The 115,343-nt window shown below is 34.5% G+C and carries 110 protein-coding genes, 2 tRNA genes, 2 pseudogenes and 2 riboswitches (1 of these 116 running past the window's edge); of the genes and pseudogenes, 70 read left to right on the top strand and 44 right to left on the bottom strand.

The features are described 5' to 3' along the window. The 8 genes from BHU33_RS05425 to yycF form a co-directional block, all read right to left on the bottom strand. Window positions 1–462: the 5' portion of a YibE/F family protein gene (locus BHU33_RS05425; protein WP_054646488.1), read on the bottom strand. The gene continues 303 nt to the left of window position 1, outside the view; 462 of the gene's 765 nt are visible here — the first part of the coding sequence; it begins with the start codon at window positions 460–462; its stop codon lies off the left edge, out of view. After that, window positions 459–1,574 carry a YibE/F family protein gene (locus tag BHU33_RS05420; protein ID WP_225354788.1) on the bottom strand — a complete coding sequence of 372 codons (1,116 nt, stop codon included), beginning with the start codon at window positions 1,572–1,574 and terminating at the stop codon, window positions 459–461. The genes BHU33_RS05425 and BHU33_RS05420 overlap by 4 nt, the downstream gene beginning before the upstream one ends. A 208-nt stretch (window positions 1,575–1,782) precedes the next feature. Next, a complete protein-coding gene (gene rlmH, locus BHU33_RS05415; protein ID WP_054646490.1) occupies window positions 1,783–2,262 on the bottom strand; it encodes a 23S rRNA (pseudouridine(1915)-N(3))-methyltransferase RlmH in 480 nt (159 codons plus the stop codon). A gap of 616 nt (window positions 2,263–2,878) precedes the next feature. Further along, window positions 2,879–3,682, bottom strand: coding sequence for an MBL fold metallo-hydrolase (locus BHU33_RS05410; protein ID WP_054646491.1), 804 nt, complete (start codon window positions 3,680–3,682; stop codon window positions 2,879–2,881). Next, complete coding sequence (locus BHU33_RS05405; protein ID WP_054646492.1) at window positions 3,679–4,521, bottom strand: two-component system regulatory protein YycI; 843 nt, start codon at window positions 4,519–4,521, stop codon at window positions 3,679–3,681. The genes BHU33_RS05410 and BHU33_RS05405 overlap by 4 nt, the downstream gene beginning before the upstream one ends. Then, window positions 4,521–5,837, bottom strand: coding sequence for a YycH family regulatory protein (locus BHU33_RS05400; RefSeq protein ID WP_078775184.1), 1,317 nt, complete (start codon window positions 5,835–5,837; stop codon window positions 4,521–4,523). Before BHU33_RS05400 ends, BHU33_RS05405 begins: the two co-directional genes overlap by 1 nt. 13 nt (window positions 5,838–5,850) lie before the next feature. After that, complete coding sequence (gene walK / locus BHU33_RS05395; RefSeq protein WP_054646494.1) at window positions 5,851–7,671, bottom strand: cell wall metabolism sensor histidine kinase WalK; 1,821 nt, start codon at window positions 7,669–7,671, stop codon at window positions 5,851–5,853. 15 nt (window positions 7,672–7,686) lie between these two features. Then, window positions 7,687–8,403, bottom strand: a complete 717-nt coding sequence (gene yycF, locus BHU33_RS05390; RefSeq protein ID WP_054646495.1) for a response regulator YycF — start codon at window positions 8,401–8,403, stop codon at window positions 7,687–7,689. Window positions 8,404–8,623: 220 nt separating this feature from the next. Here yycF and BHU33_RS05385 point away from each other — a divergent pair. Then, window positions 8,624–8,696: transfer RNA gene (locus BHU33_RS05385), tRNA-Lys, on the top strand. 89 nt (window positions 8,697–8,785) lie between these two features. After that, on the top strand, window positions 8,786–9,700 hold the full coding sequence (locus tag BHU33_RS05380; protein ID WP_054646496.1) for a prenyltransferase: 915 nt from the start codon (window positions 8,786–8,788) through the stop codon (window positions 9,698–9,700). A 51-nt stretch (window positions 9,701–9,751) separates the two neighbouring features. Here BHU33_RS05380 and BHU33_RS07635 read toward each other — a convergent pair whose 3' ends face one another. From BHU33_RS07635 to dnaA, 16 genes are all read right to left on the bottom strand, one after another. Next, window positions 9,752–10,459, bottom strand: a complete 708-nt coding sequence (locus tag BHU33_RS07635) for a DMT family transporter (RefSeq protein ID WP_263850565.1) — start codon at window positions 10,457–10,459, stop codon at window positions 9,752–9,754. Continuing rightward, window positions 10,398–10,649, bottom strand: a complete 252-nt coding sequence (locus BHU33_RS07715; RefSeq protein WP_263850450.1) for an EamA family transporter — start codon at window positions 10,647–10,649, stop codon at window positions 10,398–10,400. The genes BHU33_RS07635 and BHU33_RS07715 overlap by 62 nt, the downstream gene beginning before the upstream one ends. Before the next feature lie 157 nt (window positions 10,650–10,806). Continuing rightward, window positions 10,807–11,067 (bottom strand): hypothetical protein, encoded by a 261-nt coding sequence (locus BHU33_RS05370; protein WP_065866131.1) that lies wholly within the window; start codon window positions 11,065–11,067, stop codon window positions 10,807–10,809. A gap of 100 nt (window positions 11,068–11,167) precedes the next feature. Further along, window positions 11,168–12,139 (bottom strand): GMP reductase, encoded by a 972-nt coding sequence (locus BHU33_RS05365; RefSeq protein WP_054646497.1) that lies wholly within the window; start codon window positions 12,137–12,139, stop codon window positions 11,168–11,170. Between the two features lie 144 nt (window positions 12,140–12,283). Then, entirely contained in the window at window positions 12,284–13,696 is a 1,413-nt protein-coding gene (gene dnaB / locus BHU33_RS05360; protein WP_054646498.1) for a replicative DNA helicase, read from the bottom strand. A 33-nt stretch (window positions 13,697–13,729) separates the two neighbouring features. After that, entirely contained in the window at window positions 13,730–14,182 is a 453-nt protein-coding gene (rplI, locus tag BHU33_RS05355; RefSeq protein ID WP_054646499.1) for a 50S ribosomal protein L9, read from the bottom strand. 48 nt (window positions 14,183–14,230) lie between these two features. Beyond that, window positions 14,231–16,258 (bottom strand): DHH family phosphoesterase, encoded by a 2,028-nt coding sequence (locus BHU33_RS05350; protein WP_078775185.1) that lies wholly within the window; start codon window positions 16,256–16,258, stop codon window positions 14,231–14,233. Window positions 16,259–16,369: 111 nt separating this feature from the next. After that, complete coding sequence (gene rpsR, locus BHU33_RS05345) at window positions 16,370–16,624, bottom strand: 30S ribosomal protein S18 (protein WP_054646500.1); 255 nt, start codon at window positions 16,622–16,624, stop codon at window positions 16,370–16,372. A 37-nt stretch (window positions 16,625–16,661) separates the two neighbouring features. Beyond that, window positions 16,662–17,183, bottom strand: coding sequence for a single-stranded DNA-binding protein (ssb, locus tag BHU33_RS05340; RefSeq protein ID WP_054646501.1), 522 nt, complete (start codon window positions 17,181–17,183; stop codon window positions 16,662–16,664). Window positions 17,184–17,209: 26 nt separating this feature from the next. Next, complete coding sequence (gene rpsF / locus BHU33_RS05335; RefSeq protein ID WP_054646502.1) at window positions 17,210–17,506, bottom strand: 30S ribosomal protein S6; 297 nt, start codon at window positions 17,504–17,506, stop codon at window positions 17,210–17,212. A 204-nt stretch (window positions 17,507–17,710) separates the two neighbouring features. Then, entirely contained in the window at window positions 17,711–20,230 is a 2,520-nt protein-coding gene (gene gyrA, locus BHU33_RS05330) for a DNA gyrase subunit A (RefSeq protein ID WP_056997770.1), read from the bottom strand. Between the two features lie 48 nt (window positions 20,231–20,278). Further along, on the bottom strand, window positions 20,279–22,228 hold the full coding sequence (gyrB, locus tag BHU33_RS05325) for a DNA topoisomerase (ATP-hydrolyzing) subunit B (protein WP_054646503.1): 1,950 nt from the start codon (window positions 22,226–22,228) through the stop codon (window positions 20,279–20,281). 34 nt (window positions 22,229–22,262) lie between these two features. Continuing rightward, entirely contained in the window at window positions 22,263–23,372 is a 1,110-nt protein-coding gene (gene recF / locus BHU33_RS05320; protein ID WP_054646504.1) for a DNA replication/repair protein RecF, read from the bottom strand. Between the two features lie 8 nt (window positions 23,373–23,380). Beyond that, window positions 23,381–23,599, bottom strand: a complete 219-nt coding sequence (gene yaaA / locus BHU33_RS05315; protein ID WP_054646505.1) for a S4 domain-containing protein YaaA — start codon at window positions 23,597–23,599, stop codon at window positions 23,381–23,383. A gap of 170 nt (window positions 23,600–23,769) precedes the next feature. After that, on the bottom strand, window positions 23,770–24,909 hold the full coding sequence (gene dnaN / locus BHU33_RS05310; protein ID WP_054646506.1) for a DNA polymerase III subunit beta: 1,140 nt from the start codon (window positions 24,907–24,909) through the stop codon (window positions 23,770–23,772). Window positions 24,910–25,112: 203 nt separating this feature from the next. Next, window positions 25,113–26,456 (bottom strand): chromosomal replication initiator protein DnaA, encoded by a 1,344-nt coding sequence (dnaA, locus tag BHU33_RS05305; RefSeq protein ID WP_056997767.1) that lies wholly within the window; start codon window positions 26,454–26,456, stop codon window positions 25,113–25,115. Between the two features lie 489 nt (window positions 26,457–26,945). Between dnaA and rpmH the strand changes: the two genes are divergently transcribed. The 17 genes from rpmH to BHU33_RS05220 all read left to right on the top strand — a co-directional run bounded on the left by rpmH (window position 26,946) and on the right by BHU33_RS05220 (window position 41,375). Beyond that, complete coding sequence (gene rpmH / locus BHU33_RS05300; RefSeq protein ID WP_014082553.1) at window positions 26,946–27,080, top strand: 50S ribosomal protein L34; 135 nt, start codon at window positions 26,946–26,948, stop codon at window positions 27,078–27,080. A gap of 64 nt (window positions 27,081–27,144) precedes the next feature. Next, window positions 27,145–27,501, top strand: coding sequence for a ribonuclease P protein component (rnpA, locus tag BHU33_RS05295; RefSeq protein WP_054646507.1), 357 nt, complete (start codon window positions 27,145–27,147; stop codon window positions 27,499–27,501). Between the two features lie 2 nt (window positions 27,502–27,503). Then, on the top strand, window positions 27,504–28,340 hold the full coding sequence (locus tag BHU33_RS05290; RefSeq protein ID WP_103422861.1) for a YidC/Oxa1 family membrane protein insertase: 837 nt from the start codon (window positions 27,504–27,506) through the stop codon (window positions 28,338–28,340). A 151-nt stretch (window positions 28,341–28,491) separates the two neighbouring features. Then, the gene (jag, locus tag BHU33_RS05285; protein WP_054646508.1) at window positions 28,492–29,283 is read left to right on the top strand and encodes an RNA-binding cell elongation regulator Jag/EloR; all 792 of its coding nucleotides are present in this window, start codon (window positions 28,492–28,494) and stop codon (window positions 29,281–29,283) included. A 157-nt stretch (window positions 29,284–29,440) separates the two neighbouring features. After that, window positions 29,441–30,838, top strand: a complete 1,398-nt coding sequence (gene mnmE, locus BHU33_RS05280; protein WP_054646509.1) for a tRNA uridine-5-carboxymethylaminomethyl(34) synthesis GTPase MnmE — start codon at window positions 29,441–29,443, stop codon at window positions 30,836–30,838. A gap of 32 nt (window positions 30,839–30,870) precedes the next feature. Continuing rightward, a complete protein-coding gene (mnmG, locus tag BHU33_RS05275; protein ID WP_054646510.1) occupies window positions 30,871–32,814 on the top strand; it encodes a tRNA uridine-5-carboxymethylaminomethyl(34) synthesis enzyme MnmG in 1,944 nt (647 codons plus the stop codon). Between the two features lie 68 nt (window positions 32,815–32,882). Then, window positions 32,883–33,122 carry a hypothetical protein gene (locus tag BHU33_RS05270; protein WP_054646511.1) on the top strand — a complete coding sequence of 80 codons (240 nt, stop codon included), beginning with the start codon at window positions 32,883–32,885 and terminating at the stop codon, window positions 33,120–33,122. Next, window positions 33,115–33,447 carry a type II toxin-antitoxin system PemK/MazF family toxin gene (locus tag BHU33_RS05265; protein ID WP_054646512.1) on the top strand — a complete coding sequence of 111 codons (333 nt, stop codon included), beginning with the start codon at window positions 33,115–33,117 and terminating at the stop codon, window positions 33,445–33,447. The genes BHU33_RS05270 and BHU33_RS05265 overlap by 8 nt, the downstream gene beginning before the upstream one ends. A gap of 15 nt (window positions 33,448–33,462) precedes the next feature. After that, complete coding sequence (locus BHU33_RS05260; protein WP_054646513.1) at window positions 33,463–34,251, top strand: alpha/beta fold hydrolase; 789 nt, start codon at window positions 33,463–33,465, stop codon at window positions 34,249–34,251. Window positions 34,252–34,337: 86 nt separating this feature from the next. Further along, window positions 34,338–35,477: an NAD(P)-dependent malic enzyme gene (locus BHU33_RS05255; protein WP_054646514.1), complete on the top strand. Its 1,140-nt coding sequence runs from the start codon at window positions 34,338–34,340 to the stop codon at window positions 35,475–35,477. Window positions 35,478–35,495: 18 nt separating this feature from the next. Beyond that, the gene (gene citC, locus BHU33_RS05250; protein ID WP_054646515.1) at window positions 35,496–36,545 is read left to right on the top strand and encodes a [citrate (pro-3S)-lyase] ligase; all 1,050 of its coding nucleotides are present in this window, start codon (window positions 35,496–35,498) and stop codon (window positions 36,543–36,545) included. Continuing rightward, on the top strand, window positions 36,535–36,828 hold the full coding sequence (citD, locus tag BHU33_RS05245; protein ID WP_054646516.1) for a citrate lyase acyl carrier protein: 294 nt from the start codon (window positions 36,535–36,537) through the stop codon (window positions 36,826–36,828). Before citC ends, citD begins: the two co-directional genes overlap by 11 nt. Further along, window positions 36,828–37,742, top strand: a complete 915-nt coding sequence (gene citE, locus BHU33_RS05240) for a citrate (pro-3S)-lyase subunit beta (protein ID WP_054646517.1) — start codon at window positions 36,828–36,830, stop codon at window positions 37,740–37,742. The genes citD and citE overlap by 1 nt, the downstream gene beginning before the upstream one ends. Continuing rightward, window positions 37,732–39,270 (top strand): citrate lyase subunit alpha, encoded by a 1,539-nt coding sequence (citF, locus tag BHU33_RS05235; RefSeq protein ID WP_054646518.1) that lies wholly within the window; start codon window positions 37,732–37,734, stop codon window positions 39,268–39,270. Before citE ends, citF begins: the two co-directional genes overlap by 11 nt. 61 nt (window positions 39,271–39,331) lie before the next feature. Next, the gene (gene citX / locus BHU33_RS05230) at window positions 39,332–39,877 is read left to right on the top strand and encodes a citrate lyase holo-[acyl-carrier protein] synthase (protein ID WP_054646519.1); all 546 of its coding nucleotides are present in this window, start codon (window positions 39,332–39,334) and stop codon (window positions 39,875–39,877) included. Further along, entirely contained in the window at window positions 39,867–40,748 is an 882-nt protein-coding gene (citG, locus tag BHU33_RS05225; protein WP_056997766.1) for a triphosphoribosyl-dephospho-CoA synthase CitG, read from the top strand. Before citX ends, citG begins: the two co-directional genes overlap by 11 nt. A 60-nt stretch (window positions 40,749–40,808) precedes the next feature. Next, window positions 40,809–41,375: a hypothetical protein gene (locus tag BHU33_RS05220; RefSeq protein WP_054646521.1), complete on the top strand. Its 567-nt coding sequence runs from the start codon at window positions 40,809–40,811 to the stop codon at window positions 41,373–41,375. 177 nt (window positions 41,376–41,552) lie between these two features. On the opposite strand, the gene BHU33_RS05215 is transcribed toward BHU33_RS05220, so the two are convergent. Beyond that, window positions 41,553–42,731 (bottom strand): MFS transporter, encoded by a 1,179-nt coding sequence (locus BHU33_RS05215; RefSeq protein WP_078775186.1) that lies wholly within the window; start codon window positions 42,729–42,731, stop codon window positions 41,553–41,555. 112 nt (window positions 42,732–42,843) lie between these two features. Between BHU33_RS05215 and BHU33_RS05210 the strand changes: the two genes are divergently transcribed. The 6 genes from BHU33_RS05210 to BHU33_RS05185 all read left to right on the top strand — a co-directional run bounded on the left by BHU33_RS05210 (window position 42,844) and on the right by BHU33_RS05185 (window position 48,258). Next, window positions 42,844–43,713, top strand: coding sequence for an Rgg/GadR/MutR family transcriptional regulator (locus BHU33_RS05210; RefSeq protein WP_054646522.1), 870 nt, complete (start codon window positions 42,844–42,846; stop codon window positions 43,711–43,713). An 85-nt stretch (window positions 43,714–43,798) separates the two neighbouring features. Then, on the top strand, window positions 43,799–44,128 hold the full coding sequence (locus tag BHU33_RS05205) for a hypothetical protein (protein WP_054646523.1): 330 nt from the start codon (window positions 43,799–43,801) through the stop codon (window positions 44,126–44,128). 60 nt (window positions 44,129–44,188) lie between these two features. Beyond that, window positions 44,189–45,082 carry an alpha/beta hydrolase gene (locus BHU33_RS05200; protein WP_054646524.1) on the top strand — a complete coding sequence of 298 codons (894 nt, stop codon included), beginning with the start codon at window positions 44,189–44,191 and terminating at the stop codon, window positions 45,080–45,082. 42 nt (window positions 45,083–45,124) lie between these two features. Beyond that, window positions 45,125–45,763, top strand: a complete 639-nt coding sequence (gene lepB / locus BHU33_RS05195) for a signal peptidase I (protein WP_054646525.1) — start codon at window positions 45,125–45,127, stop codon at window positions 45,761–45,763. A gap of 100 nt (window positions 45,764–45,863) precedes the next feature. Next, a complete protein-coding gene (locus BHU33_RS05190) occupies window positions 45,864–47,189 on the top strand; it encodes a C1 family peptidase (protein ID WP_056997765.1) in 1,326 nt (441 codons plus the stop codon). A 100-nt stretch (window positions 47,190–47,289) separates the two neighbouring features. Then, window positions 47,290–48,258, top strand: coding sequence for a type I phosphomannose isomerase catalytic subunit (locus tag BHU33_RS05185; protein ID WP_078775187.1), 969 nt, complete (start codon window positions 47,290–47,292; stop codon window positions 48,256–48,258). A gap of 42 nt (window positions 48,259–48,300) precedes the next feature. Here BHU33_RS05185 and BHU33_RS05180 read toward each other — a convergent pair whose 3' ends face one another. Then, complete coding sequence (locus BHU33_RS05180; RefSeq protein ID WP_054646555.1) at window positions 48,301–49,596, bottom strand: arsenic transporter; 1,296 nt, start codon at window positions 49,594–49,596, stop codon at window positions 48,301–48,303. 186 nt (window positions 49,597–49,782) lie between these two features. Here BHU33_RS05180 and cls point away from each other — a divergent pair, with 186 nt between their 5' ends. After that, the gene (gene cls, locus BHU33_RS05175; protein WP_054646526.1) at window positions 49,783–51,252 is read left to right on the top strand and encodes a cardiolipin synthase; all 1,470 of its coding nucleotides are present in this window, start codon (window positions 49,783–49,785) and stop codon (window positions 51,250–51,252) included. A gap of 180 nt (window positions 51,253–51,432) precedes the next feature. Here cls and BHU33_RS05170 read toward each other — a convergent pair whose 3' ends face one another. The 3 genes from BHU33_RS05170 to BHU33_RS05160 all read right to left on the bottom strand — a co-directional run bounded on the left by BHU33_RS05170 (window position 51,433) and on the right by BHU33_RS05160 (window position 53,951). Continuing rightward, window positions 51,433–52,929, bottom strand: a complete 1,497-nt coding sequence (locus BHU33_RS05170; protein ID WP_054646527.1) for an MFS transporter — start codon at window positions 52,927–52,929, stop codon at window positions 51,433–51,435. Window positions 52,930–53,029: 100 nt separating this feature from the next. Then, window positions 53,030–53,326, bottom strand: a complete 297-nt coding sequence (locus BHU33_RS05165; protein WP_225354789.1) for an ArsR/SmtB family transcription factor — start codon at window positions 53,324–53,326, stop codon at window positions 53,030–53,032. A 61-nt stretch (window positions 53,327–53,387) separates the two neighbouring features. Next, window positions 53,388–53,951: a DNA-3-methyladenine glycosylase I gene (locus BHU33_RS05160; RefSeq protein ID WP_054646528.1), complete on the bottom strand. Its 564-nt coding sequence runs from the start codon at window positions 53,949–53,951 to the stop codon at window positions 53,388–53,390. 162 nt (window positions 53,952–54,113) lie between these two features. Here BHU33_RS05160 and BHU33_RS05155 point away from each other — a divergent pair, with 162 nt between their 5' ends. Genes BHU33_RS05155 through BHU33_RS05140 form a run of 4 tightly spaced genes read left to right on the top strand, consistent with a single transcriptional unit; the run spans window position 54,114 to window position 57,027 of the window. Further along, window positions 54,114–54,854, top strand: coding sequence for an amino acid ABC transporter ATP-binding protein (locus tag BHU33_RS05155; RefSeq protein WP_054646529.1), 741 nt, complete (start codon window positions 54,114–54,116; stop codon window positions 54,852–54,854). A gap of 18 nt (window positions 54,855–54,872) precedes the next feature. Then, window positions 54,873–55,736, top strand: coding sequence for a transporter substrate-binding domain-containing protein (locus BHU33_RS05150; RefSeq protein ID WP_054646530.1), 864 nt, complete (start codon window positions 54,873–54,875; stop codon window positions 55,734–55,736). After that, the gene (locus BHU33_RS05145) at window positions 55,733–56,383 is read left to right on the top strand and encodes an amino acid ABC transporter permease (protein WP_056997764.1); all 651 of its coding nucleotides are present in this window, start codon (window positions 55,733–55,735) and stop codon (window positions 56,381–56,383) included. Before BHU33_RS05150 ends, BHU33_RS05145 begins: the two co-directional genes overlap by 4 nt. Then, window positions 56,380–57,027, top strand: coding sequence for an amino acid ABC transporter permease (locus BHU33_RS05140; protein WP_054646531.1), 648 nt, complete (start codon window positions 56,380–56,382; stop codon window positions 57,025–57,027). Before BHU33_RS05145 ends, BHU33_RS05140 begins: the two co-directional genes overlap by 4 nt. 206 nt (window positions 57,028–57,233) lie before the next feature. Here BHU33_RS05140 and BHU33_RS07450 read toward each other — a convergent pair whose 3' ends face one another. After that, a complete protein-coding gene (locus BHU33_RS07450) occupies window positions 57,234–57,344 on the bottom strand; it encodes a DUF2316 family protein (protein ID WP_141117414.1) in 111 nt (36 codons plus the stop codon). Between the two features lie 62 nt (window positions 57,345–57,406). On the opposite strand from BHU33_RS07450, the gene BHU33_RS05135 reads away from it, so the two are divergent. From BHU33_RS05135 to BHU33_RS07710, 3 genes are all read left to right on the top strand, one after another. Further along, on the top strand, window positions 57,407–58,240 hold the full coding sequence (locus BHU33_RS05135) for an alpha/beta hydrolase (RefSeq protein ID WP_141117415.1): 834 nt from the start codon (window positions 57,407–57,409) through the stop codon (window positions 58,238–58,240). Between the two features lie 108 nt (window positions 58,241–58,348). Beyond that, window positions 58,349–59,248, top strand: coding sequence for a MucBP domain-containing protein (locus BHU33_RS05130; protein ID WP_054646533.1), 900 nt, complete (start codon window positions 58,349–58,351; stop codon window positions 59,246–59,248). Window positions 59,249–59,496: 248 nt separating this feature from the next. Continuing rightward, the gene (locus BHU33_RS07710) at window positions 59,497–60,060 is read left to right on the top strand and encodes a DapH/DapD/GlmU-related protein (protein WP_054646534.1); all 564 of its coding nucleotides are present in this window, start codon (window positions 59,497–59,499) and stop codon (window positions 60,058–60,060) included. A gap of 98 nt (window positions 60,061–60,158) precedes the next feature. On the opposite strand, the gene BHU33_RS05120 is transcribed toward BHU33_RS07710, so the two are convergent. Further along, window positions 60,159–60,887, bottom strand: coding sequence for a hypothetical protein (locus BHU33_RS05120; protein ID WP_054646535.1), 729 nt, complete (start codon window positions 60,885–60,887; stop codon window positions 60,159–60,161). Between the two features lie 505 nt (window positions 60,888–61,392). Between BHU33_RS05120 and BHU33_RS05115 the strand changes: the two genes are divergently transcribed. The 7 genes from BHU33_RS05115 to BHU33_RS05085 all read left to right on the top strand — a co-directional run bounded on the left by BHU33_RS05115 (window position 61,393) and on the right by BHU33_RS05085 (window position 67,114). Then, complete coding sequence (locus BHU33_RS05115) at window positions 61,393–62,817, top strand: MFS transporter (RefSeq protein ID WP_056997763.1); 1,425 nt, start codon at window positions 61,393–61,395, stop codon at window positions 62,815–62,817. After that, the gene (locus tag BHU33_RS05110) at window positions 62,807–64,030 is read left to right on the top strand and encodes a DUF2075 domain-containing protein (protein WP_054646557.1); all 1,224 of its coding nucleotides are present in this window, start codon (window positions 62,807–62,809) and stop codon (window positions 64,028–64,030) included. Before BHU33_RS05115 ends, BHU33_RS05110 begins: the two co-directional genes overlap by 11 nt. 157 nt (window positions 64,031–64,187) lie before the next feature. Next, on the top strand, window positions 64,188–65,633 hold the full coding sequence (locus BHU33_RS05105; protein ID WP_056997762.1) for a catalase: 1,446 nt from the start codon (window positions 64,188–64,190) through the stop codon (window positions 65,631–65,633). 143 nt (window positions 65,634–65,776) lie between these two features. After that, complete coding sequence (locus BHU33_RS05100; protein WP_054646536.1) at window positions 65,777–66,097, top strand: DMT family transporter; 321 nt, start codon at window positions 65,777–65,779, stop codon at window positions 66,095–66,097. Window positions 66,098–66,119: 22 nt separating this feature from the next. Beyond that, window positions 66,120–66,572: an ASCH domain-containing protein gene (locus tag BHU33_RS05095; protein WP_054646537.1), complete on the top strand. Its 453-nt coding sequence runs from the start codon at window positions 66,120–66,122 to the stop codon at window positions 66,570–66,572. A 40-nt stretch (window positions 66,573–66,612) separates the two neighbouring features. Beyond that, a tRNA-Lys gene (locus tag BHU33_RS05090) sits at window positions 66,613–66,685 on the top strand. A gap of 72 nt (window positions 66,686–66,757) precedes the next feature. Then, on the top strand, window positions 66,758–67,114 hold the full coding sequence (locus BHU33_RS05085) for an MmcQ/YjbR family DNA-binding protein (protein ID WP_056997761.1): 357 nt from the start codon (window positions 66,758–66,760) through the stop codon (window positions 67,112–67,114). 2 nt (window positions 67,115–67,116) lie between these two features. On the opposite strand, the gene BHU33_RS05080 is transcribed toward BHU33_RS05085, so the two are convergent. Beyond that, entirely contained in the window at window positions 67,117–67,479 is a 363-nt protein-coding gene (locus tag BHU33_RS05080) for a MerR family transcriptional regulator (RefSeq protein ID WP_054646538.1), read from the bottom strand. Window positions 67,480–67,559: 80 nt separating this feature from the next. On the opposite strand from BHU33_RS05080, the gene BHU33_RS05075 reads away from it, so the two are divergent. From BHU33_RS05075 to BHU33_RS05060, 4 genes and pseudogenes are all read left to right on the top strand, one after another. Beyond that, the gene (locus BHU33_RS05075; protein ID WP_054646539.1) at window positions 67,560–68,306 is read left to right on the top strand and encodes an SDR family oxidoreductase; all 747 of its coding nucleotides are present in this window, start codon (window positions 67,560–67,562) and stop codon (window positions 68,304–68,306) included. A gap of 82 nt (window positions 68,307–68,388) precedes the next feature. Beyond that, window positions 68,389–68,835, top strand: coding sequence for a MerR family transcriptional regulator (locus BHU33_RS05070; protein WP_225354790.1), 447 nt, complete (start codon window positions 68,389–68,391; stop codon window positions 68,833–68,835). Between the two features lie 14 nt (window positions 68,836–68,849). Further along, on the top strand, window positions 68,850–69,260 hold the full coding sequence (locus tag BHU33_RS05065) for a cupin domain-containing protein (RefSeq protein WP_054646540.1): 411 nt from the start codon (window positions 68,850–68,852) through the stop codon (window positions 69,258–69,260). Window positions 69,261–69,265: 5 nt separating this feature from the next. Further along, window positions 69,266–69,588 (top strand): annotated as a pseudogene (locus BHU33_RS05060) (carboxymuconolactone decarboxylase family protein). Between the two features lie 73 nt (window positions 69,589–69,661). On the opposite strand, the gene BHU33_RS05055 reads toward BHU33_RS05060, so the two are convergent. Further along, window positions 69,662–70,828, bottom strand: a complete 1,167-nt coding sequence (locus tag BHU33_RS05055) for an MFS transporter (protein WP_056997760.1) — start codon at window positions 70,826–70,828, stop codon at window positions 69,662–69,664. Between the two features lie 73 nt (window positions 70,829–70,901). Then, window positions 70,902–71,195, bottom strand: a complete 294-nt coding sequence (locus tag BHU33_RS05050) for an ArsR/SmtB family transcription factor (RefSeq protein ID WP_054646541.1) — start codon at window positions 71,193–71,195, stop codon at window positions 70,902–70,904. A gap of 169 nt (window positions 71,196–71,364) precedes the next feature. Here BHU33_RS05050 and BHU33_RS05045 point away from each other — a divergent pair, with 169 nt between their 5' ends. From BHU33_RS05045 to BHU33_RS05010, 8 genes are all read left to right on the top strand, one after another. Continuing rightward, window positions 71,365–73,149, top strand: coding sequence for an oleate hydratase (locus BHU33_RS05045; RefSeq protein WP_054646542.1), 1,785 nt, complete (start codon window positions 71,365–71,367; stop codon window positions 73,147–73,149). 84 nt (window positions 73,150–73,233) lie between these two features. Continuing rightward, a complete protein-coding gene (locus tag BHU33_RS05040; protein ID WP_054646543.1) occupies window positions 73,234–73,809 on the top strand; it encodes a cadmium resistance transporter in 576 nt (191 codons plus the stop codon). 16 nt (window positions 73,810–73,825) lie between these two features. Beyond that, window positions 73,826–74,152 carry an ArsR/SmtB family transcription factor gene (locus BHU33_RS05035; protein WP_054646544.1) on the top strand — a complete coding sequence of 109 codons (327 nt, stop codon included), beginning with the start codon at window positions 73,826–73,828 and terminating at the stop codon, window positions 74,150–74,152. A 168-nt stretch (window positions 74,153–74,320) separates the two neighbouring features. Then, window positions 74,321–74,686, top strand: a complete 366-nt coding sequence (locus BHU33_RS05030; protein ID WP_054646545.1) for an amino acid permease — start codon at window positions 74,321–74,323, stop codon at window positions 74,684–74,686. A 48-nt stretch (window positions 74,687–74,734) separates the two neighbouring features. Further along, window positions 74,735–74,956 (top strand): hypothetical protein, encoded by a 222-nt coding sequence (locus tag BHU33_RS05025; RefSeq protein WP_054646546.1) that lies wholly within the window; start codon window positions 74,735–74,737, stop codon window positions 74,954–74,956. A gap of 3 nt (window positions 74,957–74,959) precedes the next feature. Further along, the gene (locus BHU33_RS05020) at window positions 74,960–75,679 is read left to right on the top strand and encodes an APC family permease (RefSeq protein ID WP_054646547.1); all 720 of its coding nucleotides are present in this window, start codon (window positions 74,960–74,962) and stop codon (window positions 75,677–75,679) included. 242 nt (window positions 75,680–75,921) lie between these two features. Next, window positions 75,922–76,539, top strand: a complete 618-nt coding sequence (gene ribB, locus BHU33_RS05015; protein WP_054646548.1) for a 3,4-dihydroxy-2-butanone-4-phosphate synthase — start codon at window positions 75,922–75,924, stop codon at window positions 76,537–76,539. A gap of 220 nt (window positions 76,540–76,759) precedes the next feature. Continuing rightward, window positions 76,760–77,026 carry a LysR family transcriptional regulator gene (locus tag BHU33_RS05010; protein ID WP_054646549.1) on the top strand — a complete coding sequence of 89 codons (267 nt, stop codon included), beginning with the start codon at window positions 76,760–76,762 and terminating at the stop codon, window positions 77,024–77,026. Between the two features lie 518 nt (window positions 77,027–77,544). On the opposite strand, the gene BHU33_RS05005 is transcribed toward BHU33_RS05010, so the two are convergent. Next, window positions 77,545–82,779: a mucin-binding protein gene (locus BHU33_RS05005; protein ID WP_103434764.1), complete on the bottom strand. Its 5,235-nt coding sequence runs from the start codon at window positions 82,777–82,779 to the stop codon at window positions 77,545–77,547. Between the two features lie 273 nt (window positions 82,780–83,052). Here BHU33_RS05005 and BHU33_RS05000 point away from each other — a divergent pair, with 273 nt between their 5' ends. Together BHU33_RS05000 and BHU33_RS04995 are read left to right on the top strand one after the other, a co-directional pair. Further along, window positions 83,053–83,664: a recombinase family protein gene (locus BHU33_RS05000; protein WP_054646837.1), complete on the top strand. Its 612-nt coding sequence runs from the start codon at window positions 83,053–83,055 to the stop codon at window positions 83,662–83,664. Window positions 83,665–83,809: 145 nt separating this feature from the next. Next, the gene (locus BHU33_RS04995) at window positions 83,810–84,760 is read left to right on the top strand and encodes a Dyp-type peroxidase (RefSeq protein WP_054646836.1); all 951 of its coding nucleotides are present in this window, start codon (window positions 83,810–83,812) and stop codon (window positions 84,758–84,760) included. 64 nt (window positions 84,761–84,824) lie between these two features. Here the strand turns inward: BHU33_RS04995 and BHU33_RS04990 are convergent, their stop codons facing one another. Next, complete coding sequence (locus BHU33_RS04990; RefSeq protein ID WP_056997582.1) at window positions 84,825–86,135, bottom strand: NCS2 family permease; 1,311 nt, start codon at window positions 86,133–86,135, stop codon at window positions 84,825–84,827. A 148-nt stretch (window positions 86,136–86,283) separates the two neighbouring features. Between BHU33_RS04990 and BHU33_RS04985 the strand changes: the two genes are divergently transcribed. From BHU33_RS04985 to BHU33_RS04945, 8 genes are all read left to right on the top strand, one after another. After that, window positions 86,284–86,847, top strand: coding sequence for an NAD(P)H-binding protein (locus tag BHU33_RS04985; RefSeq protein WP_054646835.1), 564 nt, complete (start codon window positions 86,284–86,286; stop codon window positions 86,845–86,847). 8 nt (window positions 86,848–86,855) lie between these two features. Beyond that, window positions 86,856–90,422, top strand: coding sequence for a PD-(D/E)XK nuclease family protein (locus BHU33_RS04980; RefSeq protein ID WP_056997581.1), 3,567 nt, complete (start codon window positions 86,856–86,858; stop codon window positions 90,420–90,422). After that, window positions 90,415–94,125, top strand: a complete 3,711-nt coding sequence (addA, locus tag BHU33_RS04975; protein WP_056997580.1) for a helicase-exonuclease AddAB subunit AddA — start codon at window positions 90,415–90,417, stop codon at window positions 94,123–94,125. Before BHU33_RS04980 ends, addA begins: the two co-directional genes overlap by 8 nt. A gap of 845 nt (window positions 94,126–94,970) precedes the next feature. After that, on the top strand, window positions 94,971–95,876 hold the full coding sequence (locus BHU33_RS04965; protein ID WP_054646831.1) for a LysR family transcriptional regulator: 906 nt from the start codon (window positions 94,971–94,973) through the stop codon (window positions 95,874–95,876). Between the two features lie 96 nt (window positions 95,877–95,972). After that, window positions 95,973–96,935: a KxYKxGKxW signal peptide domain-containing protein gene (locus tag BHU33_RS04960; protein WP_054646830.1), complete on the top strand. Its 963-nt coding sequence runs from the start codon at window positions 95,973–95,975 to the stop codon at window positions 96,933–96,935. 48 nt (window positions 96,936–96,983) lie between these two features. Continuing rightward, on the top strand, window positions 96,984–100,742 hold the full coding sequence (locus BHU33_RS04955) for a MucBP domain-containing protein (protein ID WP_054646829.1): 3,759 nt from the start codon (window positions 96,984–96,986) through the stop codon (window positions 100,740–100,742). A gap of 189 nt (window positions 100,743–100,931) precedes the next feature. Next, a complete protein-coding gene (locus BHU33_RS04950; protein ID WP_054646828.1) occupies window positions 100,932–101,453 on the top strand; it encodes a GNAT family N-acetyltransferase in 522 nt (173 codons plus the stop codon). 1 nt (window position 101,454) lies between these two features. Continuing rightward, window positions 101,455–101,913, top strand: a complete 459-nt coding sequence (locus BHU33_RS04945) for a MarR family winged helix-turn-helix transcriptional regulator (RefSeq protein WP_054646827.1) — start codon at window positions 101,455–101,457, stop codon at window positions 101,911–101,913. Between the two features lie 40 nt (window positions 101,914–101,953). On the opposite strand, the gene BHU33_RS04940 is transcribed toward BHU33_RS04945, so the two are convergent. Further along, window positions 101,954–102,217 carry a hypothetical protein gene (locus tag BHU33_RS04940; RefSeq protein ID WP_054646826.1) on the bottom strand — a complete coding sequence of 88 codons (264 nt, stop codon included), beginning with the start codon at window positions 102,215–102,217 and terminating at the stop codon, window positions 101,954–101,956. 211 nt (window positions 102,218–102,428) lie between these two features. Here BHU33_RS04940 and BHU33_RS04935 point away from each other — a divergent pair, with 211 nt between their 5' ends. Then, window positions 102,429–103,793 (top strand): purine-cytosine permease family protein, encoded by a 1,365-nt coding sequence (locus BHU33_RS04935; protein ID WP_167550926.1) that lies wholly within the window; start codon window positions 102,429–102,431, stop codon window positions 103,791–103,793. Between the two features lie 41 nt (window positions 103,794–103,834). Further along, a riboswitch (TPP riboswitch) is annotated at window positions 103,835–103,923 on the top strand. Between the two features lie 109 nt (window positions 103,924–104,032). After that, on the top strand, window positions 104,033–104,599 hold the full coding sequence (locus BHU33_RS04930) for an ECF transporter S component (RefSeq protein WP_054646825.1): 567 nt from the start codon (window positions 104,033–104,035) through the stop codon (window positions 104,597–104,599). A 53-nt stretch (window positions 104,600–104,652) separates the two neighbouring features. On the opposite strand, the gene BHU33_RS04925 is transcribed toward BHU33_RS04930, so the two are convergent. The 3 genes from BHU33_RS04925 to BHU33_RS04915 are packed head-to-tail and all read right to left on the bottom strand — an operon-like array spanning window position 104,653 to window position 107,220. Continuing rightward, on the bottom strand, window positions 104,653–105,144 hold the full coding sequence (locus BHU33_RS04925; RefSeq protein WP_054646824.1) for a phosphatidylglycerophosphatase A family protein: 492 nt from the start codon (window positions 105,142–105,144) through the stop codon (window positions 104,653–104,655). A 13-nt stretch (window positions 105,145–105,157) separates the two neighbouring features. Next, the gene (locus tag BHU33_RS04920; RefSeq protein ID WP_056997579.1) at window positions 105,158–105,805 is read right to left on the bottom strand and encodes an energy-coupling factor transporter transmembrane component T family protein; all 648 of its coding nucleotides are present in this window, start codon (window positions 105,803–105,805) and stop codon (window positions 105,158–105,160) included. Continuing rightward, window positions 105,802–107,220 carry an ATP-binding cassette domain-containing protein gene (locus BHU33_RS04915; RefSeq protein WP_225354791.1) on the bottom strand — a complete coding sequence of 473 codons (1,419 nt, stop codon included), beginning with the start codon at window positions 107,218–107,220 and terminating at the stop codon, window positions 105,802–105,804. Before BHU33_RS04915 ends, BHU33_RS04920 begins: the two co-directional genes overlap by 4 nt. Window positions 107,221–107,287: 67 nt before the next feature. Continuing rightward, window positions 107,288–107,379, bottom strand: a riboswitch (TPP riboswitch). 185 nt (window positions 107,380–107,564) lie between these two features. Here BHU33_RS04915 and BHU33_RS07705 point away from each other — a divergent pair. Together BHU33_RS07705 and BHU33_RS04910 are read left to right on the top strand one after the other, a co-directional pair. Continuing rightward, on the top strand, window positions 107,565–107,699 hold the full coding sequence (locus BHU33_RS07705) for a hypothetical protein (protein ID WP_263850680.1): 135 nt from the start codon (window positions 107,565–107,567) through the stop codon (window positions 107,697–107,699). Between the two features lie 12 nt (window positions 107,700–107,711). Beyond that, window positions 107,712–108,104: pseudogene (locus BHU33_RS04910) on the top strand (biotin transporter BioY); the annotation flags it as partial. A 47-nt stretch (window positions 108,105–108,151) separates the two neighbouring features. Here the strand turns inward: BHU33_RS04910 and recA are convergent. Together recA and BHU33_RS04900 are read right to left on the bottom strand one after the other, a co-directional pair. After that, window positions 108,152–109,273, bottom strand: coding sequence for a recombinase RecA (gene recA / locus BHU33_RS04905; protein ID WP_056997578.1), 1,122 nt, complete (start codon window positions 109,271–109,273; stop codon window positions 108,152–108,154). Between the two features lie 95 nt (window positions 109,274–109,368). Further along, window positions 109,369–109,599: a hypothetical protein gene (locus tag BHU33_RS04900; protein WP_054646822.1), complete on the bottom strand. Its 231-nt coding sequence runs from the start codon at window positions 109,597–109,599 to the stop codon at window positions 109,369–109,371. 126 nt (window positions 109,600–109,725) lie between these two features. Between BHU33_RS04900 and BHU33_RS04895 the strand changes: the two genes are divergently transcribed. From BHU33_RS04895 to BHU33_RS04885, 3 genes are read left to right on the top strand one after another with little or no spacing between them, the layout of a single operon-like run. After that, complete coding sequence (locus tag BHU33_RS04895; protein ID WP_056997577.1) at window positions 109,726–111,159, top strand: APC family permease; 1,434 nt, start codon at window positions 109,726–109,728, stop codon at window positions 111,157–111,159. Between the two features lie 14 nt (window positions 111,160–111,173). Next, a complete protein-coding gene (locus BHU33_RS04890; protein WP_054646821.1) occupies window positions 111,174–111,881 on the top strand; it encodes an AzlC family ABC transporter permease in 708 nt (235 codons plus the stop codon). Further along, window positions 111,868–112,194: an AzlD domain-containing protein gene (locus BHU33_RS04885; protein WP_054646820.1), complete on the top strand. Its 327-nt coding sequence runs from the start codon at window positions 111,868–111,870 to the stop codon at window positions 112,192–112,194. The genes BHU33_RS04890 and BHU33_RS04885 overlap by 14 nt, the downstream gene beginning before the upstream one ends. A 221-nt stretch (window positions 112,195–112,415) precedes the next feature. On the opposite strand, the gene BHU33_RS04880 is transcribed toward BHU33_RS04885, so the two are convergent. Next, complete coding sequence (locus tag BHU33_RS04880) at window positions 112,416–112,940, bottom strand: GNAT family N-acetyltransferase (RefSeq protein ID WP_054646819.1); 525 nt, start codon at window positions 112,938–112,940, stop codon at window positions 112,416–112,418. Between the two features lie 78 nt (window positions 112,941–113,018). Then, a complete protein-coding gene (locus BHU33_RS04875; RefSeq protein ID WP_054646818.1) occupies window positions 113,019–114,197 on the bottom strand; it encodes a thiolase family protein in 1,179 nt (392 codons plus the stop codon). A gap of 90 nt (window positions 114,198–114,287) precedes the next feature. Between BHU33_RS04875 and BHU33_RS04870 the strand changes: the two genes are divergently transcribed. Continuing rightward, complete coding sequence (locus BHU33_RS04870) at window positions 114,288–114,935, top strand: hypothetical protein (RefSeq protein ID WP_065866142.1); 648 nt, start codon at window positions 114,288–114,290, stop codon at window positions 114,933–114,935. Window positions 114,936–115,343: the final 408 nt, after the last annotated feature.

Below are 115,343 nucleotides of genomic sequence, written 5' to 3'. Positions count from 1 at the left end.
TTCAACTAACCCTGTGGCTAATGCGACAGCAGCTTCAGCAACTGCCCCTAAACAACTCAAAATCGTCATAGCACATGAAACATCGAGAAATCGAACGCCTAGCTGCAATGACAGTCCCTCTAAATCCTCGGTATTTTCAACGCCAAAGCCTTGAACCTGAGCCCAATGCTCAACTGGAATAATTAGTAAAATCACTAGTCCTACTACAATTAAGGAAGTTAAAAACGCAATATCGGCATTTCGTCCCTGTTGATTACCAAAGTAGATGGTAATTACTAAAATGATGACGGCACTAATCAAGGTCACAAGCAAATAAGGAATTCCAAACGAAATCAAGACAACCGACATAAAGACTAGACCAAAATTAAATATCAAGCCTAAAAATGAAACAAATCCTTGTTTACCACCTGCTAGCAACATTGCGCCAAATAAAACAAAAATTAACGCTGTAATAGTTGTCATTTGATCACCTTCGTTTCACATAAACCTCCAGCAATTAAACCAGTAATAGGTACTGTTAGTGCAATCCCGATTCCACTAATCAAACTTTGAACGATTCCCAGCGTCATAATCATGGAATATGAATAGCCCCAGTTATTTCCATTTCGCATGAAAAGTACCATCATGGGAAAAGTTCCAGCTACAAAAATCAAGAATAAAACATTAATTAATGGTCCCATAATTGATCGTCCAATCTTTCTCGCATTCTTAAATAATTGCCAAAAGGTCAACTCCGGCTCTTCTCGATAAACAGCGAATAAACTAGAAGTAATGTCGGCTGAAAGATCCATGATTGCTCCTAATGAGCCAATCATACTACCTGCAAAAAATAATGGCAGTCGCTGTTGGGTCACATAATCCATCATTTCAAAATTCATGCCGCGTTGATGTGTAGCCGACATAACTAAGTAAGCAATCAAAATAGCGGCAGCCGTTCCACAAATAGTTGAAGCAATCGCGACAAGCGTTTCTTTGGACCAGCCAAAGATTAAAGCTGCCGTCACAAAAGTAAAAATAACTGCCAAAATGGAAAACAAAATAAACGGATTAAAATTCGTTCCTACATCAATTTCAACTGCCGCGAAAAAGAGAAGCGCATTAATTACTAAACTTAATAAAGCCATCGATCCTCTGAATTTTAAAATCAATAATAATAAACTAATTGTCAGCCAAACTAAAAAAACAACTACCGTATCACGTTTAAATCCATTGATTAAAATTGAAGACTTGTTGGATTTTTTGTTTCCTAAATGCACAAACACCTGTTGTCCAGCATGATATTGCATATCGGTCGCGCCAGCACCGGAAAATTGGTTTTTCGACTTCATAATTTTCCCGCGGTCTTTACCATTTAAAATTTTAAGCGTCACGGTTTGATTTTCTTGAAAATCTTGGTTATGAAATTCATCGGTTACTTTTGTACGACCATAATTATGGACTTTTTGTACTTGTGCAACGGTCTGATGATAAAATGGAGCATCAAAATGCGTAAACACCATTGCTCCAATTCCGATCAATAAAGTTAATAAAATTGTAAGCCACTTTATATGAAACTTAGGATTAATTCGAGTCAAGTTGCCATCTCCAAACATAATTAAATGAAACTAAACTAGCATTAGATACCATTATAAACTAAATGAAAGGCCAGAAAAATGAAGTGGACTTTTAAACGTTTTTTAGTCTCAAATCTAACAACAAACATCCTTACGACTAATGAAAGATTAATAAAAAGCAGCAACGCCTTTGAACAGATCAGTTAGAGCTAAATTCTAACTGATCTTTTTATTTATGATAAGGACTTCCCTGATTAATCATAAAGGCTCGATAAATCTGTTCACATAAAACCAACCGTATTAATTGATGAGGCAGCGTGAACCGTCCAAATGACATTTCAAAATCTGCTCGCTGTAAAACTTGAGGAGATAGTCCTAACGAACCACCAATCACAAAAGTAATATCAGAGTGCCCGTACGTAGTTAAATCTTTGATTTTGGCAGCAAATTCTTCTGAAGATAATTCTTTTCCCAAAATTGCTAGTGCAATTACATATTCCCGATCGCCAATCTTACTTAAAATACGTTGTCCCTCTTTTTCCATTACCGCATCCATTTCAGCTTGACTTAATGATTCCGGTGCTTTTTCATCTGGTACCTGCACAATTTTAAATTTACCAAACCGTGACATTCTTTTTTCATATTCAGCAATTCCGTTACGAAAATATTTTTCTTTTACTTTTCCAACTACTACTAACTTAATGTTCATAAGTCTACTCCTTTTAACAGTTTATCCACAAATTTATCCACAGCAATGTAATTATTTTCCACTTTTTTCTCAAAATCACCTACCCGTTTTTTTACTAAAGTTGTCAACATGTTTTTTAGTTATCCACAATATAAATAACAACATATGTTCGTTAACACATCTTTTTCCTGTCATAAGCGTTGATATAACAGCGTTTTATTTTTAACTAAAAATGTTCCATAAACTTATGCACAATCACTGTGGATAAGTTCTAGATAGTTATCAACTTGTTATAACTCCCTAAACAATGGTGTTTATATTTAATAATTATGTTTATCCACAAAGTTATCAACAGAGTTTTCAACCGTAGTTTATTTTGTTACTTTTTAGCTTAATTATTGTATTTAATTATGTAACTTCGTTCGTAATTTAATTTTTAGTGTAACTTTCCGTCATTTCATAAATTAACTAATATTTGCTTTAATCATTGAATAATCAACATTAAATACTCTAATAAGTACAAAAATGTAAATTAACATACTGTTAGATTGTACATCAACTAACTATCAATTGCCGAATTTAGTTGGTTATAAACAAAAAGCATAATTATCTATGCGATAATTATGCTTCAAAAATCTTATAAAGTAAGCAAATCAGACGGTTTTTCTACATCAGTATCAAATAATTTAAAATCACGTCCAACGCCTAAGCCATTATTTTTCATCATAGAGGCAACGGTTAAACGCGCTAATGATTTCGTATTATTGTGGTGACTTCGATGAGCTAAGAAAATTTGCTTCGTTGCTGGTCCCATAATATCCATTAAGGCTTCTGTTCCTGCCACATTAGATAAATGTCCCGTTGGACTTTGAATCCGCATCTTAGTGGAATACGAATAATCGCCATTCATCAACATATCCGTATCGTAATTGCATTCAAATAAATATCCGTCAGCATTTCTAATGATACCTTCAATTTGATCATTGATTGATCCCGTATCAGTCACAATCACAAAACTCTTCCCATTATGATGGTAATTATAAAATTGGGCATGGGCAGCATCATGTTCCACCGAAAAACTTTCCACATCTAAATCACCAAATAATTCAGTTGAATCAGGTGCAAAAACAAACTTTTGTTCGGTTGGAAATTTACCAATTTTACGTTGCATGGCTTTCCAAGTCGCATCATTAGCATATACATTCATGCCATATTTACGTGCTAAAATACCAACTGCTTTAGCATGATCAGTATGTTCATGAGTAACAAATAACGAATCAACATCCTTTAAATCTTTGCCAATCGATTTCATGAGCCGTTCGATCTTTATTCCTGATAATCCAGCATCCTGAATTATTTTATGCTGGGGCGTTTCGATGTAGGTACAATTCCCACCGCTTCCACTAGACAGAACACTAACTTTTAACGAATCATCACTCATTGATTGTTCTCACTTTCTACATTTTGACTATTATTTTTAATCTTAACCTTTTCAGTTTTAAATGATGCCCCATTAAAGGCATTAATTCGTTTAATTTGTTTTTTATGACTGGTTTTACTTTCAGTTGCAATCATCCAGGTTGGAATATAAACATCTTCTCCGCCAATATGCAACAAATGAGTGTAGGCCAATTTAGTCCACAACACCTTAGAATTATTAGGAATCTCATTATATTGATAAAGTCTAATAACTGCGTGTTCTTCAGAAATTAATTCGGATTTTTCATGTAGAATTTTAATATTGTTTAATTCTCGTTGTGTATAGCCACTCAAATGATGATCTTTTGTAATATTAAAGGTAATTCTAGCATTAGATGAAAGCACCGTACTATTAACTACCATTTGATCATAAACAACTTTATTTTTATTAGACAAATGCTTATTATATAGAAAATATTTGCCATCCAGCACAAACCCATTCTTTTTCATCAAATGGTCAATTGTTTTATGTGGATCATTTTCATCTACTTTAATGATGTTTCTAAAAGTACTAACAACAGTATTACTGTCAATTCTAGCATCTTGGTTTTTAAGTTTCGAAAATTGAGACTCAAGATTATTATCCTGAGTTGCCGAAAGATAATAGCCATCCAAACGCTGATTAGATAACTTCCCAACTGAAATTGAATCATGTTTCATTTCTTTAATGATGGTATTATCAGCATTTCCGACTGGTGTATTAGTAGGCTGAATTTTATTGCTTTTTGTCATAGTAAACAAAAATATATCAATCACAATAAAAACTAACAAGAAGATTTCTTGAATTCGCTTAAAATTCATTAGAAATTCTCCTTTCCAGCTTGATAGTGAGGACTTAATGTTTTGTAATTTACCCATTTATTATGGTATTTCACAAACCAGGTTGATTGCAATGTTACTAACAAATTATTTTGCTTGTCAGGAATAATCTGATAACCCAACTTAACATCAGTCACTTTTGACATATCAACACCATCATTTTTCAAATCACGCAATAAATTCCTAGTACTAGGAAGGATAGTTGTCTGTCTATTGGTAGGAACTGGGATTTGAAAATCACGTAATGAAAATTTATAACGTTCAGTATTACCGTTAATAAAGCGATACGAATAACTACCTAATTGTTCAGAACCATACAGCGGGAACCCTTCGATAAAGAAACGATAATTAACGGCTTTGTCCTTATTCGTGTAACTATCAAATTTTGTATTATCTAGTGGTACTCCTAATTGGATAGCATTCCGATAAGCTGCTTCTAATGCCTCTTCTTGATTATTAACATTATGATGAGTTTGATAATTATTATAAATTACATTCCCATCATTCGAAAATGTTAGTCCCTGGTCAGAAGAATTATAAGTCGTACTATTCTTGTGGTGTTTAATCGTAGCATTAGTTGTATTTCCAATAATCCGACTTAGGTACAAAGACTGGGATTGTTCCTGCAGTAAATAACCATAATCTTTCATTTTAACTTGACCTGGGAAATACAAAAAAGGACGGCCATTACGCAACCGCATTTCGACGTGGTCTTTTGTAACATCATGCCGAATAATTCGATGAATCTTTGCTAAGCTACGTGATTTTACATTTACTTGATAAATCGTATGATTCTGATCACTTAAAAGATACATACGGTTATTATCATCAATAGGCAAGACAATTCGATTAATATCCTCTTTCCCATTAAATCCGGAATAATGCAAAATTCTGCCAATAATATTAGATGAAATCGAACTATTATAATTCAACATTAACGAATCATGATAATTCATCTTATCCAAATATTTTTGCTGATTTCCTGTTGAAATTCTTTTAATTTTAGAAAAATGATAATTATCCATGTTTTTCAGAATTTCACCCACTAAATTAGTCGTGGGGCTTGTCAGCATTTGTTGCTTTCCATCTCTATCCGTCTGAATAATTTGAGTTGGGGAATAAACCTCCAAAAAATTACGCGAGTTAATGTCATTGTGTAATGCTGACTTTTGCTTAGGATGGTTATTATTACTAAATCGTGCTGGATTAGTTAGCAAAGAAACTGACAACACGAGACTAATCCCAACTGCAACTGCTAGCGAAATCGGTAAAAATAAACGTTTAAGCCTGTCCTTCATCCCACAAATCCTCCTAAACTGATTCACAAGGAAGGAAAACATAGAAAGTTGAACCTTCTCCTTCTACACTCTCCACCCGAATATTACCGCCAAATGATTCAATGATTTCTTTTGAAATTGCTAATCCCAGTCCACTACCACCTTGAGCTCGTGAACGTGCTTTATCAATTCGATAAAAACGATCAAAAATATGCTTAATCGCTGATTTAGGCATTCCCAATCCCTGATCGGCAATACTAATCACAATTTCATTATGATTTTCGTACAATCGACAAGTAATTACACCACCATCAGGTGAATATTTAACTGCATTATTCATGATATTATCAATCACTTGCGTAAAACGGTCAGTATCAATTTCAGCCCATAAATCTTGCTCAGTAAAAAAGCGTTTAATTTTATAATGTTTTTTTGAATCATCATTTTTAACAATCATATCAAAGCGATCCAAAATATAATTAACTAATTTATTAATATTAACCAATTCAGTATTATATTTTTGTGTTCCAGAATCCATCCTTGATAAAGTCAGCAAATCATTAATCATTCGAATCATTCGATCAGTTTCATCTTGAGTGACATGCAAGAACTTTGGGGCTAATTTTTCATCCTTCCAAGCTCCATCTAATAATGCTTCAATGTAAGAATGTACACTGGTAAGCGGTGTTCTCAACTCATGGGAAACATTTGAAACGAATTGTCGTCGGTCTTGATCGATTTTTTGTTGAGCCGTAACATCATGAAAGACACAAACAATTCCATTTATGAAACCTGATTTTCGTTGAATCAGCGAAAAATGAGCCGACAAAATCAACTTATGACCCTCAGTTGAAAAATCCAAAAATACTTGTCCTGGATCATCGATTAAATCTTTTAAAGTATATCTATTTTGCAATTTTAAAATATCTAAGATTGGTTTACCAACTGCTTGCGCTTTATTAAGTCCCAGTAAATCTAAAGCTTCATCATTCACAATACTAACAATTCCGCGTCGATCAGTAGCCACCACACCATCGGTCATATTATCTAATACTGAATCCAACCGACGTCGTTCTGATTCAGTCAATTCTTGCGATTCTTCAACTTGAACAGACAGATTATTAACCGCCTGAGCCAATTGTCCTAATTCATCATGACCATAAACCTGTACATGGCCGGAATAATCACCGCGAGCAATTTGTTCTGTCTGTTTCTTTAACTCTTCAATTGGTTTCGTAATGGCTCGGGAAATAATCAATGTCAGAATTAGTCCTAAAATAATGGATAAGACCGCCGCAAAAAGATAAATAATCGTGATGTTATTGATATTGTGATAAACCTGACCTAAATTAGCCCGAATATAAACAACACCTTCAACATTATTTTGATTTTTAGAACTATTAATTAATGGAGTAATTAAGGTGTAATATCGATTATTGTTTTCTGAATTGTTCTTTTCAATGGTTTTACCACTGTATAAGGAACTTTTTATATCACTATCAGTATTCTTTTGCCCTACAAGCGATTGGCTACTCGTTTGATTAGTCCCTCGGATATTTCCTCGAGAATCTACCACTGTAATCTCGTCAACGTTACTAACATCAGCATCTTGTAAGATAGTCTGAATTTGTTTATTAGCTTTAATCTGATTTCGACTAGCTAATTGTTTTTTTAAAGAAGCATTGACATATGGCTTTAATTGAATTGATTCTTTAAAAGTATTCAAATTTTGGTATTCAAGCTGACGTACAAATACTGCTCCCACTGTTTCCAGCGTTAGAAGCAGCATCAACACGAAAACCAATGCAATTTTAAAATGAATGGATTTAAAAAATTTCCATCTCTTCTTTACCATTTAGTTAACCTCTTACTACTTATTATCATCAGCTACATCATGCACATAGTATCCGACTCCCCGACGTGTAACCAACCACTTGGGATGACTAGGATCATCTTCGATTTTTTCTCGTAAACGTCGTACCGTCACATCAACTGTCCGCACGTCACCAAAATAATCATAACCCCAAACGGTTTGCAATAAATGTTCCCGCGTCATAACTTGTCCAATATGTTGTGAGAGGTAATGAATTAATTCAAATTCTCGATGCGTTAAATCAACCGGTCCGCCATTCTTCGTAACTGAATAAGAATCAGGATGAATTACTAAATTTCCGAGAGTAATGTCTTTTTTATCTTCATCATCAGAGTTGTTAGAATCGCTATTTACTGACTGTCTTCGTAAATTGGCTTTAACTCTAGCAACTAGTTCTCGATTTGAAAATGGCTTGGTAACATAATCATCAGCTCCAATTTCCAGCCCTAAAACTTTATCTAACTCTGAATCCTTGGCAGTTACCATGATAATTGGCATATTGTGAGTTTTTCGAACTTCTTTAGCCACTTCTAATCCATCCATTTTGGGAAGCATCAAATCTAGAATAATTAAATCTGGATTTTCTGATTCTACTTTTTCCAGCGCCTCTTCGCCATCGTAAGCAACTACGACCTCGTATCCTTCTTTAGCTAAACTAAAATTTTCAATATCTGTAATTGGTTTTTCATCATCAACAACTAATATTTTTGCCATAATTTAATAACTCCTAAGTTTGTTAATTTGAATTTTGAATTGTCTCTATCAGGTAATGATTAAGGCTTACTTTCTGCTCAATCATGCCATATTATAACATATATAAAAGTGAGACCTTTAACGGTACCATTTAAGATTATTTAAATTAGTTGGATTTTTTGCAAAAGATAGTTGCACTAGGGTAGGCCGTATGCTAGTATTATATATGTACTTTTGATATGGGCAGTTAGCTCAGCTGGCAGAGCAACGGACTCTTAATCCGTGGGTCCAGGGTTCGATCCCCTGACTGCCCATCCTTGGAACGACTAGTGTAGTCGTTCTTTTTTTATATGTAAATTTATTTAGTAACTATCTTGTTAATCACCACTAGGAGAATTTTATTATGAATACATGGCAAAAAATCACTCGGGTAACCCGCTTGCATTCCTTAATTGCATCGGTGCTTCCGTTTTGTTTAGGAATTTTGTTTGCTTTATACCAGTATCATACGCTCAACTTTTTTCATAACGTCTTGTTTTTTATTATTTGTTGTTTAATGCAAATTATTGTTAATCTTTTTGATACCGTCAAAGACTACCAAAATTCGTTAAAATATAACTTAACTCAGGAACAAGATGGAATTTTTAAAAAGATTAGCAGTCCGCAGGAATATCAAAGACTCAAGTATTTAATTTACTTGCTGACTGGTATCGGATTGGTATTAGCATTATGGCTCGTAGTCGTGACTAGTCCGCTGATTTTAATTCTAGGTCTAACCGGGGCTGCGATTGGTTATTTATACAGCGGTGGTCCACATCCTATTCAAAATGGTCCTCTAGGAGACAGTGCTTCAGGAATTATTATGGGTTACATCATTTCATTAGCCTGCGTTTTAATTAACATTGCTCCCAATCAAGCTAGTTGGTCAATCGCTGGTCAAATGATTTTTGTTGCTGGAATTGCGATTTTTGCTATTACTAATATCAGCCTAGCAAATAATCTCTGTGATTATGAAGAAGATATTAAATTCAATCGTTTTACCAGCGTGAGTTATCTTGGCAAAGAAGGAACTTTAAGGCTTTATTTATTTAATTATCTCCTTGGTTATGGATGTTTATTAGTTTCTATTATCATGCATTGGCTACCAATTGAAACTATTCTAGTATTTCTTACCATTCCATTAATTCTTAAAAACACTAAAAAGTTTTGGAAATTTCAGTCAAAACAAAAAACATTTGTACTTACGATTCGTAATGATATCGCAATCACTTTAACTGTAGTTCTTGCTACTATTATTTACGCAATTTTTCCTAATTAATTTTTATAAAAAGGTCTATCCCAATGATTTTTCATAGGATAGACCTTTTTGTTATGATTCACTTGATTTTGCTTCAGCATGATATCCATAAATAGTTACGATTGAGCCAAGGATAATAATTGCAATCCCAATCATTGTAGGAATATTAATGTTTTCTCCAATTAAGAAATAAGCAAAAATTGGCGATAAGACTGGCTTGAAAAAGAACACCAGCGAAGCAATTGAAACTCCGCTGTCTTGTAATGCCAGAAAATAAAATGCAAACCCTCCGCCAGTAACGGCAACTCCGACGAACAATAAAATCCATAGATTAGGTAGATTTACATTCTTTAAAATTGGGATATCTGTAAAGTTTTTTAACCAACTAACTGAACGCATCCCATTAGCAACAAAGGGGATTTTAGTAATTAAAATTATAATTAATAGTTCAATTGATCCAGCAATAAAAGTAAAACTAGTCATTACTACTCCATCCAAATGAACTTTTAAAGAACTCGCTTGCGACATAATACTATAAAATCCAAAGGTCGCTGCAGCAAAAATTGCTAATGAAATTCCAATTGGGTCAATTAGTTTGAATGGATCAATAATCACTAATAATCCAACTACTGATAATACCAACGAGATAATATCAGCACGTGAAATACTTTCATGTAAAATTAGGTATGCAAACAAGAGCGCAAAAACCGGATTACAGCTAAATAAAACTGCGACAATCGCTGGTTCTCCATAAACAATGGCTAATTGATACAAAGTCATTGAAACTACCACACATAAAAGACCGGTGTAAAAAAAAGGTTTTCCAGTCTTCCCAATGTAGTTTGTGATGCAGTTTTTTCAAATGTACTAAAGCAAAAGGTAAGATTACCAACCCACCTAGTGCAAATCGGATTAAGTTTAACTGAATTGGGTTAAATTGATTTCCGGCAACTTTTAACGCAATTTCCATCAAACTAAATAAAACGGTCGATATACAAACATAAAGCATTGATTTTTTCATATGTAGATTCTCCTCTTACTATCCAAAATACAAAATAATCAAGTAAAATGCAAATTACGCCAGCAAAAAAGCCATTCTATTTAATAGAATGACTTTTTAAGTTTAATTAATTTTTATCAAAATCATTAATTACGTTTTCGTAGTCTTTCATGAATTTGTTGTAAGCATCTTCGTCATACTTGTCGAATTTGCCAACTCCATGAAGGGTACGTTTGATTTCATGAATGGCTTTGTGTTCTTCAAACCAAGCACGAACTTTGTGACCTTCTTCCGATTCAGTACTTTCTTTAGCTAAATCTTTTTCAAGTTTAGTTACGATTTCCGAAATCTTATCTAATGTTTTATCTGCTTTAGTTGCATCTGACATAATATCACTCCTTTTTTAGTTAATAGTGACATTATACAAACCCTGTTCAGTTGTGGTCAATTAAAGCGACTCAAGCACTAAAATGTTTCACATGAAACAATTAATCACCATTATAAATGGTATTTTTAACAATTACATAATCAACTGTTCCAAGGGCATTTAAATCACGACCACCAGCATATGAAATTGAAGACTGTAAATCTTCCTGCATCTCATTTAAAGTGTCATAAATACTACCCTTAAAAGGAACCAACAGTTTTTTACCTTCTACATTACGATAAGCGCCTTTTTGGAATTGAGAAGCCGATCCAAAATATTCTTTATATTTCTTTCCATCTTTTTCAACTTCTTCGCCTGGAGATTCTTGATGACCGGCAAACATTGAGCCAATCATACACATCGTAGCTCCAAAACGAACTGATTTAGCGATATCGCCATCATTCCGAATTCCACCATCAGCCACAATTGGTTTTTGGGCTGCTTTAGCACAATAACGAATTGCAGCTAACTGCCATCCTCCAGTTCCAAAACCAGTTTTAATTTTAGTGATACATGCTTTCCCAGGTCCGATTCCAACTTTAGTTGCATCCGCACCAGCATTTTCTAAAGCACGTACCCCTTCTGGAGTACCAACATTTCCAGCAATTACAAAGGCAGTTGGGAGTTTGTCTTTAATGTAATGAATCATATTAATTACAGAATCTGCATATCCATCAGCAATATCAATGGTAATGTATTCTGGTACTAGGTCATCTACAGCCAAACTGTCAATAAACTCATATTCTCCAGGTTTCACACCAACGCTAATTGAAGCAAAAAGATCTTTGTCGTGCATTCTTTTTACAAAATCATGTCGTTTTTCTGGTTGAAAACGGTGCATCACATAAAAATAGCCATTGCTAGCTAATGAAATAGCCAAATCTTCATTGATAACAGTCTGCATATTAGCAGGAACAACTGGTAATTTGAACTTACGTCCGCCAAACTCAACTTCAGTATTACATTCACTTCGTGAGTTTACGATACATTTATTAGGTATTAATTGAATATCATCATAATCAAAAACTTCCATTTTAACACTCCTAATCACGAACATTATATATATTGAAATTATCTTTATTCGTTTGCCAACCAATATCTTACCTAATTAATTTGCGATAGTCAATTAATCTGAAAATAAAAATCCAGTTGATTGTGTCAACTGGATTTTATGTTATTAATCATCATAAGCATATGAAATCGATGAGAATTTATTAAATGATTTCACAAATAATAATTTGACCGTTCCTCGTGGCCCAGAACGGTTCTTTTCAATAATAATTTCGACTTCACCAACGTTATCATCAACCTGATCTTCTTTTTGATTTTCTGGCTCATTATCGTCGCCATCATCACGTTCATAGTAATCATCACGATACAAAAAGGCAACAATATCAGCATCCTGTTCAATCGAACCGGATTCACGGATATCTGATAATACTGGTCGTTTATCCTGACGTTGTTCCACACCTCGAGAAAGTTGTGAAAGCGCAATAATTGGTACTTGCAGTTCATTCGCTAATTTTTTTAGCTGTCGTGAAATTTCAGAAACTTCTTGTTGCCGGCTTTCTCTGTTGCTACCTTCAATCAACTGAAGGTAATCAATCACAATTAATCCTAAGCCGCCACCGTTAGCAACATCGCGATCTGCTTCTTTTTTCAAGCGTCGACAATTAGCTCGAATTGATGCCATCCTGTCTCCAGGAGTATCATCAATGTAAATTTTAGCGTTTGACAAAGTTCCCATTGCCACCGTCAAACTATTCCATTCCTCACTGCTTAATTCCCCAGTTCGCAAATGATTGGCATCAATACTGCCTTCAGCACACAACATTCGATTAACCAATGACTCCGCACTCATTTCTAAACTAAATAATGCGACTGTTTTTGGAGTTTTAATTCCAACATTTTGTGCAATATTAAGTGCAAAAGCAGTTTTACCAACTGCTGGACGTGCTGCTAAAATCATTAATTCACCTGGATGTAATCCCGTCGTCATTTCATCTAGGGCTTTATAACCAGTCGGCAGGCCGGTAATGTCATTTCCACCGTTTTTAGACAACTCATCAATTTTGGCAAACGACTCGCTTAAAACATCCCGAATCGGTTTAAATCCACTTTGATTCCGATCATCAGAAACGTCCATGATATCGCGTTCTGCGTTATCTAGTAGCGTATCGACATCTTCATCTTCGTCATAACCATCGGATGCAATTTTGGTTGCCGTTTGAATCAAGTTGCGTAAAGTAGCCTTTTTACGCACAATTTTAGCGTAGTAAACTAAATTAGCAGCTGTTGGCACCGATTCAGCTAATTCAACGATATAAGCTACTCCGCCAACATCATCTAATTGATTTTGTCCCTTTAATTTATCGGTTACCGTAACAGCATCGATTCCCTGATCCTGATCAGATAAATCAACCATAGTTTGGAAAATCAGCTGATGCGAATGCTTATAAAAATCATCAGCATGCAAATATTCCATCGCATCCGGTAATGCGTCTGGATTAAGAAAAATCGACCCTAAAACAGCTTTTTCAGCCTCAATACTATGTGGGGGCGTATGATCAGTTAAAACATCGTTATTCATCCAAAAACTCTTTTCTAATCATAATGAACATCATTACTTTTCAGAAATGTGAACACGAATTTCAGCAGTGACACTAGGATGCAATTTAACAGGAACATTAGTATATCCCATCGATTTAATTGGTTCAGCTAGTTCAATTTTACGTTTATCAATCGTTACATCATATTGATCAGCTAATGCTTTCGCAATTTGTTTGCTGGTGATTGAACCGAAAAGTCGACCATCTGTTCCTGCCTTCGCCTTTAATTCAACAACTGTTTCGTCTTTTTCCAAAAAGTCTTTTAATTTTTTAGATTCTGCTAATTCTTCTTTAGCATTTTCAGCAGCATGCTTTTGTTCTGCTTTAATTTTGCTAACTGCTGCTTTGGTAGCAGCTTCTGCTAACCCATTTTTAATTAAATAATTTTGTGCATATCCGGCGGGAACATCCTTAATATCGCCGCGCTTGCCTTTTCCTTTAACATCTTCTAAAAAGATAACTTTCATTGTCATCCACTCCTTTTTTATTAATTTAACAGATTTATTCTGATTGTGCTATTCGTCACTCTTATTATTGGAATTATCAAAAAGCTTTTGATCAATTACTTCTGTCAACATTTCATTGGCTTCAGCAACGGTTTTATCCTTAATTTGAGTAGCACCAGCAACTAAGTGACCTCCGCCACCGAGAGCTTCCATAATTAATTGAACGTTTATTGCACCAGTACTGCGGGCTGAAATTCCAACATTTCCATCCATCCGTCGGTAAACTACAAATGATGCTTCAACGCCATCAATTGAAAGTAGCGAATCAACCGCTTTTGCAGCAGTTACCGAATCATATTTAACATCGTCTTCAGCCGTAATTAACGCCAAATTATCATCGACAAAATTAACCAATGAAATTAAATGATTTTCCGCCATGTAATTATTGGGATTTTCTTTCATAAATGATGAAATCTCATCAACATCTGCTCCAGCAGACCGCAAATAACTAGCAGCATCAAACGTTCGAGTTCCTGTTCGTACTTTAAAGGATTGGGTATCAACCACTATTCCAGTTAACATAACAGTTGCTTCCAAGTCATTAATTGGATCAGCACTTTGCGATTGATATTCAAACATTTCTGTAATCAATTCACAAGCAGAAGAAGCATATGGCTCTACATAAGCTAACAATGGATTGGCTGGGAAATCTTCTCCACGCCGATGATGATCAATAATCACAATTCGATTAATCAAGCGTTCATATAGGTTCTTAGCAACTCCGATATTAGGATTAGAATGATCTACCATAATCAATAAACTTTCATCAGTGGCCATTTTGACGGCCTTATCGGGTGTCACAATCGAATCTAAAATATCAGGATAATCGTCAATTTTATCTAATAAACGTTTAATATCAGTGTGTACATCCTTATCATCAAAAACAATGTAACACTCTTTGTTATTCATTTGTGCAATTCGTCGAATCCCTAACGCAGCTCCCCAACAATCCATATCCGGTTGCTGATGACCATCAACAAAAATTTTGTCAGAAGTTCGCATTAATTCTTGCAAAGCATTTGTAATCATTCGAGCACGAACCCGAGTCCGTTTTTCCATCGGATTAGTTTTTCCACCATAAAAACGTGCTTCACCGTCTCTTGGCTTGATAACTGCTTGATCACCACCTCGACCTAGGGCTAAATCAAGATTATTTTGTGCCAAATCAGCTAATTGATTCAAATCGGTATCGCCATATGCAATTCCGATACTAAGGGTAATAGGAAAGTTTTGTTGTAAAGTTCCCTTTCGGATGATATCTAAGATATTAAACTTATCAGCTTCAATTTCACGCAAAGCCTGCACATACATCATAATCATATAGTGATCAGCATCAATTCGTTTGAGATAAACTCCGTAGTCTTTCGCCCAAGTGCTCAGTTTATTAGTTACATAGTTACGTAAATTGGAAATTTCTTGGTCAGACATTGACTGACTAACTTCATCAAAATTATCAAGATATACTTCTCCAATTACAATTTTTTCATTTTCATACTTAACTTCTACGTCAGCATAATGCGTAATATCCATTAAGTAAATTGTATTATATTGTCGCTGAATCAGAATTGTAAAATGTTTCCCACGCCATGTGATCTCAAATGGCTCATCTTCATTCCAATTTTCCTGAATTAAATCAAACAATTCCGGAGCAATCTCTTCAAGTGATTTGCCAAAGATTTTATTGTTTCCAAAATATGGTTGCAGATATGGATTAACCCAATTAATTCGATGGTCATCGTCAAGAATTAAAATCCCAATTGGCATCTCTAACAACGACTCGCGTTCTCCTCGAGAAACCAAATACGATAAATCTGTCACATATTTAGTAGTATTTTCTTCAACAATATTTAATTCTTTAATAGTATAAGTAAGCCCTGCAGATGCTAAAATCAGCAGAACCAAACCAATAACAACGTTATAAATAAAAGCAATTACCAATCCTAAAATTAAACTAATCGCAATAAAAAGTGAAATATTACGTAATCGTTTATTCTTTAAAAAAGGAGGTAAATTCAAATGACGCAATGATTTTTTCATAATAAAATTCCTACTTATCTTTTATCAGCTATTGTTTATTATTTTAGCACAAAAAGACCTATAAAAAATTGAGCATAAAAAAAGACCCAGCAAATACTGGATCAATTTTTATTAGTCTTCAACTACGAATGGTAGCAAGCCCATGATACGAGCACGCTTGATAGCAATTGTTAACTTACGTTGGTTTTTAGCACTAGTTCCAGTTACACGACGTGGTAAAATTTTACCTCGTTCTGAAATGAAACGTTTAATCAAACCAACATCTTTGTAATCGATGTATTCGATATGATTTGCAGCAATAAAATCAACTTTACGACGACGGTGTCCACCGCCTCTTCTACCTCTTGAATGTCTTTGTTCAGCCATGTTGTTTCCCTCCTCGTTCGTTAATCAGATTTTGCCATTAAAATGGTAAATCATCATCGGAAATATCGATTTGGTCTCCAGAATTAGCAAATGGATCAGCAGAATTGTCTCCGCCATTACCATTATTATTACTCTGATTACTACTATTGTTGTTATCAAAGTTATTATTCTTAGGAGTTCCAAATGGATTTTGTTGAGGAGCTTGGTTGCCATTGTTGTTATTTTGTTGACCACCATTTTGACGTGGTTCCAACAAAGTAAAGTTTTCAACAACTACTTCGGTTACATAAACACGTTGGCCCTGCTTATTTTCATAGTTTCTAGTCTGAATTCGACCTTCAACTCCTAAAAGCGAACCTTTGTGTACGAAGTTAGCAAGATTTTCAGCTGATTTACGCCAAATAACACAATTGACGAAGTCAGCTTCCCGATCACCATTCGCATTGGTGAAACGACGGTCGACAGCTAAGGTAAATGTTCCCACTGCTGCGCCGCTTTGGGTGTATCGCAAATCAACATCACGTGTTAAACGTCCAGTTAGGACAACGGTATTAATCATACTGAAAAGCTCCTCTCGTTTACTATTTATTTATCATCGCGTTTTACAGTCATTTGACGTAAAATATCATCACTAAATTTAGAAAGACGATCAAATTCGTCAATTGCCTTACTGTCGTCAGCAGTTAAATTAACAACATGGTAAGTACCTTCGTTAAAACCACCGATTTCGTAAGCAAAACGACGTTTAGACCAGTCTTTTGAATCGATTACATTAGCACCGTTATCTGACAAAACTTTGTCAAATCGTTCTACTAAAGCAGTCTTAGCAGCATCGTCGATATCTGGACGAATGATGTAAGTAATTTCATATTTGTTTTCCATGAATTGCACCTCCTTATGGACTATAGGCCCTTCAATAATTTGAAGAGCAAGGGAGATCAAATTAAAATTAATCTGACCTACAGTCTCTTATTTTAGCATAGTTGTAAATTTTTTCAATACACGAAATGTGATTTTACGATACAAACTTAAATACGTAAAAAAGGATTACGATAATGTAAAATCGTAATCCTTTTTAAAATTTTATTAATTTTCTGGATCATCATTTGGATTTTCATCCGCATCATCAATATTTTTTTCAGGTTCAGTACGCTGCACAATTGCCATAGTAGCAACTTTAGAACCATCATCAACTCGAATTAAATGAACTCCTAGCGTTGCGCGACCAGTTTCTGAAACATTACCAGCTGCAAATCGAATCATAACACCTTGATCAGTGATCAGCATGATATCTTCGTCTTGATTAATAACCCCTAAACCAACTAATGGACCATTTTTCTCAGAAATGTTTGATGTCTTAATTCCTTTTCCGCCTCGTCCTTTAATGGCATATTGGTCAGCAGGAGTTCGTTTGCCATACCCTTTTTCAGATATTACAAAAACATCGCTATCAGGAGCTAAAATAGCTGCTCCAATAACATAATCATCAGGGCGGAGTCTCACACCACGTACACCAGTTGCTGAACGTCCCATTGTGCGGACATCGTTTACTTTAAAACTAACAGCATAACCTAAATGAGTTCCGATAATCATATTCTGGTTATCATCAACTAGCGAAACATTAATAACCTCATCTTGATCACGCAAATTAATTGATTTTAAACCATTATTGCGAATATTTACAAATTCATTTAATGGGGTTCGTTTAACCGTTCCCAACTTGGTAGTAAAGAACAGATACTTATCGTCATTATTTCCATCAGCGGAAATGTCCAACACTGTTTGTATCTTTTCGTTATCGCCTAAATGAATTAGATTTACAATTGGAATTCCCTTAGCAGAACGTCCGTATTCAGGAACTTCATAAGCTTTCATACTGTAAACTTTTCCTGAATTTGTAAAGAACAATAGCAAATCATGCGTAGATCCTGTCAATAAATGTTCGATAAAGTCATCTTTATTAACGCCCATACCTTTAATACCGCGACCACCACGATTTTGCGTCTTAAATTCATCCGTTGGAAGACGTTTAATGTACCCATTATGAGTTAAAGTAATCGTGACATGTTCGTCTTCGATTAAATCTTCATCTTCAATGTTGGTAATTTCCCCAATCATTAATTGGGTACGACGCTCGTCGCCAAATCGTTTTTGAATATCCATCAATTCATCGTAAATAATCTCAGTTACTCGTTCATGACTATTTAAGATATCACGATAATCTTTGATTTGTTCCATTAATTTTTCATGTTCATCAGTAATCTTACCGCGTTCTAGTCCTGTCAAACGAACCAAACGCATATCCAAAATCGCCTGAGCTTGTTTATCATCAAGTTCAAAATTATTGATTAATTCATTTTTAGCAATTTCACCAGTCTTTGAACCACGAATAATTTTAATAACAGCATCGATGTTGTCTAACGCTACTAATAATCCAACTAAAATGTGTGCTCGAGCTTCAGCTTTTTTTAGATTAAATTTAGTTCGACGAGTAATTACGTCAATTTGATAATTTAAATAACTATTTAGAATCTCTTTTAAGCCAAGAACTTTAGGTGCACCGTCAATAATTGCCAGCATATTAAAACTATAAGATGTCTGCATCAATGTCATTTTATATAAATTATTTAAAACCACTTCAGCATTAGCATCACGTCTGACATCAATAGCAATTCGCATTCCTTCTCGATCAGATTCATCATTGATTGCCGTAATTCCAACAATTCTTTTATCACGAACCAAATCAGCAATTCGTTCAATTAATTTGGCTTTATTAACCATATAAGGAAGTTCGGTTGCAATAATCGTCTGCTTGCCGTTCTTATCCGTTTCAATATCAACCTTAGCCCGAACAATAATGTTTCCTCGTCCAGTTTCATAAGCGTTACGAATACCAGATTTACCCATTACAATTCCACCAGTTGGAAAATCAGGTCCTGGTAATGCTTCCATCAAATCATTCACTGTTGCGTCTGGATTTTTCATTAAAATATGGATGGCTGAAATGACTTCGCTTAAATTATGAGGTGGAATATTGGTTGCCATTCCCACTGCAATCCCGGTTGCCCCATTCAACAATAAATTAGGAATTCGAGCTGGTAAAACCACTGGTTCACGTTCAGTACCATCGTAATTGGGAACAAAATTAACGGTATTTTTATTAAGATCACGCAGCATTTCCATCGAAATCTTGCTTAAACGAGCTTCGGTATATCGCATTGCAGCGGCACCGTCACCATCTACAGACCCAAAGTTACCATGTCCATCAACCAACATGTAACGATAACTAAATTCCTGTGCCATTCGTACCATGGCTTCATAGATTGAACTATCGCCATGGGGATGATACTTACCCATTACATCCCCGACAATTCTAGCAGATTTTTTATATGGCTTTTCAGGTGTAACCCCTAATTGATCCATTCCATACAAAATCCGTCGATTGACCGGCTTCATTCCATCTCGAACATCAGGTAATGCTCGAGCCACAATTACACTCATCGCATAATCCAAAAATGAAGATTTCATTTTTTTCGATAAATCGACATTCGTTATTCTAGTTTCTGGCGTGTCAGTTTCGTTTGCCAAATGACTGCCTCCATTCATTTCATTACTCATTCACATTATCCAGATGTTTCACATGGAACATTTTTATTAAACGTCCAAGTTTTGAACAAATTTAGCATTATCTTCAATAAATTGACGCCGAGGTCCTACTTTTTCACCCATTAGCATTGTGAAAGCCTCAGCAGCTGCTTCGGCATTATCGGAGGTAACTCGCAATAAACGTCGATTGACAGGATTCATAGTCGTATCCCACAATTGTTCAGCGTCCATTTCTCCTAAACCTTTGTACCGTTGAATCTGAGGTTTAGGTGAAGCTGGTAACGATTCTAATAATTCCTGTAATTCCTCATCAGAATCGACATACCTTTGAAATTTATTTCCCTGACGAACTCGATATAGCGGTGGTTGTGCCACATAAACAAAACCGTGGTCAATCATCGGACGCATAAAGTTATAAATCAATGTTAACAATAATGTCTGAATATGAGCTCCATCAACATCGGCATCCGTCATTAAAATTAATTTATGATATTTAGCTTTTTCAATATCAAATTCCTCGCCAAATCCAGTTCCCATTGCTGTAAATAATGATCTAATTTCTTCATTGGCTAAAATTCGATCCATAGTAGCTTTTTCAACATTCAAAATTTTTCCACGAATTGGCAAAATAGCTTGAGTTAAACGTGAACGTCCCTGTTTAGCAGAACCACCAGCCGAGTCACCTTCGACAATAAATAATTCTGAAATTTTAGGATCTTTACTAGTATTGTTAGCCAGCTTACCCGGCAAATTATTAATTTCAAGTCCACTCTTTTTACGAGTTACTTCACGAGCACGTTTAGCTGCCGAACGTGCTTTAAATGCCAGCATTCCTTTTTGTACAATTTCTTTAGCAATTTGAGGATGTTCATCCATAAATTTAGAAAATTGTTGACTAAACACATGGTTAGTAGCAGTTCGAGCATCAGAATTTCCCAATTTAGTTTTAGTTTGTCCTTCAAACTGGGGATCTGGATGTTTCACACTAACTACTGCTGTTAAACCTTCACGAACATCGGGTCCGCTTAAATTATCTTCATTATCTTTAATAATATTATTGTTTCGTCCATAAACATTAATAATCCTGGTTAAGGCTTGTTTAAAGCCTTCTTCATGGGTTCCACCTTCGTATGTATTAATGTTATTGGTAAAAGTTTTTAAAGTACTGTGATAATCATTGGTATATTGCAAAGAAACTTCAACAGTAATTCCATTTTCTTTGCCTTCAACGTAGATAGGATCTTTAAAAACAGGACTGCGACCGCGATCTAGGAATTCAACATAGTGACGAATTCCGCCTTCGTAGAAATAATCATGTTCCACTGGTTTTTCAGGTCGCTTATCAGTAATCGTGATTCTTAATCCTTTATTTAAAAAGGCAAGTTCCTGAACTCTAGAACTCAGAGTTTCCATGCTATAAGTCGTTGTTTCTGTAAAAATATCTGGATCGGGAACAAAATGAACTTTAGTTCCATGTTCACCTTCTGGAGCGTCACCAATGATTTTCATTGGAGTTTTAACATGTCCGCGTACAAAGTCCATGTAATAGCGTTTTCCGCCTCGAACTACTTCGACAGAAAGTTCAGATGATAAAGCATTTACCACTGAAGCCCCGACTCCATGCAGTCCTCCAGAAACTTTGTATCCACCGCCGCCAAATTTTCCTCCAGCATGCAAAATAGTAAAGACAGTTTCTAACGCTGGCTTCCCGGTTTCCTTTTGCAAATCAACTGGGATTCCACGACCATTATCAGTAACAGTAATACTGTTATCTTTTTCAATTACAACATTGATTTCAGAAGCAAAACCAGCCAGTGCTTCATCGATACCGTTATCAACGATTTCCCATACTAAATGGTGCAATCCTTGAGAATTAGTTGCACCAATGTACATTCCAGGACGTTTTCGAACTGCTTCAAGTCCTTTTAAAACCTGGATTTGACTGGCATCATAATCTGCGGCACGTTCAGCCTTTGTCTCTTGTGGCTTGTCTGTCATATATATCCTCCTCAATCAATCTATTTAAAAATTATTAAGAAATAACTCCGTTTTCGATATGAAACATTTTGGGATTATTAATTAAATTAGTAGCAATTCCATTCATACTAGTAGTAGTTAAAAATGTTTGGACCTTATTTTGAATGGCAGTTAACAAATGGGTTTGTCGCCCTTCGTCAAGCTCTGATAACACGTCATCTAGCAGTAACACTGGATATTCATTCGTTTCTTCTTTCATAAGATCGATTTCTGCTAACTTAGTCGATAAAGCAGCTGTCCGCTGTTGCCCTTGTGATCCAAATGTCGCTACATCTTTGCCATTTACCATAAAACGCAAATCATCACGATGAGGACCAAAAATAGTTGTTCCCTGTCGGATTTCTTTTTCATGATTTGCTTTAAATTTAGCCAACAATGTCTGATAAATCTGCTCAACCGAACCTAAATCTTTCTTCCGTAGGGAAGTCACATAATTAAACTTTAAAACTTCCTGTTGCTGAGAGATTTCACTATGAATACTTTGCGACCATTTTTGTAATTTCCCTAATAGTTGAACACGCTGATAAATAATTTCTGCTGCATATGCAGATAATTGGTCAGAAAGAACATCTAAATACATCAAATCCTTGGCTTTATGCAAGTGCAGTTGACGTAAATAGATGTTCCGCTGTTTTAAAATACGGCGATATTGGGAAGTATTGTACAAATATTTACTGCTCATTTGTCCAAATTCAATATCCATAAAATGACGCCGAACTTGCGGCGATCCTTTTACAATCTTCAAATCTTCTGGGGCGAACAGAATCACATTCAGTTGTCCAATGTAAGTCGAAAGTTTAGCCTGCTCAATATGATTAACCCGGGCTCGTTTGCCTTTTGAACTAAGCGTTAATTCTAACTGGGTTTTACCAGTTTTATGTTGAATCTCACCCCAAATTGCAGCCTTTTTATCGTTCCATTCAATCAAATCACGATTATTGGTAGCTCGATGACTTTTTGTTAGAGCTAAAACATAGATTGCTTCCAGTAAATTTGTTTTTCCTTGCGCATTTTGTCCCATTAACACATTAATGCCCTTTGAAAAATGAACATCAGCATTTTGATAGTTACGAAAATTTCGTAATTTTAACTCATTTACCTGCATTCAAATTCCTACTTTGACTTAATAAAAAACAATCCGACATCTGGAACTCGGACTGTATCTCCATCATATAATTTTTTACCACGACGATTTTCTGGTTCATCGTTTAAAAAAACTGACTTTTCGCGCAAATACCATTTCGCCTGTCCGCCAGACGCGATAATGTCTTCCATTTTTAATAATTGTCCTAAAGTTATATAAGGTGTCGTAATAACAACTTCTTTTTTCATGAATCCACCTGCTTTCAATACTTCTATTATAACCTTTAAATTAAGAAAAGTATATAAATATCGCAATTATGAGCCTTTTAAAGCTATTTGCGATTTTAAGCCAAAACATATTAATTAATAATAAAAAAGCTCATATCGTAAAATATGAGCTTTTTTATTATTAATTAATTTTAAAACGTCCGAACCGGTGTAATTAATTGAATGAATTCTTCTTGTTCATCCGTTGGAACAATTGTAAAAGGTCGCAGAGCTGAAGTAAATCCAACTTCCACATCAATTTGACCAAAGGCGCGCAAGGCTTCTTTCATATAATCAGGATTAAAGGAAATCTCTAATTCCTCGCCTTCAACTTTTTTAGGGTCTAAATCTTCTTCGACCTTACCAACATCAGGGGAATTACCCGTGATAGTTACGACTTTATCATTAGGTTTAATTGATAATTTAATAACATTATTACGCGATTCATGCGACAACAGTGAAGCACGTTCTACAGCCGCTAGTAAATAAGCTGCTGAAAATTGTACTTTAGTAACGGATGAATTTGGAATTAAACGAGAAGTATCGGGGTAGTTTCCTTCTAAGAGACGGGAATAAAAACGAGTTACACCAAAATTAAACATAACCTGATTTTCAGATAGATTCATCTTAATTTGTTCCTTTTCCCCATCCAGCATGTGCGAAAGTTCTTTCAAACTATCACCTGGAATTACCACATCATACTCTCCGTCGTCTTCTTTTGGAAGATCTACTTTTCTTTGACTAAGACGATGACTATCTGTTGCAACAGCGACTAACTGATTTTGGTTCAAAGTAAAATGAACTCCAGTTAAGATTGGACGACTTTCTTGTTTTGAAACTGCAATTACAGTTTGTCCAATCACTTCTTTAAAAATTTCTGCAGGTAAATCAACTGTATTATCAGTATTAACTTCAGGAAGATGGGGATAACCATTTGCATCTAACCCATTGATTGTAAAATCAGAATTTCCTGAATTAATGTTCGTTTGGAAATTATCGCCAACTTCAATCGAAAGTTCGTTTCCAGGAAGTTTTTTCACAATTTTACCAAAAAAACGAGCTGGTAAAACAATACTTCCAGTATCGCTAATTGTTAAATCATTATCTGGATTATCACCACTAATCGTGGTTTGAATTGAAATGTCAGCGTTACTTCCTGTTAACAGAATGTGGTTTGGAGAAACATCAATTTTTAAACCTGTCAAAATTGGAATTGTGGTTTTTGAAGAAATTGCTCTTTGAACAATATTTAAGGCTTTAACGAATGATGCACGATTAATTGAAAATTTCATTTTTATAGACCCTCCGTTGCTTGATGCATTTTACTTAATTAATAAAAGAATTAAGAGCAGTAGTAGTAGGTGCTGTTAATCATGGGGATAACTAATCAAAGTATTGAATGAGTATAAGTTATCCACTGTGGATAAGTCTGTTACTAAAAATTATGTTTCTTAGTTTTTATCCACAGTTAGATTATACCATGATATTTTTTTGGCTAATGCTTGATTTCTGTTTTGATATCTTTGATTTGATTTTGTAAATCAGAATCAGTTGCTAATTGTTTGCTGATCTTATCACAAGCATGGATAACAGTAGTATGATCTTTACCACCAAAGGCTTCGCCAATTTTTGGCAGAGAATTATCTGTTAGTTCTCTAGAAAGGTACATGGCAATTTGACGCGGCATCACGATGGCTTTCACGCGTTTCTTACCTTTGATTTCTTTTACTGTTACACGGAAATAAGAAGCAGTAGTTTTAATGATAGATTCAGGAGTTATAGCACTTTTTTCTTTATTAAGTTTTAAAGGACGCAGTGCCTCTGAAACTAAGTCCATTGTGATTGGTTCTTGTTTTAAATCAGCAAATGCTTTAATTCGGGATAAAGCTCCCTCTAATTCTCGGACATTAGAATCAATTTGACTGGCAATGTAACTCATGATGTTGTCATCAATCGCTAAGGATTCTGATTTAGCTTTAGCGCGCAAAATCGCAGCTCGAGTTTCCATATCAGGAGCAGTAATATCAACGGATAGTCCCCACTTAAATCTTGATACTAAGCGATCCGTTAGTGAATTAATCTCATTTGGAAGACGATCGGCAGTCATCACAATTTGTTTGTTATCTTCATATAAAGCGTTAAAAGTATTGAAGAATTCATCTTGGGTTCCCTCTTTATTAGCAAGAAACTGAATATCGTCAATCAATAACAAATCAACATTGCGATAAACTTTTCTAAATTCCTGCATTTTATTATTTTGCAGCGAATCAATAAAATCATTTGTGAATTTTTCAGTGGTTACGTATTTAACAATGGCATTTGGATTCGATGAAAGAACTTTATTACCAATAGCCTGCATTAAATGAGTTTTTCCTAATCCAACGCCTCCATAGAAAAATAGCGGATTATAAACTTTACCGGGATCTTCTGAAACAGCTAGTGCAGCAGCATGAGCCATCTGATTTCCCTGACCAATGACGAAAGTATCAAAAGTGTAGTTAGGATTTAAGTGTGGATCAATATGTGGTATTTCAGATTTTCCGTTAGCTTCATTAAATCTTTTCAGATTTTGGTTATTGTCGTCAACTTCACCTTTTAAAACCAGATTTGGCGTAATGTCAGTTTGTGTGATTGCATAGGCATATTCAATAAAGGTTGATTTTAATTGTCGATCCCAATAATCACGATGTAATGCGGTTGGTAGTTCTAGAGTTAAAACATTTCCTTCATAAGAAATTGGTTTTACGGAATTAATCCAGGTGTCGTATGTATTATTGTCAAAATTAGCATTTTCTTTAAATTTAAGTTTAATTTTATTCCATAATTCGTTTTGATTCATGAGCCACGAACCTCCTACTTAAAACATAGCAATATTTTAGCATTTAAGATTTAAGTTTTCCACAAGCAAAAGCATCCTGTGTATAAATGTTTCACAGTTAGTTAAAAAGTTATTAACAGCTATGTTGATAACTTTTTTGTTTGGTCTATTTAAATAGATATTAACAAAATTTGTGGATATTTTGTTGGCGTAATGGCGCTGTTTGTTTAACTTATTGTTACTTGTTAACAGGCTGTGGATAAAAATAATTACATCATGTTATCTTGTGTATAAACTGGTTAAAACCTTGTGATTTTAATTTGGTGTTATCCACAACAATTCACAACTTATTTTCATGAAACTTTTTTTAAATCCACAGATAGTTACTTTAGTTATTAAAATTTGCTATTTGCTCTTAGACTGTTTTGTGATATTATTAGAAAGAAATACCATTGAAGTATTATAAAATCGATTAAAAAGATTAATCTAAAATATTAAGGAGGGCTCGTAATGAAGAGAACTTACCAACCAAAGAAACGTCACCGTAACCGTGTCCATGGTTTCCGTGCGCGTATGCAAACTAAAGGCGGACGTAAAGTATTAGCTCGTCGCCGTCAAAAAGGTAGAAAAGTATTGTCTGCATAGACCACTGACCATTCGGTGGCCTTTTTTATTATGCAAATGTGAGCATTTGGAGAGTGATGTAATAATGAGAAAGTCTTATCGCGTTAAAAAAGAAGCTGAATTTCAACAAGTTTTTGAAAAACATGATTCGGTCGCCAATCGCCAATTTGTAGTCTATAAAATGGAGAAACCCAATCAACCTCATTTTCGGATTGGAATTTCTGTTGGAAAAAAGATTGGAAATGCGGTTCATCGTAATTGGGTAAAACGACGGGTTAGACAGTCTATGACAGAATTAAAGCCGAATTTGAGACAAGATGTTGATATTTTAGTGATTGCTAGACCTCGTGCTGATGGTTTATCAATGAAAGAAGTAAAAGCTAGTTTGGTGCATGTTTTAAAATTAGCAAATTTGTTAGATTCAGATTATAGTGAGGAATAAAAGTGAAAAAGTTTAAAAAAATTGCCACTGCACTCATGGCTGTTAGTTTGGTATTTGTTCTGACAGCTTGTAGTAATGCGCCAATTACCAGTCATAGTACTGGGATTTGGGATGGTTTAATCGTTTATAACTTTTCTCGTGCAATTATTTGGCTCTCAAAAGCATTTGATAATAATTATGGAATTGGAATTATTCTCTTTACCATTATTGTAAGAATTATTATTTTGCCTTTGATGATTTATCAAACTAAGAGCATGAAGAAAACGACTGAAATTCAGCCGCAATTAAAGGCCCTGCAAAAGAAATATTCATCACGAGATACTGATACGATGATGAAACTGCAAGCTGAGCAGAAAAAGTTGTACAAGGAAGCTGGAGTGCATCCATTTTCAAGTCTGCTACCTATGATTGTGCAATTACCGATCATCTTTGCTTTGTATCAGGCCATCTGGAGAACACCAGCATTGAAGACTGGTCATTTCTTATGGTTAGAACTTGGTAGCCGTGATCCTTACTTCATTTTACCGGTCCTAGCAGCATTATTTACCTTCTTTAGTTCCTGGTTATCGATGAAATCACAACCAGAAACAAATGGAATGGCAATGATGATGACAATCTTTATGCCAATCGTAATCTTCTTTACTGCTTTAAATGTTCCATCAGCTTTGTCGCTATATTGGGTTGTTACCAACGCATTCCAAGTAGTACAAACGTTGATTATTCAGAATCCTTGGAAGATGAAACACGAACGGGAAGAAAAATTACGTGCTAAAAAAGAACATGAACGAGCAGTTGAAAAAGCTATTCGTCGTGCTAAAAAGAGTCATCGTAAACATTAATTTAGAAATCATTTTAAAAAGTCGCTAGTATTTTGCTAGCGACTTTTTTCTTTGGGAAAATTTAATGTTACAAGTAGCCTAAAAGCCTTTATTGTCAGTATTATTTTGTGCTATGCTAACTAGGTTAGTAATTAACTAGGAGAATTAAATTATGCCAAAATATGAAGGCTCAACTCTAGAAACCGCCATTGAAAATGGACTAAAACAATTAAACATTACCCGTAATGAAGCAGAAATTAACGTGATTAAACACCCAAGTAAAGGATTTTTCGGACTATTTAAAAAGCCGGCGATCGTTGAAATTAGTAAAAAGACAGTAACCGCAAAACCAAGTGAACAGACGACTTCAAAGTCAGATAAAGTAGCTACAAAAGAAGCCAAATCAGCTCCTAAAACCAATTTAACTAAAGCAAAAGAAACTTTAAGCAAACCCAAGGCTAGTAATAGCTCAAAGTCAAATGAGATGTCGAGCGAAGACCGCTTTGAACGTAATTTTGCGGTAGTCAAAGACTTAGCTAAATATTTACAAGCAGTCTTGGAACAAATGGGAATTGATGCCACTCTTCAAGTTGATATGCCCAATAATAAGCACGTCTATATTAACTGTGAGACTAATAAGGAAGGCTTGTTGATTGGTAGACACGGGCGAACTATTAACTCTTTACAACAATTATGCGAATTTTATTTAAATAATCACGGTGTTAACTACGTCGAGGTTATTTTGGATACGGCTAATTATCGGGAAAGACGGCGAAAAATTTTAGCTGATTTAACCCGCAAGACGACACGGGATGTCGAAGTTACCAACCAACCAGTTCATCTTGATTCAATGCCAGCTTTTGAACGCAAGCAGATTCATGCCGCAATGGAAGATTATGAGGATTTAATTACTTATTTGGTCGGAACTGAATCTAATCGGGAAGTTGTGATTGCACCGCGGTAGTTTCAATTGACAAAGGTAAGTTTTCATCTTATTATGAAAACAAATGAAAGTAACTGAATAGATAAAGTAGTGAAAGTACTTTGTCCCTGTATTGAAAGATACATGGGGTAGGTACTTTTTTTATGCGATTAATCAATTGAAAGAAAGGGGTAAAAAGATGACATTAATAACGACTGATTACGATACAATTGCAGCGGTTTCAACTCCAGCAGGGGTTGGGGGAATTTCAATTGTGAGAATTAGCGGCAGCGATGCGTTAAAGATTGCACAAAAAATTTATCGCGGGAAACAACTTGATCAAGTTACGACTGATACCATTAATTATGGGCATATTATTGATCCCGCTAACGATAACAGCGAAGTTGACGAAGTAATGGTATCGGTAATGCGAGCTCCTAAAACTTATACTAAAGAAGATATTATTGAAATTAATTGTCACGGTGGAATTCAAGTGACAAATAAAGTATTACAAATTGTGCTGCGGAACGGTGCTAGAATGGCTGAACCAGGTGAATTTACCAAAAGAGCCTTTTTAAATGGTCGAATTGATTTATCACAATCAGAAGCGGTAATGGATTTAATTGATGCAAAAACTGATGAAGCTCGTAAAGCAGCTTTGAATCAATTAGATGGTAATTTATCAGCTGTCATCAAAAAATTGCGCCAAAAAATTGTTGATTTGCTAGCAAATGTTGAAGTTAATATCGATTATCCAGAATATGATGGTGCTGAAGAAGTAACGTCGAAATTGATGTTGGAAAGAGCACGGGAAATAAAAACTGATATTAATCATTTATTAGATACCGCCCAACAGGGAAAAGTATTGCGTGATGGACTTAATACGGCAATTGTCGGTCGTCCCAATGTTGGGAAATCTAGTTTGTTAAATCGCTTATTACATGAAGAAAAAGCAATTGTAACGGATGTTCCAGGGACAACTCGTGATGTTCTTGATGAATATGTAAATGTTGCGGGTGTTCCACTTCATTTAGTTGATACTGCTGGAATTCGTGATACCGAAGATAAAGTTGAAAAAATCGGAGTAGGGCGTTCTCGTGATGCAATTAAACAATCCGATTTAGTTTTGTTAGTATTAAATGCTAACGAGCCGTTAACCGATGAAGATCGCGAGTTATTGGACTTAACTCAGAATAACAAACGAATTATTTTATTAAATAAGACCGATTTAGATGAACATTTAGATATTACTGAATTAAAACAGAACTATGGAGCTAGTGAGATCATTAAAACTTCAGCCATTGCTGAAAATGGAACTAAATCGCTGGAAGATACGATTTCTAAGCTGTTTTTTACAAAAGGTATTGCTAGTACCCAAAATGACGTGATGGTTACGAATGCACGGCATATTAGTTTGTTGCAGCAAGCGTTGGATTCCGTCCAAACAGTGATTGATGGAGTCGAAAGTGGACTACCAGTTGATATTGCACAAATCGATCTTCATAGTGCTTGGGATTACCTTGGCGAAATTACTGGTGATAGTTATGACGATGAATTAATGGATCAGCTGTTTGAAAAATTCTGTATTGGAAAATAACAATTGTTTCACATGAAACATTTGGAGGTAAAATGACTGAAAATAAAAATGAAGTATTAAAAGAAACCGAGGTTAAACATACCTATGATGCTGGCGAATACGATGTAATCGTAGTTGGTGCCGGTCATGCTGGCTCTGAAGCTGCTTTAGCGGCAGCGCGGATGGGACAAAAAACCCTGCTATTAACAATTAGTTTGGAAATGGTTGCTTTTATGCCATGTAATCCATCAGTTGGAGGCCCCGCAAAAGGCACAGTAGTTAGAGAAATTGATGCTTTGGGCGGTGAAATGGGTAAAAATATCGACAAAACTTACATTCAAATGAGAATGTTAAATACTGGAAAGGGTCCGGCGGTTCAAGCATTACGTGCTCAAGCCGATAAGCATGCTTATCATCAAGAAATGAAAAATACAATTGAAAAAGAACCTAATCTGGATTTGCGCCAAGCAATCGTAGATGATTTGTTAGTCAAAGATCACAAGGCAGAAGGAGTAGTAACTAATACTGGGGCAACCTACCATTCCAAAACAGTTGTAATGGCAACGGGGACTTCTGCTCGAGGACAAATTTATATTGGTGAATTGCGTTATTCATCTGGTCCTAACAACTCGCTTCCTTCCATTAAGTTATCAAAAAATTTGGAGAAAAAAGGCTTTAATTTAGAACGATTTAAAACCGGAACACCACCTCGAATTAATGGGAATACGATTAATTATGCAGAAACTGAAGAACAACCCGGTGATGCACAGCCGCGTCATTTTAGTTACACTACCCCATATAGTGATTACTTATCAGTAAGTGATCAGGTTTCTTGTTGGTTGACTTATACTAATCCGAAAACGCATAGTTTAATTCGAGATAATCTAGATCGTTCTCCATTGTTTAACGGGATTATTGACGGAATTGGACCTCGTTACTGTCCTTCTTTAGAAGATAAAGTAGTTCGTTTTGCGGATAAAGATCGTCATCAAGTGTTCTTAGAACCTGAAGGACGCGGTAATGACGAATGGTACGTTGATGGAATGTCTAATTCAATGCCTGAAGAAATTCAACAGGAAATGCTCCATTCAGTTAAAGGTCTGGAAAATGCACAGATGATGCGTCCGGGTTATGCGATTGAATATGACATTATTACACCGCAACAAATGAAACCTAGCATGGAAAGCAAATTAGTAGAAGGACTGTTCACTGCTGGTCAAACCAATGGGACATCTGGTTATGAAGAAGCTGCCGGACAAGGCTTGATTGCGGGGATTAATGCCGCACGGAAAGTACAAAATAAAGACCCATTGATTTTAAAACGTTCGGATGCTTATATCGGCGTCTTGTTAGATGACTTGGTTACCAAAGGAACTAACGAACCATACCGTCTCTTAACCAGTCGGGCTGAATACCGTTTGCTACTAAGAAATGATAATGCTGATATGCGTTTGACCCCAATTGGTCATGAGATTGGCTTGATTTCGGATGAAAGATATGCTGAATTTGAAAAGAAGCGCCAGGCAGTTGAAGACGAAATTAAGCGTTTGGAAAGCTTGCGCATTAAGCCAAGCGACAAGATTAATCAGTTTGTTGAATCACATGGAGATAAACCATTACAAGATGGCATTTTAGCAGCACAATTTTTACGTCGTCCTTATGTTGATTATGATAAATTATTGGAATTTATTCCGGCAACTGAAAATAAGTTAGATCCACGTGTGATTGAACAAGTTTCAATTCGAGTAAAATATGCCGGTTACATTAAAAAGGAAGAAGCTAAAGTTGCAAAAATGAAACGGATGGAATCTAAGAAGATTCCTGAAAACATTGATTATGATGCTATTGACGGAATTGCAACTGAAGGAAAACAAAAATTAAAGGAAATTCAGCCACAAACAATTGCCCAAGCTTCGCGAATTAGCGGAGTTAATCCATCTGATATTGCAATTTTAGGAGTTTATATTCAACAAGGTAAGATTGCAAAAACTAAATAATACTCAAGAAAATCGTGTAGAAACCTTACACGATTTTTTTATATTATAATGAAGTTATGGAGGAAACTATGGCTAAAAAAATTGTAAGAGCAACTAAACATGGTGATCAGGTTGAATTACCTGTTACTAGCGAGATTCGCATTGATCCAGATGGTGAATTTTATGTTTCACAAACTAATGAGGGTGATATTATTTTTACCCCGATTCATAGAGATATTTTTTCCAATCCAGCTTATGATGATATTGACTTTGCACAAACTGAAGTTGATATTGGCGGACTAATTGGAAGTGAAAAATTAGATGACTAAAGAATATATTCCTGATAAAAAGGATTTGATGTACCTTGATTTTGATCCGCAAAGCGGCATAGAAATCAAAAAGCGCCGTCCAGCATTAGTACTAAGTAATCAGGATTACAGTAAAAAGACAGGATTAGTTGCTGTTTCGCCAATCACGCATACGCGTAAGAACAAGATAACTTCGATTAAAGTCGGCGGGAAGCAGATTGACGGATATGTAAATGCACTACAATTTTATACTTTTGATTTTCGGGCGCGTGATGCACAATACATTGAAAAAGCATCGCAACAAGTTTATTTCAAAACTATGAATGTGATTAAACAAATCTTTTAGCTGGAGGAGAATCAGATGAAGTTTTATACAAACGATGGAGTTGAGATTGTCTACGATGATTTTGGCGAACCAGATAATCAGCCAATCGTCATTTTATCGGGGATTGGAGCTTATAAAGAATACTGGGAAGCAACCATTGAGATGCTGGTTAGTCATCACTATCGCGTGATTAACATGGATGCACGAAATCAGGGGCAATCAGAGCGAACTGGCAAAGGGTTGCGGATGGCTCGTCATGCTCAGGATTTACAAGAATTAATTGAAAAATTAGCTTTAAAAGACCCTATTTTAATGGGAAATTCCATGGGAGCTGCCACCATGTTTGCTTATGTTTCCCTATATGGAGACCAGCATGTTAAAGCCATTATTGATGTTGATCAAAGTCCAAAGATGATTAATGATGACACTTGGAAATTTGGCTTTAAAGATATTGGATGGGATGATTTTCACGAAGTGCTTAAATTTCCTTTTGGAAAAGCAACGCATAAAAATTTTGACAATCAATTATTTGCTAAATTACAAGCTTTAAAACAGGAATATCCATATGATGCAGAGTTGAATTATCCTTTATTAATCGATCATGCTACCCAGGATTGGCGTGATATTATCTTACATTTAAGTTGTCCATTATTAATTATTTGTGGCAAAAATTCGCCTTATTTTAATCCCGAATTTGGGAAGGCTACTGCTAAGATGTCAAATCAAGTATCAGTAGAAGTCGTTGATAATGCTGGTCACTTGGTTATGGCGGAGCAGCCGCAAGAATTCAATCGAGTATTACTTAATTTTTTGGGAAAACTTTAATCGATTGTCTTTGAAAAAGGCACTATAAAGTGAGTATAATAACAGAGTATTGAATAAAGCGATTACAAAATAATGGAGGGATTATGATGGCCGAAGAAAATGTTTTTGAAATTCATAAGAAACATACCGGTGTCCTTGGAATTGAAAGTGAATTTCCAGTTGATAACAAAACCGAACTGGGATTAGCTTATACTCCAGGAGTTGCTAAAGTAGCTAAAGCAATTGAAAAAAATCCGGAACTCAAAGATGTTTACACGATGAGTGGAAAGTTAGTTGGATTAGTAACTGATGGGTCTGCTGTCTTAGGATTAGGAAACATTGGTCCAGCAGCCGGATTACCAATTGTAGAAGGGAAGGCATTGTTATATAAAGATTTAGCAGATGTTAATGCGCTTCCAGTTGCTGTCGACCAAGGGAGTGCTGAAGAAATTGCTGCTAATATTAAAGCAGTTTCAAAAAGTTTTGCTGGAATTCACTTGGAAGATATTGCCGCACCAAAGTGTTTCAAAATTGAAGACATTTTGAGTGAACAACTTGACATTCCTGTCTATCACGATGATCAAGAAGGAACTGCTATCGTAATTTTAGCTGCCTTAATCAATGCTGCTAAAGTAGTTCACAAAGATTTGAAAGACTTAAAAGTTTTGATTAATGGAGCTGGAGCTTCAGGAATTGCAACTGGTAAATTATTGTATGCAGCTGGGATTGAAAATGTAACTTTAGTTGATATTGATGGAACCGTAAAACCTTATGATTCTAACTACAATGAATATCAAACTGGTTTAGCAATGAAGTTTAATGGTGCTAAAGGCGATACCTTAGATGAGGTTATTGACGGACAAGATGTTTTCATTGGTCTTTCAGTAGCAGATGTTTTAAGTGAAGCACAAGTAAAACGGATGGCAAAAGATCCAATCATCTTTGCTTTAGCTAACCCGGTTCCAGAAATTGATCCTGAAAAGGCGAAAGCAGCTGGGGCCGCAGTAGTTGCTACTGGGTCAAGTAAATATCCTAACCAAGTTAATAACATCTTGGTTTTCCCTGGATTGTTCAAGGGATTACTTGAAAGTGGGATAAAAAAAGTTACTTTCCATATCGAAGAAGTAGTTGCTGACGCTCTTGCTGGTATGATTCCTAATCCAACTCCAGACGAAATTGTTCCCGGAGTTTTTGATAAAGGTGTCGTTGAAACTGTTACAGATTCAATCATCAATTTAAAAAAATAGATTGTTAGGTGATTAGGCATGGATGCACAGATTAGAGACATTAATTTAGCTAATCCAGATGAATTTGAAGAGTGGAAAAACTTTTTAGAATCATTAGGAATCGCTAATTTTTCCGGTGCAGAAGTTGATCCGCTAGATGGTACAATTGGTCTCTTCGAAGGAGACAAATTAGTTGGAACCGGGTCTTATTCGGAAAACATTTTGAAATATATTGGAGTTTGTCATAAAGATACTAGTAATGGGGTTTATTTCAATAAAGTTGTATCTTCCCTATTAACTAGATTGGGCCAATTGGGAGTTTTTCATGTATTTGTGTTCACGAAACCTCAATATTCCAAAAGTTTCCAACATGTTGGATTTAGTGAAATCGTCCAAAGCGAAAATGCGGCCTTTTTAGAAACCGGGAACTATAATATCAAAGATTACCTGGCTGAGATTCCACATCTAGCAGGTGATGATATTTCTGCCATTGTGATGAATGCAAATCCTTTTACACTCGGTCATCGCTACTTGGTAGAAGCAGCTGCTAAACGCAGCAAACATGTCTACGTTTTTGTGGTAAGTACCGATAAGTCTTTGTTTAATTCCAAAGAGCGACTGGAATTAGTCAAAGAAGGCACGAAAGATTTGGAAAATGTCGAAGTAGTATCCGGAGGCGACTATTTAGTTAGTTATGCAACTTTTCCTTCTTATTTTTTAAAATCGGATAAGAGTAAAGTAGTTTATCAAACGACAATTGATGCTTTGGTATTCAAGGAATGGATTGCGAAAAATCTTAATATTAAAACTCGTTTTCTAGGTACCGAACCTGAATCAAAAACGACAGACGTTTATAATGAGGTATTGAGAGACGTATTGCCTCCAGAAGTCAAAGTGGAAGTGATTCCGCGAAAAGAAAACGGAAGCGGCGACATTATTTCAGCACGAACTGTTCGATTAGCAATAAAAAATGATAATATTAGTAGTATAAGGAATATTGTTCCAACTTCTACCTATGATTTTATTGAAAATCATTTAGGCGAACTACAGGATCGGATTAAGAAAGGAATGAAGATTGATGGAAATTAAGAAAACTGCCATGGATGGCACTCTTGAATCATCAGATATTCAAATTACGGTTAGTAAAGGTACTAACGGTGTCAACATCGATTTAACTTCTGACGTTAAGGAACGTTTTGGTGATGATATTATTGCTACTATCAAAAAAGTAGCTAGTGATTTCCAATTAGATAATGTAAATATTAAGGCTGTCGATCAAGGCGCTTTGGATTGTGTAATTAAGGCACGTGCCATTACTGCAATTCAACGAGCACTTGGAAATAGCGAAGAACCAGCATGGGAGGCACTCTAATGGCTTTTAAAAAAGATCGTTTGCGTAGAACCATGATGTTTGTTCCTGGTAATAACGCTGGTATGATTAAAGATGCCGGTATTTATGGTGCAGACTCAATCATGTTTGATTTGGAAGATTCAGTTTCACTTGCTGAAAAAGATTCTGCAAGAAACTTAGTTTACGAAGCATTGACAACTGTTGATTATGGCGATGCCGAATTAGTTGTTAGAACTAATGGTTTAGACACCGACTTCTTTGAAGCAGATGTTAAAGCAATGGTTAAGGCTGGAATCGATGTTATCCGAATTCCTAAAACTGAAAACGCCGACATGGTTAAAGAAATGGAAAACCTCGTTGTTGCAGCTGAAAAAGAATTTGGGATTCCCGTTGGGACAACTCATTTGATGGCTGCCATCGAAAGTGCCGAAGGGGTCTTAAACGTTCCAGAAATTGCAAAATCTTCTGATCGTATGATCGGGGTTGCTTTATCAGCCGAAGATTACACCACTGATATGCAAACTCATCGTTACCCTAATGGTAAAGAACTTGAATTTGCTCGTAACATGATTATTAATGCTGCACGTGCCGCTGATATTGCTGCTTTTGATACGGTTTATACCGATGTTGACAATACTCAAGGCTTAATTGATGAAACTGAATACATTCATGAATTGGGTTACGATGGTAAATCAGTTATTAATCCTCGTCAGATTCCAGTGATTGATAAAGTCTTTGAACCATCAAAAGAAGCAATTAAGAATGCTCAAAACGTAATTGCTGCTATCGAAAGAGCTCATCAAGCTGGTTCAGGTGTAATTGCAATGAACGGTCAAATGGTTGACCGTCCAGTTGTAATGCGTGCTGAACGTGTTATGAAATTAGCTCAAGCATCAGGACTCGTAGACAAGGAGGGTCATTACATTGGAAAATAAATTAGGTCGTGTATTACCTGAAACTCTAATGGAAAAACTTAACTTAAAACCTTTTGAAACTACTGTGATTGGTCATCCAATTGTACAAAGAACCGCTCCTAAGGTTAGAGTTTCTAATGGTGATGATAAAGTTACCAATGATTTGAAAAAAATCGTTCAAGATAATGTCAAAGATGGCATGACAATTTCATTCCATCATCATTTTAGAAATGGTGACTTTGTCTTTAACCAAGTTATGAAAATTATTATGGACTTGGGAATTAAAAACTTAACTTTAGCACCATCATCTTTGACTGGTGCCATGAACGATGTTGCCATTGAAGCTATCAAAAATGGTACAGTTACTAACATCACTACTTCGGGGATGCGTGGTTCATTGGGAGAAGAAGTTTCTCATGGAATCTTAAAAGATTCAGTTATTTTCCGTTCTCATGGTGGTCGTGCTCGTGCCATTGAAGAAGGAGACATTAAGATTGATGTTGCCTTTTTAGGGGTTCCAAATGCTGACCGTTGTGGTAATGCTAACGGAATGTACGGAGAAGAAGCTTTTGGTTCATTAGGTTATGCCTTAATGGATGCTAATTATGCCGACAAAGTGGTGTTATTAACTGATAATTTGGTTGACTACCCTAATACTCCAGCTCCAATTAACCAAACAATGGTTGATTACGTAGTTGAAGTGGATAAAGTTGGAGATCCTGACAAGATTGGTTCTGGTGCTACTAGATTTACTACTGATCCTAAGAACTTGAAGATTGCTAACTTGGTTAGTGATGTAATTACTAACTCTTCTTATTTCAAAGAAGGATTTTCATTCCAAACTGGTTCTGGTGGAGCTGCTTTGGCTGTTACTAGATACTTAAGAAAAGCTATGATTGAACAAAACATTCATGCTTCATTTGGTCTTGGCGGTATTACTAAGCCAATGGTGGACTTGCTTGAAGAAGGTTTAATTAATAAATTAATGGATGTGCAAGACTTTGATAAAGCCGCTGCTCAATCAATGAAAGATAATAAGAACCAACAAGAAATTAGTGCTTCATGGTACGCTGATCCTGATAATAAGGGTGCCATGGTTGACCAATTAGATGTTGCAATCCTTAGTGCGCTTGAAATCGATACTGATTTCAACGTTAACGTCTTAACTGGTGCAGATGGCATGATTCGTGGTGCTGTTGGTGGACATCAAGATGCCGGAACTGCTAAGTTAACAATCATTTGTGCTCCCTTAGTTCGTGGTCGGATTCCTTCAGTAGTTAAGAGTGTTGGAACTGCTGTTACTCCTGGTGATTCAATTGATGTTTTGGTTACTGAACGCGGAATCGCAGTTAACCCTAACCGTCCAGAGTTGATTGATCAACTTAAGAATGTCCCTGGAATTGATCTTTGCACAATTGATGAATTAGCTGAAAAAGCTGAAAAAATTGTTGGTAAAGAAGAACCATTGAAGTTTGACGATAACACAGTTGGTATCGTTGAATACCGTGATGGTACAGTGATTGATACTATCAAACAAGTTAAAGATTAATTAGATAATAAAAAAGCTTCTATCTTGCAATGAGGTAGAGGCTTTTTTTGAGAGGTAAATGATGAAAGCTGATATTTTTAAAAACGGCAGCGAACAAACGATTGCAGATGTTTTGCGAAATAAGGACCAACGGGCAGCACTGCAACAACAATTATTACAGCAGTATCCTGATGATACGATAGTTGCTGTCAAACTTAATATTCCAGGACCAATTAAGACGAATGACAAAATTGTAAAGTTATTCAAAGCTGGGATTAAACAAATTGAAACTATTTTACAAGCTAACGGAAAGTTATTAAAAAAAATTCAGCAAAATCAGCCGACAGGTCCAGAAAATTTTTATGTGTTTCAATTGTCTGGGATGCAGGTGAAGCAATTAGCATCTGAGTTTGAAGACCACAATCTGTTAGGTCGTCTCTTTGATATTGATGTGATGGATGCTAAAAACGCTCATTATTCACGCAAACAGTTAAATTGGCCGAGTCGCAAGTGTTTTATTTGTAATCGCGATGCCAAAGAATGCGGTAGAAACCGAACCCATTCGGTTGCAGAACTGCAAGCATATGTTAATCAAGTATACAATGAGGTATTTAGCGATGAAGGATAATGTTTTAGAGTTACCAATAGCAGTACGACGGCAGCATGAAGTAGTTTTAGCAGCGATTCAAGCGATGCTTTATGAAGTAGTTACCAATCCGAAACCTGGCTTGGTGGATCCTGTTAATAATGATGGCCATGCCGATATGGATGTTTTTAATTTTATTGATAGTGCAACGACGATGCAGCCATATTTACAGCAATGTTTTGCAGTAGGACACGAGTATGCTGGCAATGATTTAACAGAAATGTTTGCTAGGATTCGTCCCTTGGGAATTAAAGCTGAAAAGTTAATGTATCAGGTTACTAATAATGTAAATACGCATAAAGGGGCAATTTTTGCATTAGGTATTATGGTAACGGCAGTTGGTTATGCAACGTCTCAAACGCGACACGTAACACTGGGACAGATTATGCAGATAGAACAGCAGATGACAGCTGGACTGGTTAAGCATGATTTGAGTCAGATTCAAAATAAAGCCGAGTTAACAGCTGGTGAAAAACAGTTTTTGCAATATGGGACTACTGGAATTCGTGGGGAGGCTGAAACTGGTTTCAAAACGGTAATTGATGCCGGGTTGCCAGCATTATTAAACAGTACAGGAACGGAAAATGAACGAATTCTCACTGCCTTATTGAGTATTGTAGCTAACAATATTGATAGTAATCTGATTAAACGGGCTGGAAGTGTTGCGATTGTTGATCAAGTTCATCAACAAGTCCAAAAAATGTTACACGTGAAACACTCAACCGGGAAATTGGATTTACAGGAACTACAAAAAATGTGTCAGGAGTTTGGTAAACAAAATTTAAGTCTTGGCGGCTCAGCAGATCTATTGATTTTAACCATCTTTTTAGCTAAACTGTGTCAAAAAATATAAATTTAATGTTAAAATGAGCGCGATAGATAATATATGGCAATGTGGAAGGAAGTTTTTATTATGGCAGACTCTTTAAATGCAGCAAATGTAAAGCCAGGTTCAGAAGCAGTTGTAACTGGATTTGTACAATTTAACTCTTTGGCAGAAAAAGTAGTTAGTCGAATTGGCATGGATCATACTCCAGCTTATACGATTACTTTATCTGATCCCAAAGTGGTTAGCGGGGATGAAACATTAGTAAAATATCTTGAGAATCATTTTTATCATAGTGCCATTCATGATGATACGCGTGCTACTTATATTTCAAAGGCTCCATATGCGCCAACCATTTATGGGGCTAACTCTGATGCACCTGTGACAGGATTGCCTGCCAATGAAGTTTTACAAGTAGATGGTAAACCTGCTGCTTTGGCAGTTAACCAGCAAGTATATGTATTAGTTCGTTGCTTCAAACCTAAGAACTTTAATAACTTAGGCTTGGCTTTAGAAGCAGTTAAGATTCAAAATTTGGCTCATCCATTGTTATATACTGGCTTTGGCGCTGCTGAAGCTTCTGACTTTGGAACAAAAACGAATGTATTTGATAATGCAAACGTTGATTTTGATGGTTTTCCTAAGCAGGATTAATTAAATAGCAAATTAAAAAGGTCGCTCATGAATTAAATCATGAGCGACCTTTTTTGATTGTTAGTAGTCTAATAATCTAAAATAATCCTATTATTATAACCTTTTTGGAATTGATTCATAATCAGAATATTAATAAAATGAATTTAACAATATTTATTATTATTTTGTATAATAATATCATTCCTTTACAAACAAACTACTTACCAATCCGATTACCATAATGATGAACATACAAAGAAAGCCATAGTTAGCTCCCCAAACATCGTTTAAGCGACCAATAAAAGTTGACGAAAAGATTTCGATAAATTGTGCACCACCAGTCCACATTGAGGTAGTCCGACCCATATAAGATTTTTTTACAACTCGCATTAAAATAGTATTAATAGTTACTCGCAATGATGAATTAGAAAGACCAATTAAAAATGCAAATGAGTAAGTAAGCAGAGTGGATTTTAAAATAAATAAACTAAACAGTGCAATACTTGCGATTGTAAAGAAGGCTATCAACAAATGCTGTTTGTTGAATTTATTTAAAAGCCAGGCAGATAGTAAACCAGCAGCTAGGCCACCGATTCCATAACACATGTCGGTAATTCCGTAGGCAATACTGTTATCGTTTAAAATATTACTGACATATCCAGGCATTGAAACATTAAATAGTTGGGTCACAATCAAAGGAAGAATCGAGATTAATCCTAAAATCAAGATTAATTTATGTTCCAATACATAACTAAAAACGGAATTTTCTTTGACATTGTTTTCAGTTTTTGCAATTGTTTGATGATCTATCGGACTAGTAAACATCAAAATAATGGCAATTGAGAATAAAATAACATTTAAAAGCAAAATTGGAATAAAACCCACATAATTAATTACGACTCCAGAAGCAGCTCCAGCGAGAAACATGCCGACTTGCAACGAGATTTCAATAAAAGAGTTCGCCATTCCAAGTAAATTATCTGGCACGATTGCCTGTACATAACTTCGTGATGATGACATATAAGCAACCCAGCCAGCTCCTGTGACAATCGCTAACAGGTACATGGCGATAAGGTTAAATTTAAATAGATACAGCCAAAGAGCAATTAATGCAATTGGAATGGCACGGAAAACAAATGTAGCAATAATCACGTTTCTACGCATAAATTTATCGGTTATCCAACCAGCAATTGGTGAGATTAGAAAGCCTGCGAGTACGTTAATGGCTAAAAACATTCCTACAATACTATCAGAATGAGTTTGTTGTAAAACATACCAGTTAGCTCCGACTGTTGCCATTTCAACTCCAAAGCCAGAAATAATATCAGCAAAAAAGAAATTTCTAAATTTATTTTGCCGTAATAATGTAAAATTCATATTGATACCCGCTTTCTGTAAAAATAATTGATTACAGAGTATTGTACATTCTGTTTTAATTTGTAGTACGCTTATGTAAAGTATCTCGTCACTATGAATTGAGGGCGTTAAAATGACTAACGGGGAACTAATAAAAAAGCTGCGTCAAGAAAGAGGAATGTCTCAACTACAGTTATCTAGAGATATTTCTAGTCGGACTACTTTATCATCATTTGAGAATAATAAATCAAGAGTCGCAAGCGATATTTTGTTCAAGTATTTAAAAAGAATGAACGTTACTGTGCAGGAATACACTTTCTATCTCAATAACAGTACGCAAACTGAAAAAGAACAGGCTTTACAATATTTTCAGGAAAACATTTATCAAGAAAGAGATTTTGAAATTCAAAAAAGAATTTTAAATTTTCAAGCTAAATACAAAGATTATAATGACTTCTTTTTTTGCTGCTTATCAATTGAATTGAAATTATTTTTGAACAAATCACATGAAAAACCTGTTTTTGATGTTGATGAAGATATTGGTTTAATCAAGAATTATTTAGAAGGAATTCAACAATGGGGACACTTTGAAATGTTTCTATTTTCGAATTGTCTGCAAATTTTTAGTAGCGAGTATATTCGTGCAACGTTCAATACGTTATTTAGAAAGACTAAAATTTTGAGTCAAATTGATACTTATAAAAGTGATCTGGCTATCTTTTTAAATAACTGTATTGTTTTATCATTTGAACGAAAAGATTTTCAAAATGCTCGTTTTTATATTCAGCAATTGAATAGTGTTTCTCAAGATACACCGCGAAAAATGTATGATAAATTAATGAGTAATTATTATCTAGAACTTTTAAAACACTTAATCACGAGAAATTCGATGGTAACAAGTGTTATCAATCAGTTTGAAATGATGGGATTTGATGAACACGCTGATCGATTATCTGAATTTAAAGATAGAATGGAATATGAAGTTAATGGGATTATTTCTTAATATTGATGGATTTGTCACCTTTTCAAGTAATTAATTTAACTGATTTAATGCCAAATTATTGGAAATAAAAAGGAGAGATGAAATCATGATAACGCTTAAAGAATTACACGATAAAGTCAAGTCTGATTATGAAAGCGGAAAGTACGATAGTGCCAAAAAATTTTATACCAAGGGAAGCCAAAATAAAGCGAATTATAAATATACCTATCATGGGGCAGAAAAAAATAATGTATCAGACTATCAACGTGGCTATACTCAAGCATTAAATGACTATAATAATCATCGGCATTTTAAGTTGTATCCCAAAAGAATTGTTGATTTTTTGAATAAACTACTTGGAAATCGGTTAATAGAAATCTCTGATTTTATTGATGGGTATGTAACGGCTAAACATGAGATAAAACGAAATAATTAGTTTCAGCTTTAAGATTCGTATTTTAACCTGCAAATTTTAACCTGCAAAGGAGAGATAATCATGGTTAAATTCATTGAGCGAGAAACTCATTTTATGCCTGCTAATAACAAGTTCGTCCAACGCAAATTCTTTGATATTCCATATGCAAATGGGAAACGGCGATTATTAGACATTTATTTGCCTAATCAGCATCAGGAAACCTATCCAGTTATTATTGATGTGCATGGCGGCGGGATGTATTTTGGCAGTAAAAGTTCTAGTAAGCTTAATGGTGCATTAGCCTTATTAAAACATGGCTATGCGGTAGTAAGCCCAAATTACTCATTGAGTTATATGGCACCATTTCCAACGCCAATTTATGAATTAAAAGCAGTTGTGCGTTGGGTAAAGGCAAATGCGAATCAATATCATTTTGATCCACGCAACGTGTTTATGATGGGAGAATCATCTGGAGCACAATTAGCGATGCTAGTAGCAGCCTCAGAAGCTGACGGAGAGTTACAAACTGATTTTGGTGGAAATTTTAATTATTCAAGTCAGGTAAATGGCGTAATTGCTTCATACGGACCTTACAATTTGGCTATGATGAAACCAGAGTTTGAAGTTTTAGGACAAACACCAAAATTTACCGAAACTGGAGAAGCCGACTCATTTGAAGGAGCTATGCTCGGGTTTCATCGTCCTAGTGATGTCCCTCATTTAAATGCCATGGCTAATCCTGCTACATACCTTAATCAGGTCATGGTTCCAGTTTTAATGTATGCTGGAACTGGAGACCGTGTAGTTCCTTACATTCAAACCGTTAATTTGGCTGCTAAAGTCGCAGAAAAAATTGGCAGTGAAAATGTTGAATTACATATTATCAAAGATGTTCCGCATGGTCCTAGTGGGTTTATGAATGAAATGGTTTATGCACAAAAAGTGAAGTTTTTACAGCGTAATCTCGCTTATTAGTGGTAAAATTAAAGAATAATGAGACAGAAATGAGGAGACTAAATGAAAACCTTAAAAGGAATTTTAGGCTGGGTAATTCCAATTGTGATCGGCTTAGCAGTTGCTTTACTGATTAAACAATTTGTCTTCACCATGGCACGAGTTGATGGACCATCAATGCAACCTAATTTGGAAAATAACGAACGAATTATGGTCTGGTGTCAATCTAAAATTAAGCATGGCAGTGTGATTGTGTTTAATGCCACTGGACTTGATCCCGATGCACCGTCAAATGACAGTCCAATGAAACGATTATTAGGAAATGCCGGAACCGACTACGTTAAGCGGGTAGTTGCTTTGCCAGGCGATACAGTAGAGTTTAAAAATGGCGATTTGTTGGTTAATGGTAAAAAAGTTGATCAAAGCTATATCAGCAGTAGCCAACAAAAGCAGGGAACCGAGTATAATAATCAGCCGGGTAATTGGAATATTAACTCCCTTTCAAATAACTGGCCTAAGAACAAAGGAGCTATGAAAGTTAAACAAGGTCAATACTTTGTCTTAGGAGATCACCGAAGTGTTTCTAACGATAGTCGTTATTGGGGCTTTGTACCTAAAGACCACGTGATTGGGGTTGTTAAGACTTTCCCATGGAGTACTGATAAACAAAAACGTGATAATGTTAATGATCGTGATTATTAAAAATAATTAAGTAAAATCCAGCAATGTAGGTTGCTGGATTTTATTTGTTTTTATGAGCATAAATGCCTAAAATAACAGGTAAACCAAAAGGAGTTAGAATATGACAGAATTAAATCAACCAATTACACAAGCAGATATCAAAGAAATGAAAAATGCTTTAGAAAAACGTTCCGATCAAGAAATTGTGACCAACGCGGTTTTAAGCAATGGGATTAATAAAACCGCTACGAATGCTAAAGTTTTCAGTAAATTAAATCATACTTTTTCTAATGAAATTGATACGGGTAAAGTTTCTAATCAAAAGCATAGTGGACGCTGCTGGTTATTTTCAATTTTAAATACTTTACGGCACCGTTTTGCGGTTAAATATGATAAAAAAGATTTTGAATTATCTCAAAGTTGTTTATTCTTTTGGGATAAAATTGAACGGGCTAATATGTTTTACGACCGAATGATTGCTTTGGCAGGACGGCCAACTAGCGACCGTGATGTTGCTTTTTATTTGAGTCGTCCAGGTGAAGATGGCGGACAGTGGGCAATGGCAGCTGCGTTAGTTCAAAAATATGGCGTTGTTCCACGTGAAACATTCCCAGAAACAGCTGTGACTGAAAATACAAGTGACTTTGATATGTTCTTGAATCGTAAGATGCGTCATGACGGGATGAAACTGCGTGATTTAGTGAATGACAATGCATCGGATGCTAAGATTATGGAAACTAAAGCAGCTATGATGCAGGAAATTTATCGGATTACCGCTGAATCAGTCGGTGTCCCACCTGAAAAATTCGACTTGGAATATCGCGATGATAAACATCAATATCATTTAGACCAAGGACTAACTCCAAAAGAATTTTACAATAAATACATTGGGGTTGATTTAAATGATTTTGTGGTTTTGACCAATGCCCCTGATAAGAAAATGGATGAAATGTATTCATTACCTAGCCAAAATAACGTGGTTGGTGGAATGCAGATTGAATTTTTGAATGCACCGATGAAAGAATTGAAAGAAGCAGCGATTAAACAAATCAAAGATGGCGACACAGTGTGGTTTGGAAACGATGTACTGCAACAAATGGATCGTCAAAAGGGATATTTGGATAGTGAATTATACTTGCAGGATAAGTTGTTTGGAGTTGATACCCAGATGACAAAGACTGAACGACTTGAATATCATGAAGCTGAAGTTACACATGCCATGACTTTGACGGGCGTGGACTTGATTGACAATCAACCAATTAAATGGAAAGTGGAAAATAGTTGGGGTGAAAAGATTGGTGATAAAGGCTACTTCGTGATGTCAGATAGCTGGATGGATGACTTTACTTATGAAGTTGTAGTTAAGAAGAACTATTTAAAGGAAAAACAACTGGAAGTACTAAAACAAGCTCCGATTGTATTGGAACCATGGGATTCATTACAATAAACAAAATTATTATTGTAATAAGCTAAAACAAACCTATGTAAGCGATTACATGTTAGACTTGTCTTGATTTAAAATTTAGTTAATCAAGGAGTCTGTAATCATGAGTGCCGAAAATAAAAATGAACCACTTTTTTTAAAACCAATTCTGCATCAAAAGATGTGGGGTGGAACGAACCTGAAAGAATCTAATTTGCCAATTAAAACAGACCACGTAGGTGAAGCATGGCTGGCATCGGTATATGGGCAGGATTTATCTAAAATTAGCAATGGTAAATTTAAAGGTAAAACCTTAAAACAAGTTTGGCATGATGAACCAGAGCTGTTTGATAATCATCGTTCAAATCAAACATTTCCCTTATTAGTCAAAATGCTGGATGCCAAAGAAAATCTTTCCATTCAAGTTCATCCGAATGACGAAAATGCCAACAAATATTTTTCGGAACCAAATGGTAAAACTGAGTGTTGGTATATTTTGGCTGCCAAGCCTGATTCGGTGGCTTATTATGGTCATAATGCGCAAACTGCAGCCGAGATGAAATCCGCAATTCAACAACATCAGTTAGAAAAAATTTTGACGACTATTTCCGTTAAGCCAGGTGATTTAATTTATGTACCCGCAGGAACTTTGCATGCTTTAGGAGCAGGAATTGTGGCATTAGAAGTTGAACAAAGTTCTGATAATACGCTGCGCTTTTATGATTTTGACCGAGTTGATCCAGAAACTGGAGAGCAGCGTCCTTTAAACATTAAGGATGCGATTGCGGTTACAAATTTTCCTAATATTGTTCCTAGTCAGGATATGACCAACCCAATTCAAGATACGCATAATCAAGCTATCACCAGTATTTTACGTTCAAAGTATTTTACGCTTAAAAGAATTAATGTTGATGGAGAAACTAATATCACTAGTCATCATTATTCGATTAACGTTGTTATTAGCGGTTCTGGTACGCTATCAGATGATAAGCAGGAATATCAAATTAAAAAAGGCGACACTTTTATCATGCCGACCCCAATTACAAACTATCAATTTAATGGTAAATTAACTTTAATACAAGTTACAGAATAAAAAATGATCCATCAAATTAAATTTTGACGGATCATTTTTTTCTTATTTAAAAATAAACAATGAGAGTGCCAATCCTAATAATGTAATTAAAAGAACTGGAAAAGTAATTACAACACCAATCTGACAATATTTTTTCCAACCGATTTTGATACCTTGTTTACCTAAAACTTGGAGCCAAACTAACGTTGCTAAAGAACCGATAGGAGTTAATTTAGGTCCAAGATCTGAGCCGATAATATTGGCGTAGACTAAAGTTTGATGCATTATTCCAGTTTGCCCTGCAGCTTTGATCGAAAGTGCGTCAATCATCGTGGCAGGCAAATTGTTCATAACTGAAGAGAGTAAGGCTGCCAAAAAGCCCATTCCTAAATTAGCTGTTATTGTTCCTAAGCTAGCAAGATATTTAATGATGGTGCTTAAAATATTGATTAATCCAATATTTTGTAACCCATAAACGACTACATACATCCCTATCGAAAAAATAACAATGTTCCAAGGAGCACCTTTAATTACTTTTTTAGCATTGATTTTAGGATTTTTATGACAAATAAATAAAAATATTAATGCAATTGGTAGAGCAATGATAGACACAGGTATGTTTAATGGTCCACTCAGGAAATAACCAATTAATAAAATAAGTAAAACCAGCCATGACAATTTAAATAACTTTTTACTAACGATGGCATCAGCTGGATTATTAATTAAATCAGTTTTGTAATGTTTAGGAATACTTTTTCTGAAATACCAGTATAAAATGCCAAGACTACTCATTAACGCAAATAAATCTGGAATTATCATGACCATGGCATAGCTGCCAAAGCTAATATTAAAGAAGTTAGCGGAAATGATATTGATTAAATTACTTATTACAAATGGTAATGAAGTTGCATCCGCTATGAAGCCACAAGCAATGATAAATGGAAAAGTATCTTTTTTATCAAACTGCAGGGCTCGCATAATTTCAATTACGATGGGAGTTAAAATCAAAGCAGCTCCATCGTTAGCAAAGAAAGCAGCTACTAACGCCCCAAAAGTAAGTATTAATGTGAAGAGCCAAGTTCCATTTCCATTAGCTAATCGGGCAAGATGCAAAGCGGCCCATTTAAAAAAACCAATTTCATCTAAAGTAAGGGAAATGATGATAATGGCAATGAATGCTAACGTAGCATTCCAAACAATTCCAATTACGGTGTTAACGTCGTTTAAATTAACTACTCCTAATGCTAAAACTGCGATAGCACCAATAGAAGTGGGCCAGCCAATTGATAATTTTTTGGGCTGCCAAATTACAAAAATTAATGTTACGACAAAAATAAAAATTGCTAAAATTGTTTTAATCAATAATTTATCACCTTGATTAATATAGAATTTATTTAAAGCTATTTACATATGTTAAAACTTAAAATATTTTTTGACAACCTTATTTTTTAACTAATTAAATAAAAAAATCATTCTAATAATTCCCCATAAGCAGTTAAAATCAGTTATTATTAATACAATACAGACAATCCGAGGAGGAAGAAAATGGAGATCATTTTAACAATCATTTTAGCGATTATCATTATCAATGCTGTTGCAGCAATCATTACTGTCTTTAGACAGCCGAGAAATATTGCGGCTACTTGGGCTTGGTTATTGGTGTTGATTTTTATACCAGTTCTTGGTTTTTTGTTTTATGCTTTTTTTGGACGTCGTTTGCCAAAAAGCAGTTTATTGCGATTATCAGGTAGTTCTAAGAAACAAGTAACCGCTGAAATTAATCGGCAAAAATCATTATTAGGCCATTTTGACGAAAAAGCTGATCCAAATAACAAATTAGTTAATGAATCTGCTGGATTAGTAGAAATGTTTATGAATTCAGATACTGCTCCGCTTTTAGGGCATAATGAAGTTGAAACATATACTGGTGGCGATACATTTATCAAACAATTATTTGAAGATTTTAGAAACGCTAAAAGTTCGATTAATATTGAATTTTATACTTTTTATGCCGATAAAATTGGACATCAAGCCTTAGATGTTTTGGTTGAAAAAGCCAAACAAGGAGTTGATGTGCGAGTTATTTATGATGCTTGGGGTTCAATGGGAACTAATGAAAAATTTTTCAAACCATTGATTGATGCTGGCGGACGTGCTTTCCCATTTTTGCACAACAAATTTAATGTGCTTGATATGCGGGTGAATTTCCGTGATCATCATAAATTAGTAACGATTGATGGTAAATATGGTTATATTGGCGGATTGAACATTGGTGACCAATATATGGGATGGGTACCTAAATTTGGTAACTGGCGTGATTGTATGATTCGTATTCATGGTGATGGAGTTTATGGATTGCAATCTAGATTTTTATTGGATTGGAACGGCACAGACATTAAGTCACGAATTGATCCAAATGATCCCAAAGAAAGCGCTAAATATTATCCTCCAATTAAAACAGATGGAAATGCTATTATGCAGATTGTTTCTAGTGGTCCAGATTCTCCGATGGAACAAATCAAAATGGGATACATCAAGTTGATTGAAATGGCGACTAAATCATTGAAAATCACTACTCCCTATTTAATTCCTGATCAATCTGTTCTAGATGCAATTAAGGTTGCGGTTAATTCTGGCGTAGATGTAGAGATTGTTACTCCAGATATGCCGGATCATCCGTTTGTTTACCGAGCAACTCAGTATTACACACAACAATTAACTGAGTTGGGTGTAAAAGTTTATGCTTACAACAATGGATTTATGCACGCTAAAACAATTGTAGTTGATGATAAATTAGTTTCAGTCGGATCTGCAAACTTTGATTATCGTAGTTTTGGGCTTAATTTTGAATGTAATGCATTTGTTTACGATAAAGGTTTGGCTAATAAGATGGAAGAGATCTTCCAACAAAACATTGAAGACAGTACATTGCAGACAAAAGAAATTTTTGCTGATCAATCAGCATGGTTGAATTTTAAGCAACATTTTAGTCGTTTACTATCGCCATTACTATAAGAAGAGTTATGTATGAAAAACAAAAGTCGAGTAAAACTAGCTGGCTACGAGTTGCTTTAGGAGCGACGGTAGCTGGGATTGTAGTTTTAAAAAGTAAAAAATGTAGTTAAATATTAACGTAATTATATAAATAGTCCACGTAAATTAATTTTTACGTGGACTATTTGTATTTTACAGAGTTTATTTATTCTTCATAACAATTGGTTTATTTAATTTATCACACATATTTACAATGATGATAATAACAAACAAGATTAGCGTTAAATAAAAGACATTATGAAAGGCTGTCAACAAAATTTGATTAATTTCTCTAACTAACTCACTTGATAAGTGAACTGCTGAAGCATTTTTAGAAGAAATTACACTATTTAATAATTTGGGATTAATCTGCGGATAGTGATTATGTTCAAGATTGAGAGTTAGGTTAAAAACAAATCCAAAAATTCCAGTCATTACAGTTTGTCCAAGAGTTCGGCCCAAAGTAATCATTGAGGAAGCTACGCCTACATTTTCTTTAGGCACAATCGCTTGAGCTACTACAGTATTCATGGTAATTATAATACCTAAGCCGGCACCAGTTACTCCAGCAATAACGTAGAACCAGACAATGGGTAAAGATACTGAACTACAAACCAACACGAGATAAAAAGCAAATTGAATAATTACAATTGGAATTGTAATAAATTTGGGAGCAAGATGTTTAATTAATGCTCCAACAAAAAATGATGTGATTAACCAAGCAATTGGACCAGGAGTAATTGCTAAACCAGCAACGGTAGCAGATACTTTATAGATTGATTGAAGCCACATTGGGAAGTAAATTTGGAATCCAAATTGAATACCGCTTAGGAGTAAAGCAGTCAGAATCTGGGCAGAAAAAGTCCATGATTTAAATAATTTGAGTGGGATGACAGGATCACTGGCATTCTTTTCAGTACGAATAAATAACACGAAAGATATCACAATAATTACTAATCCGATTATTAACAATGAATAGTTAATTTTAGGATCACTTAATAACTGTAATGTTACTAAGAGTGAAATTAAAAATAAAGCTAACCAGGAACTGCCAAAGTAGTCCATTTTAAGTGTAGTTGTTTGTTGGACTGGATCGCGATAGCCAAAGTAAATCAAGATAAAGACAATCATTCCTAAAGGAACATTAATAAAGAATATCCAATGCCAGCTTAATTGATCAACGATAAAACCACCGATGATGGGACCAATCAAAGCTGAAATTCCCCAAGCAGTATTATTCCAAGCCATCATATTGGAACGTTCTTCGAGTGGGAAAATATCTGCAATTAGTGTGAAGGTGATTGGCATGATGGCCCCAGCACCTAATCCTTGTAAAGCACGAGCTGCAATCAACAATCCAATGTTAGTTGCCAACCCACAAGCCATTGAGCCTAGAGTAAAAACAGCCAGTCCAAAGAGAAAAATGGGTTTTCTGCCGATTCGATCACTGAGTTTTCCGTAAATTGGAGTACTCAAAGTCGTTGTTAGTAAGTAGGTGGCAAAGACCCAGCTTTGAAGTGCTAAACCATGAAGACTACTTAGAATTGACGGCAAAGCAGTAGTAACAATCGTGGTCTCTACGGATGTCATAAAAGTAGCAATCAAAACTGAAATAATAATTAAAAGTTTTTTCTTAGTCCATTTCTTTTTCCGTTGCAAAATAAAAAACCCCCTTCAAACTTATTTCGATATATATCGAAATTAAATCAAGAGTATTCTATTTTTTAAAAAGATGCAAGTTTAAAAAAAGATTTCACGATTATTTTAACGTGAAATCTTTTTTAATTACTGGGATTAAGTTTAATTTATTCAGCAAAGGTTGGTTAACTGATAAGTACTTTTCGTGACCTTCTTTACGCATCTTAGTTAATCCAGCATGACGTAGGATTTTAAAATGGTAAGAAACTGTTGAAAGCGAAAGTTTAAGATGTGAACTGACTTCTCCACATGTCATTTCAGTTTGGTTTTCAATTAAGATTTTTAAAATTTTAATGCGATTTGGATCAGACAGAGCTTTAAAAATTTTGGCAAGGTCATTTTCATTATAATTTTCCAAAAATATCACTCCTTGGTTTGATGATGTAATGAATTAATTGTAGCACTAAAGACATATTAACTTACTTTGCAAAACAATCGTTTTCATGATCATTCACCATTCCGCATGCTTGCATCAATGAATAAATCACAACTGGTCCAGTAAAACTAAATCCTATTGACTTTAAATGCTTACTAATTTTAGTTGCAAGATCAGTGGTATTTGGAATGTCTGTATGATTTTTAACCGAGTTAATGATGGGTTCGTGATTTACAAACTGCCACAATAATTCAGAAAAATTAGTTCCTTGTTTTTCAAGTTGTTCCATCATTTTAGCGTTTTGAATAATAGCATTAATTTTACGTTTATTTCTAATAATACCAGTATTCTGAAGTAAATCAGGAATTTGCTGCTCCATCTTAGCCACCTGATGATAATCAAAATTATAAAAGGCTTTTTCAAAGTTTTGTTGTTTATGCAGAATTGTTTTCCAACTTAGTCCCGACTGCATTAATTCTAGTGATAAAAGCTCAAACAATTGTTGATTATTATGGACTGGTTTACCCCAGACTTCGTCGTGATATTTTTGCATTAACTCGTCATTAGTATTCGCCCAAGTACAGCGAATTTTAGTATGATTTTTCATTTGCAAATTCCTTTCTTAGACAATCAATTAGCTAGCTTGAAATTAAAATTTACATTTGATGTCACATAACGTGACAGGAAGTATGGTACTTTCTTTGATTGTAATATAGTGTGGCAGTTAACCTATAATACGCATTTTTAAGAAAGACAGGAGGTACATTTTATGTCGGCAATTATTAAATTTCAAGATGTTGAAAAATATTACGGTGATTTTCACGCTCTTCATGACATTAATTTGAAGATTAATGCTGGAGAAACTGTGGTTTTAATTGGCCCCTCAGGTTCCGGGAAGTCAACTTTACTTCGAACCATCAATGGTTTGGAAGATATTCAAAAAGGAAAATTAGTGGTAGATGGCATGGACATTTCTAGTAAAGATACCAATGTCAATAAATTAAGAACAGATGTCGGAATGGTATTTCAACATTTTAATTTATACAACAACAAAACGATTTTAGAAAATATTATGTTGGCACCACAGATTGTGTTGAAACGTCCCAAGGATAAAAATCGGGAAATTGCCGACGAATTGTTAGCTAAAGTTGATTTATCAAACCAAGGAGGCAAATATCCAGCGCAATTATCTGGTGGACAAAAACAACGGATTGCCATCGCACGTTCTTTGGCAATGGATCCGCGAGTGCTGCTGTTTGATGAACCTACTTCTGCTTTAGATCCGGAAATGGTCGGTAGTGTTTTAAACGTTATGCGTGATATTGCGATGAATTCTGATATGACAACCTTAGTAGTTACTCATGAAATGGATTTTGCTAAAGCAGTGGCTGATCGAGTAATTTTCATGGCTGATGGGAAAATCTTAGAAGATTCTTCGACCGATGAATTTTTCAAACGTCCTAAAACCGAACGAGCTCGCCAATTCCTATCACAAGTTGAACATCATTAAGAAATGAGGTGAATTATTATGAGTAAAGCAAAATTAAAACGAATGGGTTTATTTGCCTCTGTAATTCTGGTGATTATCTTGATTGGTGGAGTGATGCTAGGGATTAATGCTCGCGAACGGCAAAACAAGGAGACCGATGCTTTATCACAAATAAAACAAACTCATGTGATGCGTTGGGGAGTTAAATGTGATACTCGCTTATTTGGTTTGATCAGTCCTAAAACTGAGCAGAGTGAAGGTTTTGACGTAGATATTGCTCGTGCAATTACGAAGCAGATTGCAAAAGATAATCATACTCACATCAAATCGGAATTTACTCCAGTTACTACTAACTCTAAGATTCAATTATTGAAAAACAAACAAGTTGATGCTGTGGCAGCTTCCATGACCATTACACCAGAGCGTGCTAAAATCGTTGATTTTTCCAAGCCATATTTTCCAGCTGGGCAATCAATCTTAGTTAAAAAGAATTCAGGAATTAAGAATATTAAAGATTTAAATAATTCTAAATCTACGGTTATTGGTGTAATGGGAACGACGGCCTTGGAAACTACCAAGAAATTTGCTCCCAAAGCGCACTTAATTGCGATGCCTGATAATTCACAGGCGTTTAGTGCCTTGGAGTCCGCCCAAGGACAGGCGATGACCACTGATAATGCAATTTTGTATGGCTTTACTCAGCAAAGTAATAACGTTGAAGTTGTTGGGAAACCCTTTACCAACCAGCCTTATGGATTAGGCGTTGATAAAGGTCAGACTCAGTTAAATAATGCCGTTAATAAGGCTTTGGCAGAAATTATCAAGGACGGAACTTATAACCGTTTGATTAAAAAGTGGTTCTCAAACATTCCTGGACTAGACTGGAGGGATTTGACAAAATGATCAATATTTTTATGCAAAACTGGCAAACAATTTTAAATGGATTTTGGATTACCATTTTGTCGTCCTTAATTGGGTTAGGAGGTTCATTATTGTTAGGCACTATTTTTGCCCTCATGGAATTAGCACCCAATAAGATTTTAAAATTTATTGGTAATGCCTTTGTTGAATTTTTTAGAAACATTCCTTTATTGGTAATTACGCTATTTTTCTATGTTGTGGTTGCCAAAGACTTTAAAATTTCAGGTTTCTGGGCTGGAACAATCGGATTAATTTTATACACGTCTGCGTTCGTTGCTGAATGTATTCGTGGTGGGATTAATTCGGTCGATGAAGGACAAATGGAAGGGGCACGTGCCAACGGCTTAACTTACACACAAGCTATGATTCACATTGTGTTGCCGCAAGGGTTCAAGTTGGCAATTCCTTCGTTAGGAAATCAGTTTATTAATCTAGTTAAAAACTCGTCAATCTTATCATTTGTGGCTGGATTTGATTTAATGTATCAGGCGAACGTAATCTCAGGTGCCAACCTTGATCCGTTTAATACTTATATTATTGTGGGAATTTTTTACCTGATAATTACGGGTCTGTTATCGACAGTGATGCGCCAAATCGAAGATAGATTAGGAAAGGGGAGATTACAATGAGCGGAGCATTTAGTTCAATCAACCTACACTATCTATTTGGAGGACTGGGAATCACGATTATTGTATCGCTGATTTCAATTATTATTAGTTTTGTCGTGGGATTGATTTTAGGGGTTGTTTTGTATGAAGATATTCCTTATTTTTCCCGGACAGTCCGATTTATCGTTAATACCATTAGGAATTTACCATTGTTATTGTTGATCTTCTTTACGTACTTTGCACTGCCAAAACTGGGAATCGAGTTAAATGCTTTTGCAGCTACTGTGGTGGCAATGTCGGTCTTTGAGGCAACGATGGTCGCTGAAATTATTCGAGGTGGTTTGTTGTCGATTGGACAAGGCCAAAAAGAAGGTGCGCTTTCTACTGGAATGACAAATTTGCAAACCTTGTGGTATATCGAATTACCTCAAGCATTGAAACGTTCTATTCCACCTTTGATTTCGCAGTTTATTTCTTTAGTAAAAGATACCTCTTTGGCCACTGCCATTGTATTGCCTGAAATGATGTTCCGTTCCCAAGTAATTTACGGACAAAATCCAAACTACATGATTCCGATGTTTATTTTGGTTGCAGCCTTATATTTTATGGTTAATTATAGTTTGTCACTGTTAGCAAAATGGTTTGATAGAAGAATGGTGTCATAATTTAAATACTAAGACCTCCAGTCAACAAATAACTGGAGGTCTTTTTATGCTATTTTTTATTAATTTAAACTCTTAAAGATTAACTAATTTGCCATTATCAATAAATTCAGTATTTAAAAACCAATAATCGTGATAATCGCCAATTAATTTTGAATAAGGGAATGATTTTTTCCTTGCTTAGTAATTTTAGTATTTAGGTAATTTTTTTAAATACAAGGTTCTTCAATTCTCTCGGAATCTAGATTTAAAACATCTTCTAAATGTTCAACACTAGTTTTTAAATCTTTTGCTACTTGTTCTTTTGGATTTAAAGTCATATTGATAATCCCCCCAAAAATTAACTTTTTGAATTTGAGTATTCTAGGTTATTTAATTAATTTTGGCAAACAAACAACATACACAATGTTATACTTGTAAAAATTATATTGAAGGTGAAATTATGATGTTAAATTACTATGAAAAAGGAGAGGGATTTCCATTATTTTTTCTTCATGGCTATGAATTGGATAGTCATTTTTTGATGCCGATTTTTGAACCTTACTTTAAAAATGTTAAAGGTTTTAAACGTATTTATATTGACCTTCCTGGGATGGGGAAATCACGTAACTTTAATTTAATAATATCTGATGTGGTTCTTTCACAAATTATAGAATTAATAAATTCGTTTCACTTTACAAATTTTTTGATAATTGGACAATCATATGGTGGTTACTTAGCATTAGGATTGCGAGCTTTCTTTAAAAGGGAACTTATCTCTGAATTTTTAGTTGTTCCAATGGTAGTTCCAGATAGACAACAACGAAGACTAGAAAAATTAACGCATCAATTTGTTCATAAACAACATCAATTATTTGACACAGAGTTTCAGGCAATGAATTCAATAATTAGCCAAAGTAAGTTTTATCAGTATAAAAAATTAATTGATAAAACAATTAAAGAAAATGATAATCATAAATTGACAACATTTGGAAAATCCCGAAAATATGCTCTTAAAAAGGATCCGGTTAAGCAGGAATCAAATTTAGAGATGATGATATTGTTAGGTAAAGTCGATAATGTAGTTGGATTTAAAGATCATAACTTATTAAAAAAATACAATGAAAATATTGATATAAAAATATTTGAGAACTCAGGCCATAACTTACTAATTGATGAGCGTGATCAAGCTCTTAAATTGTTTGATATTTTTATTAAAAACATAATCATAAGTTAATGAATTATATCTAAGTTTAATAATGATTAGCAGTTGTTTCACTTGTGAAATGTTATACTTTAGTTGGAGAATAGAACTCGTGAATAACAAGTAAATGGAGTATATGGTATGAATATTAAGAAAACGACATCAATATTTTTAGTTAGTTCAGCATTATTAGGATTTGGTATTAGTGCACCTAGCCTGATGCATGTTAATGCACAAACTACTCAGGCTTCACAGAACAATGATCAAGGTGTAATTACAGTTAATTATGTTGATCAAAATGGAAAAACGATTAGACAAGCTACTACAGCAACTGGTAAATCTGGAAGTACTTATGTAGCATCAGTTCCTAACATTTCTGGATACACTTATTCTAAAATTGAAAATGGTCAAAATGATAGTTACGGTCCCCAAATGGTATTTGGTGGTAGTGATCCTGCCACTCATAATGAAAGTATGACAATTGTTTATAAATCATCTGGCAATAGTTCCAATGGTTCGACAAGTACTACTGGCAACAAAGGAACAACTACAACACCTGCTAAGAATGGCAGCAGCAATAATTCTAATAAAAATTCTACTTCTGTTTCTACAAATAAAAATGATAACTCTAATGGCACGAAATTTAGTACGAATAAGAATGCCACTACTAACGGAACTAACAAAAATTCAAGTTCAGCCAAGACAAATGGAACAACTGTAAATTCTGATGCTCAAAACGAAGCTAAGAATAATGACGAAAATAAAGTTAATGCAAGTAATACTAATAAAGACAATAGCAAACAAGATAATAATTCAGATTCTAATGTAGATAAAAAGAACAAGACTAACAATAAAAAAGATAACAAAAACAAAGATAAAAATGCTGATGATAAGAACAGCGACAGCACTAAGAAGAAGGATAAAAAGAAAACTCATCATAGTATCATGCCTTGGGTAATAAGTGGAATTATCCTAGTAGTAGTTGCAGGAATTGCATTTTCTTGGCATGCACTTAGAAAGCCACGTCATTTTAGACATTAAAATTTTTTAGTAATTATTATAACCAGCTTAAAATTAATAATTTATTTTTATACAGAAAATATTATAATAATAACCAAAAGTTAAGTATGATTTAACATAAAAAGTCCCCAAACATTATAGTTGAGGACTTTTTATGTGTAAATTAATAATAGCATGCTTTTTAATTTTTGCTAATAACATATCATACTTACAAATTATAAAATGGTATTATTTATATTAAATAAAGACTTAAATTAAAGGTGGATAAAATGACTAATGATATATTAAAAAAAGTTTTAAATGGTGAACCTCTTGATTTTCGTGATCCTACTTTTAAAGAACTATTCGATATTCAAGAACAAAATGCAGGGTTTTTAATGAAGTTTAACAATGAACCTAGCTCTAAAATTAGACAAGAACTTTTAGAAAAAATAACTGAACAAAAACTTCCAGAAAATGTTAAAGTTTTTTCACCACTTAAAAGTGATTTTGGCAGACATATCTTCTTAAAATCTGGTGTAGTTATCAATACAGATTGCATCTTCGCAGATCTTGGTGGTATTTATCTAGATGAAAATGTTTTAGTAGGTCCAAGAACTACTTTTATTACGCTTAACCATGATCTTAGACCACAATATCGGGATATAATTATTACCAAACCAATTCATGTTCATAAAAATGCTTGGATTGGAGCTGGATCAATTATCTTACCAGGCGTAACCATTGGAGAAAATGCAATTGTTGGAGCAGGGGCAGTTGTAAGAAAAAATGTTCCAGCCGATTCAATTGTAATTGGCAATCCAGCTAAAATAATTAAGAGACGTAAACACTAAATAAATATTATGATTTATCAATAAAAGTATCAATTACTTTTATATAAAAGAATGAGGCTGGGAAAAAACTAATCTCTTGTTTCTTTAATTTTCTTCGATTACTTTAATTCAAAAGTCCCATTTTTAGTAACTAAGTAGATACCAACCGTACCACTACCACCTTGGCTTTGAATAGATTTTGAAATTACTTGTATCTCGTATACATCATTTGAAGTAGATAAAACTTGATAAGTAAAATCACTATTATTTCCAAGACCGTTTTGTAAAACGCCAACTGCCTCGCTAGAGTTATTAACCACGTTTCCATTTTGAGTATTTGAAGTAGTCTGAGAACTAGCAACAGGTTGACTAGCTCCTGATACTGAACTTGAATTAGTACTTTGCGAATTTACATTATTCTTATTAGTATTAGAAGTTTGTTTGGTAGGATTTGCTTTATTATTAACGGGGGTATTTGCACTTTCATTTGTTGAATTTTTAGAATTCCTATTACTATTTGCAGTCACACTAGAACTTTTAGTAGAAGTATTTTCTTTCTGGTTAGAACTAGTCTTACTACTTGGTTCAGTTTTTTCTTTTTCTGTATTATTTGTATCAGAACTTGAAGAATTATCATCACTATTTGAATCTGAATCATTCCTGTTAGCTTTATCATCTGATTTTTTAGAATCTTTTTGTTTATTAACTTTTTTAGCTTTTTTCTCAGTTTTAACATCATGGTTGTCCTTATTTTTATCTGTACTATCATGATGAGCATAAATCAAAATGCCACAAATAATTACAAGAATACCAACAATACCTGATATAAGAATTTTCTTACTTTTCAATTTATTTCTCCTTTATTAGTGATTACTATAAAATATCTTAATTAAGAATATATACTATAGTTTGCAAAAACAATCCTTATAATTGAATTGTTCCTAATAAAGAAAATTCTCTTATCATGAAGAGAGAATTATGGGGTAAAACAAAAGTCTCAACTATTTGTGATAGTTGAGACTTTTTACGTTTTGCTTAAGAAATTATCCCATGATTGCTTATTTAACCAATTTTTAAATAGAGCTAAAAAGGATTCTAATAATAAGAGAATCAAAAAGATTTGAAAAAAGAATCGTGATTTAACATTCTCTAAATCGGTCGCAAATTAAATGTAAATTCACTAAATCAAAAGATGCAATATTTCCAAAATTTTTCAAGAAAATTGAGTAAATTTCATCCAAAGCTAATAATCAATAATTGATTAAAAATGTTATAATTAAGCAAAATAACATCTTTAAAATATTATGATGACGCTATGTTGCGTCTTTTTTAGATTACAGGAGGTTTCTCGGTTTGAATGAAAATGAACAGGTTTCTACCCAAAGTAAACTAGCGATTTTAGCAACAGCCTTGTTATCATTCGTGGGGGTTTTGCTGGAAACATCCATGAATGTTACCTTTCCCGAATTAGCGAAAATTTTTAATGTTCCGCTTGATACAATTCAATGGATTACTACAGGCTATTTATTATTAACCACGATTACAATGTCGACTACTGCCTTTTTGTTGAAAAAATTTCCAATTAAAAAGGTTTTTATGTCCGCTGCATTGTTATTTATTATTGGTGATTTTTTAAGTATGATTGCACCTAATTTTGCAATTTTATTGATTGGACGTTTGATACAAGCTGGAGCAACTGGTTTGTCAATGCCGATGATGTATCAAGTTATTTTCATTACAGTGCCAAGACGTAAAACTGGAACATACGTTGGAATTGCTTCAATGGTAATTTCTCTGGCACCTGCTTTAGGTCCTACATATGGCGGAGCAATGTCTTCACTCTTATCATGGCGTTTTATTTTTGTCGCAGTACTTCCAATTGCTTTAGTTACATTTTGGATTGGAATTAAAAATATAAATATTAATCCCCTTGGCATTAAAAAACATTTTGATTTCCTTGCACTTGCATTAATGTCAATTACCTTTTTCTCATTCGTTTGGGCCGCTAATCGATTTGGTACTAAAGGTGCTAGTTTAATTAGTTGTATTGCCCCAATTATAATTGGGCTGATTACACTGGGCCTTTTTTTACGTGTTAATAATCATGGCGTTTCGCAACTGATTTCATTTAGTCCGATGAAAATTCCAGCAGTATCAATGGATGCAATTACTTATATGTTATTAATGTTCATTAATATTGGAATTTCTTTTGTGATTCCAATTTATGCAGAAAGTGTTTTACATGTTACGCCTTTAACTGCTGGTTTGATTTTATTACCCGGATCGATTGTGGGTGGAATAACTTCACCAATCTCTGGAATGGTTTATGATCGGTGGGGTGCCTTTAAACCAATTTTGACAGGAATGTTGGTTTTAACTTTTGCTACATTTTTATTTAGTATTTCTAGTTCATGGGCAACTCCCGTTAAATTAACCATTTTATTTACATTACTACGTCTAGGAATCAACATGGCATTTTCAAATACAATTTCCAATGCCCAAGCTAATGCACCACTTAAAGCGTCAGCTGATATTAATTCAATTTTTAACATGTTGCAGCAATATGCTGGTTCTTTAGGAACAAGTATCTTAGCTTCAATTTTAGCAATTCATCAAAATCAAGCTCATTCTGCAGGTGAAATTGTGCATCAAACGATGCTTGGCGGACACGTTGACTATACAATCCTGTTTGTCATTGCGGTAGGGATTACGATTTTAGCCTTTATTAACTGGCATTTTCAAACTAGAAAGGGTGAGTTAAGTGGAAATCAAGAATGATGCGGTACAGAAAGTGGCTCCAAATCTCCATAACTTAACTGACGAGCAAAAGCAGTTAATTGAACGAATTCAAAAATTTATTAATCAAAGAATTGACCAGCCGAATTCATCTGTTTTCACAATCTATGGTGATTGCGGCACTGGGAAAAGTGTTATTTTGAGTCAGTTGTTTTTTAATTTACAGCAAGCTGCTCACGACAAAAAGAGTAAACTTTTTGGCACGAAAAATTACTTTTTAGTTAATCATCCGGAAGTTTTGAAAGTTTATAAGAATATTGCTGGAACTGAAAATAACATTCTAAAGAAAAACTTTATACGTCCGACTTCTTTTATTAATCAGTTAAAGAAAAAGGATGAGAGAGCTGATGTTGTGATTGTTGATGAAGCTCATTTGTTATTGTCAGAACCAGATCATTACAATAACTTCTATGGTGAAAATCAATTAGAAGAGATTATTAAACTTAGTAAAGTTGTGATTTTAGTTTTTGATATGCATCAAGTGATTCAAACGAAAAATTATTGGGATCAAAAGCGTCTTGATAAAATTTTAAAGCCATATTTTCACGAAAGTGATCATTTAACCCATCAATTTAGGATTACGGCTAAACCTGATTTAGTTCATTGGATGAATGAATTTAGTGAGGGTAATTTATTACCAATCCCGAAGGATGCAGACGATGGTTATGATTTTAGGATTTATGCGGATGCTGAATCAATGCGGAAAGAAATTGTAAAACGAAATCAAGAAGTTGGATTATCGCGAATTGTTTCAACTACTGGATATCCTTCAACGCTAGATGGCGGGAAGCATTATATTTATGAAAGCGGCGGTTTTAAAATGCCGTGGGATCAATACAATTACACTAGTACGCCTTGGGCTGAAATTCCTAAGAGTATTGATGAAGTTGGTTCTATTTATACTTGTCAGGGATTTGATTTAAATTATGTAGGTTTGATTATCGGTCCGCCGATTTATTTAGACCCCGAAGATCATAAAATTAAGGTTGATTTAAGTAAGCAAACTAATACAGAGGTTATCAAACGTCGTAAAGATATTGCTGATCCGAAAGAGTTTGATCGAATCAAAAAACAAATTATTTTAAATTCATTAAATGTATTAATGAAACGCGGGGTTTATGGAACGTATATTTATGCTCATGATCCGGCCTTAAGAGAAGCGTTGTTGAATAGTTATCGAAAAATTAAAGGTTAAAAACAAAAAAGTTAAATTCATTATGGATTTAACTTCTTTTATTATCTAATATTTATTTTTTAAATGAGCCTTTACATTGACATTACTTGCAAATAGTTATGTAATAAAGTTGTAAATTGTGTGCAATTAATATCGCAATTGGAAAGAGTGATAACTAATGACAAAAAAATTAACCACTAAAGCTGGGCAACCATGGGCAAATAACGAGCATTCTCAAACTGCTGGAGTTCGAGGTCCTGTTTTGATGCAGGATTATCAACTTTTAGAAAAGTTAGCACATTTTAATCGTGAACGAATTCCAGAACGGGTCGTTCATGCAAAAGGTGCTGGTGCTAAAGGAGTTTTTAAGCTTACTCATGACATGAGCAAGTATACCAAGGCGGACTTGTTTAATGGCGTTGGAAAAGAAACACCAATGGCAGCACGTTTTTCTCAAGTTGCTGGGGAAGCTGGATATCCTGATACAATTCGCGATGTTCGCGGATATGCACTTAAGTTTTACACTCGTGATGGTAATTATGACATTGTTGGAAATAATACCCCGGTCTTCTTTATTAATGATCCGTTGAAGTTTCCTGATTTCATTCATTCGCAAAAGCGAGATCCACAAACACATATGCGTGATGATGAAATGCAATGGGATTTTTGGTCACATTCACCCGAATCAGTACATCAAGTTACTTACTTAATGGGTGACCGTGGTAATCCAGCTAGTTATCGAAACATGAATGGATATGGCAGTCACACATATAAATGGGTTAACAAAGATGGTGAAGCGGTTTGGGTTAAATATCACTTTATTAGTCAGCAGGGAGTCAAAAATATGACTGATGAAGTTGCTGCAAAAGCAGCTTCTGAAGATACAGATTACTTGCTACATGATTTATATGATGCAATCAAAAACCATAATTATCCAACTTGGAAAGTTTGTGTGCAAATCATTCCTTATCAAGCCGGACTTGATTACCACGATGATATTTTTGACGTTACCAAAGTTGTTTCTCATCACGATTATCCACTGCAAGAAGTGGGAGAATTTACTTTAAATGAAAGTCCAACTAATTATTTTGACGAAGTGGAAGAAATCGCTTTTTCACCTGCCAATTTAGTCCCAGGAATTGAAGCTTCTCCAGATAAACTATTGCAAGGACGATTATTTGGATATAAAGATGCGCAACGATATCGTTTAGGTGCCAATTTTGAACAATTAGAAGTTAATCGCCCTAAAAACGAAGTTCATACTTATGAACGAGATGGAGCTATGGCGGATCATCAAGGTAATGGTGTTAATTACGAACCTAATAGTAAAGGCGGTCCAGTCGAAGATCCTAATGTAGCTGTAAAACCAGCCCAACTTCATGGAGAAACAGGAACTTATAAACCTTATGATCAGGACTTCTATACACAAGCTGGAGATTTGTATCGCTTGTATAGTAAAGAAGAACAAGATCGATTAATTGCTACGATTAAAAAAGGTCTTGGTTCAGTGGATAATCATGAAATTCAAGTTTTGGAAACAAGACAGTTTTATCAAGCTGATCCAGATTATGGGACTAGGGTTGCTGATGCACTTGGATTGGATTTAGATGAAATCAAAAATTGATTGACACTGATCTTTTAATTTAGTAATATCAATTTAAAATAATTTAATATTAATCGCCACCGGGCGAGAAAGCATTTATAAAGTTCATTAGGTCAATGAAGAACTTTATAGGTGCTTTTATTTTTTTAAGGAGAATAAATAAAATGACGTGGATTTATTTAATAATTGCAGGAATATTTGAGGTTGTGTGGGCGACTACGATGAAATTGAGCAATGGTTTTACGAATTTATTTTTTAGTATTACTACTATTTTAGGAATGATATTAAGTTTTGGATTTTTAGCCTTATCAGTTAAACATTTGCCTTTAAGTATTGCTTATCCAGTTTGGACGGGAATTGGTGCGGTTGGCTCTATTTTTGTAGGAGTAATTTTTTTCAAAGATCAAATTCCAATGATAACTTGGGTATTTATTGCATTGCTAATTATTGGTATTATTGGAATAAAGATGACCGCAGGACACTAAGAACGATGCAAAGGATTTTCTGATGACGCCTTTAGAGTATTTTGAACAAGCCAAAACATCCCATGCAATTCCAAGTGATGCCCAGCTACAAGCTAGTTATCAATACGGTGTTGAAGCTGATAAATTAGCACATTTGGTTTTGACTGGAACTAAGACTGCGACTACGAGTGCCTTAGACTTGTATGAATCAGATGAACCATTACCTATTAAAAATGCATATGATGTAATTTTAGATGGAAATGATGATCCAGTTTGTATCATTATGAATGACGATGTGAAAATTTGTAATTATCTAGATGTTAGTGAAGAGCATGCTTACCAAGAAGGCGAGGGAGACCGAACTTTAAATTACTGGAGAAAAGCTCATCAAGATTTTTTTGTTAAGGAATATCAAGAGATGGGACAACTTTTTAAACCAGAAGCCGCTAAAATGATTTTAGAAACTTTTCACGTTGTTTATCCACTCAACGGTTGAAATTTTTTAATAAAATGTTAGAATAATTAAGTAAGGTTTTGGGCGGCTAGCTCAAATGCTAGAGCAGCGGATCCTTTGTCCGAAAGATTGAGGTTCAATTCCTTGGCTGCCCATTTATATAAAAAATAACTGTCTAATAGACAGTTATTTTTTTATTTACAATTAAATTATTAGAAGGTAAATAAATGATTACTAAAAAAGAAGTTTTAGATTACGTTAATGATGCTTATGATACTAAACCAGCTTATATTTTCAAAAAGTTTCCAGATTATTGTGTTTTAAAACATACCTCGAACGGAAAATGGTATGGAATTATTATGAATGTTCCCGAAGTAAAATTAGGGATAAATGGGACAGCTGAAAATTATGTGATTGATTTAAAGGTTCAAAAGGAATTAGTGGGATTATTGCAATCTAAAAAAGGTATCTTTCCCGCTTACCATATGAATAAAGAGCATTGGATAAGTGTCGATTTGGATATCTATGAAAATTTTAAAGAACTTAAAGGTTTAATTGATGAGAGTTATGATTTAACTAGTTAATTTTAATGAACGTTTTTGAAAGCTCCTTGATCATATAATTCTAACTTATGATCAATAATTTCTACAGATTTCTGCATGACTGCGATTTGTTTTTTTAGTTTTTGTTGTTCTGTGGCTAAAATTTGTTTTCGAAGACTGGTTGTATCTTCATTGCGATTAAATAAATCCATATATTTAACTAATGATTTAACAGAAAGACCAGCAGCTCGCATGCATTTGATGAAGTTGATTGCTTCTATGTCTGTCTCAGTGTAATTACGAATTCCATTTTTTCTTTGAATTGATGGAATCAGTCCACTTTTTTCATAATAACGAAGAGTTACTGCAGTTAAGTCCGTTATTTCACTAACTTCTTTAATTTTCATAAATTATAAGCTCCTTTCTTGACTTAACCTTAACGTTAAGGTTTATATTTAGATTAGTCAAATTGAAAGGGGAATTTATAATGACAATTAAAAATAAAGTAGTAGTAATCACAGGTGGATCATCAGGAATGGGTGAAGCAACCACAAAATTAGCGCTCGAAAGAGGGGCTAAGGTGGTAGTTGGTTCGCGTAACCAAGCAAAATTAGAAAAGATGGCAACAGAAGTTTCGCATCCAGAAAACTTTGCTTACAAATTGACTGATGTAACTAAATCAGAAGATGTACAGGATTTGGTTGATTCAGCAATTGAAAAATTTGGAAAGTTAGATGTTCTTTATAACAATGCTGGGATTATGCCACAAGGAATGGTTGATGATCCTAAAAAATTAGCAGAATGGCAAGCAATTTTAAACACTAATATTATGGGTGTTTTAAATGGAATTGTCGCAGCAGTCCCACAAATGAAGAAACAAGGAAACGGTTTGATTATGGCAACTGATTCAGTTGCCGGACACGTTGTTTATCCTGGTTCAGCTGTTTATAATGGATCTAAATTTGCAGTGCGTGCTATTATGGAAGGCTTAAGACAAGAACAACATCAAAATGGAATTAAGACTGGAATTGTTTCACCGGGTGCTGTAGCAACTAACCTATTCTCAACAGTTAATGATAATGAAATTAGAGATAAATATTTAGCTGCAAATAAAGAAAAAAATGGTTCTTTGACTCCAGAAAACATTGCCGAATTAGCTGTGTTTATGATGAGTCAACCTGAGAATGTTGATATTAATGAAATTTTAGTTCGTCCTACAGGTCAAGGTATTTAACATAAAAATTAATTTAAAAAATAACTTTCGCTAATAACGAAGGTTCTTTTTTCTTGACTTAGAGTACGCTCTAAGTAATAAAGTGAAGATATTAATAAGGAGGTGCAGGTTTATTACTGAAAAGGAAGAATGTTATTCAATTAGCAAGTTTGGTAAATTAACGGGTTTGTCTCCTTATACTTTACGATATTACGAACGAGAAGGTTTAATAATTCCGCAACGAGATAAAAATGATCGGCGTTATTATACCAAACAGGACATTGGATGGATTGGATTTTTATTACATCTCAAAGGGACCGGAATGTCGATGAATGAGATTAAAAAGTATGTAGAATTACGTGCTCAAGGTGACAACACGATTTCACAACGAAAAGAGCTTTTGCAGCAGGTTCAAACAAATAGTCTTTCACGAATTAACGAAATGAAGATGCACTTAGAAGTTTTGAATCATAAGATTGATTGGTATGAGGGGAAATTAGATCATTCTATTTCAGAAGAATTTGCTGATTATCTGAAAAGATTTGAATAGAGGAGTTATAAAATATGACGAAAAATGAAAATGTAAAAAATGGTATTATCTTTCCAGTTGGAGAACCCAATACTGCCTACGAGAAGTATTTTAGTGGAAAAAGTTTTTTGGACATGTTGGTAAATGATTCAGACATTGATGCAACCGTTGGAAATGTAACTTTTGAACCAGGCTGTCGAAATAACTGGCATGTTCATTATGGCTATCAAATTTTACTTGTAACAGGCGGTGAAGGCTGGTATCAAGAAGAAGGTAAGCCAGCTCGTCATCTGGTTCCTGGAGATGTAGTTGTCACTAAAAGTAATATTAAACACTGGCATGGTGCTACCAAAGCCAGCTGGTTTGAACACCTTGCGATTACAAAAGGAAAATCAGAATTTTTGGAACCGGTTACTGATGCAGAATACGATAAGTTAGGAGAATAATAGTTATGACAAAAAAACAAACAGCTGGACATGATAATTTTGGTGATTTTGCGCCTAAATTTGCAGAATTGAACGACGATGTTTTATTTGGACAGGTCTGGTCACGAGAGGATAAGTTATCTCCCAAAGAACGCAGTCTAATTACCTGCGCTAGTTTACAAACCCAAGGGGACCCTTTCCACAATTAAAAGCCCATATGCAAATTGCAAAAAAGAATGGGGTTACTAAGGACGAGATGGTAGAAGTAATTACCCAACTAGCCTTTTATGCTGGTTGGCCTAAGGCTTGGTCAGCAATGGAATTGGCAAAAGAAATTTTTACGGATTAATTTAATAAATATAAAATCCTCGCTAATTAAACTGGCGGGGATTTTATATTCTAATAAATGTTAACGACATTTTTTAGGAATGTGATTTATTTTCTTTAAAGTAACCTTGTTGAGCATACAATAACATGGCTAAAAATACACCGATTGCGGTAAAGACCGAGATTCCGAAAAAGCCAGGAAAGTTTTTGATTAAAATTCCACCAAACGCCCCACCAACTGCTTCACCTAAGTACATGGCGGCATTAGTTAATGAAGACATTGTACCTCGTTCTTTTGGGGCGGTTGCCTGGAGTGTACTCATAAACAATGGGAAAATGGCTCCGCCAATAAAATAAATCAAGGCTAAAATAATGGTTGCCATGATGATTGAAGTTGAAAATGGCAAAATGAGATATCCAAAAATAAAAAGGACAAATTCTAAGAAAAATGCTCTTGGCAAGGTTAATAATTTTACTATTCGAGAACCTAACAGACTACCAACGAACTGACCAACACCGATAATTAAGATAAATCCACCGATGGCTGTAACTGGTAACGAAAAGCTTTTGAAGAACCAAGTTCCGATAAAAGAAAAAGCACAGAAATTAGCAGTTTGAAATAATAAATACGAAAATAATAGTTTTAGTGCTGGTTTGTTTTTGAAAAAGTGGCGATAAATATTAAGTGAAGTAGTTTTATCAGTTGTTGATGTTTTAATATCTGGTAAATATAACATAATTAAAATAGTTAAAATTAATGCAATTCCACCTACGAAGAAGAAGGGGAACCGCCAAGACCAACCTGCGAGAAAACTTCCTAATGGAACTCCAATAATTTGTGCGATTGCTAATCCTGAAGTTGCATATCCCATTACTTTTACGACTTGATCTTTAGGGTAAAGGATAGGAATTGCAGCCCAGATTTGTGGTCCAGCTGAAGCAGCTGCTATCCCGGCAACAAATCTAGTGAAAAGCATAATTGGAAAAGTGTTGGCTAAACCGCAAGCAGCGGTTGCCAATGTAAAGGTAATTAATCCAACGACAAGAATTAATTTACGATCATGATTATCAGAAATTGGTCCTACGATTAGGGCAGTTAACATATACCCAATCGCATATGAACTAACGATAAAACCGGAAACACTAGTAGAAATTCCGTAATAGTGAGTTAAAGTTGGTAAAAGAGGTGATACTAAAAACGTATCGGTTCCAATCACAAACATTACTAAAAAGAATAAAAACGATAAACGTCGATTTTTCATATCTTGTTCTCCTAAATTATAGTTTTATGAATATCAAACAATTAGATTTAAAAAAATAAGCAGAAACTGCTTATTATAATTGCTCTAATAATCCGGGCAAAACTTTTTCAATTGTAGCTTGATTCAAACTCACAAACTTTTGTCTTCCTTGAGTACGAGTATTGGTAATCCCAATTTTTCTGAGCGTTTTAAGATGATAGGACATAGTAGATTTGTCAATCTCTACATGTTGGTTTAATTCATTGCACCCCATTTCATGACCAACGTGGTAAAGCATAGAGATTATTTTATAACGTCCAGGATCAGAAAGAGCAAAAAAGATGCGTTGTTTTAATTCATTTTTTTCGTCTAATTGTTTGATATCCATAAAACAATAATCACACTTTAATATTAATTTTGCAAGTAATTAAAAATTCATATTAATTTTCCTTTAAATGTCTTGTTTTTCAATTTCATTTAATTGTTTTATTTTCGATTTTGTTTTAAAGTTTAGTTTGTGGAATAGTGAACAATCTTTTGAGAAGAGGCAATTAATAATGGTTAAATATGCGACAGGAAATTATTATGATTTGGTACATCCTAAAAAAACTGATGGAGTTGAAAATCGTCATGCTTATATTGTGGGTGCCGGATTAGCTGGTTTAGCATCAGCGGTAATTTTGATTCGAGATGGATATATGCCTGGTGAAAATATCACAATTTTTGAAGAAAAAGATCAAGCAAGTGGATCTTTGGAAGCCTTTAAAGATATTAACGGAGGGTACATATCACCTGGTGGTCGAGAAATGGAAGATCACTATGAATGTTTGTGGAATTTATATAGTTCAGTTCCTTCTTTAGATGAACCAGGGAAAAGCTGTTTAGACGAGTATTACTATTTAGACAAAGAAGATCCTAATAAATCTAACTGTCGTTTAATTCATGATCGTGGACACCAACTTAAAAATGATAATGAATATACCCTAGATTATAAAGCATTAAAAGAAATGATTGATTTAGTGTTGGTTCCAGAAAGCAAACTAGATGGTAAAACGATTGAAGATGTTTTCGATGACAACTTTTTCGCTTCTAACTTTTGGACTGATTGGCAGACGATGTTTGCTTTTGAAAGATGGCAGTCGGCAGCGGAAATGCGTCGTTATTTAATGCATTTTATTCACCACGTAGATGGCTTGACTGATTTTACTGCTTTGAAATTTAACCGTTATGATGATTATCAATCAATGAGCGAACCATTAGTGGCTTATTTAAAAGATCATCATGTTAACTTTGAATATCAAACTCAGGTAGAAAATGTAGAAGTTAAACATGATGGAGAACAAATTGCGGCTCACCAAATCGATCTTAATCAGAATGGCAAGAGCAAATCTATTACTGTAAACCCAATGGATTTGGTATTTGTTACTAATGGTTCGATTACGGAATCAACGACTTATGGATCTCATGATGAAGCACCAATTCCCAACGAGTCATTAGGTGGAAGCTGGAAACTTTGGGAAAAGCTGGCTGCACAAGATAATCGATTTGGTCATCCGGATGTATTTTGTAAGACTATTCCGGAAAAAGCATGGAAGACTAGTGCTACATTAACTTTGAAAAATAAAGATATTGCACCTTATATTGAAAAATTAACTAAACGTCCGTTATTTAATTATGATAAATGTGAGACTAGTGGAATTATTACTATTACCGATTCAAATTGGGGAATGAGTTTTACCATTCATCGCCAGCCTGCTTATAAAGGTCAGCCAAAAGATGAAGTAATTTTATGGTTGTACGGTTTATATTCAGATACGAAAGGTAATTATGTACAAAAGCGCATGCCTGAATGTTCTGGGAAGGAATTAACGGAAGAACTTTTGTATCATTTGGGAGTTCCTGAGGATAAAATTGCAGAGATGGCGGATATTAAAAATATTCAGGCTATTCCAGATTACATGCCATTTATCACTAGTTATTTTCAGTTGCGGACCGCGGATGATCGTCCAGATGTAGTTCCCCAAGGTTCAACTAATCTAGCTTTCATTGGTAACTTTGCGGATTCAGGTACAAGAGACGTTGTCTTTACTACAGAATATTCAGTACGAACTGCTATCGAGGCTGTTTATGAACTATTAAAGATTGACCATACGGTTCCAGAAGTTTATCCATCTGTTTTTGATATTAGAACATTGATGAGTGCAATGTACTATCTAAATGATAAAAAAACACTGGAAGAAATGGATCTTCCAATAACTGAGAAACTGGGAGCTAAATTACTTTTGAAAAAAGTTAAAGGGACTTGGATTGAAGAACTTTTAAAAGATAGTAAATTAATTTAAGTATAAAAAATAAACTGCTAATAAATAGCAGTTTATTTTTTGTCTACATATGTTATTATTTTCATATGAAAGGTGGTTCATATAATGAACATTGGATTATTGACTTTAACATTTGTGGCGGTTAACTTAGATTTTTTTATTATGCTTTTATTTTTGCTAAAATTATTTCCATTATCTAAAGTAATTATTGGTTACCTATTAGGAAATATCATTTTACTAAGTCTCAGTTTCTTTGCGGGGAAATTACTAGAAAGCTTTTTACCAGAATGGATTTTAGGGATACTAGGAGTCATCCCAATCTATCTAGCGTTAAAGGGTGATGCGGATGAAGAAGCTGATGTGAAAAGTAAATCGCCGATCATAGTAGTTTTGGTAACTTATTTATCAGTTTGTGCTGGCTGTAATCTTTCAATCTTTTTGCCAGTTTTGTTAGGCGAGACTTTTCCAGTTTTCTTAGAAACATTATTCTACATTGGATTTTTAACTGTGGTAATTGTGTTATTGTTAAAATTAATTGAAAAAAATGAATTAGTTCAGTTAGTTATTGATAAATACGGCGAAATTTTGATGAAAATTTGCTACATTGTGATTGGAATCTATGTAATGTTTGATAGCGGTTTGATTAAACACGTCTTTAACTTTTTCATGAGCGTATTATAAAGAGGAGTGATAACTTATTAATGCTGATAAAATTTCAGAAACTAGTAAAATATTCAAATTGTTAAGTAATGAAACGCGGTTAAAAATCTTATTTCTGTTAGAAAATAATGCCTTAGATGTGTCTACCATTGTTAAAGAATTAGATTTGGAACAATCGACAGTTTCACACCAGTTATCATTATTGAAAAAACACCAGTTAGTATCTGTAGAACGCGATGGGAAAAGAATTTTATATAGTTTGAGAGATCCACACATTCTTACCATTGTGGAGATGGCTTACAATCACGGATCTCATGTTTTAAAGCATCAGGGACATCATTATCCAAGTAATCAACTTTTGTAAACCACAATGGTAAATAATTGAAAATTATGGTAAGATGTTTTTTGTCTTTTTTAACCGCTACTTACGGATTAAAGAAGATTACGCCGCATTTAGAGGAAATAAATTGTTTCTAATTAGCAGCGAGTATTTCTTTTTTTGTGAGTAATTAAAATGCGAGGAGATTAAAACATGCAACCAAAAAAGACTGGAAAACCAGGAGTAGGTTCGTTTACCTTAATGGCATTGATTGTCTCGGCGATGTGTGGAGGCGGAATTTATGATTTGCCGCAAAATATGGCGATTAAAGGCGGACTGATTGCACAAATTATTGCTTGGGCAGTTGCTACTTTAATTATTGGGTGTTTAGTTACGACTTTTATGCTTCTTTCTGAAAAAGAACCCCAATTTACCAATGGGTTATACCAATATGCAGAAGCTGGATTTGGTAACTTTGCTGCCTTTTTAGTTAGTTGGAGTTATTGGATTTGCCAGGCTTTTGATGTAGCAGGTTATTCAATTTTATTAATGACAATTTTAAGTTCTTTTTGGCCGTAAACTTTTACTAGCAGCAATAGCTGGTTATCAATTTTAGCTGGATCAATTGTGCTATGGTTGATTAGTCTTTTATTATTAAGAGGGATTAATTCAACAAGTAGTGCCAGTATTTTAGGAATCGTAATTCTAATTTTAGTGATTGGCTTTTTTGTAGTAACCATGATTGTCATGATGAATTGGAAAACCTTTACAACGAATCCATTTGCTGATCAAACAATTGGTCATTTACATGATTCATCGCGTGGCCCGCTCTTTTCACAAGTTAAGTGAGCCATGTTAACCACTTTATTTGAATTTGTTGGGATTGAATCCGGGATTGTGTTAGCAGGGAAAGCTAAAAGCCAACATGAGGTACGGAAAGCCACTAAAAATGGATTTATAATTGCGATTGCTTTATTTTCATTGACTTCAATCTTACCATTAGGACTAATGAGTTATGGAGAGATAGGTAATTTAGCTGGGATTTCTACTTCGACAATTATGCAGTACGTTATGGGGCCCATCGGAAAGATAATTATGACTTTTGGTGCAATCATTGCTATTTTGTCGAGTTGGGTTAGTTGGATGGTAGTTTTAATTGAAATGCCGACGATTGGAGCTGAAAGTGGAACATTCCCACAACTTTTCAAAAGACGAAATCATGCTAAGGTGCCAACTAATTCGTTGTTAGCAACCGTAGTTTTAGTTGAATTTATTATGTTAGCAATGCATTTTTTCAAAAATCCATTTGAATTTTGTCTCTCAATGGTTGGGGGATTAATTATTGTGCCATATTTATTTTCAGCCTTATATTTGTTTAAGGTTAGTGTGAAAAATAATTTGAAATCATTATTGATTGCGACGCTTACAATCATAGGCGTGTTAGTGATTGCTTATTGTGCTGGGATTCAATACTTGATTTTTGTATTAGCTAGTTATTTAATTGGGATTCCGGTTTTTGCTTATTCACGCAGACAAGTTCGACAGGTACAAGAAAATATAATAGAAGATTAAATGATTTTTAATAAAGAAGGCAGGATGATAAGTTTGTCATGATGCCTTCTTTTTTATTAAAATGTACATTCGCTTTTTGAACGTTTTTTTGGCTTCTTATAATATATAATCTGGATTATTATATTTAAAGACGTATATTTTAATATTAACCATTGATTATAGTTCGTTTTACATGTAGAATGTAAAAGTAATCTAATTGGTAATAATATTATTTGTATTTATATACGAAGGAGTAGTCTACTATGGAATATTCAAAGATGGAAGATGTAATAACAAGATTAAAAAATGGGGGATTAGTAATTGTCTCCGATGATGAAGATCGGGAAAATGAAGGTGATTTAGTCGGTTTAGGTGCCACAATTACACCTGAAAGTGTTAATTTTATTATTACACATGCTCGCGGACTCCTTTGTGCCCCAATTTCTAAAGCAATTGCTGATCAACTGGATTTAAAACCAATGGTTGAGAATAACACCGAAATTAATAAAACTTCTTTTTATACTCCTTTAGATGGAAATTATGAATCTACTGGTGTGACTACTGGGGTTTCTGCTTATGATAGAACTGCAACCATTAATAAATTAGCAGATAAGGATGCCAAACCCAGTGATTTTGTGCATCCAGGTCACATGTTTCCATTAGTAGCAGATGATGGTGGTGTTTTAGCTCGTAATGGACATACTGAAGCTGCAATCGACTTAGCTAAATTGGCTGACGAACCAGAAGTTGGTGCAATTTGTGAAATTATTATGCCAGATGGTAGCATGGCTCGTAAAGACTACTTGGAATTAATGGCGGTTAAATACAATCTTCCAATTATTACCATTAAACAATTACAAGAACACATGAGAAAAATATAATAAATATTTGTATTTTGGAAAATTCTAAATATAAAAATGAAGCGTTCCGTAAAATTAGAAAATAAATCTCTGATTTTGCGGAACGCTTCATTTTTATATTGTTTTATTTTAATGCTATCAATTAATTTAAATGCATATTACTATATCTTGATAAAGTATAGTTAAATGTTTAATATTTTAAAATAAAAAGTAAAATGATAAAAGAAAGGGGGTGATATTAATGAAAGTAAGAAATTTAGAATACTTTGAGAAATTAATTGAATTAAAAAATTTTAGTAGTGTTGCTGATTATTTTAACGTTGGTCAGCCAGCAATTTCGATGGGAATTAGGAGACTAGAGGAAGATACAGGGCATGAATTAATCATTCATAATTCTAAACATAATATAGTTATCCTAACTCCTGCTGGAATGATTTTGCATAAGCATGCCAAAGTGCTTATTAATCAATTGACTGAATTTAATAATAAAGTAAGTCAAGAACTTTAAAAAAGTAATTTATAAATATGTAAAATTTGCTTGTATTTTTCTATTTAATTTTTAAATTGTTGAATTCATAAATATTTTCTCATAAAAACCATTTTTAGAGTATGTTTTTATCACAATTAATGTTTAAAAGTGGTTAAATTTAACTAAATAATCAATTTATTAATTAAAAATAAATATATTAATTTTGCATATAATACTATCAACATATATAATGGGTCTTGGAAAGTAATTTATTGATGATCAAGGTAGCTTATCACTTAAAATGATTGGATTAACGCCAAAATACTGATTTTTAATAATTATATTTATGATGATTTTTATCATAAATGTGTAGACTAGGTAAACATGAATTTTACATATATAAACTAGATCAATTACATAATAATATTGAATTTGTCATTTTGTCAAATAATACTTATTAGCTTTTAAAATAACAAAAAGATTAATTCTAATACGAAAAGAGGACTTACATATTGTAAGTCCTCTTTTCTATTCATAAATTATATTACTACAATTTATTATTTATCTTCCTTTTTCTTTCTGAATCCATCTAAGCCGAAGAATCCAAGAATTGAAAGTAAGATTGCACCAATGATACTCATCAAACTACCAGTAGCATCTTGTCCAGTTTGTGGTAAAGCAGCCTTCTTAGGTTCTTCAGCTGTCTTAGCAGCTGGGGCTGGAGTTTCTGCTTGAGCTGGTGCTTGTGGTGCTTCAGCCTTAGGTGCTTCTGGAGCAGGTGCAGCTGGTTCTTCTGGAGTTTCTGGTTGAACCGGTGCAACTGGTGCACTTGGTTGTTCTGCAGGCTGTGCAGGAGTTTCAGGTGTGCTTGGAGTTACAGGTGTTGCTGGTTCTTCATTTTTAACGTAGTGAATTGGAGTATCTTCACCTAAATGATCATGATCAATTGGGTAAGGAGTTCCTGGAGTCAACTTATTACCATTCTTATCAACTGGTGTGTAACCAGGGATATCAGGAATAAGTGGATTACCAGCTTCACTAGGGTTATCTGGGTTATTTGGATAGATGATTGGAGTTGATCCTGGAACATCTGGCACCAAATAACCTAATGCATGGTAGAGAACTGTTACTTCAGAGTTAGATGCATCAGCATTGACTGTTTCAGCACCAACTTTAGGAGTGTCAGTATAGTAACCATTAATTACTGGAGAGTTAACGGCACTGAAGGTATCGTTAACTGGAGTCCAGTTACCATATGAAATGATCTTACCAGTTACTTCATCAAAGGTAGCATCACGACCAAATTTAGTTGATTCAACTACATCTTTAGCAACGGTATTACCTTGATAATCTTTGTAATGAATAGTTCTAGTAATATCTTTAACTAGGTCTTTTTCACCAGTTCCATCTGGATATTTAGGTCCAGTTGGATTATCTGGATCAACAGGTTGTCCTGGTGTACCTGGATTGTCAGGAGTTACTGAACTGGTCTTGTGTTTCAAGACAACCGTAAAGGTTGGATCATCAGTAGTAAATGTGTAATCACCTGGGTAACCGTCGGTTACTAATTCATAACCTTGAGCTTCCAAAGCAGCAATTTCATCTTTAGTACTGTAATCAGACTTAGTTCCAAACTTACCGTCTAAAGTATCACTCTTAATAACACTATCGTTGTTATCTTGATCAACATAGTTAACGTGGGCTTGTTCAGCATTGGCGTGGTAAGTAACAGTTACATTACTATCACTATCATCGGCAGTGGTAGCTGCTTGGCCAACAACTGCTTGATCAGGAGTAAAGCCAGCGATAGCTGGAGAATCAACTGCGGCATAGTTAGAATCAGTTGAAGTCCACTTACCAGTTTCAATGATCTTACCAGTTACTTCATCAAAAGTAATTTCTCTAGTGTACTTAACTTGTTCAGTAACATCTTTAGAAGCTTCGGTTCCATCTGCATATTGGTAGTGGATAGTTCTAGTAATGTTCTTAACTAAGTCTTGTTCACCAGTTCCATCAGGATATTTAGGTCCGTCTGGATTATTAGGATCAACAGGTTGTCCTGGTTTACCAGGATCATCTGGGTTAACAGTCTTGTGTTTGTGTTTCAAGACAACTGTAAAGGTTGGATCATCAGTAGTAAATGTGTAGTCACCTGGGTAACCGTCGGTTACTAATTCATAACCTCGAGCTTCCAAAGCAGCGATTTCATCTTTAGTACTGTAATCGGACTTAGTTCCAAACTTACCGTCTAAAGTATCACTCTTAATAATACTATCGTTGTTATCTTGATCAACATAGTTAACGTGGGCTTGTTCAGCATTGGCGTGGTAAGTAACAGTTACATTACTATCACTATCATCGGCAGTGGTAGCTGCTTGGCCAACAACTGCTTGATCAGGAGTAAAGCCAGCGATAGCTGGAGAATCAACTGCGGCATAGTTAGGATTAGTTGAAGTCCACTTACCAGTTTCAATGATCTTACCAGTTACTTCATCAAAAGTAATTTCTCTTGTGTACTTAACTTGTTCAGTAACATCTTTAGAAGCTTCAGTTCCATCTGCATATTGGTAGTGGATAGTTCTAGTAATGTTCTTAACTAAGTCTTGTTCACCAGTTCCATCAGGATATTTAGGTCCGTCTGGATTATTAGGATCAACAGGTTGTCCTGGTTTGCCAGGATCATCTGGATTAACAGTCTTGTGTTTGTGTTTCAAGACAACCGTAAAGGTTGGATCATCAGTAGTAAATGTGTAGTCACCTGGGTAACCGTCGGTTACTAATTCATAACCTTGAGCTTCCAAAGCAGCAATTTCATCTTTAGTACTGTAATCAGACTTAGTTCCAAACTTACCGTCTAAAGTATCACTCTTAATAACACTATCGTTGTTATCTTGATCAACATAGTTAACGTGGGCTTGTTCAGCATTAGCAACGTAAGGAACTGGGGTATCTTTTCCTGGATCATTAGGATTAATTGGATAAGGAGTACCTGGTTTAATCGGATTACCGTTTGGATCTAATGGTGTATATCCAGGATAATCAGGCGTAATTGGTTCTCCAGCCTTTGTTGGATCATCTGGATCGTTTGGATATGGTACTGGAGTTCCACCTGGAACTTCTGGAATCAAGTTACCTAGCTTGTTATAAATAACTAACTTAGTTTGATTACTTCCTTCAATAACATGTCCACTAGCTGTTTTTTGATCTGCATAATATCCAGTTACTACTGGAGAATTTGAACTAACATTAATATCTTGGCCATCGTCAGGAATCCAATCTCCCCAAGTAGTTTCACCAGTTTCATCATTCTTGGTTCCATCACGATGGAAAGTAATTTGTTTAGTTACATCAGTAACTGTATTACCATTAGCATCTTTTAACACTGGTTGTCCATCAGCATATTGATAATGAATAGTTAAAGAACCGGTTCCTTTTTCACTAACTGGTTCGGAAACTCTTTTAACAACAACTGTATAAGTCAATGGTTTTCCACTATTGTAGTCTAAAGTGATTCCATTATTAGGAACATCACTACTTACTAATGAATAACCATCTTTTTCCAAAGTAGCTAGTTCATCTTTAGTCGAGTAATCTTTATGTTCACCAATTTTACCGTCTAAATCATCTGTATGAAGAACTTTATTTCCATCTTGGTCTACATAAGTAATTGTTGCTGTTTGTTTATCAATTACATATGGAATGGTAGTATCTTTACCAGGATCATCAACAGTAACTGGAGAAGGATCACCAGGAGTTAATACTTTAGATGGATTATTAGGATCAATTGGAACATATCCTGGAATGTCGGGAATAGTTGGTTGTTGTGCTTTAGTTGGATCATTAGGATCAATTTGATATGGTTCATCATGTGACCCGCTATCAATTGGATTTCCATCTTTATCAACTGGAACTAGTTTACCCAATGGAGCAACCTCAAATACAATATTACGTGATTGTGGAACATATATGGATCCTAAAGTATAGTTTCCGAATCCTGGTCCATTAGTAATTACCCAAGTATATTGACTAGTTGTTGGATCAAATTGATAATTAGCATCAATATGAATTGTGGTAGGTCCATTATATGCAACTAAACCACCTTTACCATTATTGGCAGTTGGATCCCAAGTAGCACTTTTAACTGGTTGTCCATTAGCATCAAACAATTGAACGTCCATGCCACCATGATCATCAGTTTCAGTATAAGTCATGCTGTAACTCTGTTTATAGTGTTTAGTCCATTTAGTTCCTGGCACACCAAAGTTAGAAACAGTCCCTGAAGCATTAGCTGGTTTAGTAGAAATATAATAAGTAGTAGGGATTTCTGGAGGCATCCCAGTCACGTCATAATGTTGTCCTGCCATTCCTTCATAGGAATGTTCAGCCATTACTTCATTTGTGTTTTTATTAATCCAGGTAATCTTTTGCATAACTTTTTCAGGAACAAAAGTTGATGTTTGCCCAAATTTTGTATCAAAGTTTTTTTCAGGACTGTCGTAAGTCCATCCCTTATAGAAGTAATAACCATCAGGATTTCCTGTCTTGGAATCATTTTCTACATCATCGGGGAAGTAGAAGCCAACATTTTCTTTATCCCATTTTGAATAGACTAAATTAGTAATATTTTTAGAATCGTAACTACTTCCAGGATTATTTAGAACTATGGTATCCAAGACATTGTTATTTGCATCTAATTCGTAATAATAAACAATTCCATCACCATTACGATCAGTTGAAACTATGATTGATTTAACTTTTGATTGTTCCCCATTACCACGATTTACATCATAGTATCCAAAAGTATAATGTTGAGCATCTGGATCAGTCCAAGGAACACCAGCAGAAGCGTAATCTGGATCAGTAAATGTTACTTTCAATGGATCGGTAGCATCTACTGCTAAATTAGTTTCGGCTGCTTGGGTCTGACTTTGATTAGCATCTTCAGCTGCCTTTTGTGCATCATTTTCTGGTGCTACTTGGTTATCAGCAGCATTTTGAGTTTGGTTGTTAGAATTTACATCAGCATCAGCAGTCTTATCTGGTTCAACTACTTGATTTTGTTGATCTGCATTATCTGATTTATTTTGATCTGTGTTTTTATCATCAGAATTTTGATCAGTAGCTGCTTTAGCATCAACTGCTTTGTTCTGATCTACAGGACTATCATCAGCTTGGCTTTGATTGCTTGTTGACTTAGCTTGGTCAGTATTAGCTGCTTGGTTTTGATCAGCAGTTTTAGTTTCAGTATTTTGCTTACTACTATCTGCTTCAACTGCCTTGCTATCATCATCCTTTGGAGTGGCTGAAGTAGTATCTTCCTGTTGCTTAGCATCATCAGTTTTATTTTGATCTGTTGATTTAGATGAATCATCAGCACTAACTTTAGCTTGATTATTGTTAGTGTCATTATTTTGTTCAGGAGTGCTTACAGCACTCTTGCTTTGATCTTGAGTAGCATCTGCTTGGGTAGTTGCTGCCTTTTGGTCATTTTTATTACTTGTTGCTGCTTTAGTATCCTCACTTGATGGTGAAATTACTGGAGCAGTTTTTGTTTCATTTGCTTGAACATTACTATCTTGGGCTTTATCTGTTGCACTATCACTAGTTGTACTAGTGGTATTTTGACTTTGAGTAGTACTTATTGCTGTATCAGCATGTACACTCTTCCCGTTTGATAGAAGTGTTCCACCGACAATTCCAGCTGTAAATGTGGTTACCGTAATGGCACCAAACAACCAGCGTTTGCCCGCTTTATACATTTTATAGTGGGTTTTATTTTCACTATTAAACATGTAAAGACCTACCTTCCATTAATTTTTTGAGTTACCAACAATTTATTTGAAAATATTTGTATAAATAATGAATTGAAACTTTATCTTTAAAAATATTAAAGAATTTACTTAAAAAGACGTAAAAAAAGGGTGTACCCTGATAAAACAGATGGGGTACACTTTTTAATTTGGTTTTAAATTCAGATGTCATCTATATTTATAAACATTTCATGTATAATTAAATGCGCGTAAAAAATGGGTGTAAAAAAAATTTTTTTGTTAGGAGTTATTCAGATGAAATTTGGTTATGCTCGAGTAAGTTCGGAAAGTCAAAATTTAGATCGACAAATTATGGCCTTAAAACAAGATGGCTGTGAGTGTATTTACAAGGAAAAGATTTCAGGGAAAAATTTAGATAGGCCAGAATTAAAAAAATTATTAAAAATCATTCATATTAATGATGAAATTGTAGTTTTAGATTTAGACCGATTAGGTCGTAATAATAATGATATTACTAGTGTTATGAATAAAGTTAGAGAAAAACAAGCTACCTTTAGAGTTTTATCTTTACCGTCATTTGATGGGGTTGCTGATCCAAACTTAAAGGCTCTTTTGAATAATTTAATTATTGAAATTTATAAGTACCAAGCAGAAGCTGAACGTCAAAAAATAAAAGAGCGTCAAAGACAAGGAATTGAAATTGCTAAAAAAAATGGAGTATATACAGGTGGAACTGCTAAATATTCTTTAAATTCTAATAATCCTCAAGGAATAATTTTAGCTAAAAAAATGATTGAAATGTTTGAACAAGGAATTGGTAATAGTGAAATTTCTAAATTATTGGGGATTAGTCGCCAAACTGTTTATTATAAAAGGAAATTATATAAAGCCAACCGTACTATATAGGGAAATGCCGTTAATAAAAAATTAATCTATAAATCTAATAATATGATGATATTTTAGTTGTATTAATTAGATTAATTTTTAATAACTTTAGAATTGTTTGTTATAATTATAATTGAATAATTAATAAAATGAGGTGGAAATAGCAATGACACTAAAAATGGAACCAGAAAAGGCTCAAGATGTTTGGAAAGATGTTGGGGAAAATGTTGACTTTGTTTCGTTAGCTTTAAATCGCGATGATCAAGCCAAAGCTCAAGCTGGCATTCAAGAATTTGCAGATCGTTCCCAGGCAATCATTCGTTCGATGCGGATTCGACAACCAGAAGCTGATTTGCGGGTTGCGATTGGTTTTAGTAATCATGCTTGGGAATATCTTTTTCCTAAAGCAAAGAAACCAAAAGAACTTGAAGATTTTGCAGGAGTTAAAGGACCCAAATATTCCATGCCAGCAACTGACGGTGATCTCTTTTTGCACATTCGTGCTAAAAATCAAGCAGTGGTGTATGAAGTTGTTTCCCAATATCGTGAATTTTTAAAGGATTTCACGCATGTTTTAGACGAAGTCAAAGGCTTCCGTTATCTCGAGGGTCGTGCGATTATTGGTTATATTGATGGAACGGAAGCTCTCCAAGTTGAAGATGCAGCTCCCTATGCAATTATTGGTGACGAAGATCCAGAATTTATCAATGGTTCCTACTTATTTGCACAAAAATGGATTCATAATATGGATTTTTGGAATAAAATGTCGGTTGAACATCAAGATAAGGCGGTTGGTCGAAAGAAGTTTTCTGATTTAGAGTTAGATGATGACGATAAATATGAAAATGCACATAACTTGGCCTCTAATACTGGTGATGAAAATAAAATTGTGCGAATGAATGTACCATTTTCGGATCCAGCAAGTGATAAAACTGGAACTTACTTTATGGGGTATGCTAGACATTGGAGTGTTACCAAAGGTATGTTACAACAAATGGTTGATATGAATGACTTTTTGCTAACTTTTTCCACCTTGAAAACGGGAACGTTATATTTCATTCCATCTCGCCCAATGCTAGATGCGATTGCTGGTGGAGAATTAAATCCAGAAGAATAATATTGCAAAATAAAAGAGTCGTCTAATTTTTTATTAGACGACTCTTTTTTTATAAACTAGTTAATTAATCTTTCAAAACCCATAAGAAGATAATGAAGATGATGGCTAAAGCATACATCATCCAGCCAACTTCCTTACCACGTTTAGCGGCAATCATTGTAATTGGATAGGCGATGAAACCAAGTGCAATCCCATCCGAAATACTATAAGTTAAAGGCATTCCAATTGCAATCAAGAATGCAGGAGCAGCCAGTTCAAACTTGTTCCAGTTAATCTGGGCAAGGGACTTAGCCATTAAGACTCCAACGATAATCAAAGCTGGAGCAGTAATTTGACTGGTAATTACACTGAGTAATGGTGAGAAGAAAGTTGCCAAAATGAACAAAATTCCAGTAACTATTGCAGTAAAACCAGAACGACCACCAACGGCGATTCCTGCAGATGATTCAACATATACGCTGGTAGGAGAAGTCCCAAGCAACGAACCTAGCAACATGGTAGTTGAATCAGCAGCTAAAGCCCGTCCTACTCGTGGCATTTTGTTATCTTTCATGTAACCAGCTTGTTCAGCTAGCCCAATTAAAGTTCCAGCAGTATCAAAGAAAGTTACCAATAAGAAAGTTAATACAACTACAAACAGTTGAGGAGTATCAATTTTTCCAACGTTGAAAAGACTAACTAAGAAAGTTGATTTAATACTAGGAATTCCTGCTACCACGGCAGTAGGTAATTTGATTAAACCGGTAAACATTCCTACGGCAGAAGAAGCAACCATTCCGATAAAGATGGCACCAGGAACTCGGGCACTCATTAAGAACAAAGTGACGATTAGTCCAAAAATTGTCAACATGGTAGTTGGGGTAGTTAATGAACCTAGACTAACTAAGGTTGATTTGTTAGCAACTACGATTCCACCATTGTTAAAACCTAAAAAGGCAATGAATAAACCAATTCCACCACCAATGGCGGCTTTTAAATCAGTAGGGATTGAATTAATGATTTTTTCTCGTAGTTTCATCGCTGTTAGAATAATAAATAAAATTGAAGCGATGAAAACTCCGGCCATGGCAGTTTGCCAAGGGATTTTCATTCCAATACAAACGGAATAGGCAAAGAAAGCATTGATTCCTAATCCAGCAGATAGAGCGAATGGATAGTTAGCTAAAATTCCCATCAGCATACATCCAAAAGCGGAAGTAAAAGCTGTGGCAGTAAAGACTGCTCCCTTGTCCATTCCGGTTGCACCAAGAACGTTCGGGTTTACAAACAAAATGTAAACCATTGAGATAAAGGTCGTAATACCGGCTAATATTTCAGTGCGATAATTAGTTCCTAATTCTTTAAAATGGAAAAATGAAGCAATTTTGTCAGTCATACGAATCTCCTTAGGTATGTATTGTTCGTAATTGTGTAAATATATTACTTATTAATAATACAACGAGCCACATAATATTTCAAACCCGAACTTTATATTTTTTATAGAATTCAATGTTAAAATAAAGTTATTAAATGAGGTGTTTATAATGAAGAAATCGGTTTTAATTCTAGGAAACAATCCAGCCGCTGATATGGTAGTTAAACAATTAAATGAAAAGCAGCAATATAACGTAACTCAGATTAAGCAGGGAGATTTTACAGACCATGCGACTTATTTTAATTTGGACCCTGAAATTAGTATTATTGTTTCTTTTATTGGACCTCAGGATGTTGATTTAGCAATCCAAGAATTATTTGACGCAGTTCGAGGACAACAGATTAAAATTGAACATTTTATTATGCTTTCAACTGCTGGCATTGATAATGAAGTGATTGGAAAACTTAATTATCCGGGGGTAAAGGATGTAACTGAATACTTACGCGAGCAACGGTATGCTATTAAGATTATTGACGAAGCTGAAATTCCTTACACTGTTTTTCGGCTAGTTGATCTATTAGTTAAGAAAACGGGAGCTGGTTACACTATTAATGAAGGAAAACCAGTCCCAGCTGGAAATGTTTCATATGAAACAGTAGCTGCTTTTGTTGTTCAAGCTGTTACACAAAATAAATTTATCAATCAGTCAGTCGCGCTTTTAGAAGATAGTTAGGAGAAAATATGACACTACAATTTATCTTGGGGAAAGCTAGTGATAATCATTTTAAAAAAGTAGTTGATAATCTACAAACTGGGATTAAGCAGGAACCAGCCGACCAATATTTTTACGTAGTTCCTAACAACGTAAAGTTTGAGTCGGAACTCAATACCTTGAAACAACTAAACGTGGATGATAATAGTACTTATGCCCAAAATCAGGTACAGATTTTTTCTTTTTCTCGTTTGATTTGGTATTTTATGCACAGCCATCCGGATTATCAGTTACCCCAGTTGTCACAAACAGCTATCAACATGATTATTTATCAAATCATTGAAGATAACGAAGAAAATTTAACTATTTATCGTGGTGAAGGAAAACAAGCGGGTTTTATCCAACAAGTTTCCGATCAAATCTCGGAATTACAACAAGGAAATGTTAGTCCTGATGATTTGGATCACATGGCTAATTTAGAAGCCAATGTCATTAATCCAGAACTTCGAAGCAAGTTACACGATATTAGTTTGATTTATCGTGAGTTTTTGCAGCAGACGGATGGTCAGTATATTTATAATGCTGCGACTTTTGAAATGTTGAATCAATATTTATTAGAATTACCAGAAGCAGAAATTTCTAAGATGCATTTTTACTTTAGCAATTTTGAAAAGTTTAGTGCTCAAGAATTACAAATTATTCAAACTTTGATTCAGCGTGCTCATGTGGTGATGGATCTTAATTTGGATCATAAATATGATCAAGAAATGCCTAATGAAACTGACTTTTTCTATCAGTCAGGGAAGTTATATCATTATCTATACCAATATGCTCGAAAAAATTCACAGGTCTTGACGGATCAATATGCTGGTCCTCGAGAACTTACTCCTGGGTTAAAACAGTTAGAAGATTATTGGATTGCTAGTAACGAAGTTGGAACCCCAATTCCAGCGGTTAAAAGTCAAAATGCCAATGTTCATGTGACTGAAACTAATACAAGTTTTGATGAATTAATGCAAGTAGCCATTAAAATCAGACAATTAGTAGCGAACGGTAATTATCGTTATTCTGATTTTTTAGTGGTGGCTAGGCATCTAGACCAATATGAAAATATTATTGATCCGATTTTTTCGATGCAGCAACTACCTTACTTTACGGATATTCAAAAACACATGGACGATCATCCGCTAGTCGAGTTATTAGATGCTCTTTTTTCGATTTATCGACCTAATCGTGCTCAAAATTATCGTTATGACGATGTCATGGGTTTGCTGAAGTCGGAATTACTAATTCCTCGGAATGCTAAGGGTAAATTCATGTCAATTAAAAAATATCGGCATTATTTAGCCTTGTGTGAAAATTTAGTGTTAAAAAATGGATACCAAGGGAAACGTTGGTTGCAGCAAGAAGACTGGTTATATGCGGCAGCATTGGATACAGAAACTGGAATCGTTGTAGACAAAAATAAAAAAATCTCAGCTGAGATTAATCAGATTCGTCATTTTGTCAAAGATACTTTGCCTCCTTTTTATCGCAGAATAAATAAAGCTAAAACTGGTCGTGCAGCTGCTAAAATTTTGTACCAGTTTTTAGTTCAAAATGGAGTTCCTGATCAGTTGAAAAACTGGCAATCGCAAGCAACAGAAGCAGGTAATTTACAAGAAGCCGGTCAAGCGGAACAGGTTTGGAATCAGTTTTGCCAATTATTAGATGATTATGTAACGGTTTTAGGCGATCATGAATTTGTGATGGATGATTTTTTGGATTTATTGAAAGCCGGTTTTGTAGGGGCCAGTTATTCTCAAATTCCTTCAACCCTTGATCAAGTGACGATTTCTGAAACTGGACGAATTCATCTAAATGATAAGAAAATTACTTTTGTGATTGGTGCTGATGACAATAATATTCCGGCTAAAGTCGACAATAATAGTTTGTTTAATGATGCTGATCGGGACCAGATGGATGTCAATTTAGAAGATGATCAATATTTGGTTGATACCAGTGAAACGATGATGCTTGGTGAGCCATACGAAGATTATCTAACCTTTCTAAATCCAGACAATGAACTTTATTTTTCTTATAATCTCGGCGGGGATGGCGCAGATACAATTCACCAAATTTCTCCGTATGTCAAAAGAATTCAGGATTATTTTGGAATTAAAACAGAAAAATTTAGTGGTCGTCCTACTGCTGAAGAGGTTAATATCAGTCAATATGTTGGATCTGATCGGACATCTTTGAAGTATTTGATTCAGGCGGCGTTGGCTAGTAAGAAAAATAAGCAGCCGTTAAATTCTGCTTGGGGAACTGTTAAGCAACAGTTAGAACAACATTCGGATCGGCAAATCAGAGATTTAACCAAGAACCTTTTAGGTAGTCTTGATTATCAAAATAGCCCGAAAAAACTTCGACCAGAGATTATTTCCGGATTATATGGAAATGACATTGTGACATCAATTTCCAAACTAGAGGAATTTTACACTGATCCATACGAATATTTTCTAAAATATGGATTGAAATTGCGTGAACGGGATGAATTTGAGATTAGTCCGGCCAATACAGGTCAGTTTTATCACGAAGCACTTGATCGTATTGTAAAAGAAATTAATAAGCAGCAGCTTCAATTACCTGATTTAACTGATCAAGATATCCATGAACTGGTCACAGAAATTACTTCTAAGATGATTGAAGCGGATGTGAACTATCAATATGAGATTTTAAAAAGTTCGCAACGAATGTGTTACATTACGAGTCAATTAGTGGCAACGGTTAATCAAATGGCGTTGACAATGCGAAACCAAGCACAACATGTCAACATGAGACCAAAAAAAACGGAAGTTGCCTTTGGTCCAGGGCAAAAATATGCACCATTGCATTTTGATTTGAATGATAAAGGCCAACAAGTTAATGTCCAGGGACGAATTGACCGAATTGACGAAATGAAAGTTGACGATATCGATTATCTAGGAATTGTAGATTATAAATCTGGGAATCGGGATATTAATTTATCTGAGGTTTATGATGGGACTTCAATGCAGATGATGACTTATTTAGATGCAGTTTTGCAGAACATTACTTCTTTGAGTGATAGCGAACAGGCCGAGCTAGCAGGAGCGCTTTATTTGCACATTTTTGATCCCATTTTAAAACCAGGTGAGGTTAAAAATTGGAATGAACCTAAACAGATTGAGCGAGAACTTTTAAAAAAGCACAAATATAACGGCTTGTTAGTAAGCGATAAAACGATGTTGAAAAAAATGGGCAACGGAGATGTAAATGCAATTTATCCATTTGATTTTAAAAATAATGGTGATTTGAAAGTAACTAGCAAAGTAATTACTCGTGATAATTTGCAGCTAATGCTGCAACACACAGAGCGTTTGATTCAAAATGCAGCTAGACGAATTTTTGCAGGCGATATTCAACTAGCTCCGGCAAAATATGAAAAACAATCCTTAATTCAATATTCTCCTTATAAAGCAATTATGCAATTTGATCCAATGCTTAGAGAAAATAACTATCGCGAAATTCAAAAGTTAACAGATCAACAAATTTGGGACTTATTGAGAAAGGAGGCAGGTGAAAAAAATGAGTAGACAATGGACACCGGGACAAACTCAGGCAATTAATGAAGATTTTCAAGGTAATGCCTTAGTTTCAGCTTCAGCCGGTTCGGGGAAAACCAGTGTGCTAACCCAGCGGGTAATGCGAAAAGTGAATGATGGAATCGATGTTGATCGGTTGCTGATTGTAACCTTTACCAATGCAGCCGCTAAAGAAATGCGGGATCGAATTAATGCTGCCTTGCACGATGCAGTTAATGAAGCACACAATCCTGAACAAAAACAATTTTATTTACAACAAATTCGGAAACTAACCACAGCCCATATAGAAACCATGGATGCTTTTTGTCAGTGGCTGGTTAAAAAATATTATTATGTAATTGGGCTAGATCCCGATTTTCGGATTCTAACTGATCGTAGTGAACTGGGTATGATTCGAGATAATGTGTGGAGCGATGTACGTGAAGATTTATATGCTAATGATCAAGATGGCAGTTTTGCAGCATTGACACGTAATTTTTCTAATGATCGGAATGATGACGGGCTTACGGATGTTTTAATGCAGTTGTATGACTTTGCCAATGTAAATGAAAATCCAGAACAGTGGTTGAATCAGTTAGTTGATTTTTATCAAATTGACGGGAATTTATCCCATAGTAAACTTTATCGTCAGTACTTATTACCAGCGATTCAAAATAAAATTGAACAGCTGCTCAGTACTTGGGAACAAATGCTAGATAAAGCCAATGAAGCTGGAATAGCTAAAATTGTTGAGCTTTTAGAAAAAGAAATTAAGCGTCTACAGGATTTAAAAACCACAGTTGCTGATGATTTATCCTGGAATGATATTCGGCAAAGCATAGTTGACTTTCAATGGGAAAAAAGAATGCCAACAATTAGTAAAAAAGATTTAGACGATGATCAGCTTGAAGTTAAAAAGCAAATTACTGATATACGTAAAAATTCTAAATTGATTTTAAAGAAAGTAGCAGATGATTATTTTTTTGCTGATGAAAAAGATAACATCGATACAATTGAAGCGGCACAAAAGTTGGTCAAAAAATTAACCGAGGTTGTCCAAACTTTTCGCGAAAAGTATGCAATCGCTAAAAAGAAAAAACATGCTTACGAATTCATTGATATAGAACATTTTGCCTTACACATTCTAACTAGTGATAGCGATGAAGGACAAAATATTCGGCATGATTTTCAGCAATATTTAAACGAAATCATGGTAGATGAATACCAGGATAATAATCATTTGCAAGATGCCATTTTGACGGCCATTAAAAATCCAGAGCAGGAAAATATGTTTATGGTGGGTGATGTGAAACAGTCAATCTATCGTTTCCGGTTAGCGGATCCCCAGATGTTTATGGATAAGTTTGCGAAATACCCGCAAGATGAAAATAATACTTTGATTACTTTACCCGATAATTTCCGGTCGGTTAAAAATGTGGATGACTTTACTAACTTGGTTTTTTCACAGATTATGGATCAAAATTTGGGGGAAATTGATTATACTGGTGATGCAAATTTAAAATTTGGCGCACTTGATTATCCTGATGACATTGATTCAACAACGGAAATCATGTTGTATAAAGATGATGAGCAGGATTTGGTTACTGAAAACGGTGACCAAATGGATAACGAGCAGCAACAAATTGAAATGGTTGCCGAAAAAATTGATAAGTTAATTCAAGATCATTTCCAAATTTATGATCGTAAAAAGCAAATGACTCGTGATATTCAATATGGTGATATTGCCATTTTATCTTCTACCAAACGGAATAATTTTGATATTTCAAATTTGTTTGCAGATCATCAAATTCCGGTTACAATTGACGGATCGGAAAGTTATTTCAAAACGACGGAAGTTCAAATTATGATTTCGTTACTGCAAATTATTGATAATCCGTTTCAAGATATCCCATTGGCAGCAGTGTTGCGTTCGCCAATTGTGGGAATGGATGAAAATCAAATGGCGTATTTGCGTATTACTCAACGAATGGGAAATTATTTTCAATCGGTTTTGGATTTTAAACAGCATTATGGCGACCATGAAACAACTGAGTTTGGCAACATTGTGTTACAAAAAGTCGAGTTATTTTTGACCCAATTACAAGATTTTAAGGATTATTCAGTTAAGCATAGTCTAGCGGAATTAATTTGGTATATTTATGATCAAACTGGATTTTTGGACTATGTTGGGGGAATGCCAGCGGGGAAAAAATGTCAGGCTAATTTACATGCTTTGTATCAGCGGGCTGAAGAATATGAACGAAATGGATTTAAAGGTTTATTTGCCTTCGTTCAATTTGTAAAACGCCTGCAGGGACGTGATGAGGATTTAGCGGAAGCAAGTGTGGAAACTAATTCCGATGCGGTGTCTGTAAAAACCATTCACGGAAGTAAAGGTTTAGAATACCCAGTTATCTTTTTGTTAGACGCGACTCATGGCTTTAACCGTATGGATATGAGAAACAGTTTTAATTTGGACGATGATTTAGGGATTGGAATTCAATACTATAATTCCAAACGGCATGAAAAAGTTCCAACATTACAGTATCGTGCGATTTCTAATTTGGCAGAGAAACGGATGCTAGCCGAAGAAATGCGGAAGCTATATGTAGCCCTAACTCGAGCTAAACAAAAGTTAATTATTACTGGGATTGCGAAACATACCAGTAAGACAGATAGCGAAACGCAAATGATTGAAAGCTGGAATAAGGCAACGCAAAGCGATGCATTAGTTTTGCAGGAATCGTTACGGAGCGGGGCTAATAATTTTATGGATTGGATTGGACCAGCACTTGTTCGTCATCCGCTTTTTAATCAGGACCATGATACTGATTTATTAAACAACGATGAGACTGATTTTAAGATTGAATTTTTGAGTAAAGATGATTTACAGCAAACAATTATAGCTGGTAAAACTGAATCAGAAAATGAATTAAAAACTGAATCGGTTAATCCAGAAGCTATTAAAAAGATTATGGAATTTAAATATCAATATCCAGATGCAACTCGAACAACGGCTTATCAGTCGGTTTCAGAAATTAAGCGACAATTTGATGATCCTGACAATATTGAATTAGCAAGTGTGTCGGATGCCCATAATTTAGTGTTGAAAAACACACGTTACAATAGCGATACGTTTGCACAGCCTAAATTTATGCAGTCGGTAGCGGCACCAAGTCCAAGTGATATTGGAACTGCTACCCATTTAGTTTTACAAAAAATTGATGTTTATCAGCCAGTTGATAATAATGTCGTCCAGGAGTTAATTGCAAAGTTAGTTAATGAGAAATTATTAACTCCAGAAGTTGCTAAGAAGATTGATACTGATGCAATTGTGGCATTTTATCAAACTGACATCGGTCAACAAATTTTGGCTCATCCAGAGAGACTACATCGTGAAGTACCATTTTCGTTAATTATTAATGCCAATCAATTATTTTCCGAATTTAAAAATGATTCCGAACAAAAATTGTTAGTACATGGTATTATTGATGGATATTTGGATGATTCTGACAAAGGACCAATTATTTTTGATTACAAGACTAGCTTTGTAAACCCTGAAAATCCTGAGACTGATATTGAAAAAATTAAAACTCAATATGAAGGACAAATTAATATTTATGCCAAGGCATTACAGGATATTTTAGGTAGAAAAGATAAGATAACGGAAAAATATTTGTATTTGTTATCAACTCATTCCTTGCTTCCAATTTAAATTATATTTTTTCATAACAAAAAGGATCTCAATTAAGTTAGCTTTTTTCTAACTTTATTGAGATCCTTTTTGTTATATAATTAAATTCTTTTTAATTGTATTTTAAATCACTAATGATAGCATTATGATAAACGATTTATTTTCATTTAAGATTTATTTATATATCAATGCTATAATAATAAAAATTTGGATTTTTCAGCAATTGCAAAATTTTCGCTTGAAACTGGACTAATTGGTAGCAATGATATAAATGTTCATGAAAGTGTTGCTGATAACCAAAACACCGATATTAATAAAATAACAGATCAAACCTCTTAGATACTGATAGCAAAGAAATTATTGGACTCATATTCAAACGTTCTGATTTACAACATAAAATTTATAATGACTATGATAATTTGCAAAACAGTTATTTTTCTCTTAGTGTTCGAAAAACAGAAACAACGGTAACTGTTACCTTAACAAATGGCGTAACTACTCATGCACCTTCAGTTGTCCCAACAAAAGAGTAAATAAGAACTGATAGTTCCTATAACAAATGAACAAAAAGATGATTCAACTGAAAATGATATTATTTCAAAAAACATTCCAAGCCAAAATGACAATAGTAGTGACAAACCAACTAATCATACTACTTAAGGGTGACATATCAATTCTGGTTTTTGATTTATTTTTAGATTTGCAAAATATTTTAGATGGTATAACATTAGATATTTTTTCAATATCAAATAATAAATCCACTATAACTAAATCATTTATCTGGGTTAGAGTTTGACTATTTTGGCTATGTATTGATAATTTAAATTTAATTATTGTTACTTTAATTTTTGAGGATAAATCATATTTTGAAAAAAGATGTTATGAAGTTACAAAATTTAAAGTATTTTGAAAAATTAATTGAGCTAAAAACTTATAGTAAAGTCGCAACCTTTTATGAAGTTTCACAACCATCAGTTTCACAAGGTATTAAACGTCTAGAAGAAGATATTGGGTCACCGATATTTATTCATTTAACGAATCCCGCAGGAGTTAAGTTGACTTCCTTGGGAGAAGAATTGCATAAACATGCAAAAGTGATAGTAGAGCAGATGGATTTGATTGATATAGCAATTAATAAATTAAATAACCCGAAAGTCAAAATTGGCATGCCACCTTTAATTAAATTGTTTTATTTTTCTAAATTAGTTTCTGAATTAGATAGTAGTTCGATAAGAATCAATCCTGTAGAGAATCCATCTTATAAACTATTGAAACAATTAAAAGATGGATCTATCCCACTTTCGCTTGTAGAATCAATATCCCCTTTACATGAAAATGAAATTCATTCTGAAGTAATAGGAAAAGATAAATTTAAGATTATTATTAGTAACAATAATCCTTTGGCAGCCAAAAGTTCGATTAATTTTAAAGAACTTGCTAATACTCCATTCATTGGTATGCCAAATCATACGCTTCAAAGGAAAGTATTTGAAAAATTAGAAAAAGATTATAATATTTATCCACCTATTGGATATTCTATTAACAATTTGTCATTGATAAAACAATTAGTTGCAAATGATGAAGGCTTTTCCTTGACAATTGGGAATTTGGGATTTGATAAAAGTAATCCCAAAACATCTTTTTTGGAACTAGAAGATAATGATTTGCCGGATTTATATGTATCATTAGCCTATCTGAAGATTCATAAATTAAATGCAATTGAAAAAAAGATAGTTAATGTGATTGTAAATAAACCTATATCATCACTATAAGTAAATCTTTTGTCCAAGTCAGCCTTTGACTATTGTGATTTTGAACTGATATTTTAAGGTTAATAAATGTTGCTTTAATTCTTAGGAGGAATAAGTATGTTAAGTAATAAGGGTAATGAACCAAGGAAATTGCATTTTAAGATGTATAAGGCTGGCAAAATTTGGCTTTTTTCCGCTATTGCAACCTTTTCTCTTGGAACAGGTTTACTTGTCGGAAACGACATCAATATTCATGCTAGTGATACTAGTACTACTAATGGGGAAAATCCTGAACAAGAATCTGAAAATCAAAATACAAACAATATCAAAACTAACGATATTGATAAAGTAAATGCAAATAGTCAAACTGCTGATAATAAACTAGATGTAAATAATGCTTCAGCAGAAAATGCTTCTATTAATAGTAACGAACAACAAAACAAGATTAATAACACTACTACCCCAAATAATGATGCTGATGCTACAAAATCAACGGCAACAGATAAGCAAGCAACTGATAACGATGTCAAAAATGAATCTAATACTGCACCAGTTCCTAATCAAAGTGAAACTGATGATTCTAAACAAACAACAAATGCTGATTTAGCTACAAGTAGTAATAATTCTACTTCTTTTTCTGTAGAAAAAGAAAACACAACAAATGACAAAAGTTCTACTTCAGAAAATGATATAAATCAATCTAATAATACTGTTGATGATAATGTTAAGCAAAGTAGTGTTACTGGTAACTTACAAAATAATAGTAAAGACAATTCTAAAACTACTAATTTAGAAAATGATGCAGCATTAATTAAGAATGATTTACCGACAGATAATAAAGAAAAATATCCTAATTCTAGTAATGATAAGGTTGCGAACACAGATGTGACAACTGATGATCAAAAGAACAAAAATGTTATTCTGGCAGCTCAAAATGATAATTTACCTAATGGAATAAATATTAGTAGTAATGAATTAGCTAAACCTCAAAATAATAATTTTAATCAGTTTGGAACGTTGAGCGTTATAACTAATGTTGTTGTAACTAATACAGATGCATATATTAATCCTGGTGATTAAATAAAATTTAACATTGCTAACAGTGAAGATCCCGGTAGTGATGATTTAATGAAGCAAGCAATAAATTGGAACGCAGTTTTAGTTACCGGTGGAAATGAATATGGACATTGGTCAGTAAATAAAAATGATGGTACTGCAGATTACATTTTTGACAAACAAATTTCACTTACTACTGGAAGTTTTTCATTTACTTTAAATGTACCCTTTCAATCTGCTTCAAACCAATGTGGGGTTAATTTTTCTGAAAGTTTTCAACAAAATAATAAAATTTACGAATTAAATAAATTTTATTATGGATATATTCCAGTACCTAATGACGTTTCTCCAAACCGAACTCAAGCTCCATCACTGCTTTCAGGATTAGATTATGCAAATGTTAGTCCTTATATGGGATCTTCTGCAGATAACCCTATTGGTGGAAATGGTTCTTTAACTATTTTTGATCCAAGTAAAGGTGACGAACCCAGTTGGTGTAATGTTATTTATCCGACTAATGGACTTCCATCATCTTCTTTTAATACGTTAACTGGGAGAACATGGACTGTTGAGGTTAAAGGTTCTGGGGCTTCTTTTGATATGAATGGGCTTCGATTTGGTCTTCCCCAATCCGATTCTCCATACGCTCTGAGCTGGGCAGGTTCAGCTTCTGGAAAATGGATTACATTAGATGAATTAAATCAGTTGTTACCAGGAATTAAAGTTAATTTAAATCAAATTAATAACAATGATGCTAAGTTAAGTATTATTTTTCCAAATGGACCTGCTATTCAATATATGCAATTTACTGGAAACTTTATTGCACCAAATGTTGCCGAAACTTATAGTGTTAATTTTGGATATCATGATGATCAAAAGACAGATTCTAATAATTCTATTGATGAATCGTTTAGCTACGAAAATAATAATCATCATGGTTTTTTTCCAACCATCAATGCTACTGATAAAAAGATTAATGTCAGTGAATTTGATATTAATGATTTATCAAACTTCCTGATGGACGGAGTAAGTGTTAATGATGTTCAAGATGGTTATGATAAAGATAAAATTGAAATTTCTAACGATAGTTCATTAAAAAATGCACTTGTTAATCATCAAACTGGAACCTACACAGTTACGTATAAAACTACTAATTCTAAAAATTTAACCTCATACAAAACTATTAATGTGGTTGTTTATAAAGATGAAGTGGTTACTGATCAAATTACAAATACGTATACTGTTCATTATGAATACGATAATGGGAACTTAATTCCTGGATTAGCTGACAGAGTAGTAACCGCTCATTTTACTAGAACTGGTGGTAGAGACCCATTAACAGGTCAGGTTAAATGGAATAGCTGGACTACTAATGACAATATTGATGTTGATATTAAGAGCCCGCAATTAACTGGCTACACTCCTGATCATAAAACAGTTATTGGGAAAATAATTGCTGGTAAAAATCAGGAATTTAAGGTTAAATACTTTGCTGATAATGAATCATTACAAATTAATTATGTTGATGAACAAGGGAAACAATTAGCCACTAGTGATAATTTAACTGGTAAATATGGCGATCATTACCAAACTGTTCCTAAAGATATTATTGGTTATCATTTGATTAAAACCGAAGGTGAACCTAATGGAAGTTATACAGATGGTAAACAATCAGTAACTTATGTTTATGCTAAAGATGACGAACAAGTTACAGTTCATTATGTTGACGAAAGTGGTAAATCATTAGCAAATAATAAAATTATTACTGGAAAATATGGTGATACTTATCAAACAAATGCTAAAAGTATTACTGGTTACCATTTAATTAGAACTGAAGGAAATGCTAGTGGTAAATATACTATTGATACTCCTGATGTAACATACGTATATGCACCTGACGAAGTTACTATGACTATTAATTATGTTGATGAACATAATGATAATCAAATCCTTAAAACAGAAACAATTACTGGTGTTTATGGTTCAAATTATAGTTTAACTCCTGAATATCAAATTGAAGATCATAAGTACACATATGGTGGAGAATCACCGGTTACTGGAATTTTTACTAAAAATGGAATTATTAACTTGCCTTACTATCAAACCCCAACTGGAGTGGTTAATGTACAGTATGAACAAGTAGACAATAATGGAGATCCGATGGGAATTTTTATCTTACCTCCAGCTACCATGAGCGGATATATTGGGTCTAATTATGACATTTTGATACAACAAGTTAAGAACTATAACTATCTTAGATCATCTAATAATCTAACCGGTACTTATGGATACAATCCCCAGTGGATTACATTATTCTATCAATATGTAAATCCATATACTAAGGGAGTTGTCAATGTTCATTATGTAGATGAAAATGGTAATCCTATTCGAAGTAATACTTCTATGAGTGGGAAGATTGGCTCTAATTATGAGATTACCCCTATTGATATCCCTGGATATACTTTTGAGAAAACAGAAGGTAATTTAACTGGTCAATTTACCCCAGTGGCTCAAAACGTCACTTTGGTTTATAAGAATAATGCACCTGTTGGTAATGGCGTAGTAAACGTAAACTACGTTGATGAAAATGGTAATCAAATTGCTGAACCTATAACTAACAGTGGTTCTTTTGGCAGTAAATTTAAAGTAAGTCCAATTAACATTACGGGTTATACTTACGTAAAAACAGAAGGTAATCCTACAGGGATTTATGGACAAGATGCTCAAACAGTAACTTTTGTTTATCAAAAAAATACTCCTGTAACTAACGGAATTGTTAACATTAATTATGTAGATGAGAATGGAAATATGATTGCCAACTCCACAAGTCTAACTGGAATCCTCGGAACCGCTTATCAAATTACTCCCAAACAGCTTGACGGATATACTTATGTAAAATCAGAAGGTGATTTAGCAGGACAATATACGGATACAGCTCAAAATATTACATTGGTTTATCAGTCCAAGACTATTCCAGTGACAAATGGAACTGTCACCGTCAAATATGTTGACGAACAAGGTAATGAGATTAAAACGATGCAGACCTTAACTGGTAAAATTGGCAATTATTACAATATTAATCCAGTTGAAATTACTGGTTATACCTATGAAAAAACTAATGGAAATCTCACTGGTCAATATACTAAGAATAATCAAATAATAACTTTGATTTACAAAAAAGATGTAGTTTCAACTGTTACCATTACTTATGTCGATCAAAATGGTGACCAATTAGCTCCTGAAAAAAAGGTTCATGGGAAAGTTGCTAGTAAATATAACATTGCTAGCCCGATAATTGCAGGTTATAACACCAATCAAACCATGGTTAGCGGTGAATTTATGGCAGAAAACCAGAATATCCAAGTCGTTTACAATAAACTGGATAAACCGGTAGTACCTCCAACTGATAACAATGGGAATAGTTCACAAACTCCTTATGAACCTACCAATCCAACCAATAATGACGAACATGGTTCGCAGACTCCCTTTGAACCAAAGACCTCGACTGATAGTAAAGGAACTAGTACTTCAACTAAAACTCATAATCAAACTAGTGAAGTAGCGCCTGAAACTACAGAAACTGATGGAAATACGCATCACGTTCTTTCATCGGTCCATGATGGTCAAGATAATAAAACTGTAACTACTAGTAATAATAATTTACCAGAGACTGTAACTGAAACAGCATCTCATAAAACTAATAAAGCAACTACTTTACCACAAACTGGGCAAAGCAAAGATAATCGTTTATTAAGTATAATTGGTGCATTCTTACTTTCAGTTTTCGGAATCTTGGGATTAAATGGTTTCAAAAAGAAAAAGGAAGATTAATGTGAATTAATAATAAAAGCGTTTCGTGATCTCTAATGATTATGGAACGCTTTTAATTATTTTACCTTTATATAATTGAGTATTGTTATTTAACTAAATTATCATTTAATTTATCAACTATATACGTTTAGATTTTTGTTGCATTTGCAACCTGATTTAATTTAAAATGAATCGAAGAGGTGATAAAAGGTGGAACAACTTGAAGTTAAACAAATTTCATTAGTACAATTATCTGAATTACAAAAAATTAGCCGACTTACTTTTGCAGACACATTTGGTGCCGCAAATACGGAAACTGATTTGAAAAAATATCTTGATGAAGCATATAGTAATCAAAAATTAACTAAGGAATTAAATAATCCCGAGACATTTTTCTATTTTGGATACATTGATCATCAATTAGCTGGCTATTTAAAACTAAACGTTGGCAAGGCACAAAGCGATAAAGTTAGTAATAATAGTTTAGAAGTAGAAAGAATCTATATTTTGCCCGCTTTTAAACGACATGGATTAGGTAAAAAATTGATTGAAGTTGCGGAATCAATTGCTAAACAAAAACATAAAGATAATCTTTGGTTGGGAGTTTGGGAAGGCAATCCAAAAGCAATTGCTTTTTATCAAGCTCAAGGTTTTGAACGTATCGGTCAACATACATTTGTGGTCGGTGATGATCCGCAAACTGATTATTTAATGGAAAAGAGTATTAAATAAGATGGCAGAAGTTGATATTTTAAAACTAATTACTGAGATTGAACATGGTTTATCATCAATTGCTAATAAAGAATTTAAAACGATTGGTTTAACTAAAGGTAAATTTCAGTATGTTAATCGGATTGCAGAAAATCCAGGCATCACTCAGGCAGAATTGACGGAATTATTAAAAGTTGACAAAACTACTGCATCACGTGCTATGCAAAAGCTGCTTGATGAACAATTAATCGTCGGTAAATTTACTGAGAATAATAAACGACAAAAGCAGTTTAATTTGACTAAAAAAGGGGAACAGGCAGCGAACTTTATTGCACGTGAAAATGAATATTCAACTCAGCAAGTTCTATCCGGATTATCGAAAACAGAACGAGCACAACTTCAAAAATTATTGACTAAAGTTGCAAAAAATACTGATAGTGAATGGGGGAAAGTGAAAAAAGGATTTAAACGCAAGTATTAAAAAAGCCCTAGAGTACGTTAACTTGTACTCTAGGGCTTTTCTATTCAGTCACATTTTGATTAGCTTCAGTGACAGAAATGGCAATATATTTATTTTTACGTTTGGTAATAAAATAAACATATGAACCAATTGCATAACGACCTAATCGATCAGGACCAGTGACAATAGCGCGACTGACCTTATCATTGATCTCGATTACATCATTACCAATAACGTTAGCAATAATCTGACCGCGATCATTTCGAATGCCAATCTTAACCATACCGATACTCTTACTCTTATAAAACGGTTCTTCAATCGTCATGAGAGTTACCTCCTTCTAATGTAGTTTTCAAAGAACATGCTAAACAATTTAGCAGTTTAATTATAACATTACTAATCTAAATAATTGTTGAAACTGGCTTTAATAATTAGCTTTATTTTTCAACTTTTAACTTGTGCACAATTCTGCTATACTTAAAAAAACGATTATTGATATAAAACGGAAACAAAATGTTAATATTTTGGAGGAAACTATATTGAATAATAGTAAATATGCTTTTAAACCTATCCCGGATAGCGAACGAAATATGACTTATTGGGATATGTTTGCTACTTGGTTTGGTGCCAATGCTAATAACGGAACGTGGTTTATTGGTGGAGTGATTGCTGCTTGTGGTTTGATTGGCGGACTTGGTGCTACTTTAGTTGGGGGACTGGTTGCTTATATTTTCTTAAGCATGATGGGATATGCTGGTTACGAAACTGGTGCATCAACCACCGTCCTTTCTCGTGGATCATTTGGGATTCGTGGTAGTATTATTCCCACGTTGATTAATATCACGTTATTTTTAGGTTGGACGGCAGTTAATACTTTTATTGCTGCTACTTCCTTGGCATTCATTTTCCATAGTTTTTTTGGATGGGCATTGTTTGGTCATCCTGGTGGTAACTTTGGGATTATTGTCGGAATTTTAGTAATGAGCGTGTTACATATTTTTAGTATCATTGCGGGGCAACGATCAGTTCAGCTAGTAGAACGAATCGGAGTTATTTTAGTGATTATCTTTGTTGTTTTGGAAACAATTGTGGTTTTCAAAAACGTGTCATTATCTGACTTAGCACATTATCGTTTACCAGCTAATGAAAAGATGCCGTTTGGGGTCGGAGTTGATACGATTGCCGCCGCCAGTTTAGGCTGGGTCATGGGCGGGGCTGATTTTACTCGTTTTACCCGTAAAAAACATATCGCCATCAGTGCTCCTTACTGGGGTGCAATGTTAGGTCTCTTGAGTTTTACTCTGATTGGGATTTGTACCACGATTAGTGTTGCTATGACCTCTGGTGCTTATGATGCCAATAATTCTGATCCTAGTATTATTGCTAACAAATTAGGATTAGGGTTTATTGCTATGATTGTTATTGTTTTGACGAGTATGACTGCCAATGCCGTTAACATTCAAGCAGGAGCTTCAGCATTTAAAAATGTTTTTCATAAGGTGAGTTTTAATAATTCATTAATGATTATTACGATTTTATCAATGCTATTAACGTTAGTTCCTTTGATTAGTGGGAGTTTCTTAGCTTCTTTTATTGCATTTTTAGATTATACTGGCATGTTGTTAGGGCCTATCATTGCAATCATGATCGTTGATTACTTTATTTTGAACCGTAATCATTATACGGTAGCTGATTTATCTGATGGCAACGGTAAACTTTGGTATCATGATGGATTTAATTTAGTTGCATTAGCATCATTAATCATTGGAGTGATTTTCTATCTCTTGATTAAAAACTTAAATGTAATTAAAGATACAATTGGAGCAACCTTTATTACGATGGCAGTTGTTGCAATTATTTATTATCTTGGTAGTAAATTATTTGATAAAGCTGATAAGTAAGATTGTTATCTCCTGTTTGTATGTTATAATAAAGTTATAAAAATATTAAGTTGGGGTGCCACGAGCTGAGATTAAACCCATTGAACCTGATATAGTTAAAGCTATCGCAGGAAACTTATCCAATTTAGATAATTAACGATTGTGTTTTTCACAATTCTAAAATTGATTTTCTAAAGTACTCAGCTCATGGTTGGGTACTTTTTATTTTGGGAAATTATATTTTATTAGGGGAGAAAAACATGAAGAAATGGCTTGAGAGTTGGCATTTAAAAAATATTATTATGGTAACGCTGATTGGAGTTGCATGTGGATTAGTATTTTGGGTTATGGATCCGATTTATACTGCACTAACAGCTGTATTGACACCGTTAGGCTTAGCGCCATTTACCAATGCAATTTTGATCGGTTTTTGGACGATGGGCGGGCCATTGGCATTAATGATAATCCGTATTCCTGGATCTGGATTATTAGCTGAATTCTTTGGTGCGGTGGTAGAAATGCTTCTTGGTGGTATTTGGGGAGCTGCCACTTTAATTTCTGGATTGATTCAAGGATTTGGATCTGAACTAGGATTTGCCTTCACTGGTTATAAACAATATAACTGGTTTGGTATGACTTTATCGGTTATTACGACAACGGTGGTAACGTTTGGTTGGGAACTAATCAGACATGATTATGCTGGTTTCAGTCTTGGTATGATTACCGCATTGTTTGTGGTTAGTTTGATTTCTGTTTTTCTCTTTAGTGGAGTTTTAACCATGGCAATTGCTAAATTGTTAGAACGAACTCATTTGATTGAAAAATAAATTTTAAAAAATGACTTCTGATTTTTTCAGAAGTCATTTTTTGTTGGATTAAATTATGAATCAGCATGGGCTAGTTTAGCAGATACTGCTGCCACTAAAGCTCCAACTAAATCATCAATAAAGGTAGTGACATGTTGAGAGTCGTGATCTAATTTTCTGATGATTTCTGGTTTATTTAGATCAATTTCATTGAAATTAGTCATGCCGATGGTTCCATAGACCGTCGCAATCGGCAAAGCTAAGACTTCATCAACGCCAAACACACCAAGATCATGACGAATAATGCTCGCTAATGGTTCTCGTAGTTGATTCTGATTAGCCAAAGAGTCGATTTCTAATCCCATCATTGCATGATCTAATACCTCTCGTTTATGTAAAACAGTTTTAGTAATTTCATCGACAACTGTTATCGGAGGAACGTTACTGTATTGTTTTTGTAAATTATAGGCGAGTTGCGAGATAGTTCTAATGGTAATTCCATGATTTTTCAAAGAATTACAGACAAATTGATAGGCTGCCTGATCTGGATATTTATAGTTAGTCATTGATGTACCTCGTTTAAATTGTGAATGCTAAAATCTGGACAATTATCAAAATGCCAATAAAGATTATCAAATCCTTTTTACTAATGACGACTTTGGTAATGAAAGTACGCGGTCGATTTTCAACAAAACCTTGAGATTGCATAGCTTGCGATAAGTCTCCCGACCATTGTAAGGCAACTAAGAGTGCTTTGAAATATAAAGTTGGTTTCCAAGGATTTAATTGTTCACCTCGCATATTTCCATTGGCACGAATAATCTGAATTTCGTATTTTAAACGAGGAACTAAATTGATGGCCGCAAGTACTCCGTAGACAAATTTAGCGGGCACATGGAAGTCCTGTTCTAAGGCCTGGGCTAAGTTAACGATGTAGGTAGTGAGCGAGAAACTTAGTCCTAGGTAGACGTATGCATAAAGACGGGTGAAGAGAACTGCTCCCATATAAAGGCCATGGCTGCCATAGTATAGCTGGGACAGAAAGATCCCCACGGCTGGGACAAAAGCAATCAGACTAAAAATGGCAATCGTTTTAAAATGAACTCGGTGCCAGAAAAGGTAAATTAATGCTGCCATAATTAAAAATAAATTTAGCCAAATATTGGTTAAAAAAGAGATTTCAAATGCTATCATGAAAACTAATAATAACTTTAATGCTGGGTTCATCTTAGCTCCTCCTTATACTGCAATTTCTGATTGGCAAAGTTAACGTGATAATCAAAAAAACCATTAAATTGATAAATTTGATGACTAATTACGATTGCAGAACGACCGCGGTTTAGAAAGTTAGTTTGAATCAGATTTTGAACTTGTTTAACTGATGCAACATCTAAACCGGCAAATGGTTCGTCAAGCAGCATAATTTGTGGATCTCTGATTAACATTAATAGGATTTGTAATTTTTTCTTCTGGCCGCCGCTTAAACTATAAACTACCTGATCCATTTTATGATCTAAATTTAAGTCGACCAGTGCTTGTTTGATTTTTGCGTTCGTCCAAAAATCGCTTAACGAATTTTTTTGGGCCAATATTAATTCTTCTTGCATGGTAACTGTTAAAAATTGATCTGCGGCATTTTGAAATACAAGTACTACCTGTTCATAATATTTTTTATTTTTAATTTTTTGAATGTTTTTGTCAGCTAATGTGATGATTCCCTGATATTTTTTAAGTTTGCTAATAGAATAAAAAAGGGACGACTTGCCAATCCCACTTGCTCCTGTTAGAAGTGTGCAACCATTATGAAAAGCGAAATCTGTTGCTTTTAATAATGTAGTGGCAGGGGTCTTTAAGACATAATTTGTTAAAGAAATAATTTTTGGCTCAGTTTGCCTGGGAATAGCAAATGAAATTTGTGGTGAATGCGAATCGTTCAAGAGCGTGTTCATTTGTGATAGTGGTAATGCTGTAATTTGTTCTTCGTGGACTTGAAAAAGATTATCCACTAACCCTTCATAACCAGACAAATCATGATCAGAAATTACGATGGTTTTCTGTTGCTGGTTTTTTAATTGAACTAATTTGTTTAAAATGTCGCGTTTGGAAGTCAAATCAATACTAGCAAACGGCTCGTCTAACAAAATGATATCTGAGTTCATTGCGATTAGAGTGGCAAGTACTACTTTTTGTTTTTCGCCTCCTGAAAGTGTGATGATTTCACGATTTCGTAATTGTTCAATTTCACAAAAGGCGAGAGCTTCATCAGTGCGTTTTTGGATTTCAGACGAGGGCGTCTGAAGATTTTCGAGGGCAAAAATAATTTCTTCTTCGACTTTTTGCATGACAAATTGTTGATTTGGATCTTGAAACATCATACTAATTAATTTTGGCCGTTCTGTGTCTGAAATATTTTTGACATTAGTTGCACCAATTGTGATTTTTCCTTTAATTTCGCACTTTTGGTCTTCTGTCGCAGATAATCCAGCTGCTAAGGTTAATATGGTAGATTTTCCACATCCGGATGGACCAGTTAAAAGCGACAGCTTGTTACTTGGAAAAGTAACGTTAACATCTTTGAAAATTGGTTTCGGATTGGATGTAAACTTAAAATAAAAGTTTTTAACTCCAATGTTTGGCATCATAGCTTCCTCCAAATAAAAAGCCGTCTCCTAAAAAGGAAACGGCTAAGTTTTTTGTTGTAATTAGACAACTGAATGTCACTTTATTACCTACGCTAGCATTACCTAGATCAGGTTCAACGGGTATAATCTCAGCCGTTATTGGCACCCCAGCTATTTAATTATCTTTATTGTATCAAACAATGTTGCTTAGTGGTAAAAACGATAGCGATTAAGCAGCAAAAGTGACAAGATTGCAATTTTGTATAGCTAAAAACATTGTCCTAATCAGATTTAGTTAAAATTCATTTGTCAAATTCTTTAATTCTCAAGGATAATTAAAGAATACATTTAAAAGGAGACAGAAGATGAAAACAAAAGAAATTGCTTATTGCGGAATGATGGTTGCCATTATTGCCGTTTTAGGTTTAATTCCGCCAATTGCAGTCCCAATAATTCCAGTGCCAATCTCATTTCAAACGATGGGAATTATGTTGTCATGATGTTTATTAGGGAAAAAATTAGGCACTATTAGTGTAGTAATCTTTTTGTTATTGGTAGCAGTTGGGATGCCGATTTTAGCAGGATTTCGTGGTGGAATGGCTGTTTTTGCTGGTCCGACGGTTGGATTTTTAGTTAGTTGGCCATTTTGTACATATTTAATTGGTTCGTTAGTCCAATTAAATCATACTAAACATCAATTAATGGGTTATATAATTGCCAACTTAATTGGTGGTATGCTATTAATGAACTTGATGGGTGGAATTGGATTAACGCTAGTTACTCACATTTCGCTTGGAAAAGCATTGTGGTCTTGTTTGATTTTTTTCCCAGGTGATATTGTAAAGGCTGTGATTGTAGCCATAGTTGCTTGGCGAGTGAAGCAGCATCATTTTATAAAATTGTAAAAAAATAACCCTTAACTATAATTTTAATAGTTAGGGGTTATTTTAAATTAGATATCTAATTTTGGATCTTCAGCCTTATCATCAGTTGTTGGGGTAGTTTCTTCTTTAGTATCTTTTTTCTTAGGTTCATCCTTAGTTGCTTTTTCTGGTTCTTCGGTTTCAATACCGTAAGCAACTCGAACTTTATGAGTGATTTCTTCAACCATTTCAGGTTTTTCTTTTAAGTTGGCAACTGTTTTGTTAAGTCCTTGACCAAGACGTTCTTCGCCATATGAATACCATGATCCTGATTTATTCACGATATCTTTTTCAACGGCTAAGTTGACCATATCAGCAACCGGCTCAATCCCATGACCAAAACTCATTAAAGTTTGGACTACTTTAAATGGAGGAGCGACCTTATTTTTGGCCACTTTGATCTTGGTTTCTTTACCAACAACTTCTTGACCTTCTTTAGACTGTTTTCCACCACTAACTCGTAGACGAACACTTGAATAGAACTTCAAAGCCCGACCACCAGGGGTAGTTTCGGGACTACCAAACATTACACCGACTTTTTCACGTAGTTGATTAATGAAAATAACCACTGTATTGGTACGGTTAATGTTGGAAGTTAATTTTCGCAATGCTTGAGACATCAGACGGGCTTGTAAACCAACGTGAGAGTCACCAATATCTCCTTCAATTTCTGATTTTGGAACTAAAGCAGCAACCGAATCGACAACAATTAAATCAATTGCACCAGAACCGATTAAAGCATCTGCAATTTGAAGACCTTCTTCACCAGTTCCTGGTTGTGAAAGTAATAAGTCGTCGATATCAACACCTAATTCTTTGGCGTATTCAGGATCCATCGCGTTTTCAGCATCAATGTAGGCTGCAGTCCCGCCATTTTTTTGAATTTCAGCAACGGTTTGTAACGCAATCGTTGTTTTACCAGATGATTCAGCACCAAAAATTTCAACTACTCGACCACGAGGAAATCCGCCAATCCCTAACGCGATATCTAACGATAAAATCCCAGTTGAGATTGCTTCGACGTTAGTGGTAGGAGATTCACCCATTCGCATAATTGCTCCGGTACCAAATTCTTTTTTAATTTGTTTTAATGCTTTATCAAGCTCGACTTGACGAGCTTCTTTAGCACTTTTTTTAGAACTTGAGGCCATAAAAACACCTTTCTATTATCAAACATGAACATTTGTTCGGGTAACCAATATTATTCATTTTACCTTATTATTTACGTAAAACCAAGTAAAATAAATTAAATTTGTTTTTTAATTGTATATGGTTCGTTGTCATCATTATTTTTTTCAGCATGATCCTTCAAAAAAATGTCGTATGAATCATTATGCTTACCGTTTACGACAATTACATTTGCATCTTCAAGTTCGTTGTGCTTTTGACGATAAATCTTGGCACTTCGAACTGCCTCGTTATAATCTTGAAAGTTTCCTAATGAATTACCTGGGTTAAAAAATACCGTTTCAGTCATCATATTACCACCTTTCATCCTAATTATAACGTATTTAAAAGTTAATGTATCTTTATGAAATTTTTAATAGTATAATTTTAAAAAATGATTTAATGAAAATAGTTTTAGTTGGAGGTTTACGAAAAGATGGGAAAAATCTGGGAGCGAATTACCAGAAAAGAAAGTCCGCAAAGTCTGGAAGCTAAGGATGCCAGCTTAACCCCGCATATGACTGCTAAAGATTTGTTGGGATTGGGATTAGGGATGGTAGTTGGAACGGCGATTTTTACTTTGCCAGGGATTGTAGCAGCAGAACATGCTGGTCCAGCAGTCGCACTATCATTTATAATTGGGGCAATTGGAGCAGGTTTAGCAGCATTAGCGTATGCTGAAGCTGCTTCGGCTTTGCCGGTTGCTGGTTCCGCATTCTCCTGGATTAGCGTATTATTTGGCGAAGGATTTGGTTGGATTGCGGGTTGGCTAATGCTTGCAGAATATTTTTTAGCAATCAATTTTGTGGCATCTGGATGGTCAGCTTATGTACAAGGATTCTTAGGAGAATTTGGGTTTCACTTACCACCAATGCTTACTTCAGGATATAACCCCAAAACTGGTGGTTTTTTTGATATTTTTGCAGCTCTTTCCATTATTTTAGTCGGATTATTATTGAGTCGTAAGTTAAAGGGCGTTAATCGCCTGGAAAATATTTTGGTAATTTTAAAAGTAGCTGTAGTGTTGTTATTTATTATTGTTGGCTTTACTTCGATTAAATATTCTAATTATCATCCGTTTATTCCAGCTCATAAAACTGGAACTTCCTTTGGTGGATTAACTGGTATTTTAGCTGGAACGGCGCAGGTTTTTGTAGCTTATGGCGGGTTTGATGTAATCGCATCTAATACAGCTGAAACCAAAGATCCAGGGAAAAACATGCCGCGGGGAATTATCGGAACACTGGTTATTGGAAGTTTTTTATTTGTTGGAGTTTCGTTAGTGTTGGTTGGAATGTTCAAATATTCTGATTACGCTGGCAATGCTGAACCTTCAGCTTGGGCATTGCGAAAAGCAGGCCATTTTATTACTGCTAATATGTTAGCAGTAGTGGCGATTGTGGGAATGTTTGCTTCGCTAATTGGAACTCAAATGGCCAGCTCTCGTTTGATTTATGCCTTTGGTAGAGATGGATTATTGCCTAAAAAGTTGGGCAAGGTTAACCATCGTCATATTCCAGGAAATGCTTTGTTATTAGTAACAGTGGCTGCCGTGTTAGTTGGATCAATGCTGCCATTTACTTTCTTAGCAAACCTAGTTTCAGCAGGAACTTTAATTTTCTTTATGTTTGTTTCATTAGGAATTTACGCTTTGCGTCCTAGGGAAGGGAAAGACATTCCAGTACCTAAATTTAGAATGCCATTCTATCCAATTTTACCAGCTATTTCTGCCTTGTTTTCTTTTGTGATCTTCTTAGAGTTGAGCAATGACGCAAAATTTTTGACTTTGATTTGGGCCTTAATCGGAGTGCTTATTTATGTATTTTATGGGATGAAACATTCTAGTATTGCAACTAAAACAATAAAGTAGAAAAGGTGATTGGGTTGAATGGGGAATTAACTGCAAAAACAGGAATTAAAGATACGATTCCGACTTTATCTGGTTATATTGGAGTTGGGTTGGCTTTTGGGATTGTAGCCAAAGCTGCCGGCTTAAATGTGGTTATGATTATTTTGATGTCGGCAATTACCTATTCAGGAGCAGCCCAGTTTGTGATTGTTAGCATGCTGGTAGCAGGTAGTTCCTTTTTTGCGATTATTTTATCGGTGTTTTTATTGTCAGCTCGCATGCTGTTAATGGGGATGACTGTAGCTCCCTATATGAAAAAAGAATCAATGCTAAAAAATATAATTATTGGTTCGTTACTGACGGATGAAACTTTTGCACTAAGTATGAATAAGTTAAATGCCACTGGACGAGTTTTGTCATTTAAATGGTTAAACTCAGCAAATTTGATTGCCTATTTAACTTGGGTGATTTCATCGGGAATTGGTGGTGCTTTAGGTGGACTGATTCCTAATCCCAATCTGTTTGGATTGGATTTTGCTTTTTTGGCGATGTTTATTGGATTGCTGTATTTACAAGTGATTGCTGACAAAACTATGAAATTTAAATTGCAGCTAGCGGTGATTGTGATTACTTTGGGGTTGACTTATGTGGGATTGATTTTTATCCCAAGCAATTTATTGTTGATCGTTGTAACTTTAGCTGGAGGCGGATTTGGAGTGTTTATAAAAGATGCCTTCTTTTAAATTTATATTACTTGTTATTATTGGATGCGGGTTAGTAACATGGATATTAAGGGTAATTCCGTTTGTGTTATTAAAGAAGTTTGAGTTGCCGCGTTCATTTGTGCAATTTCTTAGTTTTGTGCCAATCGTTATTATGGCAGCGTTATGGTTTAATGGATTATTTGTGCAGCATCTAGGTCATTTGCCAACTATTAACTTTCCTAATTTGTTAGCCTCAATTCCGACCGCTATTGCAGCTGTTATTAGTAAAAATTTATTGGTAATTGTGGCAGTTGGAATTGTTTCCTTAGCCTTAATCAGAATATTAATTTAAAAAAAGACCGAAGCGAGTGGCTTCGGTCTTTTTTATAAGAAGTAAATTAAAATAAGGATTAAGCAGAACATAATAGTCAGTGCGATAAAACGTTTTGATAAAATGGTATGTTGCTCGTGATAAGTCCAAAACATACATGCCAAAGTTATCACTAACGCTGCTACTGACATAATTAGTAATTTTGTTAAGACTGCCTGATTACCCATTTTAAATCTCCTCTATTATTGAAGTTCAATTTGATATGCGTAACGATCATCATCTTCAGCTTTGGTACGAATGATTCCTCGTCTAGTAAATCCACTAGCTAAGATGATATGTTGCATTCCTTCGTTTTTAGGATGGGTATCAATTCTGACATCTTTAAATCCTAATAAGTCTGAAATGGTTAATAAACCGCTAATTAATTTATATGCAAGTCCTTGACCACGATATTCATGTGATACAGAAACACGATGAATGGCAGAATAATGAGCTTCAGAGCCGTTTTTCCATTCTCCTTCTTCCATTTCAAGATAATCAGGATCGATACCAAGATGAAGGGTAGCTGACCCAGCTACTTTTCCATCGATATCAAGAACATAACTGATGCCATTATCAATATCTCTTTTTATATCGGCTTGGGAAGGATATGTTCCTTGCCATTGATTAATTCCCTGTTCCTTTAGGAAACCTCTTCCTGCATTGATAATTTTTGAGATTGCTGGTAAATCTTTTTCAGTTGATTTTCGAACATAAGTACAAGTCATAATAAAACACATCCTCACTGTTTGGTTTAACGAATTTCAATTATAAAGAACTACGGTAAAATTTACAACTAACAATAGTTATTTCAAATGGATGCTCATTGCCATTGCCATTCCTCCACCAATACATAATGTGGCTAAACCACTTTTTTGTTTGGTCCGTCTTAAATTATTAATGAGGGTGATTAAAATTCGAGATCCTGAATCTCCAAGCGGATGTCCCATTGCAATTGCTCCGCCAGTAATATTTAATTTATCATCAGGAATGTTTAAATCACGTGATACAGCAATACTTTGAGAAGCAAAAGCCTCATTTAGTTCGAACAAATCAAAATCTGAAATAGTTTTATTTTGTTTTTGCAATAATTTGTTTACAGCGTAGTAGGGTGCATATCCCATAATTTTTGGATCGCATCCGGCTTCAGCATATTCATCAATAATTGCTAAAGGTTTAATTCCCAGCTTCTCTGCTTTACTTTCTTTCATTAAAATAAGAGCAGATGCACCGTCATTTAAGCTAGCAGCATTTCCAGCTGTAACAGTTCCTGCTTTTTTAAAGGCAGGATTTAATTTGCTAAGCTGCTCTAGATTTGTATCAGGACGGACTGTTTCATCTTGAGTATAAGTAATTGTTTCTTTTTTACCATTAATTGTGATGGGAATCATTTCGTCATTTAAGTAATCATTTTTGATAGCTTCGGCGGCTTTTTGATGTGATGCTAATGAAAAGTTATCTTGGTCTGCTCGAGAAATATTGAATTTTTCTGCAACATTTTCGGCTGTAATGCCCATTGGTTCATTGGTTTTGGCATCATTGAGGCCATCAGTTTCGATACTATCTTCCATAGTAAATGCACCAAATTTATGACCTGCTCTAGTTTTAGGATTTAGGTAGGGAGCATTTGACATGCTTTCGGTTCCTCCCACAATTACTACCTCAGCGTCACCATTCAAGATTGCAGTTTGACCCATGCGAACGGCTTTCATACCAGATCCACATACTTGGTTAATGGTACACGCAGTACTTGTAGCTGGAATTCCAGCATTTAGTTCAATTTGGCGTGCTATATTTTGACCGCCGCCGGCTTGAATGACATTGCCAAAAATCACTTGATCAATTGCAGATGGATCAAGATTAGCTGCCGCTAGAGTTGCTTTAACTGCGATGGTTCCTAATTCTACAGATGATAAACCTTTTAAATTACCGTTAATTTTTCCAATGGGAGTACGTTTGGCACTTATGATTGCAATTTTTTCCAATGATTATTACACTCCTTGTGTTGATTTATGTTTACATTATACCTGTAATGTTTTTGATAGTATAATAATGGGAACGAAAGGATGATAGAAATGGATAAAGAAAAACAAGTACAACAAGTTGGAGCAATGATTGATAAATGGCTGGATGATATTGATTCTGAAAATGATGTGAAAAGATTAGATTCGGATCAAATTCGTGATATTGATGCGATAATAGATAGTTTTGTTGAAATTGCCATTGTTGGGTTGAATAAGCAACCTAATCAATGGAATGATGAAGTTGTTGGTGAAGTAATGTTTTCCCGCTTCCTACTATTATTAGAGGAAAATGAGAAAACTGCTAGCTTGTATGAATTAATTCCGTTTGCATTAAAAAAATTATTTGGTTATTTAGGTAAGCAGGGATTATTGCAAAATGCTTCTCATTTAATTGATTGGGTTAATATTAATTCTAAGGGATTAACATCATTGTATGATCCTAAATTTGATGCTTTTTATCGTGACTTAGCCGCTGCTATGCGTAGAGAAGGAATTAATACTCATGATAAAAAAGCTGTTGATGAGTTTACAAAATTATATTTAAAGCAACATCCAGATTTGGGAATTAATTTATACAGTGACAACAGCAAAAAAATAATTTTGACTTTTTTTGACCAAACTGTTGACATAGGAATTAACCGGGTGTATATTATTAATTGTCGCTTGAGGAATGGCATGTTTTTTATAATTAAATGTTGAAAATAAATTTTTTGAAATTAATTGTTAAAAATGTTTGACATTCTTTGATCAATGAGATATACTAATAATTGTTCGTTAGGGAATGACTACGAATGCTTTGACAAATTAATCTTTAAGTAATTGAGTTTTTTAAAATTAATTAAGCTAAATCGTTGACAATTATTTCTAAACGAGTTATTATAGTAATTGCACTGCAGAAGCAGTGCAAGAGTAGATCTTTGAAAACTGAACAAGATTTTGATTACAAAAGTGTAAGGTAATCTTTAAACTTAGTTTAAAGGTTAAAACATTATGCAAAGTCAATTTGCTTTAAGAAATAAAATAAATAAGAGCTAGTAAAGTTCTCATTTTTAAAATGAGAGTTTGATCCTGGCTCAGGACGAACGTTGGCGGCGTGCCTAATACATG

The organism is Fructilactobacillus lindneri DSM 20690 = JCM 11027, from assembly GCF_002907375.1.
GTDB lineage: Bacteria > Bacillota > Bacilli > Lactobacillales > Lactobacillaceae > Fructilactobacillus > Fructilactobacillus lindneri.
This window is presented reverse-complemented; position numbering and strand designations above follow the sequence as displayed.

Bases quoted from the DNA above. Each gene is read 5' to 3' on its own strand.
- rlmH (WP_054646490.1), bottom strand. From the start codon at position 2,262: ATGAACATTAAGTTAGTAGTAGTTGGAAAAGTAAAAGAAAAATATTTT.
- BHU33_RS05410 (WP_054646491.1), bottom strand. From the start codon at position 3,682: ATGAGTGATGATTCGTTAAAAGTTAGTGTTCTGTCTAGTGGAAGCGGT.
- BHU33_RS05405 (WP_054646492.1), bottom strand. From the start codon at position 4,521: ATGAATTTTAAGCGAATTCAAGAAATCTTCTTGTTAGTTTTTATTGTG.
- BHU33_RS05400 (WP_078775184.1), bottom strand. From the start codon at position 5,837: ATGAAGGACAGGCTTAAACGTTTATTTTTACCGATTTCGCTAGCAGTT.
- walK (WP_054646494.1), bottom strand. From the start codon at position 7,671: ATGGTAAAGAAGAGATGGAAATTTTTTAAATCCATTCATTTTAAAATT.
- yycF (WP_054646495.1), bottom strand. From the start codon at position 8,403: ATGGCAAAAATATTAGTTGTTGATGATGAAAAACCAATTACAGATATT.
- BHU33_RS05380 (WP_054646496.1), top strand. From the start codon at position 8,786: ATGAATACATGGCAAAAAATCACTCGGGTAACCCGCTTGCATTCCTTA.
- BHU33_RS07635 (WP_263850565.1), bottom strand. From the start codon at position 10,459: ATGACTTTGTATCAATTAGCCATTGTTTATGGAGAACCAGCGATTGTC.
- BHU33_RS07715 (WP_263850450.1), bottom strand. From the start codon at position 10,649: ATGGAAATTGCGTTAAAAGTTGCCGGAAATCAATTTAACCCAATTCAG.
- BHU33_RS05370 (WP_065866131.1), bottom strand. From the start codon at position 11,067: ATGTCAGATGCAACTAAAGCAGATAAAACATTAGATAAGATTTCGGAA.
- BHU33_RS05365 (WP_054646497.1), bottom strand. From the start codon at position 12,139: ATGGAAGTTTTTGATTATGATGATATTCAATTAATACCTAATAAATGT.
- dnaB (WP_054646498.1), bottom strand. From the start codon at position 13,696: ATGAATAACGATGTTTTAACTGATCATACGCCCCCACATAGTATTGAG.
- rplI (WP_054646499.1), bottom strand. From the start codon at position 14,182: ATGAAAGTTATCTTTTTAGAAGATGTTAAAGGAAAAGGCAAGCGCGGC.
- BHU33_RS05350 (WP_078775185.1), bottom strand. From the start codon at position 16,258: ATGAAAAAATCATTGCGTCATTTGAATTTACCTCCTTTTTTAAAGAAT.
- rpsR (WP_054646500.1), bottom strand. From the start codon at position 16,624: ATGGCTGAACAAAGACATTCAAGAGGTAGAAGAGGCGGTGGACACCGT.
- ssb (WP_054646501.1), bottom strand. From the start codon at position 17,183: ATGATTAATACCGTTGTCCTAACTGGACGTTTAACACGTGATGTTGAT.
- rpsF (WP_054646502.1), bottom strand. From the start codon at position 17,506: ATGGAAAACAAATATGAAATTACTTACATCATTCGTCCAGATATCGAC.
- gyrA (WP_056997770.1), bottom strand. From the start codon at position 20,230: ATGAATGGAGGCAGTCATTTGGCAAACGAAACTGACACGCCAGAAACT.
- gyrB (WP_054646503.1), bottom strand. From the start codon at position 22,228: ATGACAGACAAGCCACAAGAGACAAAGGCTGAACGTGCCGCAGATTAT.
- recF (WP_054646504.1), bottom strand. From the start codon at position 23,372: ATGCAGGTAAATGAGTTAAAATTACGAAATTTTCGTAACTATCAAAAT.
- yaaA (WP_054646505.1), bottom strand. From the start codon at position 23,599: ATGAAAAAAGAAGTTGTTATTACGACACCTTATATAACTTTAGGACAA.
- dnaN (WP_054646506.1), bottom strand. From the start codon at position 24,909: ATGAAATTTTCAATTAATCGTGCATCATTCGTTAAAGCCTTAAATATT.
- dnaA (WP_056997767.1), bottom strand. From the start codon at position 26,456: ATGAATCAAAACGAATTATGGAATAAAATTAAACTTAAATTTAAAGAA.
- rpmH (WP_014082553.1), top strand. From the start codon at position 26,946: ATGAAGAGAACTTACCAACCAAAGAAACGTCACCGTAACCGTGTCCAT.
- rnpA (WP_054646507.1), top strand. From the start codon at position 27,145: ATGAGAAAGTCTTATCGCGTTAAAAAAGAAGCTGAATTTCAACAAGTT.
- jag (WP_054646508.1), top strand. From the start codon at position 28,492: ATGCCAAAATATGAAGGCTCAACTCTAGAAACCGCCATTGAAAATGGA.
- mnmE (WP_054646509.1), top strand. From the start codon at position 29,441: ATGACATTAATAACGACTGATTACGATACAATTGCAGCGGTTTCAACT.
- mnmG (WP_054646510.1), top strand. From the start codon at position 30,871: ATGACTGAAAATAAAAATGAAGTATTAAAAGAAACCGAGGTTAAACAT.
- BHU33_RS05270 (WP_054646511.1), top strand. From the start codon at position 32,883: ATGGCTAAAAAAATTGTAAGAGCAACTAAACATGGTGATCAGGTTGAA.
- BHU33_RS05265 (WP_054646512.1), top strand. From the start codon at position 33,115: ATGACTAAAGAATATATTCCTGATAAAAAGGATTTGATGTACCTTGAT.
- BHU33_RS05260 (WP_054646513.1), top strand. From the start codon at position 33,463: ATGAAGTTTTATACAAACGATGGAGTTGAGATTGTCTACGATGATTTT.
- BHU33_RS05255 (WP_054646514.1), top strand. From the start codon at position 34,338: ATGGCCGAAGAAAATGTTTTTGAAATTCATAAGAAACATACCGGTGTC.
- citC (WP_054646515.1), top strand. From the start codon at position 35,496: ATGGATGCACAGATTAGAGACATTAATTTAGCTAATCCAGATGAATTT.
- citD (WP_054646516.1), top strand. From the start codon at position 36,535: ATGGAAATTAAGAAAACTGCCATGGATGGCACTCTTGAATCATCAGAT.
- citE (WP_054646517.1), top strand. From the start codon at position 36,828: ATGGCTTTTAAAAAAGATCGTTTGCGTAGAACCATGATGTTTGTTCCT.
- citX (WP_054646519.1), top strand. From the start codon at position 39,332: ATGAAAGCTGATATTTTTAAAAACGGCAGCGAACAAACGATTGCAGAT.
- citG (WP_056997766.1), top strand. From the start codon at position 39,867: ATGAAGGATAATGTTTTAGAGTTACCAATAGCAGTACGACGGCAGCAT.
- BHU33_RS05220 (WP_054646521.1), top strand. From the start codon at position 40,809: ATGGCAGACTCTTTAAATGCAGCAAATGTAAAGCCAGGTTCAGAAGCA.
- BHU33_RS05215 (WP_078775186.1), bottom strand. From the start codon at position 42,731: ATGAATTTTACATTATTACGGCAAAATAAATTTAGAAATTTCTTTTTT.
- BHU33_RS05210 (WP_054646522.1), top strand. From the start codon at position 42,844: ATGACTAACGGGGAACTAATAAAAAAGCTGCGTCAAGAAAGAGGAATG.
- BHU33_RS05205 (WP_054646523.1), top strand. From the start codon at position 43,799: ATGATAACGCTTAAAGAATTACACGATAAAGTCAAGTCTGATTATGAA.
- BHU33_RS05200 (WP_054646524.1), top strand. From the start codon at position 44,189: ATGGTTAAATTCATTGAGCGAGAAACTCATTTTATGCCTGCTAATAAC.
- lepB (WP_054646525.1), top strand. From the start codon at position 45,125: ATGAAAACCTTAAAAGGAATTTTAGGCTGGGTAATTCCAATTGTGATC.
- BHU33_RS05190 (WP_056997765.1), top strand. From the start codon at position 45,864: ATGACAGAATTAAATCAACCAATTACACAAGCAGATATCAAAGAAATG.
- BHU33_RS05185 (WP_078775187.1), top strand. From the start codon at position 47,290: ATGAGTGCCGAAAATAAAAATGAACCACTTTTTTTAAAACCAATTCTG.
- cls (WP_054646526.1), top strand. From the start codon at position 49,783: ATGGAGATCATTTTAACAATCATTTTAGCGATTATCATTATCAATGCT.
- BHU33_RS05160 (WP_054646528.1), bottom strand. From the start codon at position 53,951: ATGAAAAATCATACTAAAATTCGCTGTACTTGGGCGAATACTAATGAC.
- BHU33_RS05155 (WP_054646529.1), top strand. From the start codon at position 54,114: ATGTCGGCAATTATTAAATTTCAAGATGTTGAAAAATATTACGGTGAT.
- BHU33_RS05150 (WP_054646530.1), top strand. From the start codon at position 54,873: ATGAGTAAAGCAAAATTAAAACGAATGGGTTTATTTGCCTCTGTAATT.
- BHU33_RS05145 (WP_056997764.1), top strand. From the start codon at position 55,733: ATGATCAATATTTTTATGCAAAACTGGCAAACAATTTTAAATGGATTT.
- BHU33_RS05140 (WP_054646531.1), top strand. From the start codon at position 56,380: ATGAGCGGAGCATTTAGTTCAATCAACCTACACTATCTATTTGGAGGA.
- BHU33_RS07450 (WP_141117414.1), bottom strand. From the start codon at position 57,344: ATGACTTTAAATCCAAAAGAACAAGTAGCAAAAGATTTAAAAACTAGT.
- BHU33_RS05130 (WP_054646533.1), top strand. From the start codon at position 58,349: ATGAATATTAAGAAAACGACATCAATATTTTTAGTTAGTTCAGCATTA.
- BHU33_RS07710 (WP_054646534.1), top strand. From the start codon at position 59,497: ATGACTAATGATATATTAAAAAAAGTTTTAAATGGTGAACCTCTTGAT.
- BHU33_RS05105 (WP_056997762.1), top strand. From the start codon at position 64,188: ATGACAAAAAAATTAACCACTAAAGCTGGGCAACCATGGGCAAATAAC.
- BHU33_RS05100 (WP_054646536.1), top strand. From the start codon at position 65,777: ATGACGTGGATTTATTTAATAATTGCAGGAATATTTGAGGTTGTGTGG.
- BHU33_RS05095 (WP_054646537.1), top strand. From the start codon at position 66,120: ATGACGCCTTTAGAGTATTTTGAACAAGCCAAAACATCCCATGCAATT.
- BHU33_RS05085 (WP_056997761.1), top strand. From the start codon at position 66,758: ATGATTACTAAAAAAGAAGTTTTAGATTACGTTAATGATGCTTATGAT.
- BHU33_RS05080 (WP_054646538.1), bottom strand. From the start codon at position 67,479: ATGAAAATTAAAGAAGTTAGTGAAATAACGGACTTAACTGCAGTAACT.
- BHU33_RS05075 (WP_054646539.1), top strand. From the start codon at position 67,560: ATGACAATTAAAAATAAAGTAGTAGTAATCACAGGTGGATCATCAGGA.
- BHU33_RS05065 (WP_054646540.1), top strand. From the start codon at position 68,850: ATGACGAAAAATGAAAATGTAAAAAATGGTATTATCTTTCCAGTTGGA.
- BHU33_RS05055 (WP_056997760.1), bottom strand. From the start codon at position 70,828: ATGAAAAATCGACGTTTATCGTTTTTATTCTTTTTAGTAATGTTTGTG.
- BHU33_RS05050 (WP_054646541.1), bottom strand. From the start codon at position 71,195: ATGGATATCAAACAATTAGACGAAAAAAATGAATTAAAACAACGCATC.
- BHU33_RS05045 (WP_054646542.1), top strand. From the start codon at position 71,365: ATGGTTAAATATGCGACAGGAAATTATTATGATTTGGTACATCCTAAA.
- BHU33_RS05040 (WP_054646543.1), top strand. From the start codon at position 73,234: ATGAACATTGGATTATTGACTTTAACATTTGTGGCGGTTAACTTAGAT.
- BHU33_RS05030 (WP_054646545.1), top strand. From the start codon at position 74,321: ATGCAACCAAAAAAGACTGGAAAACCAGGAGTAGGTTCGTTTACCTTA.
- BHU33_RS05020 (WP_054646547.1), top strand. From the start codon at position 74,960: ATGTTAACCACTTTATTTGAATTTGTTGGGATTGAATCCGGGATTGTG.
- ribB (WP_054646548.1), top strand. From the start codon at position 75,922: ATGGAATATTCAAAGATGGAAGATGTAATAACAAGATTAAAAAATGGG.
- BHU33_RS05010 (WP_054646549.1), top strand. From the start codon at position 76,760: ATGAAAGTAAGAAATTTAGAATACTTTGAGAAATTAATTGAATTAAAA.
- BHU33_RS05005 (WP_103434764.1), bottom strand. From the start codon at position 82,779: ATGTTTAATAGTGAAAATAAAACCCACTATAAAATGTATAAAGCGGGC.
- BHU33_RS05000 (WP_054646837.1), top strand. From the start codon at position 83,053: ATGAAATTTGGTTATGCTCGAGTAAGTTCGGAAAGTCAAAATTTAGAT.
- BHU33_RS04995 (WP_054646836.1), top strand. From the start codon at position 83,810: ATGACACTAAAAATGGAACCAGAAAAGGCTCAAGATGTTTGGAAAGAT.
- BHU33_RS04990 (WP_056997582.1), bottom strand. From the start codon at position 86,135: ATGACTGACAAAATTGCTTCATTTTTCCATTTTAAAGAATTAGGAACT.
- BHU33_RS04985 (WP_054646835.1), top strand. From the start codon at position 86,284: ATGAAGAAATCGGTTTTAATTCTAGGAAACAATCCAGCCGCTGATATG.
- BHU33_RS04980 (WP_056997581.1), top strand. From the start codon at position 86,856: ATGACACTACAATTTATCTTGGGGAAAGCTAGTGATAATCATTTTAAA.
- addA (WP_056997580.1), top strand. From the start codon at position 90,415: ATGAGTAGACAATGGACACCGGGACAAACTCAGGCAATTAATGAAGAT.
- BHU33_RS04960 (WP_054646830.1), top strand. From the start codon at position 95,973: ATGTTAAGTAATAAGGGTAATGAACCAAGGAAATTGCATTTTAAGATG.
- BHU33_RS04955 (WP_054646829.1), top strand. From the start codon at position 96,984: ATGAAGCAAGCAATAAATTGGAACGCAGTTTTAGTTACCGGTGGAAAT.
- BHU33_RS04945 (WP_054646827.1), top strand. From the start codon at position 101,455: ATGGCAGAAGTTGATATTTTAAAACTAATTACTGAGATTGAACATGGT.
- BHU33_RS04940 (WP_054646826.1), bottom strand. From the start codon at position 102,217: ATGACGATTGAAGAACCGTTTTATAAGAGTAAGAGTATCGGTATGGTT.
- BHU33_RS04930 (WP_054646825.1), top strand. From the start codon at position 104,033: ATGAAGAAATGGCTTGAGAGTTGGCATTTAAAAAATATTATTATGGTA.
- BHU33_RS04925 (WP_054646824.1), bottom strand. From the start codon at position 105,144: ATGACTAACTATAAATATCCAGATCAGGCAGCCTATCAATTTGTCTGT.
- BHU33_RS04920 (WP_056997579.1), bottom strand. From the start codon at position 105,805: ATGAACCCAGCATTAAAGTTATTATTAGTTTTCATGATAGCATTTGAA.
- BHU33_RS04915 (WP_225354791.1), bottom strand. From the start codon at position 107,220: ATGATGCCAAACATTGGAGTTAAAAACTTTTATTTTAAGTTTACATCC.
- BHU33_RS07705 (WP_263850680.1), top strand. From the start codon at position 107,565: ATGAAAACAAAAGAAATTGCTTATTGCGGAATGATGGTTGCCATTATT.
- recA (WP_056997578.1), bottom strand. From the start codon at position 109,273: ATGGCCTCAAGTTCTAAAAAAAGTGCTAAAGAAGCTCGTCAAGTCGAG.
- BHU33_RS04900 (WP_054646822.1), bottom strand. From the start codon at position 109,599: ATGACTGAAACGGTATTTTTTAACCCAGGTAATTCATTAGGAAACTTT.
- BHU33_RS04895 (WP_056997577.1), top strand. From the start codon at position 109,726: ATGGGAAAAATCTGGGAGCGAATTACCAGAAAAGAAAGTCCGCAAAGT.
- BHU33_RS04885 (WP_054646820.1), top strand. From the start codon at position 111,868: ATGCCTTCTTTTAAATTTATATTACTTGTTATTATTGGATGCGGGTTA.
- BHU33_RS04880 (WP_054646819.1), bottom strand. From the start codon at position 112,940: ATGACTTGTACTTATGTTCGAAAATCAACTGAAAAAGATTTACCAGCA.
- BHU33_RS04870 (WP_065866142.1), top strand. From the start codon at position 114,288: ATGGATAAAGAAAAACAAGTACAACAAGTTGGAGCAATGATTGATAAA.